This is a genomic window from Paenibacillus pinihumi DSM 23905 = JCM 16419, assembly GCF_000422505.1.
Lineage (GTDB): Bacteria > Bacillota > Bacilli > Paenibacillales > Paenibacillaceae > Paenibacillus_D > Paenibacillus_D pinihumi.
On the sequence record NZ_AULX01000028.1, the window covers coordinates 1 to 115,343 of the forward strand.

Here is a 115,343-nt window from a genome sequence, read left to right on the forward strand (position 1 = left end):
GAGCAGAAGGGAGAGTTGCTTTTGGCTCTCTTTCTTTAGGGCTTCGATCGGCGGATTTAATAATCGATGATGCTTTTTCAAATGTGCTTTTGCGCGCGGTGCCAACGTTTGCTGAACGGCTTTACGGATACGCTGCACGCATTCGATGACATAGCCATGCACGTGAAAACGATCCGCAATTCGAATCGCATTTGGATAGCACTCGCGAATCCAAGTATGGTAGGCCGGAGCCAAGTCCATGACCACTGCTTCGGGATGCAAGCTGAGAAAGTCGGGATGCGCCTTCGCATAGACTCGCAAGTCCTCCAGTCGACGACCTGGCAGCACATCCAGCATCGTTTCGCCACGGAGACTATGGATGCCCGTGTTGTAGGTGTGCCCCTTTGATGGCGAAATCATCCACACCGAAAATCAGTTCATTCGTGATTTTAGCTGCAGCCCAAGCTTGTTTCTGGATCTGATCGCTCAGCTCAGGGATAGCTTCGTGATGAAATCGCAGTACAGTACTCGCGGGCGTTTGCTGCATACGGGCGCTATGGGCGGCCGTAGAGCCAAGAACCTGCTCGACGGTTTGGGTGCGAAAGAGCTTGCTATATCGCTGCTTCGGTCCAACAAATTCGTACATCCATCCGAATCCAACTTCGCAAGCTGAACACTGCAAACGAAGGGCCGGTACATTCAGAAATGTTTTTTTCTCAAAGACCGAAAGATGACGGACGATTCGTCTCCCATTATTGCCTTTGCGAATGACATGCTGCATAGACTGGCAAACGGGACAACATTGCCGCTGTGCCACTGGAACAGCCTCCAGATGAAGTTCATCGCCGTCTGAAAATAGAATTTGGTTTACGTGTAGCTCTGGTATGTTAAACCATTCGTTGATATACTGGTTCTGCATCTGCCTTTTCCTTTTGTTGTTCGGTGAGACTTACAACAATACAGGAATAGCAGATGTTTTTCCATTTCTACCCTTTCATTATTCCGTCAAGCACTGATCTTGGTTTTGAGCCTCTATTAGAGCTACAATTTAAAAATGTGGGACTGCAAAATGAACAGCGCATAGCGTGGGGCGGTAATGACAAACTCTATCAGTTAATAAACGAATTAACCGGACTGCCTTCGTTGCCTCCAACTAAGTCCAACTAAATACTTCAGCAGAGCTTCATTTTTGCTAATGCGCAGTAGTGCGAACATCCATTAGGTGTGTTCCATCTGCCCCTCACTGTATAGATGATTCCGAGGTAGGCGTACAAAAAATTAGCCTCTCACTTTTACTGAGAGGCTAATGAATGTTGTTACACTAATATCTCGGCTGCTAGCAATTATGAAAAAAATAGTGCTATCAAACCTACTAGCCCGACGAAGATGAATACCCCTCCGACAATCCGCGCTATTAGCATATATAAATCCGATGGTTCAGTACCATCTTGAGTCGCCCAGGCATCTCTAATTTTCCAAACTATAATTGGGTTACGCATAATTAATATTCCAAAAATAATTAAGCACAAACTCAAAACACGATATATCACCATTTTAATTTTCCTTCAAACTATGTTTTTACACTTCATGTACTACCTCTTGTCGAAAATAGATGGAGCAAGTCCATGCCGAAGAGCCAACTCAATGAACATTACTTTTAATATAGAGCCTAAAATTTAAAATAATTCTTCGCATTGTAATACGAAATATTTTGCACCATGCCCCCAAGCAGCTCCAGATCATTCGGGACTTCGCCATTATCTGCCCACTCTCCAAGCAGATTGCACAGGATACGGCGGAAATACTCATGGCGCGTATACGACAGGAAGCTCCGGGAATCGGTCAGCATGCCGACAAAGCGGCTGAGCAGGCCGAAATTGCCAAGCGACTTGATCTGTGCCAGCATTCCGTCCTTCGTGTCATTAAACCACCATGCCGAGCCAAGCTGGATTTTCCCCGGAATGCCTCCACCCTGAAAGCTCCCCATCAGAGCAGCCAAAATCTCGTTATCATTGGCATTCAGCGAATACAGGATGGTGCGCGGCAGCAGATTTTCCTCATCGAGCGAGCTTAAAAGCTTCATCAGCGGATACGCAACCGGGCTGTCATTGACCGAATCAAAGCCACGATCAGGCCCTAGCAGGTTGAACTGCCGCAGGCTGTTATTTCGCGCCGCATTAATATGATATTGCATCGCCCAGTCGTGGCGGGCATACAGCTTGCCGAGGAAAATAAGCGTATATGTCTTATACTGCTTTTCTTCATCCGGACTGACCTGTTCACCCTTCAGCGCACGGGCAAAAATAGCAGCTGCCTCGTCCTTCGTCACCTCTTTGTAAGGCACATAATCGAGCGCATGGTCGGACACACGGCACCCCGCCCGGTGGAAGTATTCAACCCGGGATTCCAGTGCGGCCAGCAGGGTATCATAATCCGGAATCGCCATTTCTGCAGCCTGCTCCAATTGCTCGACCCAATCCCGGAATCCGCCGCGGTTAATCTCCAGCACCTTGTCAGGCCGGAAGGACGGCAGCACCTGCACGTCAAAGTCTTCAATGTCCTTAATTTTCACATGATACTCCAGCGAATCAACCGGATCATCCGTCGTACAGATTACTTTGACATTCGACTTCACAATGAGATCGCGCGCCCTGAACCCGTTTCCGTTCAGCTTTTCATTTGCCTTCTCCCAGATAACCGCCGCATTCTGCTCATTCAGCAGTTCATCAATATCAAAGAAACGCCTCAGCTCCAAATGCGACCAGTGATAGAGCGGATTGCCGATCGTATTCGGCACCGTCTTCGCCCACTCTACAAACCGCTCGTAATCACTCGCACCGTCGCCGCCCGTCACGTATTTCTCCGGTACACCATTGGCCCGCAGCGCCCGCCATTTATAGTGATCTCCGTAAAGCCACGCTTCCGTAATATTTGAAAAAGCTTTATTTTCATAGATTTCCTGAGGGCTCAAATGACAGTGGTAGTCAATAATCGGCATATCCTTGGCATAATCATGATACAAGCGGACAGCCGTTTCACCAGACAGTAAAAATTGATCATCCATAAACGCTTTCAATTGCTGCACCTCCGAATTTTGTAAACGCTCTTATTTTATACCTTACCATATAGCCAGGCGTATCTTCAATAATCTCCCAATCTTTGAAAGATTACCAGATATGACTATAGTCCCTCCAAAGCTTAAATTTCGGCATTCAGAAAAAGGATAATTTTTCTATTAAAGAACAAAAATCCACTATATTATTCTATTTAACTCAATATCTATGCGAAATTTCAATGTAATATTATATAACATTAAAATAACCTTAAAATACACTTAATTAATTGAATTTTAGAGTAAATTAGCGAAAAACCTTATTGTTAACGCTTTTTCAAGGAAAATATTGTTTGCAAGAAAACCTTACACAAAATACAATGATTCATATGAATAAAGAACCATTTTCAACAATTTAGTAATTTGGTGGTGAGGAAACATAACATTATAATTCAAGAACAACAAGACTCTTATTCTATCACCCGGATTGACCTGTAATTCGCAGTTTTTTAGCAAGTCTACCTTTCTTTCTCTACCTACTGTAATGAACTACATATTTTTAGGAGGCCTCCATGAATAATAAACTGCTTAAATCGTTGTTATCCGTTCTGATCGCCACAATGGTATTCACCGGGTCAGGAATCTTCCCTGTCCCATATGCGAGCGCACAGCAGGATTCACCTGCTATGGAGTCCCCTTCCGGAACACCTCCCCAAAACGGGAACACACCGGAAGAACCAGCCAGCCCCAATCCGACGCCAGACACAGCAGTTGATGACCCAACGCCAATAGAAAGCAATGTGCTCCAGCTTGCTGCCGCATCCCCATCCGTCATCGTAAAAGGACAGCAAAACCTGCGCTTTGGCGAAAAGCTGCTGGTCAACATTGCACTGAAAGATATTCCCGATGCTGTAGCCGCCGAGAAATTTGTGATTCAATACAGCACTTCCAGGCTGGAATTCCAGGAAGTGAAAGCAGCAGGAGATGGCATTCAAATTGTAGGGCACCAAGCTGACCCCGGGAAAGTTACCGTAATCACCGCGAATCCGACATCCAAACTGGCGGATAACGAGACAATCATCACGATCATCTTCAAAGCCAAAGCTGCTGCCGGAATCGACAACGTGACGGTAAGCGCAGAGCTGGGACTCTCTCCTGACGGGGAGTACGGAGCAGCAGGCAGCTCGACACTGGATCTGGACATCCAAAAGGGACTGAGCGGCGACCTGAACCGCAACGGTAAAATTGACATTGGCGACCTCGCCAAACTGGTTCACTACTTTGACGTGACATCCGCTGATCCACAGTGGGAAGAAATCGCCAACGGCGACTTTAATACGAACCTGAGAATTGACTTGGCTGACCTCGCCATTCTTGCCAGAAAGCTGCTGGACAAGCCGTTCGAGCTGGTTGAGACGACAGTCGCCGACATTCATGCCGCCATGCAATCCGGGGAATTGACTGCCGAAGAATTAGTCAACATGTATCTGAAGCGTATCGATCGCTATGACGGACAACTCCATTCCATTCTGACTGTCAACCCGCATGCTCTGGATATCGCCAAAGAGATGGATGCGGAATACAAAGCGACAGGCAAGCTCAGAGGGCCATTGCACGGCATTCCGGTTATTGTCAAAGATAACTTCAACACCGTCGGCATGCCAACAACTGCAGGCTGTAAATGTCTGGCGAATAACTTTACAACAACCGATTCATTCATGATCCAGAAACTAAAGGACGCTGGCGCTATCATTTTGGCGAAATCCAATCTTCATGAATTCGCCTTCGGCACAACAACAATCAGCTCCTTGGGCGGCCAAACCTACAACCCTTATGACCTGACCCGCAATCCGGGCGGTTCCAGCGGCGGTACAGGCGCAGCACTGGCAGCGAACCTGGGCGTAATCGGACTCGGTACAGATACAGGCGGATCAATCCGGATTCCTTCCTCCTACAACAGCCTTGTCGGTATTCGTCCAACAATCGGACTGACAAGCCGTGAAGGAATCATTCCGCTGGCAATATCGCAGGATGTAGGCGGACCAATGGCGCGCACCGTTGCCGACGCCGCTCTCATGCTGGATGTGGTCAGCGGCTACGACAAGCATGACCTGGCTACTTCCTACAGCATCGGACGGATCCCGGACAGCTATACCGACTATCTGGATGTGAACGGGTTGAAAGGCGCCCGCATCGGTATTGTTCGTGACAGCAGCATGATGGGAACCAATGCCGAGGTAATCCGGCTTACCAACCGGGCAATTTCCGAGATGGAGCGCATGGGCGCTACTGTTGTAGATGTAACCATTCCGAATCTCTCAACTATCCTGAGTTACAGCAGCCTGAGCGGCACGGAGTTCAAATTCAATTTGAACGAGTATTTGAATTCCCCGTCGATCGGCCCGGATGTGAAGTTCAAATCTCTCTCTGATATTTTGGCAACAGGTGAAATTTTGGAGTCGCAACGAAGCTCTATGGTGGCCCGTAATAGCATTGAGGTACTGGAAACCGAAGCTTACAAGGATATTCTGCTCTACAGGACGCGCACGACCCAGCAATCCCTGCTCTCGGCAATGGCGGACAACAAGATAGACGCGCTGCTCTATCCGTCCACTGCCGCTCCGGTCGGAGGAAATTCCGGCAGCGCCAACAGGCTAAGCCCTTTCTCCGGATTCCCGGCCATTAGTGTCCCTGCAGGATTCGCCAGTATCAGCGGACGACCGGATTCTCCGATCGGCATCGAACTGCTCGGCAAACCATTTGATGAAGGCACTCTGATCAAGCTGGCTTATGCATTCGAGCAAGGCACGAAATATCGCATAGCCCCTGAGCTGTTCCCGGCTTTGACTAATTAACCAGGCCGTATCTCAACAGGAAAGGAAGATTCCAACTATGGTTCGCAGACTATTTATAATCGCCATGGCGCTGCTGCTCTGTACCGCGGTTCTACAGTCAGAGCCAGTCCGCGCAGCAGACGGCGGGCCTGTCTTCTCGGTTCAGACATCCAACTCCACCCTTTCTGCCGGCAGTACAATCAAGGTCACGATAAACGCCGACCAGTTGAAGGATATGTACGGCTTTGAATTCAATCTGTATTTCGATCCATCCCGTCTTGAATATATCGAGAACAGCGCAGCAACAGATCTTGACGGCTACTCTGTTCCGGCAAAGATCATAAACAAGGACAAAACCTATGTCCGCTTTGCCCATGTCAAAACCGCCAATGTGCCCGGCCTTAGCGGCAGCGCAGCCTTGCTCTCGCTCTCCTTTAAGGTCAAAGTGGCAGCATCCACAGCACTGGAGCTAAAAGATATCAGGCTGATTGACTCTAAAATGGCCGAATCTGCACTGGATACTGCTGCAAAAGCCGAATTAACTGCCGGGACTTACTATCCCGGTGGCGGCAGCAACAGCAGCAGCGGAACAAATGGCGGTGACAACGGTACAGATAAACAGACAATTACCCTGACAGCCAAAGAGCTGGGCAATCCGGTCTCCGGAAAAGTAAGCGTGACTCTGCCTCCGGGAGCCAGCAAGGTACAGCTTCCAGGCAGTGCCCACGAACTGCTCGGTGACAACGGACTGGAGATTCATACCGGCAAAGGCAGTCTGATTATTCCTTCTGCTGTGCTGGGACAGCTGGCAGGCGAAGTTACAGCCGAGCAAGCCAAGCAGGGCACAATCACATTGACAGCTGCCCTAATTCCCGATTCAGCAGAACGTTCCGCACTACTTGCCCAATTAAACAGTACCAATGGACTGGAGGCGCGCTTTGGCTCTGAAGTCTACGCCTTCAAATTGCTGCTGACAACTGCGGATGGCAGATCTGTCGAACTGAAAAACTTCAAACAGCCTGTCACAATCAAATTAAAAGCAGACAACATCATTAACCCTAGACTATCAAGCATTTACGATATTCCATCAAGCGGTTCACCGGAGAAAATCGAAAGTGATTATAATAACGGAGAATTCACAGCGAAGATCAGCCGCTTTAGCGTGTTCGCCGTAGTTGAAAGAAAGAAGACGTTCCAGGACGTTCCCGCTTCTTTTTGGGCCAGCAATGTCATTACGGAGCTGGCTTCCAGACAAATTATTAACGGAACAAGCACTACAGCCTTTGAGCCTGAACGAAGCATTACACGCGCTGAGTTTACAACCCTGCTCGTGCGGGCGCTCAAGTTGTCTGCTGGCAGCAAAATTTCCTTTTCCGATGTCAAGGCGAGCGACTGGTTTAGCGCAGATATCGCAGCGGCGGTGGAAGCTGGTATTGTAAATGGCCAATCCGCTTCCAGTTTCTCCCCTCACGCACAGATTACACGTGAAGAAATGGTCACGATCATGATGCGCGCATACAAGCTGCAAAAAGGCGCCACAACCGATGCTCCAGCACCTGCCTTCACTGATGAAGCCGGCATTTCACCATGGGCAGCCAGCCACGTCAAGGAAGCCGCCGCGCTAGGCTTGATAAAAGGCCGGTCAGGCAACAACTTCGCGCCTCAAGGTCTATCAACACGCGCTGAAGCCGCGCAGGTCATTTATAATTTAATTGAAAATACGGCCGCACCTGCTTCTAAAGATTAAGAAACTTCATAATTGGAATACCGGCATCGGATTATCGTCATACAATCTGACGAAACATCAAAAAGACGCACAACCGCTAATGGTTGTGCGTCTTGCATTTTCCAGCTTATGATTCGATCAAAATATTCATAACACGAACCCATAAAGGGCCTATAAACCAAAATAAACAGCGCCATTCGGCCCTGTAGACAAATTTTAACTAGAGTTATAGAATTCAATATCCAAGCAGAGCAGTATATGCCCTTAATTCCTATAATAGTAGAATATCACACGGAAAAGAAAAAGTCTACTATTTTCCCAAAAATTCCTTTATATTTTTTAATACTGATGCGGAATCATCGATTACTCTTCTTAATCTAAAGATCGGTTACGCAGCAAAAATATAGTGGAGGTGTGTTACGATCGATGTTCTCCCTGACTTTGGCAAGAAAATCCTACGCCCGTAATTTGCAGTACCGCAGCGCCCATCTGATGCGCATGTTTGCCAGCGTCATCATCGGCTATATCTACATGGCCATCTGGATGGGAGTGGGCGAAGGACAATTATTAGGCGATTACGGCATACATGGCATGATCAGCTATATTGCCTTTAATCAGGCCTGCTTGTGGGTCATCATGGCAACGAACTGGACCGACATCGAGGGCTGGGTCCGAACGGGACAAATCTCGCATGAACTGATGAAACCAATGCATTTTTTCTGGTATATGCACAGCAGAGAGTGGGGACAGACCTGGTACCAGTTTTTATACAGCACCACTCCCATTCTAATCATCTATATTGTTGTACTGAAAATTCGTACCCCCGAGCATTCTGTCACTTGGCTATGGACACTGCTCGCAATGTTTCTTGCCGCCTACATTGCAATCTGTATCGCCTATCTGATTGGCATTGCAGCCTTCTGGACGACGGAATCGCGCTGGCTTAACGGTGTCCATATGGGACTCAATATGCTGTTGTCGGGTTTCTTCATTCCTGTCGAATGGCTCCCGGGCTGGCTTAAGATGATCAGTATCCTCTCGCCCTATCCCTGCCTGCAATATGTCCCGTCCCGCATCTACCTGGAGCTGGATCCGGCGCATTCCCTGAAGTTATCCCTGTTCTGGTGCCTTCTGTTGACCGCAATATGCTTCACGGTAACCAGAGTTATCCGGCGCAAAGTGGAGGTGCAGGGCGGATGAGCTGGATTCGGATTTATTTCCGGCTCGCCGGAGCAAGTCTCAGGAGCCAGATGCAATATAAATTCAATTTTATTTTATCGACGCTGATGGTCTTTCTCATGTTCGGCCTCGAATTTATGACCGTATCGATCATCATTTATAAATTCGACGGCATCAAAGGCTGGAGTGTATATGAGGCAGGCTACTTGTTCGCCATCATGATGTTTGTAAGAGCATCCTACCGGATGATAGCCGGGGAGGTCAACGGCTTCGAGAAATACCTTGTTCAGGGTATGCTGGATCAACTGCTTCTGCGCCCGATGCCTGTCCTGCTCGTTTTGGTAACCCGGAATTTCCGCCCCATGGCGGGAGAACTCGTGCTGGGGTCAATACTCATCAGCATCTGTCTGTCGCATCTTATGGAGAAGGGGCAAGTTACCCTGTGGGCCATCCCGGGTACCCTCGCCGTCATTATAAGCGGAACAATAATCACCCTGTCGATTGGCCTCGCTACCGCTACAGTCGGATTCTGGACGCATCGCATTGATGAGTTACAACGGATTACCGATAACGCAGCTACTATTGCAAGCCAGTATCCATTGTCCATCTATCCCAAATGGATGCGAATTACCCTGCTGACCATTATTCCGATGGGCTTCACCAGCTACATGCCGTCGCTGTATGTTATCCGCGGAGAGCTCGGACTCTGGATTCTTCCGGCTACGATGCTGCTTGCCGCCATCCTCCTGCTCGGGGCACTGCGCTTCTGGAAACACGGGCTGGCCCATTATCAAAGCACAGGCACCTGACTGCAAAAAGTTCACTAATTGCAAGAAGTTCACTGCCTGAATTCATCCATACGATACAGACATCTGCAACTGCCCGCCATTTCCGTATTCAACCCTATACGAACCAAAGGAGACAAAACATGATCACTGCACACCGGCTAAATAAAACCTTCCGGCTCCCTGTCGCCAAGGAAGGACGATTCCGCGCTGTCCGGACGCTGTTGTCACAGGAATACCGGACAGTGGAGGCTGTCAACGACATCAGCTTCGAAATCAGCAAAGGCGAATTCGTCGGCTACATTGGACCTAACGGCGCAGGCAAATCAACGACGATCAAAATGCTCTGCGGCATTCTGCACCCCACCTCCGGCGAAGTGATCATTAACGGCCGGAGCCCGCAGAACCAGCGGCAACAGGTCGTCCGCCAGCTCGGAGTCGTTTTTGGGCAACGGACACAACTCTGGTGGGACCTCCCGCTCAAGGATTCCTTCGACATTCTGGCATCCCTGTACAAACTGGAGCAGCAAAACTTCAAGAACCAGCTTGGCCTTCTGAGCGAAATCTTGCAGCTCCATGAATTCATGGGTACCCCGGTGCGCAAACTCTCTCTCGGCCAGCGTATGCGCGCTGATCTGGCGGCGTCCCTGCTGCACAATCCGGACATCCTGTTTCTCGACGAACCGACAATCGGGCTGGACGTACTGGCTAAAAAGCAAATCCGGGATTACCTGAAGCAGTTGAACCGCCAGTGGAACAAGACTATTCTGCTCACCACCCACGATATGGATGATATCGAGCAGCTCTGCAGCCGCGTGATCGTCATCAATCACGGGACAGCGATCTATGACGGCAACCTGGAAGCGCTGCGCGAGCGGATCGGATTGCCTACCGTGATGAAAATCAAATTCAAGGATACGGTCACAGCCGCCCTTAATCTTTTTCCGCCCTCCCTGCCTTTCCGGATTACCGACTGCCACGAGCAGCTTATTACCGTGTCCTGCAACCGCAGAGAAACAACGGCTATGGAGGTGCTGAATAGGATGAGCGCATTCGGAACGATTGAAGATGTTCATCTGGAGGAGCCGAATTTCGAGGAAATCATCCATCGTATTTATTAGATCAGAATTTGAACACATGCCTGTTCTCCCTGACTATGGACATCTGGGACGGTTTTATAAATGCATTATTTCTGCCTCCTGATTATATTTCCAAAAAAATGAAACCTATTTGCCTGATCCCCATATTTTTGCGATAATTTACCGTAAGGATGATACAATCCTGATCATGTACGAATGGGGTGTTATTCATGACGACTTACGCTTATATCGGCTCCTATGCAAACGCATCAGAACCAGGATTGCTGGCAACCAGCTACGATCCGGCAACAGGAAAGCTTGAACTTGTTCAAGAGGTGTCCGGGCTGTCCAATCCAACCTTCCTGGATATCAATGCAGACGACTTCAGATTGTACGCCTTGTTCGATGAAAAGGATGCTGAGGGCAACCGCAAAGGCGGAGCAGCAGCCTACACCATCGACCGCAGCAGCGGCAAACTGGCCCTGATTAACGAAGCAATCACCACACCTGCACCTACCTGCCATCTGGTGCTTGATGAGACGAACGCCTGCATTATCGTAGCAAGCTACCATGGCGGCCTGCTCGGCGTGTCCAAACTGCTTGAAGACGGCGGAGTCGGCCCATCGTCCGATCTGAAGCAGCATCACGGCTCCAGCATTCATCCGGCTCAGACTCAGGCACGTGCACACTCTGTATTTATTGCCCCGGGCAACCGTTATGCTGTCGCTTGCGACCTCGGACTGGACAAGCTGTTCGTCTACAGCCTTGACGCTGCGGAAGGCAAGCTGACCCTGAAGAGCGAAACCAGCATTGCCCCCGGATCAGGCCCGCGCCACTTTGTGTTCCACCCGTCGCAGCCATACGGCTATGTGATCAGCGAGCTCAACTCGACGGTCACCGCGTTCCATTATGATGGGGATGAAGGCAAGCTGACTGAGCTGCAAACTTTATCGACACTGCCAGAAGACTTTACTGGTGAAAGCTACTGCGCCGATATTCATATCTCACCGGACGGCAAGTTCCTGTACGGCTCCAACCGGGGACATGACAGCATTGTTGTTTATGCGGTAGATGAAGCCTCAGGCAAGCTGACTGTCGTGGAGTACACATCTACACTCGGCGGACACCCGCGCAACTTCGGACTCTCACCGGATGGACGCTTCCTGCTCGTTGCCAACCGCGACGGCAATAATATCGTTACCTTCCGCCGGGATGAGCACAGCGGCAAGCTTGAAGCGACCGGCGATCAGCTGACAGCCTCCAAACCGGTATGCATCAAATTCCTTGAGGCCCGTTAAAAAGCAAAACTTGCATCCGGATATCATTTTACATAAACGTAAATGGCTGAGCTGTCTGTGACAGGAACAGCGTCATTTTGCACGTAAATTATTAACTGCTTATAGTTGAAGCTAGTAAATCGCTTCAAAAAAATAGACGCACCAGTTGAAGTAATCAGCCCGGTGCGTCTTTGCTTATTCAGTATTCAATTCATATAATTGCCGAGTCCGCAATCTACTCGTTCGTTCCACTCAGACAAGCTCCTTTGCTGATGTAAACTGATCGAGAATATGCCCAAGCATTGCAAAGGATGCTTCACTCCGGTCCAGATTGGCGCGAATTTCTGCTGCTGATTGAATATAGGGCGCTTCCACAACTTCGGCACTCCATCGTGTCAGCATTTCTCTAATTGCAGCAGGCGATGCTTCCAGATGGAATTGGAGTGCAGCAACATGAGGGCCGTATACAAAAGCTTGATTGGGACACGCTTTCGAACCGGCCAGCCTGACTGCCCCCTCAGGCAGATCAAAACAGTCGCCATGCCATTGGAAGGAGTAGAACTGCTGCGGAATTTGGGCAAACAGCGGATGCTCTTGCTCTGTACGCTCCACGCGATGCCAACCCAGCTCCTTTTCATTGTTCCGGTACACTCTTGCCCCGAGCAGTTCAGCGAGCATTTGGGCGCCAAAGCAAATGCCCAGCACCAGCTTGCCGCTGTCCATCGCTTCTCTGACATACCGCTTTTCATCAACCAACCAGGGATACTTATCATCCTCATAGACACTCATCGGGCCGCCAAGTATGATCAGGAGCTCATAGCTCTCATGACCAGGCAAAGCCTCCCCGTCCGGAGGAAACCTGACTTCCGCCTCATGGCCATGTCTGGCTGCCCAGTCCGTAATCGCCGACTCATCGTCAAAAGAGAAATGCTTCAACAACAGCAACCGCATTTTATCCCCGCCTTGTCTCTATATGATTTCTGTTAAGACTCCACTCCTTTTATTTTAAACCCGCTTTATTTTTAATGTCAATATTTTTAACATAAGATGTTATATCAATCAGAGGATGAATTGGCATTTTGCAGACGATTGCCCCCCCATTTACTCCGGAAATAATAAACCATCAGCAAAAACAGCGGAATTACCGTGCTGCATGTAATATCCCAATCGATCCAATAGTACACAATCGTTGAGATGTAATACGTAATATTAGGAGCAATGATGGTCGCAAGTCCAAAAACGATCATCCCGGTCGGCAATATAAGCGGCTTGTAGGATCTCAGCTTCAAAAACTGGGACGCACCCAGCACAAAGCAGTAAAAATACAGCGCTCCCTTGAAAAAGGTGGAGAAGATCCAAACGGTAGCCATCATCGCTTCAATCCGTTCGAGGAAATTGCCGATACTGATCCGCTGAGCCAGAATAAAGGAAGCGTAAATATTATGCTGGGTGAAGAACGGCCCAAGAACCATAATGGATATGAGGACAATGGTGCTTAGCAGAAGGCTTCCGATGACCACCGTAATCAGTATATCCTTGTCCCGGTGCCGCTGCTGGACCGTATTAGGCAGCAGCATCAGGAGCGCTGTAAGCTCTCCAAACGGGTAGGCGACCGTAACTGTAGCCCCCTGAATAATGGCTTCCAGACCGGTGCCGAAGACCGGACGCAGCCTGTCGGGGTCCCCCTGCGGGATAATGAAGACAATGAGGAAGAGCACGAATAGCGCCACCAGCGGCAAAAATAGCTCCCCGCTCCTCGCCAGGCTCTCAATTCCATGGGATACCGCCCATATGAGTATGAGGACAAACAGGAGATGCACGATCCGAAGCGGTGTATTAATAATTATCTGTGTCGTCAAAAAATCCCCGGCCTCACGGGTTACAGTTGCCGTGAGAATCAGGAAATAGAACAGATACCAGATACTCACCAGAGCACCCAGCCATTTGCCCAACCCTGAAAAGAGGCCTTCAATCAGCGACTTGCCCGGCTGCATCTTGTACACGCGCAGTATAATCCAAATGGTGAGCAGCCCGAACGGAATCCCGATCAAGGAAGAAATCCATGCATCCTGATGGGCATAAGACGTAATGACCGCCGGATAGACAAGTATCAGATCCCCGATTTGGGTGAGCAAAATCAGCACAATGAGCTGCCTGACCGTTATTCTCCCTTTTTCCAGCATGCTTCTTTCCACCTCTCCAGACTAGCTGAACAACAGTTTGAAGAAATTGTTGACCGGCTTGTAAATGGTTATGAGTATATTGAGCGGGCTCGGAACTGAAATCATCTTCCAGGCAATGACACTCAAAATACTGCCCGCAATCAGGAAGAGAGCACTGGCTGCCATCTCCCTGAACCAGCGGTTGCGCAGCATCATTGGAGCCTGGGAAGCACCGATGGCCACAGCAGTAAGGACTACAAAGAAAACAACCACTCTTCGATCACTCCTTGACCTGGTCCTGGAAGGAATCGTCCAGAGACCCGACTCTTTTAATGATGACCTTGGCACTGTACTCCACATCCAGATCAGACAATTTATTAACCCAATGAGGCTCAAGCCGCTTCCAGAGCTTCGGGTCCGTACGGTTGATTTCCTGGCCGAAGCCGAAAATGTCCACCTTATACTTGCGGATTACATTGCTCACTGTCATTTTCATCAGGCTTATCAATTTGGCCTCCGCTTCTTTCTCCAGTTGGCTAATGACTCCCGCATCGGCAATATGCTCCTTGCACTCCACTGAGGCAATCGTACTAACAGACTCCACATGAACATGAATGACAGGCTTCTCCTGCTTCACCTCGCCCTTCATCTTGGAGATTGTCCGGACGCCCCGCAGCGCGATTTTGCCTTTGGACGGACAGGAGACATGGCCAACTGTAGCACGTACATTATTGCGAATATAATTAAAGCCCTTCGACTCGTCCTCGTTCAGCCATCCAATCAGCTTTTCCCCTTTGATTACGCCAAGTCCCGTATACTCCAGCCAAGCCTTCGGCTTGACGCTCATCAAATTGCTTTCAAGAGCAGCAGCTTTCCGGTCACCTTTTAACTCCACGCCTGTAACAGCCGGAGAGATGCCACTATTGATAATTTCCTCGAACAGCCTGTCAGCATTTACTATCGTTGTAGGCGCCCAGTTTTTAGAAGAATTATCGAGAGAATTGTAAAGTTTATTAGCAGGAATTTTTTCCAGCGGTGTCAAGGTATTCAGAATGGACTCGGCCGATGATCCTTTGGCAATCATCACATAGTAATCCGGACGAACCTTCGGATCACGAACCATTGCCTCGAGCACATCACCCATTCCAACCTGAGCAGCGAAATTCTCGCTGAAGACAAGGACACGAATATGCGGCAGGAAAATGATACGCGGGCTTGTCAGCGTCAACTTCTGAATCGCTTCAAAAAGGGTTGGACCCGTTGCCGTGTATAGCGTGACCGGAGCTCCGGAAATTTTCCCCGTGTTGGAACTGACACCCGCAGGTATTACAACCTGGGCTGAAACTTTAATATCTTCTCCCTCCCGATCAATGCCCAGCCCCATAATAATGCCCAACTGATTCATTTCTTCCCTTCCCCAGCACCCTGTCAGTGTCATCAGCATGAGAGCAGCCAGCAGGAGACGTTGCGTCCAACGTTTCATGACCGCCCCCTCTTGTTCGAACTGCCTTTTAACAGACCTTTCTTATTCTGCCTGCGCAGGTTGCCGGCTCGGTTGGATCCGGGTCGTTCCCTCAGGTAAGGCCAGGGCAGCCGGTACAAGGAATCCTTGAGATCCTTCGCAATAAAAGGCCCGAAGGGACTCATGTACGATACGCCAAAGGAACTCAGGCTCGTCAGGTGGATGGTCATCATAATCAGGCCGATCAGAATACCGTAAAATCCGAACGTTGCGGCTAATGCCATCATCATAAAACGGATAATACGAACCGCGATCGACAGACCATTCTCGGGAATGACATAGCTTGATATGGCTGTAATTGACACAATGATTACCATCGCCGCCGACACAACCCCCGCATCTACTGCCGCCTGTCCAATAACCAGTGTGCCTACAATAGAGACAGCCTGTCCGACCGTTTTCGGAATCCGGACGCCCGCCTCCCGAAGGATTTCATAGGTCAGCTCCATAAGCAGAGCCTCAATAAAGGCCGGGAAAGGAACTCCTTCACGCTGGGCGGCCAGACTGATCAGCAGGTTCGTAGGGAGCATTTCCTGATGAAAGGTTGAGACAGCAATGTAAAAGGAAGGAGCCAGCATTGCAATAAAAAAAGCCAGATAGCGTATAAACCGCAGCAGCGTGCTGATGTCCGCCCGTTGATAATAGTCTTCCGCCGACTGGAAGAAATGAACGAATAACGCCGGCACCAGCAGCGCAAACGGCGTTCCGTCTACAAGAATGGCTACCCGCCCCTCAAGCAATGCCGCTGCAACGGTATCCGGCCGTTCACTGTTGTAAACTGTAGGGAAAACCGTCTTCGTTGTATCCTGAATAAACTCCTCGATATATCCGCTGTCCAGTATGGCATCAATATCAATCTTGTCCAGACGGCTGCGCACCTCCTGCACGATGGCATCGTCCGCCACATGGTTCAGATAGACCATAGCTACGCTGGTTTTACTTATATAACCGATTTCCCGGGTCTCAATCCACAGCCTCGGGTCCTTGATCCGTCTGCGAATAAGCGTCATATTGGTGCGCAAATTCTCATTAAAGCCATCCATTGGGCCCCGCACAACAGACTGGGAGTTCGGTTCTGTAATATTCCGTTCCTCCCATCCCACCGCACCAATCCGCAGCGCCACAGGACATTCATCCAGCAGCAAAATAATATTGCCGCCCATCAAGTCCGTAAACAGCATGGACATTTCCTCAAGCTTTTCGACGTCTGCCGCGATAAGAATATCCTGCAATATATAGTCCATGCGATTTTCTGGAGCAATTCGGTCTGAATCTCCCTCGAAGCGCTGAATCAGCGAATGAAGAATCGAGGTATGCAAGATTTGCTGATCAACAAGACCTGACATATAAATCAGGACAGCAGGCCATTTTTTCAAGGCCAGCAGCTCCTTGACCACAAGATCTGCACTATTGCCGATTGTCTCCCGGATATAACGGAGATTCGTCTGTAAATCCGGGACAATCGGTTCGTCGATTGCATAAGAAATGGAAGAGGGCTGAGCAGAACTTGTTTGCATAGATAACGCCTCCGGTATCCGAGTTTTTCTTCGTCTTATTATGACTACGAATAGAATTAATTATGTTATTTTTATAAAAATAAAGAAGAAAAAGGAAAGTCACTGCAAAAAGGACTTTGCTGTCAGCCGACAGACAAAGCCCTATTAAGGTTTTTGTATTCCATTCATTACTTCTATTATTGAGGGTCGGCTGCCTGTGATCAGATAGCAAAGCCGGAAGCAGGAACATCCGGAAATAATGCATCTCTCTCCGTACGGTTCAGCAGCCGGTCGAGAATTGACTTCTCATAATAGGCAAAGCCATTATCCCGTTCCCGCGGTCTGGCCAGCGCAATCCGGGTATCCATGGCAATTACGCCCTGCTCCAGCAGGATGACCCGGTCAGCCAGGGCCACCGCCTCGCTTACATCATGCGTAACAAGAATCGTTGTAAATTGCTGCTCCAGCCAGAGCTGCTCAATAAGCTGCTGCATTTCGATCCGGGTGAGCGCATCCAGCGCGCCCAGAGGCTCATCAAGCAGCAGCAGACCCGGATGACCAGCCAGGGCCCGGGCCAGTGAGACACGCTGCTTCTGGCCCCCCGAAAGGATTCCCGGCCACTCATCAGCACGGCTTTCCAACCCGACCTGTTCCAGCGCAATAAGGGCACTTTCGTAGTCATTGCCCTGCGTCCCGATTCGCACATTGTCGACGACCTTCTTCCACGGCAGCAGCCTGGCTTCCTGGAACAATACGCGGGTGTCCTGATTGATGGCGGTTATCGGCTCGCCATTAAGCGCCACACTCCCCTGTGAAGGCTGATCAAGTCCGGCAATCAGACGCAGCAGCGTGCTTTTTCCACAGCCGCTGCGCCCTACAATGGCGACGAATTCTCCGGGTTCAATCGTCAAATTGACGTCCGTCAGGACAGTTGTTTCACCGAAATGCTTACGAAGCTGTTGAATTTGCAGCCGGATAGCTTTTTCTGACAAGACGCAGCCCCCCTTTCCGTGCAGGTTTATTGTAATTCGGATGCCATTTCAGAAATTGCCGCTCCGCGACCTTGGCCAGACTGTCCGAGAGCTTGCCCAGCAGTGCATAGATCAATATGCTCAGCACGATGACATCCATCTGCAGAAATTCCCTCGCATTCATCGCCATGTAGCCGATCCCGGATTTGGCTGATACCGTCTCCGCTACAATCAGCGTAAGCCACATTATTCCGAGCGAATACCGCACACCTACCAATATCGAGGCGAGTGCCCCGGGGAACAGGACATTACGGTATAGAGCAAAGCCCTTCAATCCGTACACCCTGCCCATCTCGATCAGCCCGGGATCAATGGAACGAATGCCGTGGAAGGTGTTGAGATAGATTGGGAAAAACACGCCGAGCGACACCATAACCAGCTTCGATTCCTCCCCGATTCCGAACCAGAGCAGAATCAATGGGATCAGTGCCAGATGCGGGATGTTCCGCAGCATTTGTACCGAAGAGTCCGTCAGTCTCTCGGCAAGTGACCACAGCCCGTTGATCAGGCCCAGCACAAGACCGATCATACCGCCCACCAGAAACCCGGACAGCGCCCGGTTTGTGCTGATCAGGGCATGGCGCAGCAGTTCGCCGCTCTCCACCATGCCCACGAAGGTTTGCAGCACCTTGACCGGAGAGGGCATCAGCGATGCCTTCGCGCCTCCCCCCATCGAGACAAGCTGCCATAGAATGAGCACCAGCACCGGAATGAGAAAAGGGAGAACAGCGTTGAACCAGCGTTTTTCTTTTTTGTCATCCATATGGATTCACTCCTCTCGGTCTTTACGGAGCCTTCAGATTTTTTAGCGGCTCATCAAAAGCATTGCTCCAGATCGCAGGGATATCCACATCCTCCGCCAGAACGCCTACCCTGCGCAGTACGTCAGCCACATCCTTCAGGGATGCGATTGCTTCCTCAGAAATCGGGAGCAGATGTACCGGACGCTGCTTGTCGCCTTCCCTGATCGTCTCCAGCGCCTCCTCATAAGGCTGATGGGTCTGCTCGGATGTAATTTTCGCCCAACGCTCCTGATTTTTCCGTGTCCACTCGTGGAAGGAGGACAGACGCTGCAAATAATCCGCAATGGCCGCTTTCTTGCCTGCGTCTGCGAGCGCATCATTTGAAGCTTCGATCAGAAAGTTCCCGGATAAAATATCCTTTGCCGAGGCAAGCTCCGTCGCGCCCCTCTGATGTGCGGATGTGATTGAATTCCCGTAGCTTGCAAGAGCATCCACACTGCCTCCGAGCAGGGCACTCAGCCCTTCTGAGGTCGGCAGCTGAACAGGATCGATATCCTCCCAGGTAAGCCCGTTCTCCTCCAGCATCTTGATCAGGAAATAGTGGGCCGTTGTATTGCTCACGTAAGCTACTTTCTTTCCCTTCAAGTCCGCAACGGATTGCACCTTGGAACCGGCCGGAATCACCAGCTCCTGATTCAGTGTGTTGCCCCTCTGAACCGCAATAACCTTGAAATTGCCCTGGTTAGCCGCAAGCGCTGCAAAAAGCGGCGGAATTTCACTTGTAATTGCAAGGTCCAACTGATTGGCTGCAATTGCCAAAAGCTGATTATTCCCCCCTTGGAAAACACTGTACTCGATCTTGTAAGGCGTATCATCCACGTCCGCCTCCCTGAAGCCCAACTCCCAGTTCGCCCAGCCCGTCTGGCCGATGCGCAGCGTTACCTTGCTTAAATCCGGCTCTGCCCCCTCTTTGCCAGTAGCAGCCTGCTCCTTCACTCCGTTTCCGCCGGAAGCCTTGCTGCCGCCCCCGCCTGAACCACTGTCTGCTCCTGCAGCACAACCGGAAAGCATAGCTGATATCAGTACAAGCAATATGATTGGTTGGAGCCGCAACTTGAAATTTAATGTGAGATCGCTCTTCATTCGCCGCATTTGTCAGACTCCACCTTTCGCAGATATCGATAACTGAACCTGGCTTCCTGCAAAATCAGCTTCTATAATCGCTTGCGAGATGCTCTGCGCATCCAGGGAAAAGTCAGCATCCGCCCACGCAAGTCTCTCCAGATTTACCCGCCCGGCAATTTGGTCGGCCGTCAGTCTTAAATCCCCCGTAAATCCGAGCTGCTTCAGCGTTACCGGAAGCTCCAGACGATGGAAGCGTTCCGCCAGTACCAGCGTCTCCGCTTTTGGCAATCCTTCAAGAGCGGTATGCACGAGCAATGTAAAGGCGATCTTCTCCCCATGCAGCGTTCCGTGCGTCTCCGGAAAAAAGGTCAGGCTGTCATGAAGAGTATGGGCCAGGGCGATGCTGCGCCCGCCTTCCCGGATGCTGCCAACTTGACCTGCCAGCCACAAAATGGCATCACTTACTTCTTTGAATGATCTGCCCGGTACTCCATCACCGGCTTGGGCAAATGCGTCTAGTGCATGCCGGTCAAGTATGGCGCGGGCGAATCCTGCTGTATGATGACCAAGTCGAACGGCAAAATCGTCTGCAGTATCTTTAATATTAGCCCCCGTCTCGTTCCATTTTACGTAAGTATCGGCAATCCCGGCTGCCAGATACCGTCTTGGTGCTGCCGCCAGCACATTTGTATCCGCAAGCACCAGTACAGGGGAGCTTTGCAGGGGCCGGTAACCATCAGCCCGGCCTTCTGCATCATAGAGCACAGACAATGCCGACCAGGCTGCGCAAGTCGCGGCGATCGTCGGCACCGTAACTGCAGGCAGCTCCAGCTCATCCGCCACTGCCTTGGACAGGTCCAGCACTGAGCCGCCGCCCACGCCTGCAATCAGGTCGGCTTTGCTTCGGCGGGCAAGTGCCGCATAGTGCCCGATTCTTTCTTTTGTGCAGTAGCCGCTATATGTATGAATCTCAAAGGCGGATTCCAGCAGCTTAAGACCTTCAATCAACGGGCGGGCAGCATCAAGCGCTGTTTGGCCTCCGATGATGAAGATTTTGTTTCCGTACTGCGCTATTTTAGCTGCGCCTTCCGCCAAAATTCCCGGCACATTCTCATAGATTACCGGCGTCTTGATTTCTGTCATCGTTCTATCCGCTCCTTTTTCCTGTAAATGCTGCATGCCCGCTGTCAGCCAGCCTGGACTTCGCCGGATTTCCATTCATAGTAGGCTTCGGCAAACGCCTTGACCCCGCGCCTGATTTGCTCCTCATTGCAATAGCTGAAGCATAAACGGGCGTAATGAAGACCTTCCTGGCCGATGTAAAAGCTCCTGCCATCCACAAAGCTGACGCCCTTGTCCGCTGCCAACTGCAGGAATTGAGACGTATTAACGCCCGCATTAAAGGCCAGCCAGATGAAAAAACCTCCCTGAGGCAAGTGAAACTCGACATCGCTGCCAAAATACCGGTGAATGGCAGCCGCCATAATATCCCGATTGTGTTTGTAATGGTTTTTGAGCTTGCCCAGATGATCCTCAATATCAAGTCGCTCCAGAAGACTGGCCAGAATCTCCTGCGTAAACACGCCGGTGCTGCCGCCAAGCATGAGAAGCTTCATTTTCTGAATGACTTCCTTCTGGGCAACTGCCCAGCCCAGACGTATGCCAGGCGCAATAATTTTGGAAAAGGTGTTGAGGTAGATGACCCGCTGGGGGCATAACGAATAAAGTGTGGGGAGTTGTTCATCTGTAAAATTGAGCTCCATATAGGCGTCGTCCTCAATAATGAAGAAGTTGTAGCGTCTTGCAAGCCCCGCCAGCCGGACTCTTCGTTCGGCGGATAATGTGACGCCCCCCGGATTGTGAAAGGTTGGCATGATATAGAGCAGCTTGGGCAGCGGAGCGCAGCTGCTCTCGGCCTCCAGCAGCGCCTGCTCAATCAGATCGACTCTGACCCCGTGCTCATCGATCGGGAAGGACGTCAGTCTGGCTCCGGCAATTCGCAGGGATTGCAGGGCGCTAAAGAACGAAGGCGCCTCCACCCAAACGTGATCACCCGGATTTAGCAGTACATTCACAGCCAGATCAATTCCTTGGGTGGAGCCGTACGTCACGAGTATCTCATCCTCTTTGGCAGGAATGCCATGATGCTCCGACCTCGCCCGGATCCACTGCCTGATCTTCCCCGGCCCGTCTGCCCCGGAATATTGCAGCGCCTGCCGTCCGCTTGAGATAATCGCTTCTGACGCACCCAGATTCAGCTGCTCAATCGGAAAAAGATGCGGTGCGGCGAACCCGAAGGACAGATGGACATGATCAGGGCTTGTAACGGTTGTGCTGCCGATTGAAGGTGTGGATGGGATTCGGTCGGCAAAATGAAACGATTGCCAAGTGACAGTCATGCCGGATCACCTCTTTATTTAATCTTAATTATTCCTATATAAATTATTGGAATTATATGAATGCGTAAATCGTACCACCCGTCACATATGGCGTCAATAATGTAAAATAAAGATAAATTCTATAGATGAATAGAAATTTTTTATTGAAAAATGGAAAACAGACTCCCCTCTATGATTCCGTTCACCATGAAGAAAATATAAAAAAAGGGAGGGAACGTTGAAGCCGTTCCTTCCCTCTATTCTTACGCATGCGCATCTATTATGCGTTCGCCTTCTTGTATGCTGCCAGACCAAGCGCCAGCGATCCGCACAGACCTGCATTATCGCCAAGGCCCGGAGGCACGATGTAACTGTCAATTCCCTCTTGAACAGCCGGGTGGCTTACATACCCGTTCAAATTACGGCGCACTTCATCGTGAATCATCGGGAACAGTTGAAGCTGGTGCATTACACCGCCGCCCAGAATGACCTTCTTCGGTGACAGCATCAAAATTGCCGAGGTAACAGCCTGTCCGATGTAGAAAGCTTCCATAGCCCAAGCCGGATGATCGACAGCCAGTTCACTGCCTTTCACTTTCCAGCGCTTCTCAAGCGCCGGACCTGCGGCTACGCCTTCCAGGCAGTCGCCATGGTAAGGGCAGAAGCCTTCATACGTATCCTCAGGATGACGGCGCACCGGCACATGTCCACCCTCCGGATGGATCAATCCATGAACGAGCTTGCCCTCAGAGTAGACACCCATGCCTACACCTGTTCCAATCGTATAATAGACGCAGCTATCCAATCCCTTGGCAGCGCCCCATGTCGCCTCGCCAAATGCTGCCGCGTTCACATCCGTATCCCAGCCAAAAGGAACCTGAAATTCCTTCTTCAGCGTTCCAAGAAAATCATAGCCTGACCAGCCCGGCTTTGGTGTAGTGGTCACAAAACCGTACTCCGGGCTTGACGGATCGATGTTGATCGGTCCGAACGTGCCCACTCCGATTGCTTCTACCTGTTTATCCTTGAAATAGTCAATGACCTGTTGTAATGTCTTCTCCGGCTGCTCGGTAGGGAAGCTGACCCGGTCCTCCACATTTCCATTCTCATCGCCAATACCGCATACAAATTTTGTTCCGCCGGCTTCAACCGCGCCAATACGCATGACTGTCGTTCCTCCTAAACATTCTTTCAAAAGCTCCTCTTGCATCCCCTTGATTATACAGAAAGAATACTTGTGCGTAAACGACTGCAGCCTTCTTTTCCTAAAAGCAGGACCGGCACCGCTATTAATCTTACTTTATTTGAAATGAATGCTGATTTCTCCCTGTTCAAACTTCAGAGAACAGACCCGTAACCGAAAGCCGGGAGCCGATCTGCTGTCCTCACTCCCTGTCAATCGGCTTTTGAATACCATCATCGTAAAAGTCAAAAAAAATCTGCTTTTTCGTGCCCCTTACCGCATAGAAAACCTCGCTTATCTGCTTTCCTTTGCGTTGTACCTCGCCCTCCAGCCATTCTCTGGTCAATTCATTGCGCTTCAAATTTTCCTCCAATACCGCCCCGTCCATAATTAATTCAACAGGGAAGCTCTGGGTATTGGAAGGAAGCTGCATATCCTTTCGGGTTACAGAGCTGTACACTTCTTTTTTTAAGACCGAGACCATCCCGTTATCTTCCAGAACCGCATAATCCACTTCCTCGATATTGAAAATCCCCTTGCTCCGCAATACCTGATCCAATGTATCCAGCGTATATCTGAGCTTCCTCATGTTATGCTCGACAATTTTGCCGCCCTCAATAAGGACGGTAGGCGAGCCGGAAATCCAGGTTCTCCATTTGCGGCTTTTCATGGAAACGAAGGATAATAGAAAGGAAGTACCTGTAATAACGACAAGTGATACAATCAAATAGATAGATTTTAACGTATAATTAAACGCCAAATTAGCCGCAATCGCCCCGATTGTAATCCCTGTCACAAAATCAAGAAATGTCATGTTGGAAATCGTCTGCTTGCCAAGCAGCTTGGCTGCAAACAGCAGCAATAAAATTGCGACAACCGACCGAATCAGAATATCCACATATGCATGCATCCCATTCACCCTCCTCCCGCTCATTATTTCCAATTGCTCCGGAACCAAAACCATTTGGCCTTCATAATGAAAGCGTCCCAATTCTTCTTCGCGCAATAGGCGGCTCTCAATTTCCGAAAATCGCATCGGTCTTCCTAAATTTGTAATCCGGATTATATTATCAAAGTGCTGCTTTCCGGTATAATCAGATTACCAATTGAACGCGGATGGAGGTCTGGAAGCCCCTGCGGGCAACGTTCCGTTGACCCGTTTTGATTACCAAATGGTTAGAAAACATGAAAATAATGGGGAGAAATTTCATGATCGGAGGAGTGTTTGTCAATAGGGCAAACTTTAAGATTTTCTCATCAATTTCTAATAATAGTCTTTCATCTTAACGAATGAAAGGTTTTCCTTTTACATTGGTAAATTGCGCCTTTTTTATTTGTGGTATGTTGAATTCAGGCAAACAAGCCTAGTTCATTTACCGCAAATAGGAGGACATCATGAGTCATACAACAACCAGAAGAAGTGCAGGTAAAATTATTGCAGGGGTCACCTTAAGTCTTGCAATTGCTTTCTCCGGGAGTGCGCTTATTTCCCCCAAGCAAGTGGAAGCCGCTTCCGCCTCCAGCTCATCCAAAGCCAGCCGCGTCATTTCCATCGGCAAAAAATATTTGGGCGCTCCCTATGTATTTGGAGCCAAAACCGGCAACACAAGTTCCTTCGATTGCTCATCCTTTACCCAATATGTCTACAGACAAGTTGGCGTCAGCATTCCACGTTCATCGAAAAACCAGTCTACAGCAGGCAGATTTGTATCCAGAAGCAATCTCAAGGCTGGTGACCTGATTTTCTCCGATACGAACCGGGACGGCAAAATCAACCACGTATCCATCTACATGGGTAATGGCAAGCTGCTCCATACGTACCGCAAAGGCATCGGCGTAACGATCTCCAACTTTAAAGGAAGCGCTTGGGATAAAACTTACGTAACCGCACGCCGCGTACTGTAATTTACGCCAGGTTCGTGCAGCCCGGGTTATATTCCGACCCGCATCCGTTTCCATTTGCCAACCTTATACCTGAACTTGCTTTTCGCCATTGTCCCCAGTCACCCTGCACCTTAGAAGCGACATGAAGAAGACTGGGGACAATGGCGAAATAAATTGCACAAGCGGGAGCAGCAGAGCATGCTTCGGTCTCTGCTGCTCCCGCTTGTGCGGTTAAATTTTATACAAAGTCACTTTGTAGTCCGCAAATATCTCCTGAAGCATTGCTTCAACAACCTTCCAGTCTCCATTCGCAAGACCACACCCAATCTGGTAAGGCAAGGCTACGCTCATTTCCTCTTGCTGCGCATAATCCTTAAGCTCCCGCAGCGCTTTGCCGAGCGCATCATAGTTTGTGTAGACCACCTTGGAACGGCCAAATTTCAACTGCCCGAACAGATTGGCCACTCTTTTGCCCCCCGCCGGTACAAGCTGAAGCTCTCCCAGCAGCGATTCCGGCTCCCTTCCATTGCAAAAATTCATATAAGCCGGGTAGATTGCCGGATATTTGGCCTTCAGTGCCTTGGCAACCCCTGAACCCATCACAGACTGACAGTTGACCTGGTGGCCGATAATGTCTTCTGCCGCCTCCAGCAAATTCCCTTTAACAACAACAACAGCCATTGGATTCTCCTCTCTTGTCCTCTTATCTTATTTCAATTAGGCAACTTCTGCTCCCGTTCTCAGCCCGGGCTGAAGTCCCGCTTGCATCCATATCCTTGTATCCGTATAGAAAGAGGCGGGACCGCTCTACCGGCCCCGCCCTTCATTCATGCCTTAGAGCAGCAGCTCTGCCAGCGTGCGCACCATGACGCCTGTTGCACCCTTGCTGGTCACACCGCGTTCCTTCTCCAGCCAGGCCGTTCCCCCGATGTCCAGATGAACCCAAGGTTTCTCCTCAGCGAAGGTTCCAATAAACAGGCCTCCGGTAATTGTGCCACCCAGCCTGCCGCCGGTATTCTTCAAATCAGCGACCTCACTGCTCAGTTGCTTCCGGTACTCCGGATAGCTCGGGAGCGGCCAGATCGGCTCTCCTGCGCGGTGCCCGGCCTTGATGACCTGCTGTACAAGTGTCTCATCATTGGTAACCGCACCAGTAGTTACATCGCCCAGAGCAACCATAACAGCTCCGGTCAACGTTGCCACATCAATCAGCTTCGTCGCTCCCCGCTTGATTGCCGCAGTCAGGCCGTCTGCCAGGACAACCCGGCCTTCCGCATCCGTATTAATAATCTCGACTGTCCGTCCGCTCATCGTGGTAATAACATCGCCCGGCTTCACTGCGCGGTCGGAAGGCATATTCTCAGCAGACGGAATCACTGCAATGACGTTAATGGCCGGCTTCAATTCCCCAATAATCTGCATCGCACCCAGCACTGCAGCAGCGCCGCCCATGTCAGAGATCATCTCTTCCATGCCTTCAGCCTTCTTCAGAGAGATGCCGCCCGTATCAAAGGTGATCCCCTTGCCGATCAATCCCCACGTCTCATCGCTTTCTGGATTACCTTTATAATGAACAATAATCATGCGCGGCGGGTTGATGCTGCCCTGGCCGATTGCCAGCAGGCCGCCCATGCCCTGCTCTGCCGCAGACCACTCATCCAGCACTTCAATCTCCAGCTCCAGTCGTTCAGCCAGACGCTCTGCTTCCTCTGCAAGCCCCTCAGGAGTCAATTGATTTCCGGGCAGGTTAGTCAGATTGCGGGCAAAGACCGTCCCTTCCGCAAAAATTCTGCCCCGCTCGATGCCGCGCTCCCACTTGCCGTTCAGATCCTCCGCATCAGAAGGCGTAAGCACCCATTCCACGGACTCCGTTATGTAAGGAGCCGGAGCATCCTGTTTGGCTGTTTTGCGGCGGTGTTGAGCGAGCAGGAAGCCCTCAGTCAAGACTTGTGCCGCCTGCTGCGGCTCAAGCCCTCCCGGCCCCTCTACAATATCCTGACGGACATGAATTTGTACCTTGGCAGCCTTGATCCTCGCCGCCGCTTTGGCCGCAGCAGCTGCCGCTTCCCGCAGTCCGGTAGCAGATACCGGCCCATCCTCGATGCCGATAAAAGCCACATACGGGGCCTCCAGGTTGCCCAGAGTCGGTATAACCTGCACCTCCTGCTGCTTGGCTTTGAACAGGGAACGCCCATAACTGTCTATTAATGCCTGATCCACCGCCGGGTGAACGAGCGGACTTGTCTTTGCCAGATCCGGCTCACGCTTCAAATCCGCCGGTGTTACGAATACAACGACCAAATCTGCTGCCACAGCCAAACCTCCTTGTGTTACTGAATATGTAAATGATGTTGTCAAAATATTCATCTCCTTATGTCAGGCGAAGCCTCTAAATCGGACTTAGCTAGTCCTTACCCGATTCTAATTGTTTACGGCAAGGAAGGCAAATAGATATTAAATTCAGTCCCTTCTCCAATCTCGCTGTTCAGTTTAATGAAGCCGCCGTGATTACGGATAATCCGGTAACTGACCGACAGGCCGAGGCCGGTTCCGTCTGCCTTCGTCGTAAAGAACGGGTCGAACAGCCGGTTCATTGTATTGCGGTCCATTCCTTTTCCATTGTCCTTGATCGTAATGACAGCGCTTTTGTTTTCCTTGTGGACAATAAGATCTATGCGGCCCTGCCGTTCCTGCTGGTCCACTCCCCGGTCCGAGATGGCATCCAGGGCATTCCGCAAAATATTCAGCATCACCTGCTTGACCTGCTTGACGTCGATTGAGACCTCCAGGCGCTCCTCATACGCCTCAAAGTTCATAAGGCAGCCCTTCATCAGAGCCTCGCTCTCCGAGAGAAGAATGACCTCCTTCATCAAGGATACGATCGGAACACACTGCTTCATGGGTGCGGTCGGCTTGGAGGAATTGAGAAACTCATGAATAATTTCATTGGCACGGTCTATTTCCGCCAAAATAATCCGGGCGTACTCTTCCTTGCCCAGCTGCAGCAGGTGCGGGCCCAGCAGTTGAATGAAGCCCCTGATCGAGGTCAGCGGATTGCGGATTTCATGCGCGATCGCCGCTGCTATTTTACCAAGCATGGCCAGCTTGTCATTCTGGTATGCGGTTTGTTCGATTTGCTTGTATTCCGATACATCCTTAATGCTGACCAGATAGTCGCCATCGAGCTGATCCCCGTAGGTGACCGTGATGAGCAGGTGACGTCCGGAGGCATCCTGCATTTCATAGTAACGAAGCCTTCGCCTTACGATTTCTTTGTATAGTTGAACGATCATTTTTTTTGTAGAAGACTTTAATTGGGGATGCGTTACGATACCTAGAATATCGCAACCCAGCAGCGTTTTTCGGGGGACTTCCATCAGCTTGGCCATTTGCAGATTTACAAACGACAGAATACCCTCGTTATCAAAAATCGCAATTCCGCTATCCATATGCTGTAGAACATTCTCGTACTTGTTTTTGACATGCTCTGTCGAACGGTTGGAGTTATAGAGTAGCTCTTTCATCATACCAAACTCGGTTGAATCCCCAGGCTGTACCCGAAACCGGTAGGCTACCATTAGTTCAGTTAAAAAAACAAACGAACGGTTATAAAGCTTTAGCGCTTCTTCGGATTCCATATTTGCAGCCAACAGTTTGATCGTCTCTTCATGAATTTCAATAATTTCCTCTGGGTGTACTCCGTTTATCAACTTGCCAATCTCAGTTGCCTGGAATAATGAGACATCGCTACCGCTGCGAACATATTCCGCAAGCGCCGGGAAATAACGTTTTCGTATCGTCTGCATCATTTTCCCTCCCCGGCGGCAAGAACAAAATGGCTGAACTTGCACGTCATCGGTATTCTAAATTTTAGCGCTTCCCGACCTTCAGTTTCCAACGTAACCGACAAGAAACCATCCTTTTTTTCTCAAGTATAAAGCCCAGTAATCTGGGATTAACTCAATTCTAGATATATTAGGCTGACAGTGTCAATGAGAGATAATGTCGAAAAACTAGATAAAGGCAACCGTAAACAGCTTTGTAGTCCTTTGACAGAAAAAAGCCTCTTTTCGCGTTGAAATAAAAAGTATTTATAATGGAAAAACTTGTACGTACTTATATTTTGAAGAAAAAAACGCTCCCTTTGGAAGGAAGCGTCCTATTTATTAACAATACCCTTCAGAGGTACTGCGCTGTCTTAATTTGTTGCGTCTCTGATTAAGAACCCCAAGTCTGCGCTTGAGCTGTTTTTGCCATTCTTCATCCCCGATCCGCTTCGCGAAGCTAAGCAAATCCAGAGCCATGTCAATCTGGTTATGAGCGACTTCCATCGGCTCCTCTTCCTCATGATTCACGCAATTCTCCAGCAGCGAGATGCCTTCCTTCTCGACGTAATCATGGAAGTCGACCTCGGAAGCCCCGTCTCCATGAGCGTACTCCGCCAGTATTTCATATTCATTTTCAATCAGGTAATGGACATCTACACGATGGCATACCGGACAAAACAAGATCGGCACATTATGAATATGGGTACGGTAATGCTTGAGCGTCCCCTTAGTTCCAATCATGCTCGCGCCACAACAAAAGCTCATTTCAACCCCTCCTGCAGTGCGACTTTCACGCCGGGGCTATCCCCCAATGATCAGCCGACTCATAATGAAAAATGAATGCTTAAGTAACCTTATTCGCCCCGTCAGCCGCTAATTCCTGCTTTTCCGAAGTCCTTGACCCGATGATACCATCAAGTCCATTCATCCGTTTAACCCGTTAGAAGCCAAAATTTCTGAATATATGCAAAACGGTTATGCCCCAAAGGGACATAACCGTCGATTATAAATCAATCTTATTAATTCGCTACCAGATTCTTGTCGCCTGGCTTCCAGTTCATTGGGCACAATCCGCCCGATTGCAAAGCTTGCAGTACGCGAAGTGTCTCTTCAACACTGCGTCCTACGTCATTGTGGTTAACAACTTGATATTTCAGTTCGCCTTCCGGATCGATGATGAACAGACCACGAAGAGCAATACCTTCTTCTTCAATCAGTACGCCATAATCGCGTGCAACACTCTTAGTCAGGTCAGCAGCCAGCGGGAAGTTCAGCTTGCCCAGGCCATTTTCGCCTACTGGAGTATTGATCCAAGCGCGGTGGCTGTGTTTGCTGTCTACGCTCACGCCAAGCACTTCTGTATTCAATTTGCTGAATTCTTCAGATGCAGCGCTAAGAGCTGTAATTTCCGTTGGGCATACAAACGTGAAGTCCAAAGGATAGAAGAACAGAATCAGCCATTTACCTTTGTAATCGGACAAAGATGCTGCTCCAAAGCCTTCACCATTGCCAAGAGCCGTCTCCATATTAAAATCAGGAGCTTGCTTGCCTACCAAACGTTCTGCCATGATTAAATACCCTCCTTGACGCTTCAGCGTTCTAAAAATAATAATTTGTTGCCTCATGCTTGGGCAACCTTCGGATAAAATCGTATCATTTCATAACAATAAAGTCAATATTAAAGTACTTATTTCTTTGTAATAATTATAAATATCATTTAACCCGCAAATCAGCACGCTCTATTATAAAATTACACCTCTGCATTGTAAAATCAACCCGCTTAAAGCCGGAAAATGAACTGCCTTGCGGCAGTTCATCCGATGGACTTATTAAGCTTTTTTCAGTGCAGCAACAATCAGGTCGCCCATGGCTACAGTACCGATCGCTGCGCTCTTGTCTACTGCGATATCACCTGTACGGTGACCTGCATCCAACACTTCCTTGACTGCATCCTCAATCGCTTGAGCTGCTGCATCATAGCCGAATGTCAGACGATACATCAGCGCAACGGACAGAATGGTTGCAATCGGGTTGGAGATGCCTTGTCCGGCAATGTCAGGCGCAGAACCGTGTACCGGCTCGTAAAGGCCGAAGCTGCCTTCGCCCAGCGATGCAGAGGACAGCATACCGATCGATCCGGTCAGCATAGCAGCCTCATCACTCAGGATATCTCCGAACATGTTCTCAGTTACGATTACATCGAAGCTGGAAGGACGGCGAAGCAGCTGCATTGCGCAGTTGTCAACCAGTACATGCTCCAGCTCTACATCCGGATATTCAGGTGCAATCCGGTTAACCACTTCACGCCACAGGCGGGAAGTTTCCAGCACGTTCGCTTTGTCTACAGAAGCCAGACGCTTGCTGCGTTTTTGCGCGATTTCGAATGCTTGACGAACAATGCGTTCTACCTCCGTTGCATTGTATACGCAAGTATCTACCGCCTCTTCACCGTTAGCACCTTCACGGCGGAACTTCTCACCGAAGTAGATGCCGCCTGTCAGCTCGCGCACAACGATCAGATCTGTGCCTTCGAGTACTTCAGGCTTCAATGTGGAAGCTTCTTTCAAGCAGTCGAACACATTCGCAGGGCGGATGTTGGAGAACAAGCCCAGCGCTTTGCGGATACCGAGCAAACCTGTCTCAGGACGCAGCTCTTTGGAGTTGTTATCCCATTTAGGACCGCCAACTGCTCCAAGCAGAACAGCGTCAGCGCGTTTACAAATATCCAGTGTTGCTTGCGGCAGCGGAGTGCCTTCCTCATCAATTGCAATACCTCCGAACAAGCCATGCTCAAATTCGAAGCTCAGTCCGAACAGTTCCTCGGTTTTTTTCATTACTTTAATCGCTTCAGCTACAACCTCAGGACCGATTCCATCCCCTGCGATAACGGCGATTTTTTTAACGTCTGCCATAATTAAAGACAACTCCTTCAATATATTATTCCTATCAAAACACTTAACTTCATTTGTAACACAAATCGCTGTTCATGACAAAGATATAAAATCTATATTTTTTATAGGTTATGCTTATAAGGCTTATAGGTATCTCGGACTGTGGCATAAGCCTCAATTTCCCTGCTAAAAAGCCGCCCCAGGCATTTGGCAAGGGAGCGGCTCTAAATTATACTGTCTAAGGAGCTATACAGCCATGAAACTGCAAGCCCCTTTGTAAAGACCCGAGGTTACACCAGACTCATATTGTCTCGGCGGCCCGGCCCGGCATTGCGCTTGTCAATAAGACGGTTAAGAGCGTCGACGTAGGCGCGTGCGCTTGCTTCCAGAATATCTGTACTCAAGCCACGCCCCTGTGCAGAATAATCGCCCTGCTTCAGTACGACATGCACTTCGCCCTGCGCGTCTTTGCCATGGGATACGGATTTGATGGAGTAGTCCTCCAGCTCCACACTCTCCGCAGTTACCTGATCAATCGCATTATAGATCGCATCGACCGAGCCGTTCCCCTCGGCTTTACGCTCCAGCAGACCGCTTGCGGTACGGACGCGCACCGTAGCACTTGGGACAGCCTCGTTGCTGTAATGGACCTGAATCGCTTCCAGCGTATACACGACCGGTGTCGCAGCCAGCTTCTCTTCCAGCATCGCAAGGATATCCTCGTCCGTCACCTGTTTCTTCTTGTCGGCCAGCTCCTTGAACTTCGCAAATGCCGCATTCACTGCTTCATCATCCAGCTCATAGCCCATATCAATCAGCTTCTCGCGGAACGCATGGCGGCCGGAATGCTTGCCAAGCACGAGCTTTGATTCCTTCATGCCGATGGTTTCCGGGGAAATGATCTCATAGGTCGTCTTTTCCTTCAGCATGCCGTCCTGGTGAATGCCCGATTCATGCGCAAAAGCATTTGCGCCTACAATAGCTTTATTGCCCGGAACGACCATGCCTGTCAGCCTGCTGACGAGACGGCTTGTTCTGGCAATTTCCTTCAGGTTGAGCGTCGTATTTGCCTGGAAGTAATCCGGTCTCGTCGCCAGTGCCAAGGCAATTTCCTCCAGCGCCGTATTTCCGGCACGCTCGCCGATTCCGTTGATTGTCCCTTCAATCTGATCCGCTCCGTTCAGAATTGCGGAGAGAGCATTGGCTGTCGCCATTCCCAGATCATCATGACAGTGGGCGCTGAGTTGAATCTTCTCGATACCCGGAACCTGCTCCTTGAGCGTCTTGAAGATATTCCCGTATTCAGCAGGGTTCATGTAACCGACCGTATCCGGAATATTGACGACAGTCGCCCCGGCTTTAATTGCCATCTCGGTTACCTGGCAGAGGAAATCCAGCTCTGTACGGCCTGCATCCTCAGGGGAAAATTCAATCTTGCTGAAATATTGCTTGGCGTAGCGGATTGCCCGCTCCGCTGTCTCCAGCACCTGCTCCTTCTCCATCCTCAGCTTATGCTTGCGGTGGATCGGCGAGGTCGCCAGGAACAAATGCAGGCATGGGTCTTGTGCGTCCTTGAGCGCTTCACGGGCAGCATCGATGTCCTGTTCACGGGAACGGGACAAGCCGATAATAGAAGCGTTCTTGACCGCCTTCGCTACAGCGGCCACGCCTTCCAGATCACCGGGGGATGCAGCCGGGAATCCGGCCTCAATCCGGTCAATGCCCAGCCGCTCCAGTTGAAGGGCAATCTCAACCTTTTCCTGTCTGTTTAAATTCACACCGGGCGATTGCTCCCCGTCACGCAATGTCGTATCAAATAAATATATTTTACGCATTTGCTTCACGCACCTCCAAACCAGAACTGGAAAACTCTATTTCAACACATTTTAAATATGTTGCTTGTGCTTGATGGCGTTTTAGAAAAGTTTAAACCATAGAAACCCTTGTTCCACACACACCATGTTTAAAAGCACAATCATCCCGGGCAGCAGAAGACCGCCTGCCCCTGCTGAAGACAGCAGGACAGACGGCACATTCCGCCAACGATCCGGGATTGATCACAAACCGTTATTTAATTCTTTCCGCTTGAAGCGGGAATTATTTCTTGATCCAGTGCATCAGTTCGCGCAATTGGCTTCCCACTTGCTCGATTGGATGCTCAGCTTCACGACGGCGTGTAGCAGTCAGTGTAGCACGGTTGGATTGGTTCTCAAGGATGAAGTCACGAGCAAAGCGTCCGGATTGGATATCTTCCAGTACACGCTTCATTTCTTTCTTCGTTTCTTCAGTTACAACGCGAGGACCCGTTACATAGTCACCGAATTCAGCCGTGTTGCTGATGGAGTCGCGCATGGAAGAAAGACCGCCTTCATACATCATGTCAACGATCAGTTTCAGCTCATGCAAGCACTCGAAGTAAGCCATTTCTGGAGCATAGCCAGCTTCAACCAATGTTTCGAAACCAGCTTTAACCAGTGCGGTAGTACCACCGCAAAGAACAGCTTGCTCACCGAACAGGTCCGTTTCAGTCTCTTCACGGAAGGAAGTTTCGATAACGCCTGCACGTGTACAGCCGATACCTTTTGCATAAGCAAGACCGATCGCTTGCGCGTTGCCTGTAGCATCTTGCTCGATTGCAATCAGTCCAGGTACGCCAAAGCCTTCAACATACGTACGGCGAACCATGTGACCTGGGGATTTAGGAGCTACCAGCAATACGTCAGTGTCGCTGTTTGGTACGATTTGTCCAAAGTGTACGTTGAAACCGTGGGAGAACAGCAAAGCCGCGCCCTTTTTCAGGTTTGGAGCGATTTCTTCATTATATACTTTAGCTTGAGTCTCGTCCGGCATCAGGATTTGTACAACGTCAGCCACTTTTGTTGCTTCAGCAACAGTCAGAACTTCAAAACCGTCGTTTTTCGCTTTTTCAGCGGATTTACCTGGGCGAAGACCGATTACAACTTTCAGACCGCTGTCACGCAGGTTTTGCGCTTGCGCGTGTCCTTGGCTTCCGTAACCGATAACTGCGATTGTTTTGCCTTGCAGAAAGCTTTGGTCTGCGTCTTTTTCATAAAACATATTAACTGCCATTAGATAAATGCCTCCTTTAATTTAAACCCTTTTGAACGGGTGCTTGAAGACCAAACAGCTATATGCCATTTTATTCCTCAAGCACCCGCTCAAGCAGGTACTATGAACGGGATAATTTAAGTAATTAACGATTGCCGCGAGTAAGTGCCGTAACGCCTGTACGTGAAACTTCACGAATGCCATAAGGCTTGAGAAGCTCGATCATCGCATCGATCTTCTCGGTGTCGCCAACAGCTTGTACCATTAGACTGCTCGTCCCGATATCAACTACAGCTGCGCGGAATGTCTCAACAACGCCGAGAATTTCAGGGCGGGCGGAAGGCTCCGCATTAACCTTGATCAGCGCAAGCTCACGGCCTACCATCGGACTGGCACTCAGGTCGGTAACCTTGATTACGTCAATCAGCTTGTACAATTGCTTCGTAATTTGCTCCAGCAAATTATCATCACAGGAGGTTACGATAACCATACGGGAGAGACCCTGTTCCTCAGAGGTCCCCACCGTAATGCTCTCAATATTGAAGCCACGGCGTCCGAACAAGCCGGATACACGCTGCAGAACGCCTGGCTGATCATTGACTAAAACAGCGATTGTATGTTTTTTCATTCTGCATCCCCCAATAACATCGAATCAATCGTGTTCCCCTGCGTAACCATCGGATACACATTCTCGCCCTTATGGACCACGAATTCAACGACGGCAGGTCCCGGATGCTGGAGCGCCTGCTCCCATACCGCTTTCGCTTCTTCCTTGCTGGAAGCACGGAATCCTTTTACCCCGTAAGCTTCAGCAAGCTTCACGAAATCCGGGCTGCCTGCAAGGTCGATATGGCTGTAACGGTTATCATAGATGATTTCCTGCCATTGGCGGACCATGCCAAGCACCTGGTTGTTGATGATGGCAACCTTAACCGGGATATTGTTGATGGCACAAATCGCGAGCTCTTGTGCACACATCTGCATACCACCGTCACCGTTAATAGATACAACTGTACGATCCGGATTGGCCATTTGTGCGCCAATTGCGGAAGGGAAACCGAAGCCCATTGTTCCCAGACCGCCCGAGGTTACCCAGGAGCGCGGTTTGTTGAATTTGTAATACTGGGCTGCCCACATCTGATGCTGACCAACGTCAGTTGTTACAATCGCATCGCCGTTGGTCGTCTCATGGATCATCTCAATAACCCATTGCGGCTTGAGCACTACGTCGGAATCCTGATAGCGAAGCGGGAATTCCTGTTTCATCTGCTGGATCTGCTGACGCCATGCGTCTGCCTTATCTGCACGCTTCGCATCCTTGTTAGCCAACTGAAGGACCGACTTGATATCTCCGACAATCGGAATATCCGTCGGCACATTCTTGCCGATCTCGGCAGGATCGATATCAATATGAACAATCTTCGCATTCGGTGCAAAGCCGTTCAGCTTCATGGTCACCCGGTCATCGAAGCGGGCCCCGATGTTGATCAGGAGGTCGGAAGCCTGAATCGCCTTGTTCGCCGTATAGGTTCCGTGCATGCCCGGCATGCCCATCCACAGCTCTTTGGCACTCGGATATGCGCCCAGCCCAAGCAAGGTTGTTGTAACCGGAACATCCGTCTTCGTTACAAACTCAAGCAGTTCTTCATGAGCACCGGAATAGACAATCCCTCCGCCAGCTAAAATGACCGGACGCTCTGCTTCTGTGATCGCCTTGATCATCTTGTCAACCTGCAGCTTGTTCGGATGCACGGTCGGATTATAGCCGCGGATGCTAACCTCAGTTACAGGCTTAAACAAAGCCTTCTGAGCGGACACGTCCTTCGGAATATCGATCAATACCGGACCTTTGCGGCCTGTATTGGCAATATGGAAGGCTTCGTGGATAATGCGCGGCAAATCCTCTACATTGCGTACCAGGTAGCTGTGCTTTGTAATCGGCATCGTAATACCGGTGATGTCAGCCTCCTGGAAAGCATCTGTTCCGATAAAGGAGGTGGCTACATTACCTGTAATCACGACCAGCGGCACAGAGTCCATATAAGCGGTAGCGATTCCTGTGACCAGGTTGGTCGCCCCCGGTCCCGATGTTGCAATACATACACCGACTTTGCCGCTTGCCCTCGCATAGCCGTCAGCCGCATGGATGGCTCCCTGCTCGTGACGAGTGAGCAAATGATTGAAGTCCGAGAAACCGTGCATGGCGTCGTAAATGAACAATACAGCTCCGCCCGGGTAACCGAACACACAATCAGCACCCTCCAGAACCAGGCTGCGAAGCAGCATTTCCGAGCCTGTAATGACTTCCTGCTTTCTCAGCTTTTCCATAATTTCCTGCTTTGACTTTAGCGTTGCACTTTGTGCGCTCATCGTACATCCTCCTCTCCAAGCCGCCGTTTGCGCCGGCTTTGGGTTCGTAGTTTCAAAGTTAGTCTAAATGAAGCGTGCCGTCTGCTGCTGTCCCTGCGGCCAGCAATCAGGCGTCCCGCATTAAACATATAAGAAGCTTCACTGTGAAAGTTTATACATTCTTATATTTAAAAATAAAAATAAAAAAACCTTCCATCCCTGAACACATTCATCATGTGTATCGAGGGACGAAAGGTATATCTTCCGTGGTACCACCCAAATTTGTCATGCATCTCACAATGCAGACCTCAACAGGTAAGAAACGGCGTGCACGCAAACGTCTCTTAAACCATTGGCACAATAACGCGTGCCCTGCGATTCCCCCTAATAAGCGCTGTAATTCACAGGCTTTTCAGGGAAACAGCTCCGAGGTGAGCTCGTAGAAAAGGGGTTTTGGCGATGGTTGCAGCTAATCCATCCACTCTCTGAGCAAAAGAGCCCTTAACACTTCGTCCTCATCATTGCCGATAAAAGTATAAGCTATAGTGCTTATTATATGCATTGATTATGCATTCGTCAAGACTAGGATAGCCAAGGATAAAAAAAGTATTCGCTAACCTTCTGAAAAAGAGCCGCATACAATACAAGACCAACGTTCTGCAGTACCCGCCCTTCCGGGCGGCAAGAGGAGGACGCAGTCAGTTATGACCATAATCCGCTCCTACCGGACTTCCGATAAAAAAAGCGTACTCCAGCTCATCAAGACAGAGCTGATCCCCAAATCCCATACCGTCCGCAGCCTCGACGGCAAGCTGCTCCGGGAGATTCCCCGCCGCCTGCAACAGGGTGTGACGCTCGTCGCTTCCAGAACACGCAGCTCGGAGCCGTATGCCTTTATTCATTTGATGCATAACAAGGAAGTCCTGTTTGTCGATATGCTCGTTGTGCAGTCCCGCTATCAAGGCAGACAGCTGGGAAGGCACCTTATGGAGCTGGCTGAAGCAAGCGGCAGAATGAACGGCTGCACCAAAGCAGTTCTCTACGTGGACAAAGGCAATGACGCCGCCAGCCGGTTCTATGGACGATTGGGCTATGCCGTGCAGCGGTATGTCAAAGAGCTGCAATGCTATGAGCTGACCAAATCATTAGGTGCGGCGCCGCAAGGGTAAGCTGGCTTATCCGGCAGAAATACAGCTTGAAAAGCCTCTGCCGCCTGTCACGAAATTCTTCAATTATTGATATCTGCTTACCAGAACCCGCCGTAAGGGCTGTAGCCATAATTCCCTGGGTAACCTCCATAGCCGTACGGGTTCCCGCCAAACCCGCCTCCGAAGCCGCCTCCATAGGCATACGGAGCTGTTCCAACTGCCAGCAGATCGAACAGGACGAGTGGAAGAATAGCTTTGGTGTAGACCTTCTTCCCTTTTGCACGCGGCTGCACATACAGCTTGTTGCTGTGCACACGAACCAGCTTCCCGCTTACCACTGTGCCGTCCTTCTTCATGGCATACACATGTTTGCCAATGAGCTTCTGCACATCCTGCCGTGATACTTTAGGCATAAGACGCACCCTCCTTTTCCCATTCTGCAATATGGGGCGTCAAGGCTTCAAACCAGTGCGCTCGCCTCCCGCCCCTCTCGCGGTACATTAGCCCTGCCGATCATGAACGACAAGGATGTGTGCGCTTAACATAGGGTATTCATCAAAGGCGGAATGGTTTGTACCTTTGTCCATTAGGGATATAAGATGTGCATAATCGCAAGTGGAAGAGGCATGAGCCCGGGCAGAACAGCAAAAAGCCGCAGCTTCACGACAGACCAATACATTGCTGTATCAATCAGCCGGAAATCTGCGGCTATATACGCTTGGGACTAAGCGTTGATTTTTTGTTTGGCTACGCCAGCCAGGGAGTTGAACGCACCGATGTCGTTAACTGCCAGGTCAGCCAGCATTTTGCGGTTTACTTCCACGCCAGCCAGTTTCAGGCCGTACATGAATTTGCTGTAGGACAAGCCGTTTTGACGAGCAGCTGCGTTGATACGAGTGATCCACAGCTTGCGGAAATCGCGCTTCCGTTGACGGCGGTCACGGTAAGCATAAAGCAAGGATTTCATTACTTGCTCTTTTGCAGTTTTAAATAAACGGTGTTTGGAACCGAAGTAGCCTTTTGCCAGCTTCAAAATTCTTTTGCGACGACGAGTACGGACAAATCCGCCTTTAACTCTTGCCATTGGTAAACCCTCCTGTAGGTATGCTTATTAATATGGCCAAGCCATTAATTATCTCAGTTGATCCAGACCTTGCTTCAAGCGGCTAACATCACCGGCAGCCATCAGCGGCTGTCCAGCCAGAACGCGTTTTTGACGTCCGGATTTGTGGGACAACAAATGGTTTTTGTAAGCTTTGTAACGTTTTACTTTGCCAGTGCCAGTAATTTTAAAGCGGTCTTTCAGACTGCTATGAGTTTTCATCTTAGGCATTGTGAGTGGTCCTCCTTGGGATCAATTAGTTGTTTTCGGAGCCAAAATCATAATCATGCTGCGTCCTTCAAGCTTAGGTGCGCGTTCCATGACACAAAGCTCGGCTACTTCCTTGGCCAGACGATCCAGGATCCTCTGTCCAATCGAAGCATGTGTAATCTCCCGGCCGCGGAAACGGACGGAACATTTTACCTTGTCGCCTTCATTCAGGAACTTCACCACATTGCGCAGCTTGGTCTGATAGTCATGCTCCTCAATGTTTGCACGGAACCATACTTCTTTAAGATCGACGATCTTCTGGTTCTTGCGGGCTTCTTTCTCTTTCTTCTGTTGCTCATAACGAAATTTGCCATAATCCATAATCCGGCATACCGGGGGTTTGGCCGTCGGAGCGACATTGACGAGATCCATATTCAGATCGATGGCCATCTGGAGTGCCTCGCGCAGCGGCTTAATGCCGATCTGCTCACCTTCCGCACCTACCAAACGTACTTCTCTTCCACGAATCTCGTCATTGATTTGATGTTCTCTGCTAATAACCTTCCACCTCCATGGCAAATATCAAGCTTCTCATTGTTTAGCGCAAGCGTGCGCAGTATCTAATTACAACAAAAAAACACGGACCGCAACCGGACCCGCATCCATAACTACTCGTTGGCAAGGCTATGTATGCCTTGTTATCGATTCATTGCGTACCAGCCGGCAATACCGGTCAGGTGAGAAGCGGGCGCTTCTGCTTTTGCTGAAATTCATTATTCGACTCAAATAATATATCATGCCCGCCTGTCATTGTCAATTATATTTTACAACTTGACAGCAAAACAGCCAGGGCAGTAAAAAGCGCCGTACTCTCCTGAGTACAGCGCCTCTGCTTGTAATGAAAATTAACGGGTAAGCTCCCCGGCCTGCTTGCTTTGAACTTCCTCCAGCCGAATAACACGCGTATGCTCGGTATGGCTCCATTGTCTGTTCCGCTGCGTAAAGAAGGCGTAGACCGTAATCGGCAGCCAGGACAACAGGTAGACCGGGAACAGGATCAGCCGGTAAAAAACGCTCTTCGGAGCCTTCTCCACCAGAAGCACGATCGGGAACTGAATAACCGTATAAGCCAGGTACGGCAGCATAAACCATACCGGAATAAATTCATAGATCGATGTGAACAGTCCTTCTCCAGGGGTAAACATCGAGAACCACATAATGGCTGTCACGATAACACCTAGCAGGAACGTATACGGATTGAATACGTAGAATGCCGCATCAATCTTCGCCGCTTTACGCTGTCTGATTCCCTGCCAGAGCAGCGGGAAGAAGTACTTCGTCGCCACGTCAAACTGTCCTTGTGTCCAGCGCAAGCGCTGGCGTGCGGAAGCCTTGAACGTGACCGGCTTCTCATCGAATACACGGGCCTTATAATTAATTCTCGGATAGATATCCCGCATAATACAGTGGATGCTGAACTCAAGATCCTCTACGAGACTTGTAGCTCCCCAGCCAATCTCCTGAAGCAGCTTCGTCTCAAAGCACATCCCTGTCCCCCCCAGAAAGTTGGAGAAGCCGACATTGGCGCGGGACACCTGCCACATGCGGTTGGTGAACCAGTAGTTAATTCCGTTGGATGCACTGACCCAAGAATCATGCGGATTCTTCGTATCCAGATATCCCTGGATAACCCGGATTCCATTGCACAGATCATCATTCATCAGCTGCAGGAAGTCCGTACTGGCCAGATTATCGGCATCGAACATGACAACTGCATCGTAGCTTTTTGGCAGCTTCCACAGCTCGCTAAGCATCCATTGGATCGCATAGCCCTTCCCGCGCTCATTCAGGTTGTGGCGGACATAAGCCTGAACCCCTTTATAGCTGCGGGCAATATCGGCTGTCTTGTCCGTACAGTTATCACAAATCACAAATATATCGTACAGATGACGCGGGTATTTCATTTTCTGCAAATTTTCTATTAAGGCTCCGACAACCTGCTCTTCGTTGTGAGCAGCGATCAGGACTGCAAACGACTTTTGCGCCGGATGAGACGGCAGCGCCTTCTTGCGGCGCCATCCAAACAGCGACAGAACCACCTGATACAGTCCGACCAGCGCAACGAAAAGCTGGAGACCGATGACGATCGAATTTAACATAATTATTGTGTTGCCCCCTTGCGACCCCAATTTTTAAATTTGTTTTCTCTGTTTGTTTTTTAATTTCGTTTACTTCTCTCTCTGTAGGTTTGAAAATTGGTGTTGCACAGCAGCCATCCTGATTTTGATTGTTTTCCGTCGTTTTGTCAAAACGGGAAATCAAGCCAAAAGCTGCCCCATACGGTGGAAAGTGCGCGTATTGAAAAACAAAACACACTCTCCGGCTCATTTTGCACCGCTTAGTTCTTATTTTCATCCAAATGCGTGCTTTTTAATTCCTTTGTCCTTGATTCGCATGCGGATATAGCAGAAATTTACAAAATTCGATCCGGAACATGTGCCGCTTTTAGCTTATAGACAACCCCCCCGCTGGTCAGCATCTTACGCCAAGGCTCAGCCAGGCCGGGAATCCACAACACCAGCAGCTTGAATCAACTGTCCCCTGTTTCTGACGATGACGCTGCATCTATAAAAAGGGCATAATAACATGGAACCGGAATTTGTATTTGCTTCCTTCTGCACTTCTATAGACGGTTTTCCATTCGGAAAGGTTTCGTGGATGACAGACTTCTAATATTACACTGTTTAACCTATTGTCCCCAATGCTAAACACCCTGGGCCCATGGTCCCTGCAGCTGCGGGCGGGAGAACATCAGGAATTTATACAGATTCTGCGCTTTTGTCAGGGTAAATGTGGCAGCCCGCACTGAGTATGGTATGATAGAAATCACGTGGATGGACGAGCAGAAGTTTACGGATGAGAAAAAATTAATGTACACTAATAGAACGATAACAATTCGGGGCTATACTGGAGGTGACTATGAGCCAAAAAAAAGGAGTGTCCATCATGGAAAAGCTGCGTGACTGGTTTCAGGCTGGAGAACACCGAATGCTGCTGTGGGCAAACCGGAGACCTTTGAATCCCCGTGTATCCACCTGGCTGGGACGATGGCTGGGCAGCATCACCCATATGGGAGGAGCCACCTTTACTCTCGCCACAGCCCTGTGCCTTGGCCTGATGGGCACCTATCCATGGAACATTGCGGGATGGCAGAGCCTCGCAGCCGTAGCGATCAGCCACATTCCGGTATTCATTGCCAAACGAAAATTCAAGAGACTGCGTCCCTATCAGGCGCTTCAAAATGTAAACATAGGAAAAAGGACGCTCATAGATCCGTCCTTCCCATCCGGACATACAACAGCAATTTTCGCCTGGATGCTCCCGCTGCTCTATGCGGAATCCACCCTGCTGCCATTGCTGTTGCCTGTCGCCATTATTCTATTAATATCTGTAGGCTGGTCAAGAATGTATCTGGGACTTCATTATCCTTCGGATGTTGCCGCCGGAGCCGTGATCGGCTCATTGACCGCCTCGCTCGTGTCATCGTTGTCCTGGTGGTCAGCCTGACGGTTTGAGGCAAGCTGATCATGGAACCGGGCAAGCGCCTGTTCGCCGATAACTGCTTCCAGCCTGTATATCGGCTGGCCAAAGCCTACAAACTTGCTTTCGTACTCTGTCAGCACAAGATCGTCGCGCAGAGTGTCCCGGTGCAGATCAAGCGAGATATTCCGCAATTGCAGGCCCACCTCTGTAAAGCTGTTCAGCGAAAACTCGAATAATGTAGTCGAATCCGTCTTGAAATGAATTTCTCCCTGCCCGTTCAGCAGCTCGACATATTTCGCCAGGAAGCGGGGATGCGTCAGTCTGCGGCGGGCATGTTTGCTTTTCGGCCACGGGTCGCTGAAATTCAGATAGATGCGCTCAAGTTCCCCCGGTTCGAACATCGTCTCGATAAATTCGATATTCGCGCGAAGCAGCGCCAGATTGGGCGGGCTTGTCTCCCCCTTCTCCCTCCATACATTGCGGGCCTTCTCGCTCGCGCGGCGGATCAGCTCATCATACATATCCACGCCGATATAGTTAATTTCCGGATTGCGTCCGCTGTGCTGGCTGATAAATTGGCCTTTGCCCATCCCAAGCTCGACATGAATCGGACGGTCATTGCCGAAAAATTCCTTCCAGCGTCCCTTGAAAGCCTGCGCATCCAGCACAACAAGCTCCGGCTGTGCCTCCAGACTTTCCAGTATTCCTTTTCTCCCTCTCAAACGCATATGCCTGTCCTCCATCTGTTATCCAAAATCCAAAATCAAATTCCAAGCCGCTTCCGTTCAATGATAACGGCTGCTGTCATCCATATATGGGCAGCCTCCCATTGCGCTTTGCAGTCCGGCATTCATCAACTATGCCTATTGTGCCGAACTATGGACAGAATGTAAAGCACAAGTATGCAGGTCAATCTTAATGGCGGGCAGTTCCCCTGCCAGATGGCTCATCTATGCACAAAAGACTGCAAAAAAACAGCCCGCCTGGCTGGCACGGACTGCCTTGTTGTTCTATATTTGCAACTCTCGCTATGGCCTTAAGCCTTAGTTCAGCAAATGGTAATCAATTGAATCCTTGCGCGACGGGCTTTCGATATCGAAAGTCTCATTCAGCGCATCATTAAGTTTCTTGCGGGCTTCGATCTCAAGCTTGTGATTGCCGTGGAAACGAATTCCTGAAAGCGCCATCAATTCTTTGACCGTCAACTGGACTGTTACCTTTTCTTCGCCCTGGGGAATTTTAACCGTTGTGTTCATTTCTTATCACCTCGTAATTTTTTATAACAGTATTTCCAAAAAGACATGCTGCTATGACGAGTGGCAAGAATCAAATTCATGTACTGGAAATATTGAATTTCCTTGTTTTTAATATAACATATCATGTAAGGTATATCAAGCCTAAATCCTTTGTTTCCGCTGATTTTTTTCCAGCTGAAAGGTCCGGCTGTCTGCCGGATTGCATTGGCTTAAATGCCCTGTTTCATGTACAATAGGGAGTTGAAAGAATGATGAACGCCCTCAAGCTTTGATCAGGCTCATCCGCCGGCAGAATGGCACTATCTCGCTGCTGCTGTGTTGGCCAATTATTAAAATAAAGGAGTTCCGCTCCCATGCTAAGCACAACTCAGCCGCCATCCGCCCCGCAAGTGTTGTGGGGCGAGAAACGGTTTCATACATGGAATTTTGAAATGCGCGAGCAGTTCGGCAACAAGGTATTCAAGGTAATGCTTGATGCGGGCTTTACATGCCCGAACCGCGACGGCTCCATTGCCAAAGGCGGTTGTACGTTTTGCAGTGCCAGAGGCTCCGGGGATTTCGCCGGCAGCCGCCGCGACGATCTGGTCACCCAATTCAACCAGATTCGCGACATCCAGCATAAGAAGTGGCCCAATGCCAATTATATCGGTTACTTCCAGGCATACACCAATACGTACGCACCAGTCGAGGAACTGCGGGAATATTATGAGCTGATTCTGGAGCAGCCGGGCGTTGTCGGACTGTCAATCGCGACCAGACCGGACTGTCTGCCGGACGATGTTGTGGATTATTTGGCCGAGCTTAATGAACGGACGTATCTTTGGGTAGAGATGGGATTACAGACGATTCACGAATCCACCTCTGCCCTGATCAACCGTGCCCACGATACCCGGTGCTACCTCGAAGCGGTAGCCAAGCTGCGGGCCCGGGGCATTCGCGTATGTACACATATTATTTACGGCCTGCCGCTGGAGACACATGAGATGATGATGGAGACCGGACGGGCAGTTGCCGCCATGGACGTACAGGGCATCAAGATCCATTTGCTGCACTTGATGCGCAAGACGCCAATGGTCAAGCAATATGAGGCCGGACTGCTGCAATTCCTTGAACAGGACGAATATGTGAAGCTGATTGCCGATACGTTGGAACTGCTTCCTCCGGATATGATCGTCCACCGCCTGACCGGGGACGCTCCCCGCAATTTGCTGATCGGGCCAATGTGGAGCCTCAGGAAGTGGGAAGTGCTGAATGCAATTGATTTTGAGCTGCGCCGCCGCGATACGTGGCAGGGCAAGCTGTGGAAGCAGGTGTAGCAGATATGGGACTGCTTTCTGTACTCAGCCTCGCCCATAAATGGACGGCCGAACGCGTACAGCCTGGAGATGCCGTGATTGATGCAACGGCAGGCAACGGTGTCGATACACTCTTCTTATGTGAGCTTGCCGGGCCCAAGGGACAGGTCTACGCCTTTGATATTCAGGAGCAGGCATTGCGCAATACACAGCGGCGCCTGGAGCGCGCACGGCAAGAGGGCCGGCGGATTGCGCCGGCAGAGCTGCTGCTTCTAAGCCATGACCAGATGGTGCAAGCTGTGCCGGAGCATCAGCACGGACGTATCGCAGCCGCACTTTTCAATCTGGGCTATCTGCCTGCTCCCGGAGCCGATCCTTCTTTGATTACCAAGCCGGAGACAACAATTACAGCGCTCGAGAGCGCACTTGCATTGCTCCGTCCTGGAGGGCTGTTGTCGGTCGTCCTCTACCCCGGCCATGCCGGAGGGGATACGGAGGCTGCGGCCGTGGACAACTGGGCGCAGCAGCTTGATCCGCAAGCCGCTCAGGCTGCACAGTACCGGATGCTGCAAAAGCCGCAAGCGCCTTATCTCATTGCAGTAGAGAAGCGTAAATAGGAGACTTCTGCTAACGGTGCTTGCCGCTTGTGCTTGCGACAGCAGCGTTATGGAATGAAGCAGCAAGAGATCCAGGATTTATCCTGGCGCATTGTCTGCAAATGCTGATTTTGGGACTAACCGAAGGAGGAAGATGTGAGATGGCAATCAAAAAGCTGGAGCATGTCGGCATTATGGTAAAGGATATTGAAACTTCGGTGAAGTTTTACAGCGAGGTGCTCGGTATGGAGCATCTGGGCACGATGCTCCATACTAATGGAGTGATCAAGCTGGCATTTCTCGCCTTCCCCGGCTCGCCGGATACACAGATTGAGCTTGTCGAAGGCTACAATGCCGGCCTGCCGGCCGAAGGCAAAGTGCATCACATTGCCTTCACCGTGGACCAGCTCGAGGCTGAGGTGGAGCGTCTAAAGTCGCTGGGTGTGGATGCGCGTGATACCGAAATCACGACACTGCCGGGTGGCAGCCGCTACTTCTTCTTTCACGGCCCGGACGGTGAAATTTTCGAGCTGTTCGAACCCGGACAAGCCTGACTGTCCGGTAAAGGCAAGTGACAGGCATCATTAACAAGCTGTACAATCATCATATACACAATTAAGGAGAGAGACCAATGACTGTAGCACCTTATCCATTGCAATTCAAACCCGAAATGAAGGAACGTGTCTGGGGAGGACGTGCGCTTGAGCAATTCGGCCTGGAACTTCCTGAGGGCGCCATCGGCGAAGGCTGGATGATCGGCGACCATCCAAACGGAATAACAAAAGTTGTGAACGGGGAACTGGCCGGCAAAGGTCTTGATGAAATCCGCGAAGCATATGGCAAGGAGTGGTTCGGAAGCCGCGGTTTCTCCGAGAAAAACGGCCGTTTCCCGCTGCTGATCAAGCTGCTGGACTGTAATGACGACCTGTCTGTCCAAGTCCACCCTACTGACAGTTATGAGGGCCTCCCGGCAGGCGAGCTTGGCAAAACTGAAATGTGGTACATTCTCGATGCCAAGCCGGACGCCAAAATCATCTATGGCCTTAAACCCGGCATTGACCGTGCTGCGCTTGCAGAGGCAATTGCTGAAGGACGCATTACGGACAGTCTGCAAGAAGTTTCTGTTAAAGCCGGCGACGCTTTCTATATCCCTGCTGGTACTGTCCATGCGTTGTGCGCAGGAGTTGTAGTAGCGGAAATTCAACAAAACTCCGATACCACATACCGTCTGTACGATTACAACCGTCCAGGTCTCGATGGCCAGCCACGCGAGCTGCATATTGAAGATTCCCTGAACGTAATCGCCTACGAAGGCGCTGGTGCTACCCGCATGGAAACAGGCGGCATTGCAGCCGGCCAGTGGCTGGAAATTGCCCGTTCCCCTTACTTTGTCGTGGAAAAGGGAATTGTCGACGGTCCATGGGCGCTCTCGACCTCACCGGAAAGCTTCGTCATTCTGGTCATTGCAGACGGCCAGGGCACATTGAAATGGGACGGAGGCTCACAAGCTGTCAAAGCGGGCGAGTGCTTCCTGATTCCTGCCCAGCTTGGCAGCTATGAACTGGATGGACAGCTTACTGTACTGCGCAGCGAGCTTCCATAAGCAGATGTTCTTGATTAACGCGGCAGCAATGCAGGTGAATGCGTTAATCGCGCTCTAGTCATCCAGATACACACCAAATCCCGCCGGCTTCAATTTGAAACCGGCGGGATTTTTTTTACATCGCTCTAAATTTAAAGACCTGAAGTTTCGGATGACGATCAGACTACACCGTTACCCTTTTTCCCGTACTCAGCATAAATGCCTGATTAGCCGGCCCTGCTGACTTCAAATCCGGACGGTATACCATTAGGAGCAGCGTCTCTTTACTCTTATCGAGCTTTCCTTCCAACAAATAGCTGCTCAGGTCGAAGGCCACCTTCTCCAGTACCGTATGCTTGTGGAGCTCCTTCTCGGACAAGCCCAGCGCGGCAAATGTACCGGGAACCTGCTGCGGGTCGCGAAGCAGGGACTTCATCCAGTCTGCCCACTCCCCCTTGCTGAGCGCGAATTCCCACCAAATTTTACGGGGCTTGTAATTATGATTCAGGAAGTAATCATATTTCATCAGCCCCAGCGCCACATCCAGATCCAGATGCTCCCGGATACGCTCATCATGCGCAGCCAGATGGTTCAGGAAGGCCGCAAGGCGGGTGAACAAATCCTCAAGCTGATGGCCGATCTTCTGCCAGCTCCGCTCCTCCCAGTAATCCCCGAACCGCTGAAAGAAATCAAACGGGGATTCAAATACCCGTTCAATCAGATAAAGCAGAGTGTGGTCCATACGGTGCGCATTCCAGTATTTCTCCAACACATCCTCCACCCGCTTGATCCGGACAATATCGGAGAAGGGCATCAAGTCATTGCCCAGGATTTCGTATGGCGCGCGGTCCATATAGACATAGCCGTGTTTCTCCGCCTGTATGCGCAGCCCGGTCCCCCGCAGCATCTTGAGAAATCCAAGCTGAAGTTCCTCGGGGCGAAGAGCGAATACATCATTGAAGGTCTTGCTGAAGGTTGCGTAATCCTCATGCGGCAATCCGGCAATAAGATCCAGATGCTGGTCGATCTTTCCGCTCTCCTTTACCTTGGTTACCGTGCGTGTCAGCTTGGCAAAGTTCTGTCTGCGCTTCACCGCTTCATTCGTCATATCATTCGTCGACTGCACGCCAATTTCAAAACGGAAAACTCCCGGCGGAGCATGCTCTGCCAAGTAATCCAGCACCTCGGGCCGCATAATATCCGCTGTAATTTCAAATTGAAACACACAGCCATTATGATTTTCGATGAGGAACCGGAACATCTCCAGCGCATAATCACGTTTGATGTTGAATGTACGGTCCACGAACTTGATCAGCTTGGCGCCCGATTCAATCAAATAGAGAATATCCGACTTTGTACGCTCAATATCGAAGTAACGGACACCGACCTCAATGCTGGAGAGACAGAATTGACAGCTGAACGGACAGCCTCGGCTTGTCTCAAAATAGACGACGCGATTGGCCAAATGCGGCATATCCTCGGCAAACCGGTGCGGGGAAGGCAGTTCAGCAAGGTTAAGCTTCGGCCGCGGAGGATTGACGATGATCTCCTGAATGCCATTCTTCTCTTTGCGGTACGCAAGTCCGAACACCAGATGGAATTTCCGCTCATCCCGCAGCTCGGTCAGGAAATGGTGGAATGTCTCCTCCCCTTCGCCAACGACAATGAAATCCGCCTCGGGAATCCGCTCCAGCCAGTGGGTTACATCGTAGCTGACTTCCGGTCCGCCGAGTACAATATGAAGCTTAGGCATAATTTTGCGGAGCATATTGATGACGGTAATCGTCTCTTCAATATTCCAGATGTAGCAGGAGAAGCCAATGACATCTGGATTTTTCGCATACAGGTCAGACACGATATTCATCGCAGGATCTTTGATGGTAAATTCGGCGATCTCCATATCAAATTCATGGCCGCTATAGGCCTTCAGGCAGCGCAATGCCAGAGAAGTATGGATATACTTGGCGTTCAACGTTGATAATACAACCTTCATAGGTCAGCTCCTTCGCCTTGTAGCTGTGTTCTTCTTACTTCCATTCTACCTAAATGGCCCTCTATCGTAAACGTCGCTGTCCTGCTGTACTGTCAAGGGACCCGGTCAAGCCAAGTCCCTGGCAGATCCCTTGCCCGGATGCTGCTTCGTCCGTTACACTAATGCAAACAGGAGGGAAAAGCCATGATTACATATCCGTATTTGAAAGAGGGAGCTGCCATTGGCGTGACCGCGCCCTCCTCAGGCGTAAGCCCGCAGCTTCATGAGCTACTGAAGCGTTCAAGGCAGAGAATGGAGGAACAAGGATATAACGTCCAGTTCGGGGATACAGTGTGGACGCAGGACAAAGCCAAGTCTGCACCTGCGACTATCCGTGCTGCTGAATTCAACCGCATGATGAGTGACAGCAAAATCGATATCATCATTCCTCCATGGGGAGGAGAGCTGCTCATCGAAATTCTGGAAGCAGTGGACTTTGAGGAACTTAAGCTTCCGGTTGTATATGATATCGATTGCGGTCATGTCCCGCCCCAGTTGACGCTTATTAACGGCGCGTATGCTGAGGTGGAGGTATTGGCTTCCTCAGGTACCGGAACAGTGAAACAGACATTCAAGCCCTAAGTGATCCATCCCTATTCTCGCTTTAAGCACTTGAATTGAACAAGACAACAAAAAAGACAGACAGCCTCCCGGTTGTCTGTCTTTTTTGAGATATTCATAAACGTTTAACTGTTCCATCGAGGAACACATCCAGCGCTTTGCGGTATAACTCCAACGTTTCACCACTCGCTGAACGCTTGGACGTCTCGGCGAGTCCAATCAGCAGCGACTCCAGCACGACAGCAAGCATCTGGACATTATCCTCCGCCAGCTCTCCCTTATCCATAGCTTCCTGGAGCATCTTGCGGTTGAACTCAATATGACTGGCAATGAATTTGGCTGCATTCTCCTGCACATCGCTCCGCTCCCACTCGCTGCTCATGAATTCGTCCGTCGCTCTTGTGAGCGGGTGATTCAAGTCATTGACGACCATCTGTTCAGCAAGACCGTACATCTTCTCCTTCAATGTCGTAAACTGGTGCTCCTTCGCAGCCCACTGTTCAATCCATTCCCGGTCCCATTCCTCCAGCAAATATTGGAAGAGTCCTTCCTTGCTTTGAAAATGGTAATAAATATTTCCTTTGCTGGAGCCTGTAGCCGCAACAATATCTTCGATTGAGGTTCCTTTATATCCTTTTGTGGAAAAAAGCATTCTCGCTGCATCTGCAAGCTTCTTTTTCGTCTGCTCGCTTTGCAGCTTTTTTTTGTTCATTGGCATGCATCTCTCCTTTTTACATATCCGCATTGCGCAGCGGGTAGCTGCCAGACATTCTGTACTTTTTATAATAGAAGTAAATTGTCAGCAATACGATACATTCGGACAAAGGCACTGCGATCCAAACCCCGGTCATTCCCATGAAGATTGGGAGCACCATAATGAAGAACAACATCAATATAATTTCTCTAGCAGCCGTGATCCAGGTTGCCATCTTCAATTGCCCGATCGATTGATAATAAGTCATCATAACAAAATTGATACCCATAAACAAGTAGGCAATGACAAAAATCCGGAAGCCGCTCACTGCGAGAGTCGTGACCGCTTCAGGGAAATCTCCGAAAATACCGACGATTTGCCTCGCTCCAAACTGCATGGCAAGCATCAGTATTATCCCTGCCCCGATAGCCGTCCGGATGGCCAGCCGTATCGTCTCGCGTTTGCGCTCTTCCTGCTGCCCGCCATGGAAATAGCTGATCATCGGCTGAATAGCAGATCCCAGACCGAGAAAAGTCAGGAGTACAATACTATGAATGTAGCTTAGGATTGAAAATGCCGATACGCCGATCGTGCCCGCAATATGCTCCAGACTTACATTGTGGGCCACTGTAAATACCGAGATTCCTACCTCAGCCAGAAAGCTTGGAAACCCGATGCCAATAACCGTGATCAGCAGCACCTTATCCCAATTGAACTTGCGAAGCTTCAAATTGTTCGTTTTCTTGAAGAAATGGGTCGACAGTACGAGCAGGCCCAGGAATGCTGCGATTATTGTACCGAAGGCGACTGCTCCTACGCCCAGGTCAAGAACATACAGTACCGTATAATTAATCGCTATATTGGACAATGCAAATGTAATTTGTGCGAGCATGGAAATATTCGGATTGCCGTCATTGCGGACAAAGATACTTAGTGCATTTTCCACAGTAAATACAAAACCAAACAGCAGCAGCGTATGCATATAAGCTGAGGCATAAGGGTAAGTCTCACTGTTGGCGCCCAGTGCATAAACAAGCGGCTCCCGAAAAAGATAAGCCGTGACCCCGATAAGTAAAGTCATTATGAAAATGACCACTAGCGACTGGGCAAATACCTTCTGAGCCTTATCCCGGTGTCCGGCTCCCATCGACTGGGAATATAATGTAGCCCCGCCAACACCGATCCATAGCGACATTGCAACAAACAATGTATAAACCGGACTGGCAATCCCGATACCGGCCAAAGCGACCGAACCGAGCTTGTTGCCCACCATCACTCCGTCCACGACAACATTAATGGCTACCAGCAACATCCCCAGCAGGGAGGGAATCAAATAACGAAGAAAAGTGCGTCCGACAGATTGATCATTCATCAAATTTACAGGTGGTTGTTCTCTCATCTTTAATGCTCCTATTCAAACATTTATACTGAACCTTCATTCAGTATTATAACAAACTCATATTGAAGGTCAAGTGCAGGCACCATCAAAAAGGGAGACAACACCTGCATATGCAAGCTGTCCCCCTGTCTGGCCGGGCAAGATTCAATTAAATGAATTAGACCAATAACTGTTTTTTCTGTTGCTTATGTGCGGATATCGATATGAGCTTTATCCTTCACCTGGGCATGAATGACAGGATAACGGATCTTCCATTTGCCGTCTCCCAAAGAGGTTACCTCGCCTTGCTTGAGACCGCGCGGCTCATAGCTGAAGGTCTGCTCATAATATACGGTCAGTTCGATGGTGTCATCCGGAAGCAGCGGCTTGAGGTCGCTGATGGTATTTAAGGCCCACATCCGGCTGTACTTGGCGATAGATTCTGCATAAATCATATAGAAGGATGGCTCCATGTCTGCTGTAATGACCAGCCAGCCCTGAGCATCTCGGCTCACCTTCCAGTTTTTCAGGGTCGTCGTGCCGTCCTCCGTCTGAATGCTGCCGAATTCCTTTGCCATTAGCTTGGCAATTTCGTCATTGGAGGCGCCTTTCAGCGTATCAGGCAGTGTAGACGGCAGGAAGGCCGGCGCCTTGTTCTCAGACTGTTCATATTGGTGCAGTAATTTATAGATGTTGTAGACCGAAACTGCGAAATTCAAATCTGCGCTGGTACCCTCAACCTTGGAGGTTGTCATGCCGACCAGATAGCCGTATTCATCGAACAATCCGCCGCCGGAGCTGCCATGGTCAATCGGGGCATTGATTTGGAAGTGCTCGATGTCGTCCTCAAAGTAAATATTGCTGATCAAGCCCTGGGATACTGTATTTTGCACCCCTTTCGGGCTGCCGATCGCAATCACTTTGTCCCCTTTGCGGACTTCTTCATCATCTCCCAGGTGCACAGGGCTGATCCCCAGATCCGTGGAAGTCTGAATCAATGCAAGGTCGGCATCCTTATCATAGGCGACAAGACCTTCTACCTTAAAATCCTTACCGTTCAAAGTGATAACCTTGGCACTTTTGGTCGTGGACATCACATGATAGTTGGTCAGAATAAGCCGTTTGTCGATGATAACGCCGCTTCCTTGCGAGCGTTCCGTCTCGATCATGACAACCTTGCTGTCGTTGAACGCGACATTTTGTGCAACGGTTAGTTTGGATTCCTCAAGCTTTTTCAAATAATCCCTGTATTGCTGCTCTGCAGATGTAATCTGAATCGTCCGGGCAGACGCATCCCACTTGATTACAGCACCCAGAGACTCACCTACGAATCGCAGGGGAACCATAGTAGAACCGTTAACAACCTTGGCCGGAACATCCAGTTTCACGGATTTATTATTCACTACCGCCTGCGCGGAACCAACCTTTAGAGAAATCACCGTATTGTCTTTCTTCGCAATGATCGTCTGCGTCTTCTCATTCCATGAAATGCTGGCGCCTAGCGCCACGAACAGCGGACGCATCGGTACGAGCGTCGTTCCTTTTTCCTGTGTCGGATCAGGCTTAAAGGCAACCTTGCTTCCATCAATAATAACTTGAATTTGCGATTGCGCGGTGGCAGAAGCTGCCGCCACTGTCTGCACAGGCTGCAAACCGGGCAATGGTGCTACCGCCAGACCGGCAGCGAACAGAGACAGCACCAGCGTCTGAGCTATTTTCTTCATCGTATGCGCTTCCTCCCAATTTTCTCCTAATCTCCCATAGGCTATCTTAGCATCTGTCTAAACATCGGGCAAATCATCTTTGTCCCTGCTATGAATATTGATAGAGACACAAGATATTTAATTCTACCATAGCCTAATAGGCTCTGCCAGAGAACAGCACATTAAGAATACCTATACGCAAAACTAGCAATCTTCATGGAAATGAGAATTCCATGATTTTCACTTTACAAAACAGACAGTCATACAAAATAGAATCCAGAACAAATGTTTGGTAATTATTCTCTATGCCGATTCGATCAGCAGGCAAAGGAAGTGAACACATGAATCTCATACAGGAGATTGTCATTGCCGCGGAGCAGCATCAGGGACAGACCGACAAAGGTGGAAAGCCTTATATTACGCATCCACTCCGTGTCATGCTGGCTGCCGGAACGGAAGAGGAAGAGATTGTTGCTGTACTGCATGATGCAATACAGAATACCCCTTACATGCTGGAGGATTTGCGGAAGGGACCGGATTGTGAATCCGGGCCCGCAGGATTATGCACGAATGGATCATTACCGGCGAGCGCTTGCATTATTGGGAGAACATTGAGTCCCCTTCCTGTCAACTCCAGGCACGGGGCTGAACGCTGCTCTTTCTTCTTCTGCGGAGCAGCTTTTTTAATCCTTTCTCTTCTTTCTTCTCATCCAGAATCCGTTTGACGCCACGGATTAGCAACTTGGCCCTTAACTCATCTTCACGACTCATCTTGTGCAGCTCATGAAAAAAACTTTCATTCATTCGTACCATCTCCATAGGCATAAAGTTCTATATCAACAAAAGACTATTTGACAACAAGGGACAATGAAAAAGGTTTCAATTCAGCAAATAACGTCGGTTTTTCTTGATTTTTGTCGCTACTTTTCCTATTCTACCGCATAAGACTGAACAAATACTATACATTTCGAGGAATAACCTTCCATTCCGCAAAGAAATTGCGTCCAATACAAATGAGTCTATGGTTGTAGGTATATAGAACCAATATATTAACATACAGAAATGACCTTATGTCAGTATACCAAGCCGCGGATATTCATTGCAGGCTGGTGGAAAGCAGCTTGGACAGGTACAATATTACTAAAGCCTGCAATTGGAATGGAGGATACACCATGCTGTTTATCGACAACCGCGGGATCACCGATCCTGCGCTGAATTTAGCCCTCGAGGAATATGCGCTTCGGCGCCTGCCCATGACGGACAGCTATCTGCTGTTCTATATTAATGAGCCTTCCATTATTATCGGTAAAAATCAGAACACGATTGAAGAAATCAATGCCGAATATGTGAAAGAGAAGCAGCTTCATGTCGTACGCCGGCTCTCAGGGGGCGGAGCGGTCTATCATGATCTTGGCAATCTGAACTTCAGCTTCATTACGGCTGATGACGGGGAATCGTTCCATAACTTCCGTAAATTTACCGAGCCAGTCATTGAGACGCTCCGCCAGTTGGGCGTCGATGCGGATCTGACCGGACGCAATGATATTCAAGTTGGCGAGCGGAAAATATCGGGTAATGCCCAGTTCGCCACCAAGGGCCGGATGTTCAGCCATGGCACGCTGCTGTTCAACTCTGAAATGGAGCATGTCGCCTCTGCTCTAAAGGTCAAGGCTATGAAGGTAGCATCCAAAAGCACCAAATCTGTCCGTTCCCGTGTCGCCAACATTAGCGAATTTCTTACGGAGCCTCTTACAATTGAGCAGTTCCGTTCCCGCATCCTGCAGCATATTTTTGGTACTGCTGAAGAATCGGGCATCTATCGCTATGAGCTGACTGACGAAGATTGGACAGAGGTCCGCAAGCTTGCGGACGAGCGTTACCGCAATTGGGATTGGAACTATGGCCGCTCGCCAAAATTTAATTTGCGTAGTGCATCTAAGTTCCCGGTTGGCATCATCGAGACACTGCTGGACATTGAAGAAGGCAGAATAGCGGGGATCAAAATTTATGGCGACTTCTTCGGTGTGAAGGATGTGGCTGAACTGGAGCACATGCTCACCGGCATCCGCTACGAGGAAGGCGCAATCGCCTCCGCCCTGGAAAACGTGGATCTGACCGGCTACTTCGGCAAGCTGGAGCAGGATGAATTTATCCGGCTGCTGTTTTCAGGCGAGGAAGCTGGGTCTTAAGCGTTAGCTCCATGATCATGCGGGCAAACTTCAATTCCTCCCATATTCAATATACCCCATTAGCGCCTTCGGGCGCTTTTTCTTATGATCAGGTTGACCTGTTAAAAAGAAATTGTCTCTTGCAAATCATCGGAAAAAGATGTATTTTTATATTGACATATTTGCAGGTCAAAATAAAAAGGATGTGTTGGATCATTGTCACCGCGCACCAAGGAACAAAACCTGGCCATTCGCGAGGAACGGAAGAAACTGATCCTGCAGACAGCCGCGAAGCTCTTTCTTCAGCGCGGAACCGGCATGGATATCCGTGATGTCGCCCAGGCGGCACAGATTGGTTACGGAACAGTCTACCATTACTATAATAATAAGACGCTGTTGCTGCATGATGTGCTGGAGAACGGCTTTGAACAAGCCGAGGCAGCTGCTGCAGCATTATTGGCGGATAAACAATACCAGAGCCCGCTCGCACAGCTGGAGCATTATTTAACCCTGCTGCCCGCAACCTGGAGAGAGCATACGTCCGGCTACATCGTCTACAAGCTTGCTGCAGACCAGTTTAATTGTCTGGATGCAGAGACACGGCTCATGTATAACCGGCGCTTTAATGATTCCCTGTACGGACCGCTGGCTGCAGTCATTGACAATGCATCGGCAAGTGGAGCCTTGTCCCCCGGACTGAAGGCCAATAAGACCGCCAATACGCTGATCGGGTCATTAATCGGAGCCTACGGCATTTATATTCATCATGATCAGGCGGCGTTCGATGCAGAGTTTACTGCACGGCTGCTGCTGCACGGAATAAAGGAGAGCACAACATGATTACACTGAAATCCCCACGTCAAATTGAAGAAATGAAACAGGCCGGCAGGATGGTAGCCGATTGTCACAAGGAAATTGCAGCCATGATCCGCCCCGGCATCACCACACTTGAAATCAACGACTACGTGGAGCGCAGGTTGGCCGAAATGGGCGGCTCCCAGTTTACAAAAGGTTATAATGGCTATGAATATGCGATCTGCGCCTCTGTAAACGACGTCATTGCACATGGCTTCCCGGACAAAAAACCGCTGCGGAGCGGCGATATTGTCAAAATTGATATTGTTGCCATTGCTGACGGCTGGATTGGCGATTCCTGCTGGTGTTACGCCGTAGGCGACATTTCTCCGGAAGCACAGCGTCTAATGCAGATTACCAAAGAATGCATGGATTTGGGCATCAGTCAGGCTGTAGCCGGCAACCGGCTCGGTGACGTCCAGCATGCCATCCAGCAGCATGCTGAAGCGCATGGCTATTCGGTTGTCCGCGATCTGCTCGGGCATGGCGTCGGCCGTGAACTTCATGAGGAGCCAAACTACCCGCATGTGGGCCTGCCTGGCAAGGGAGTACGACTCAAAGAGGGCATGGTCTTTACCATTGAGCCGATGCTAAACGAGGGCACTTACGAGATGAAGATTGATGCCGACGGATGGACGGCAAGAACGGCCGATGGCAGGCTGTCCGCCCAATATGAGCATACGATTGCCATTACAAAGGACGGCCCGCTAGTCCTGACCAGTCAGGATTAAGCGGCAATATTTTCGCAGCATAGCAGGACAAAGGGAGAGCGTGCTCCTCAGCCATCGCAAGATCGATGGGCGGAGCATCTCTCCCTTTCTCTATTTATAAATGAATATGGCTTCCTATTTGGGGAAATAGTAAGAGCACATCACACCAGACTTTACCTGCATGCCCACGATTTCCATGCCGAATGCAGCAGACCATTTATGAGAAGGGGGTTGAAACAGTGAAGAAACAGGATACGAAGAGCCGCCTCTCTGACAGCTCTGAATCTTGTGAATCACCACAAACGCAGGATGGCACGCAATACGTTCAATCCCCCCTCTCTTCCAATTTGACGATCAACCGGCAGGGGGTTGAGCATCTGTTTGCCGATTGCTCCGATCTGATTCTTCTTCCCTGGAGCTACGGGCCCAACCTGTCTGAACAGGCATTTTCGGTATATTTTGAAACTATGATCCAGCACCAGCATGTGAACTATGTCAAGGAAACCTTGCAGGATCTGGTCAGCCACAGAGTAGGGACAGCTGAATCAGTCACTCCTGAGCAAATTATCCGCTTTTTTCAGAATAATGGAGTATCCAGCGGGACAGCTGAATTATTGAACAGCTTTGATGAGGTAGCCCGCCATATCGCTGAAGGATGTCTGGTCATCTTTTTCGAGAAATGGAACCAGGCTCTAAGCTATAAGGCAATGGGGGTTACGAAGCGACAGGTATCCGAGCCTATTACAGAACCTGTGGTTCAAGGGCCACATTTCAGCACGATTGAGGATCTTAATACAAACATTGGCCTTATACGCCATCTGCTTCAGTCGCCACGTCTAAAGTTCAATATTTTTACTACAGGGATAGAATGCCAGCGGACGATCTGCTATGGCTATCTGGACGGAGCCGTCAATCCCGAGTCTCTGGCTCAATTTCAGACCAGGATTAAGGATATTCATGATGAAGAAATTCTTGAGGTTTCCTATCTGGAGGAATGGATTGAAGATTCGGTATACTCTCCGTTCCCTCAAGTCCGTTATACTGAGCGTCCGGACAGTGCGGTTGCCGCATTGCTTGATGGCAAAATTATTGCGATGGTAAACGGTTCGCCTACCGTCCTCATCTGTCCGGGCAACTTCTATGAGTTTCTTATGAGCAGCGAGGACTATTACCAGCGCACGATCTTTTCCTCGCTGATCCGTTTTTTACGGATCGGCGCATTTTTCATCGCGCTGATGCTCCCCAGCACCTATGTGGCCTTATCCACCTTCCATTCCGAGCTGATTCCGACGGTATTGTTGCTGGCGATCCTGGACACAAGGGAAGGAATACCGTTCCCGGCTTTCATGGAGGCACTCATTATGGAAATTTTCTTCGAGCTGCTGCGGGAGGCCGGAATAAGACTGCCGCGTCCAATCGGTTCAGCGGTCAGCATCGTTGGCGCACTTGTCATCGGTCAAGCGGCTATTCAGGCGAAGATTGCCTCTCCTGTCATGGTCATCGTCGTTGCGCTTACTGGAATCGCCTCGTTCGCCCTGCCCCAGTACAGCATGGCGATTGCCCTGCGCATTATGCGCTTCCCGCTTATGGTCCTGGGCGCCACTCTCGGAGGACTCGGCATTATGGTAGGCTTCCTGCTGGCCCTGCTCCATCTGTGCACGCTTCGTTCTCTGGGCCAGCCTTATCTGGCGCCGACTGCACCTCTTGATATCAGGCAACTGCGGGATGTGCTAATCATGGTTCCGCGCAAATTTCTGCTCCGGCGTCCGCGCAACCGCCACATGCACCGGAGACCAAGGAAGCGTGCAAAATGAGGCGGCGTTCGATCAGGGTGGCTCTTTTGCTCGTATCTGCTGCACTGCTGCTGTCAGGCTGCTGGGATAAAGCGGAGCTCATCGAGTTTGGCTACGTCCAGGCCGTTGCCATTGACAAGTCCATGAATGAAAGCATTGAACTGACTACACTGTTCTACAACCCATCCGGCCATGGTGAAAGTACCGGGATGACCGCGCAGCCAAAGATGGCCATACCCATTGTAACCGAAGCGGACTCTGTCTTTGAGGCCGTCCAGGATATCCCGCTTCATTTCGGGAGGAGAGCCAAATGGGACCACATGCGCATTATTATGATCAGCGAGGAGTTGGCCAGAAGCATGCCGCTCGGCGAGATACTTGATTTTTTTTCCCGCAACAGCGAACAACGGGCCACTGTACTGCTGCTGATCACAAAAGGAAAAGCCAAGGATTATATCATGATCAAGCCTTATATTGAATATACAATCGGACAGCAACTTCGGAAAATTGAGGATACCGTCTCCAGATATTCTGCCAAAACGACGAAGCTGCCCTTGTATGAACTGGCGATTCAACTGATGGGACAAACCAATACCGCGATGCTTCCTTATGCGTATACAACCGCCAATTCCAACGATATCGTCGTAGCCGGAATTGCCCTGTTCAAGGACCAGCTGCTGACCGGGAATATTGTGACCCCTTCCGATACCCAGCCGCTGCTTATGCTGCTCGACCGCTACAAGCAAGGGATTATTGAGCTGCCCTGCCCGGCAACAGATGGGAAAAAAAGAAACGTGGGCGAATCGTTTGAAGTGATTTCAACCAATACCAGGCTCAAACCAAAAATTCAAGGCGATGAGCTTACCATTCAGGTAAAAAGCAAAATTAAGGGAACGGTTAGCGAGCTTCATTGTACAACGCTCATGACAATGGATGACGAGCGCAAGATGCGAATGCGTGTTGCCGAGCAAATTACGAAGGAAATGAAATTAATGATTGGACGGCTGCAAAAGAGACGGCTGGATGCGCTCAATATTGGCAACAAAATTTACCGCCATTATCCGCAGCTTTGGAAGAAATGGAAGCCTTCGTGGGAGGAGCGTTTCGCTGCCGCGAAATTTGACATTTCCATTGATGTAGATATTTTGAACACCGGCTTAAACATCGGGGAGACATTCGGAAAGAAGGAGAAAAACGAATGATTGCAAAAGTTTCCATGCTTCTGGCGGCAATCGCCATTATGCTGCTCAGCGACAAGTCGGCCTTAAGCAAGGCGGATAAGCATGCACGAATTATTTATGCAATTCTGATGCTGCCTGTGCTCTACCTTGGCATCCTGTTCGTAACAGAGGTACGGTGGCCCAACTTGGATGAGCTGCTCCGCTACCTGTTCTCCGGTCCGGCTCAGGCAATTATTTCGAATCTGAACGAAGCTCCGTGAGCCGCATACCCCGATGAAAGGAGGGCCGCACATTGAATAACAAACAGGAGAGCGTGAGCTCCTTGCAATTGGCTTCCTTATTACTGACCTTTGCAACAGGCTCCTCAATTATTTTCATCCCGGGGCAGATGACCAACGCTGCCAAAAACGGCGCCTGGATTTCAATCCTTATCTCCTACCTGATGGGCGCTATCATACTGGCAGCTCTGATCTACCTGTACAAGCGGGCTCCGGAGCTATCCTGGGTTGAATTTATGAGGAAGACGGTCGGCAACTGGATCACGACACTGCTGCTTATTCCGTTTATCATTGTACTGTTTTGGCAGCTTGCGGCGATTGTGATTGAAATCGGAGGGTTTTTCAAAAGCACGATGATGAAGGATACGCCGAACTCAATCATTCAGGGGCTGTTTTTTTTGACAGCTGCCTTGACTGCCCGCGCAGGTATTGAGGTGATGTCCAGGATGTTCACCATGCTCCTCGTATTCATGTATGTTTTTGTTGTTTTTGTGCTGCTGCTCGCCTCTCCGTTGTTTCATGGCGAATATCTGCTCCCGGTCATGCCCGAGGGCTTCAAACCGATTTTATATGGGGCTTATATTTCCTATGGCTTTCCTTACGCGGAGATTGCGCTGTTTTCGCTGCTGCTTCCTTTTACCCGAAAAAAGGAATCCGGCCGCCTGACAAAATATTTGCAATTGGCACTGTTTATCAACTGCCTGACCCTCATCTTATCCATCTTGTGCACCATTATGGTATTGGGACCGATGTCAGGACATCTGAATTACTCCCTGTTCCAGCTTGCCCGGCTGATCTCTATCCAGGATATTCTGGAGCGGGTAGAGTCTGTCATCGGTTTCTCCCTTATTATTGGGGTCTATATGAAAGCTGCGATTGTGCTGTTCATGATGACGACGGTGCTGTCAGATTGGTTTAAAATCAAAGACAACCGTTTTCTGACCTATCCCGTGGCGCTCATCGGCCTGCTGCTGTCCTTGTCGATGTACCCGAACGAAATTACGTATTTCGTAGACGGCTATACAATGTGGGGGCTGATCGATCATACCGCCTATGTAATGCCCTTGGTGATCGTCTTCATCGTTGCGCTGTTCAAGCGAAAAAAAGCGGCGCAGTAGCATGACACAGCAGCAGACATCCGCGCTCCAAGCCACTCACAACCGGGAGACCTCACGGAGGCCTCCCTTTCTTCTCCTTATGCGGATTCAGCTTCTGACTCCTTGGGCCGTGCCGAGCGGGTTACGCTCTGACGCCCGTCCACACTGACCGGAATATCCCCGTCAATCGTTACCCGCCGCACGACCCGCTGCTGCCCCCCGTAATCATTGATCGCATAATGCTGGGTCGCGCGGTTATCCCAAATGACCACATCCCCCGCCGACCAGCGCCAGCGCACCGTATTTTCAAGCTTCGTCACATGTCCTTGCAGGACGGAGAGAAGCTGGGCGGAGTCGATGGATGGAAGTCCGATAATTTTCTTGGCGAAATGCCCCAGCACAAGCGAGCGTTCGCCTGTTTCTGGATGCACCCTTACAACCGGATGCTCCGTTTCATATACCGTGGATGTGAACACCTGCCTGTGATGGCGGCGGTCCGCATCTGCCACCTGGCTGCGCTGCGCCGCATAGTCATAATCATTTGTATGCACCGCCCACAGGCGGTCAGCCAGCCGCTTCAGCTCTTCAGGAAGCTGCTCATAGGCGGAAGCGGTATTGGCCCACACTGTATCGCCGCCCGCTTCGGGAACGACAACAGCACGCAGCACGGAGATTTCCGGGTAGGCATCGACGAAAGTTACATCCGTATGCCAGGAATCCGCACGACCGCCGTGATCGGAATTCAGCTCCAGCACATAGCTGGTGCCCGGCTTGATCGGTACCGTCGGATGCGCAACCGGACGGCCGAGACGCTGGGCGAATGCCTCCTGTCCGGCATCGTCCAAGTGCTGCTGCCCCTTAATGAAGATCACCTTGTACTTGAGCAGTGCTGACCGGAGCTGCTTCAATACTCCAGCATCCAGATCCGCCTCCAGACGGATGCCCCTGATTTCCGCGCCGATCCGGCCTGCAACCGGATGAACGTTCAATGTCTGGCCCGCCACTTGGGATATTTCATGTTGACTCATACTTATCGCCTCCAATTTTTTTATTGCAGAACTCTATTCTGGCAGGTGACTTTTCGATATGCAGCAGCTAACCGCTTACGGGCTGGCGCTGCTTTGCTGCATTGCGCTGTGCCGGGTGAGCCGGACGGCTGAGCCCCAGATTCTCCCGGAGCGTGCGGCCGGTATATTCCGTGCGGAATAACCCCCTGCGCTGTAGCTCCGGGACGACGAGGTCGACGAAGTCCTCCAGTCCCCCAGGCATGTAAGGCGGCATAATATTGAATCCGTCCGCTGCTTCCTGCTCAAACCACTCCTGCAGTTGGTCTGCAATCTGTACAGGCGTGCCCTTGATCTCGCGATGACCGCGCGCTCCCGCAATCCGCTGGTACAGCTGGCGGATCGACAGATTCTCGCGCTCGGCCAAATCCTTCAGCAGCTTGAACCTGCTCTTCCCTCCATTGATCTCTTCCTGTTCAGGGAGCTCAGGCAGCGGGCCGTCCTCCGGGTATGGGGACAGGTCGAAGCTGATCAGATTGGACAAGAGGCTAATGCCGGCCTCGCGCGGAATCAGCTCTTCGAGCAGCGCCTTCTTCTCATCCGCTTCAGCTTCCGTCCGGCCGATAATCGGGAATACACCAGGCATGATTTTCAATTCATCAGAGGTACGCCCGTACTTTGCAAGCCGTCCCTTTACATCCTTATAGAAAATCTGCGCCTCCTCCAGTGTCTGCCATGCCGTGAAGATGACCTCGGCCGTTCTGGCCGCCAGTTCCTTGCCCGGCTCCGATGCTCCGGCCTGAATGACAACCGGATGGCCCTGAACCGGACGGGCTACATTAAGCGGCCCTCGTACGGAGAACCATCTGCCATGATGATCAAGTGTGTGCAATTTGCTTCTGTCCGCGAATACAGCACCGGTTTTGTCAAAGACAAAAGCATCATCCTCCCAGCTATCCCACAACCCGGTAACCACATTCAGAAATTCCTCGGCCCGGTCATACCGCAGTGAATGCAGCAGCAATTCATCCTTGTTGAAGTTGAGGGCTTCGGCCGGATTGGCCGAGGTAACGACGTTCCATGCAGCCCGGCCACCGCTCAGATGGTCGAGCGTCGCGAACTTGCGGGCCACATGGAACGGCTCGTTGAAAGTTGTCGAGACGGTAGCTGCCAGTCCGACATGCTCCGTGACCGAGGATAAAGCTGACAGCAACGTGAGCGGCTCATGACGTATGGTAACCGTCTGGGCGACCGCCTCCGGGAATTTCTCGGAAATCGCATACCCGTCTGCAAGAAACAGCATATCGAATTTTCCGCGCTCCGCCGTGAGGGCGAGCTGCTTGTAGAATGAGAAGTTTAAAACCTCCGAGGCCACCGTATCCGGATAACGCCAGGCTGCCACATGATGCCCGGGCGTCATCAAAAAAGCGCCAAGCCGAAGCTGCCGTTTATCCTGTCCCATCTCTCTTCCTCCCTTGAACCTGATTTTGATTGCCGGAATTATTCCCGGTAGGACTGCTTCCAGCCTGTAAGACGCTTCTCCAGATTGACGAGCAGAAAATTCAGAATGACGCCAATAACCGAAATCGTGATGATGCCCGCATACATTTGCGGAATAAGAAAGCTGAATTGTGAATACTGGATCAGGTAACCGAGTCCTGAGGTCGCCCCGACCATTTCCGCTGCGACCAGCACCAGTATGGAGCTTGCTCCGGCCTGCCGGATTCCCACGAATATCGTAGGCAGAGATGCCGGAATAATAACCTTGCGAAACAGGCTGACCGGTGACAGGCCCATGGAACGCGCCGACTTGATGAGCAGCGGGTCCACATTTTTCACCCCGCTGATTGTATTGAGCAGCAGCGGGAACAGGCAGGCGTACAGCACAATGGCCACTTTGGATGTCTCTCCGAGGCCAAGCAGCAGAATGAAGACCGGCAGAATCGCGAGTGCCGCCGTATTGCGCATAAGCTCCAGCAGCGGGTTCAAATATTCGGAGACCGGCTTCCACCAGCCAATGGCGAGGCCTAATGGGATGCTGATCAGAATAGCAAGGAGAAAGCCCCCCATGGAGCGGGCCAGGCTTGCCCCCATATGCTCGGCCAGATCACCGGACAGCAGGAGCTGCCACCAGGCCGCCGCCACCTCGGTCACAGGCGGCAGGAAAGTCGTATTGACGAGTCCTGCGCGCGGAGCCGCTTCCCAGATCACGAGCATAGCCAGGATGACGATTGAATTTTTGATGGCTTTGCGAAGCTGCGCAAGCGGCCAGCCCCAGTTCAGGCTTTTCTTCTCCTGTAAAATTAATGTCTCTCCTCTGCCGCCAGCCATATCAGGCCCCTCCCTTCAATAGCGTCTCTTTGCCGCCGAAGCTGTCCAGCGTCTTTTGCTTCTCCTGTTCCTGCGCACGGCTGACCTCATCCTTGAGCAGCTCCCAGATTTCATGGCGCAGACGGACAAATTCCGGATTGGAACGCAGGTCCTCCTCATTTCTGCGGGACTGGAACGGAATGTCAACGATCTGCTTGATCCTTCCGGGACGGGAGGACATAACGGCAACCCGCTGGCCCAGGTAGACAGCCTCATCAATGCCGTGCGTAATAAAAATAATCGTCTTGCCTGTCGCTTCCCAGATTCGCAGCAGCTCGCTTTGCAGCGTCTCGCGTGTCTGGGCATCCAACGCCGCAAACGGCTCATCCATCAGCAGCACCTCCGGGTCATAGGCAAGGCTGCGGGCAATCGCCACCCGTTGCTTCATGCCCCCGGACAGCTCATAGGGATACCGGTGTTCAAAGCCGGACAGCCCGACCAGAGAAATATAATGCCGGGCGGTCTCCCGCCGTTCCCGGCGGCTGATGCCCTTCGCCTCCAGACCAAACTCCACATTGGCAAGCGCCGTCTTCCAGGGGAACAGCGCATACTGCTGAAAGACAATGCCCCGGTCCAGATCAGGACCGGCAATTTCCTTGCCATCCAGCAAGAGTTGCCCGCTGTCAGGACGGGTCAAGCCGGCCAGCAAATCCAAAAGAGTCGACTTGCCGCAGCCGCTCGGACCTACAATGACCATAAATTCGCCTTGTCTCACTTCCAGATGAATATCGCTCAGGGCATGCTGATGTTCACTGTGCTGGCCCGGGCTGCGCCTGATCCGAAAAGACTTCTGAACATGCCGGATGCTGATCTTCGCTGTCATCGTCCACGCCTCCTTAAATGAATTATTCCGGCTTGTCGTACGGATTGTATGCATTCGTATACAACTCATCCGGGCTGTAATCCCCTTGCCTCAACTCCCCTTCCTTGACGAGCCAGTCAACCCAGGTTGAAAATTCAGATTCTGCAATCAGGCCGCCCTTGCCGGCTATTCCGGTGCTTTTCCAAAATTGAATGGCTGTTGCATCCTCCTTCCGGTTGCGTTCCTTGATAATTTTGGCGTATCTGGCGATGACCTCATCCCTGGGTGTTGTCCGGGCCCATTCAATCGCCTTGGCTGTTCCCTCAACAAATTTCCGTACCGTATTCGGGTTGTTCTGAACGAACTTATCCGTGATCACATAGCTCCCGGCACTAAAGTTGCCGAACAGCTCCCGGTCGGTAAACAGCGGACGGATGCCGCCGCGCTCAAGCGCCTTATCCCGAAGGATGCCGCCCAGCGTAGCTACGTCAATCTGGTTCGCACGCAGAGTCTGCTCCGAGGTTACCGGCGGCACAACGACAAGCGTAACCTGCTTGATCTCCTCCGAAGTTAATCCTTCCCGGCGCAAATATTCCTTGATGACGAACTCATGGTGCGCACCCAGCGTATTGACAGCAATCTTCTTGCCAATCAAATCCCTGGCTGTCCGGATTGGGCTGTCATCAAGCACATAGTAGCCGGTCCAGGTCAGATCATCGACGCCATAGTAACTGATGACCGCCTTGATCGGTGCCTTGGCCGCAATCAGCTTCACAATCGCGCCATTAAAGGCTCCGCCGAAGTCGGTATCTCCGGTAACCGTCGCCTGAATATCCTGCGGGCCGCTAATTGTGTTGCCGATGAATTTCAGCTTGAGCGGAGCGAGATAGCCAAGGTCCTCTGCCAGCTCGGGATAGGTTACACTTCCGACACTTCCCTGGTAACGAAGCTCTGTCACCTCTTGCCCGGGTTGGCCGGAACTGCCGGGTGCAGCTTGCTTCCCGGAGGCCGCCGTCGCTCCGCAGGCAGACAGCAGGATCGCGGCAGTGAACCATACCGACAAGGAAATTTGGAGTGAGACAGATTTTCGGGTCTTCATGATAGAGCCTCCTGACAAGTAGAATGTAATCTGGTCTACAATCGAATAGCCATTGGGAACATTGTCGAAGGGATGCATCTTACAGCCTAACTTTAAACACATAAATTCCTATATACTTACTATGTTTTAATTTCTATAATTGACTATAAAAGCTGCAAGTGGCAGCGTCAATACAATGACGACAACTGACCATGAATGAAGAACAACGAGGAGGAAGGAACAGGAACCAATAACTGAGATCGTATTGAGGGAGGCATGATGGGGATGTCCATGCAGCAGTTTAATTTCATTTCATTACAGGAGACGCTTGATCTGCTCGGCATAAGCCGCTCTACCTTTGACAGATGGCGCAAGCAAAAACAGCTTCCATACCGGAAGATCGGGAAGGAAATCTGGGTGGATAAGCAAGAGCTGGAGGGATGGCTGAGGCGGCAGCAGGTCCCTGAATTGTCCGCCAGTCCTCCAAATGAGGAACTCCGGAACCAGGGCCGGCTGCAGGTTATTCATATCGGCTACCAGAGCAGATCCATACCTTCATGGACAGCCGTCGTCATGAAATCACTCGGCTGGTTCGAAGAGGAACTCAGAAGCTCCGCCGGCACAAGCGGGGTTCAGGTCTGCTGGCATGATGCCGCAAATGGCCCGGAGCTGGTACAGGCGATGGTCGGCGGAAATATCCATATTGCTTCCCTGGACATTTACCCGCTTGGCCTGAGCTTCTCCTTGCGCCAGATGCTGCCCGATTTTCGCCCTGTCCTGCTCGCAGCAGGCGGCTGGAGCATGGGCAGCATGAACACCGCTGCTGATAAGGGGCTGCTGTCAGGCATTACGGCCGACGAAGTGTGGGCAGCCCGTCACCCGGCCAGTGCAGTCGCCTGCTTGAAAGCCCACTTACGGGTACAGCACTTTATGCGGACGGAGCCTGATTTCGCTGTAGAATTAATCGCCCGGGCGCGACATCTTCCTTTGAATTCTGTGCGGGCTGTTATGGACCAGATCCGGTGGGAAACCTGCTTCATAGAGGAGAAGTCTGAAATCGACACTGCGGGCGATTCCCCCGAAAAACAACCAAGCGCTTCAGGTGTACCTTTCAAGAAGGAAGATTCGGGGTCGATCCCCTATCATCCTGAGTATCTGAGGCAGGCTATGGAGCTGGTAAAGCTGCCGCATAACGGCTATGTCACCTGAAAAATGACATTGTGCAGCAGCCAAATTCATATCAAAATAGTACCAACTATTATGCATTTACAGACTCCGCCGAGACCATATCAATCCGTTCCCAGGCTCGTTTCCGCCATCTGAAGAACATCATTGCGGCCCGTACCCATTCATCGATTGCAAAGGCAAGCCAAATGCCAGCCAGACCCATATGCAGCACAATGCCCAGCAGAAAAGCCGCCGGCACGCTGATGCCCCACATGGAAATAATTCCGATCAGGACAGGATACCGTACATCACCGGCAGCGTTCAGTGAACTGATGAGTACCATATTGCACGCGCGAGCAGGCTCCAGCAGGATCGATAGCAGGAATAACTGGCCGCCCAGGCGGATAATCTCTTCATCTGAAGTGAACAGACCAAGCAGCGGACCGGAGACAAGATAGAGCAGAATGCTGACCGACATTGTCAGGAGCAGTCCTGCCTTCAAGCTGTACAGTCCCGAACGGTAGGCATCTTCCTTCCGTCTTGAGCCGATTAAATGGCCGACAATAATTTGGGTTCCCGTCCCGATTGACATCGAAATAATGAAGATGAATGAGGTAATATTTTGGGTATAGATCTTGGTCGTTAATGCCGCTGCTCCCAGCATGGAAATCAAATACGTAATGACGCCCTGAGACAGATTGTATGAGACCGGTTCGCCGGCAGACGGAAGCCCGAGCTTGAATAGGAGCCGGGTATCCTCTCCCGAAATTTGCCCGGGGTGAATCAAACGGACAGGATGCGGAAGCCGGCGCCTGCATAATAATAGAAATGCCAGCATGGCCAGCAGCCGGGTCACCCAGGTGGAGACGGCGACTCCGCTCACACCGAACACCGGAATACCGAACGGCTCCATGAGGACAATACAATTGCCGATAATGTTAACTACATTGACGGCCAGCGAGAGCAGCATCATTTCCTTCACCATGCCCCGACACCGCAGCATGGTGCCCAGCGTCATATTTACAGCGATCATAAACATGGAGCTTCCGACGACGGACAAATAGATTTCACTCTGCTCCATGATTGCCGGCTCCAAGGCAAACAGGCGAAGAAAAACACCGGGAAAAAGCAGCAAGCACACACTGACGACAAGACCGATCATGAGGTTTAAAGACAAGGAAAGCGCGCTTATCCGCTCTACATCCTTCAGCTTGCCCGCACCCAACCACTGATTCAGGACTACAGCGGTGCCAACTGTAAAAAATCCGAACAGCAGGCCCGCAATCGTTAAAATCTGATTAGCCAAGCCCACTGCCGTAACGGATGTATCCGAATAACTGCTCAGCATAATCGTATCAACGACCCCAAGGAGCATGCCGAACAGGTTTTCCAAAAAAATCGGCCAAGTGAGCGACAGCAGCCGGTATGATTTCAAAGGTTCCCTGGGATTATCCGGAGAATGTGTCGTCTTATCCCCATGCATTCCCGGACTCCTCCTCTTCAATGAAGAGCGGTTGGCTAAAGGCTCCAAAGACCTTGTACATGCGATCCCATTGCTCGCCTGACTGCAGTTTGACCGTTATCGTATTTCCTTCTGTGCGGATCGATTCAAAAACATATTGCGGGGGACCGTCGCCGTTAATCACTTCAATACCCGAATAAGACTTCATAGCCAGCATATCTTCAAGCTTCCAATATTGTGAATAATAGCGATTCGGATGCACCAGCAGCATGTGGCATTCGGAACTGCTCACTTCAACGGCCTCGAATAAATTCGGAATACGGCTTTCTTCCGTATGGCGCATAACAAGGTTATGATCGGATACCGCAAAAAAATCGTAGTCATTATACATCCGGTATATGGTTGATAGAGGATGATGGCCGTCACTGTCCGACGTATGGTTGTGAAAGCTGCCCCGGAGCCACAGTCCCTGCTCCATATATGGATTCGCTAGCTTCAAATTCTCCCTCTCCTGTCTGTCTCTTCGTCTTGTAGTATCTGCAAGATTGCTCAAGGCAGTCCGGCTATTCTTTTATGGAACCGATCATCACGCCTTGGGCAAAATATTTTTGCAGCAGGGGATATACAATCAAAATCGGAGTGATGACAATGATGATTGTGGCCATCTTCAGCGATGTGCCGGTTACTTGTATTTTATCGACCATTTGCATCTGCAGCGGGTTGGTTGCGTTCGCCAAAGCCTTGGCAAGTGCCTGCTGCCTGGTCAGCATTTCCTGCAGTACAGTGGAAAGCGGCTTTAAATCGGAATTACGCACATAAAATGCGCCCGTGAACCAGTCGTTCCAGTGTCCAACTGCATTGAACAGCCCGATTGCGGCAAACACCGGCTTGCTGACTGGAAGAAGGATGCGAAAAAAAATCCCAAAATCACTGCACCCGTCAATGCGCGCTGCCTCCTCGAGCCCTGCCGGAGTTTGCTGGAAAAACGACCTCATAATCATTATGTTCCAGACACTGTACAAGGCCGGAAGAATATAGACCCAAATGCTATTGGTGAGGGAAAGATTCTTCAGTACAATATAGTAGGGAATTAATCCGCCGTTAAACAGCATCGTGAAAAAAAACAAAAAGGTCAGCTGCTTATGTCCCGGAAGGGTACGGCTTTTTAGCGCATAGGCTGCAAGAGCAGTCAGCAGCACGCTAAGTACGGTCCCAAGCAGCGTACGGAATAACGAAATCATAAAGCCGTTCACTACATTGGATTGCGTGAAGACTTCTTTAAAATTTCCCAGCGTGAACTGCCTTGGCCAAAAGTAAATGCCTCCTTTCGCTGCATCGGTGCCAACATTGAAAGCCAGTGCAAGCACATTCAGAATCGGCAATAAAATACTGAGGCTCAACAGGATCAACAGTCCGTAATTTACGGCATCGAACACCTTGTCCAACGCTAAGGAAGACGTAGAAGCTCTCTTCATCGTGCATTTCCCCCATTTCATTCTTCAGAAGCCTCCCACCTCCCGGGAAAGGCTTCTGATATCACGCTATTTTGATGCGGTTGTCAGTCGGCATTAAAAAAGAAGCTGTGTTTTGGGATCCTTGTCTTTTTCCTCCAGAAGCTTGATATAATCCTCAAGCCCTGCTGTCTGCAGCTGCTTGGCTGCGGCATCCAGAATCGTTTTCGCTTCCGTCATGTTTTTGGCGTAATAAGCCCGAATGATACTTTCCTTGTACTTATCAAGCGCCATGGTCAGCTGGCTGCCTTTGCTGAATTCACCGATAAAAGCAAGGGCGGCATAACCGTCTTTGACTTTCGCCTGACTGCGCTTTTCGTCGTAGCTCCAGTACTTAGCGATTTCGAGCGGTCCTTTATTCTGGTCGGGTTTCTGGTTAGCCCCGAAGCCTGCCTCTCCAAAATCCTCCAGGTCGTAAAAATCCGTACCGCCCAAATACCAGCCCCAACTGTTGCCTACGCCTCCAAATCCGAGCTTCTTCGCACTGACAGGGTCTTTCTCCAGCAGATCGAGCACTTCTTTCTTCGGAACCGGATTCCCTTTGGCATCCAAATCGTAATCCCGGCCCTCGAGGCCGTATTCCCAGAGCAGCTTGCCTTCACGGGAAGCCAGGAAGTCGGCAAGTTTTACGATATCCTCCGGATTTTCGGTTGTCTTCGGGATGGACCATGCGCCGTACCCGCTCTTATAGGTCAATTGCATCTGATAAGGGCCATCGACCGAATTGATCGGTCCAATTGGAATGTACCGGTTATCCTTATTCTCATCCACATAATTGTGCATCTCGCCTATAATGGCAAAGGAATTGTTCAGAATGCCTTCTTTTGCACGGGTCTCCTCCATTGTGTAATACTCCGGATGCATAAGCCCCTCTTTCAGCAGCTTTTGCACAAATTCGACTCGCTTGAGACCGTATTCGGTCTGGCTTTCATGCAAAATTTTGCCGCTGGCATCGCGCTTAAACCCTTCTCCATTAAATCCTGACCATACAAGATCGTTGTACAGCGATGGCCGGTCGCCGCCGCCCCAAATGATAGGGCCGATCGGATAGACACCTTTTCCATTATTATCTTTGAATCCGCCTGCCTTGATTTTTTTCACCAGCTCATAAAGCTGTTCGGTTGTGGTAATTTTACGAGGATCTACACCTAGCGCATCGGCAATATCCTTGCGGATATACGGTCCGGTTACATACTTGTTAACCCCGTAACCGGGCTCACGTGTAAGATTGATGTGCACGACGTAGGCTGCACCGTTAAACTCCGGACGGAACATGACACCGTATTTGGTATCAATCGGAAGATAGCCATCCTCAAAATATTTGCTGTATATCTTTGTATTTTTCAGATAAGGAGCCAGGTCATAAAACATGCCTTCGCGGGCGGCCTTATTAATCATCTCCATCTCAGGGCGGCCGCTATGGTTCAGATAGTAACCAATAAAATCCGGCAGATCGCCAGCCGCAAGCCCCGCTGCCAGTGCCTTCTGGGAACTGTCAAAGCCGGTTGCCTGCAGTTCAAGCTCAATACCCGTCATTTCCTTCAGCTTCTTCATCACTTCGGGGTTCATTTCTTCTACTACATCGCTGCCCATAAAAATCAAACCTTTGATTTTTCGGTCGGCGATCCAAGTTGCAGGCTTGCCGTCAGGCTTCACCTTGTCACCAGATGCATCCGAAGTTCCCTGAGATTGCTGATTACCCGCGCATGCAGTGAGAACCATTGAACAGATCAATACAAGCAGAATCATCTTAGACCAAGTTTTCTTGTTCATTTCTGATTTCTCCCTCTCCCTGACAATCTATTGTGACAGGCTGAGACCGCTTAGGTCCGCCGGCTCACCAAATTGAAGTTTCAAACCACTTCCGGGAAATCCAATTGACGGTTAATACCAGAATCAGGCCAATGACGCCTTGCATCATCCCGAGTGCGGTCCCGAAGCCAAACTGGCCGCTCTCAAGCCCCATATAGATGATGTAAGTGTCCAGTATTTCTGAAAGATTCATATTGCCCGGGGTCTTAAGCAGATAAACTTGATCAAAGCCGGCTGACAAAATATTGCCGAGTGATAAAATAAACACAATCAGTATGGTAGGCCGGATTCCAGGCAGCGTAATATGCCAAATATTCTGTAGTCTGCCGGCTCCGTCGATTTTGGCGGCCTCATACAAAGCCGGATTAATGCCTACAATTGCCGCGAAATATATAATGGAGCTCCAGCCGATATCTTTCCAGATATAGCTCCAGAACAAGACCGGATAAAATGCGCGTTCCTCCATCAGAAAAAAGGTGCTGCCGTCACCGCCAAGCCAGGCAATTACCTGATTGACCAAACCTGTATCCGGCGCAAGAACACGCTGCACCAGACCGATTACGATGACCCAGGACAGAAAATGAGGCAGATAAGCGATGCCCTGGAACAGGCTTTGCATTTTTTTGCGTTTGATTTCATGAAACATTAAAGCAAGCAAAATCGGAAAAGGCATGGCAAGGAACACTTTCATCGCGCTGATAATAAGCGTGTTTTTAATAATTTGCAGACTAAGCGGATCTTGAAAAAACATTTCGAAATAGGTTAGGCCAACCCAAGGGCTTCCGAATATTCCCTGATTGAATTGGTAATCTTTAAAAGCCAGGATCAGTCCGCCCATCGGAATATAAGAAAAAATGATAAAAAACACAATGCAAGGCAGCAGCATCAGATAGAGCTGATAATGCCGGATCAGGCGATTCCGAAGCCGATGTCTGCCCTCCGTTGATTCCCCTGTTTTTCGCCCCCTGGCAGGGGCAGCCGAAAGTTTCAGATCCATGCTCATTCTCCTCCCGTTTTTTACCGTTTTCGCACCATTTAATGATAAATCTCATTGTTTGTTTACCGATGTTGTGACAGTCAAACTTTAAATGGTTATTGTTTTCGTACGATAAATCCTTGATTAAGATTTTATTTCCCCGGTTTTGCCGTCGGCGGTGATCCATGTAATACCTTTCCGCTCGAGCTCCTGCTCCCACAGCGAAGGATAGGGCTTGTCGCATACAATAACATCAACCTTGTCAAGCGGAGCAATATGACAGGTGGCCTGAATACCCACCTTGCTGTGATCGGCAAGTACAATAATTTGCTTGGCCATATTCATCACCATTTTAGAAATAACGGAGTCATTCAGGTCGTAGTCCCCGATTCCGGAATCGATGGAAATCCCGCCGAGGGAAATAAACGCATGGTCTACATAGAAATTTTTCAGCATTTCCTGACACAGATAGCCGTTAACGGACTGCTGATAGGGAGAGATTTCCCCGCCAAGCAAAATCGCACGGCCGTTTAATACTCCCTTGACAAACGAATCGCATAACTGAATGGCAACGGTTAAGGAATTTGTAATGACTGTAATCCTCTTTTTTCCTTTTAATGCCTTGGCCATCTCGTAAATGGTTGTGCCCGTATCCATATAAATGGTGCTGCCATCCTGGACAAGCTCGACCGCCTTCATGCCGATCGCCTGCTTGGCCTCAAAATTCATTACAGTCCGCTGCTGGTAAGGCGGTTCCCCTCCCTCGTACTGAGGCTTTACGCCTCCGCCGTATACCCGCTTTAGCTTGCCTTCTTCCTCCAGCAGGAATAAATCCCTGCGTACCGTCTCCTGGGACACCTGAAGCTGCTCCGCGAGCAAGGTTACCCTTACCTTGCCATGGGCATGAAGCTGATCCAGAATGAAACTTCTCCGTTCTTCGGCTAATAGTTGCATGGTTTGATTCTCCTCAATGTGCGTTGGCTTAATATGAATCTATAAATGCAAATCTTTCAGTGAAATCAAAAGCCAGCTCAAATTCCTCGTAACGGCCGGTAAGGAACCGATAATCCGGATAGCGCAACGTTGCCGCTCCTGCCAAGGATGCTACCCATGGGGAAAAGCTCCGAAACATGATCTTCTTGTCCGCCTCGTCAAATTGGGCAAGCCTCAGCCACCCGTTGCCGCCCCGGTAACGGTCCTGATAATTAACCAGCAATTGAATGACCTCCTGTCCCTCGGCATTATGGCGCACCTGATGGACATTGCCGTTAAAATGGCCGTTCACCGTCATAAACACCTGATTATGCGGCCGGACAAGTTCCTCCCAGATCAGGGCTCCATTTTCCGACAGCTTAGGCTCGTTGACCTTGCCATTATGGACGGCATACATGATATCGTGCGAAACCAGAATGGTCGGATATCCGCGGTGACTGTCCAGTACCTCCCGGCACCAGGGGATGTCAGCACGAAGATGCTGCATATCGGCCATCAGCCATAAGTAGCTGTAGCTTCCAGCCTGCTTGACCCCATAGGAACTGTAACGGGAAGGCGAGCTTCCGCGATAATAGGATTTATCCCGGAAGCGCCCAGGGCCAAAACAGCTTAAGTATGTATGCAAACCATCGTGATCATGATTCCCTGCCGTCATCATGTAAGGGGCCTTGGCCTCATCAAGCGTGCGGACAGCAGTCGAAGAGCGCTCCCATTCCTGAAGGGCATCACTATTGTGCACAAGATCGCCTACAAAAGCTGTCATCGCAAGCCGCAAGTCCGTCTGATGTCCGGCAATCCAGGCCGTCTGGGCCATTAGCATTTCCGGATTCAGGTAGGTCTGCATCTGCGGATCGGGAATAAAAACAAAATGGTAATTATCCGCCTGTCTTAACTGAGGCTCTCCCTCATAATCCCCTTCCAGCACCTGATCGTCCTCCAGTTTGCAGAGCCAGTCTTCCGGATGGAGCGGTTCACCGGTAACCCGGATTTCCCTAATTGCCCCTGTAAATAAGGAGTCGATCTTTCCGCACCACTCGGAAGCGCCGATGTTCCAGCCTTTGCCCTCAACAACGGCTACTCCGGCAATCGGCTCGGCCGGGCTGTTATAATCGCAGATGCCATTAACATACAGCAGCGTACGGCAGGCATCATTGACGATCGCCACATGACACCATTTCCCCTCCTGCAATTGACGCGACCAACTGGTCGTTGACGTGCTGCGATTTGCCGGATGGCTCACCCACTGAATTTCCTTGCAGTTGGATACCGAGACCGTCGCCAGCACCTCACGTTCACCGCTTCTCCCAAGCTCCCCTCCCTGTCCTTGGCGGGTCAGCACACCCATCCAGCTGTGACGGACTTCATCGAAGGGCTCAGGCAGACGAATGACCGCCTCAATGGTAAACCCTTGCACCATGCTATCGTTATTAAAAGGCGCAGCTTTCTCCGTGCGAAAGTAATATCCGGCTCCCTTCGGACAACGATCATTACGGAAGCTCATGCCGCCTGCTTCCCCTTCGCCTTCCCAGGATAGAATATCAGCCGCTTTAACGGACGCGGCTGCTTCCGGAAGCGCAGCGGTCAGTACCAGACGATTGCCCCTGCCGCTATAATCGCGCAGGATAAGCTGACCATCCTGAAGGCTCCCGCTCTGAACGGCTTCACGGACAAATCTCCAATGTGCAAGCGGCTCAACCGGGAAATCCCGGCGGGCCGTTCCCAAATCGCGGCCATGTTGGCTCACAACCTCACCCCCGCTCCTTCGCCTAGCAGCAGTTCCCGTACCTCATGCCAGTTATTCACACGGATAAAACCCGTTTCGAATTTATTATGGGCAGCGCTGTACAAAATGCCTGTACCCTTGAACCGGTTAAGCTGCTTCACGCTGTCATCAAGCAGATAGTCGGCATGAATGATGCTTTTGTTGCCACAGAATACAAGATGGCTGTCCGGGATAAAAGCAAAATGCTCCTTGAGCCATTCATATTTTGCGCGGAAGGAAGCCGGAACTTCCATGGCTGCTGTTGCAATAAAAACCTCGTAATGCTCCTGAAGTTCACGGATTACGTCCTGGCTTCCGGGGATAACCTTCAACCCGCGGAAGAACTGCCCGGAAGCAAAATAACTTTCGATTTCATTACGGAGCAACGGCCGAATTCCGGCTAATGTGGTACCTTCCAGTTCCTCCAGTGTCACATGCTCCCCGTATTCACGGTTGAAAAGCTCCAGATGATCAATGGCCGTATCTGCCATTACTTCATCCATATCGATTGCGATGCGTTTCATCGTTGCCCTCTCCTGTCGCGTGACTGCTTATGTTGTTTTTATGAAAGAATCTCACAATAACAGAAAGAATAAAAGAACATATCACAACAATAAGATAAAGATGTCAACACAGAATCAACGGCTTATTAAAAAAATGTAAATCTAGTCTTCGCAGCGCCGGCCCCGGCAAGCAAGACAAAGAAACCGGAGGAAAGCTCCTCCGGTTATCATTTCTGCTCTATGAATCTATCCATCTATGAATTATTCCTAATTCGCCTGTGAGAGTATTGAAACTGTATACCTCCCCCGACTACACATCACGCCGCAACGCACGCAGTACATCCACCCGTGTTGCCCGCTTTGCCGGACGCGCTCCGGAAAGCAGCGCCACACCTACCGAAATGGCGCAGGACAGCGCAGCCAGATAGGGAGGAATCAATGAAAAGATGAAATCTTGAGGAACCTTTTCATTCATGAAAGCCTGAATCAGGAGCGGCACACCTGTATTTACGGCAGCAGACAGCAGATAGGCGGCTGCGGTCCCGACTAATGCGCCCAGGAGACCGATCCATGCGCTTTCCAGCAGAAATATCCGCCGGATGATCCTCGGGTGGGCGCCGATTGCTTTCATAATGCCAATATCCTGCGAGCGCTCCGTGACGGCCATCGTCATCGTATTGAAAATGCCGATTGAAGCGATCAGAATCGCAATTGTGCCGACAAATACAAGCCCGATCTTCATAATTGTAAAGACAACATCTATTTGGGATACTTCATCCGCAATGGAATGGATGCTATACCCCTTCTCCCGCATCGTCTCTGCTGTTTCTTTAACTTGCTGAGCCTTGCTCACAAAAGTCTCAACAGAATTATAGTTTCTCGGCTCATCAAAGGCTCGCGGCTCGTAAGCTTCCTCGTTCCCGTTGGCTGCGATCCGCATCTCTCCCAGCTGCGTCCCGGTAAGCTGCTCAATTTGATCCCGCAATCCGATTTCAATATATATATTCGTATCCATCAGCCATTCCCTCTTCGGCTTCTCCTTTATCCCTACAACCGTAACCTGTTGCGGGAAGGACTCCTTCTTGCCGTTAACAAGCTGATGCACGTCAAACGTCAGCTTTTTGCCAATCCATCCTTCTGCCCGCTCTTTATCCGCCCTCTTATCTTCTGACCGGGCAGCGTCTTCGGGCCCGATCACCGTTTTCCCGAAATGAAAGCCTGCTACAACCTCACCCGGCTTCTGCGGCAGCCTGCCTGCTGCCAGCGCAAAACCTGCCTTGGCTTCCTCTTCAAAGTCAACGGCGACGGTCTTGTCTGTGCTCATGGTCTGGTTATCCGAGGTATAGACTAGCGGCTGCATGATATAGTCCTTGTACGTAACTGCCTTCACATGGTTCAGGCTTTTCAGATATTTCAAGTCCTCCGCGTTCAACTGCTGGTCAATATTCTTCTTGCCCCACACGGTAATGGCCGTCACCAGACGGTCCCCTACTATTTTATCTACAATGCTCTTTTGCAAGCCAAAGCCAACTGATGCCAGGACGATCAGGAAGGCGCAGCCCATTGCCGTGGCAAGCACAGTCATGAATACACGCGACTTGTTTTTCTTCATATTCTGCCGGACAAACCGGAGCTGGTCTTTAAACTTCATAGGTCACCTGCTCTTTTCCCGGCTTCAGCCGTCCGTCTGCCAGCGCGACCGTTCTGTCCGCAATTGCAGCTACCTGCTCATCATGAGTGATGATGACAAATGTCGTGCCCCGTTCCCGGTTCAACTCATGAATAAGTCCAAGCAGTTGCATCTCATTCTCGCTGTCCAGACTTCCGGTTGGCTCATCGGCCAGTACGATCGGCGGATTCAAGACCAGTGCTCTTGCGACAGATACGCGCTGCTGCTGTCCACCCGAAAGCTCGCCAGGATAATGCCCGGCATAATCATGAAGATCAACCCGCTCCATCAGTTCCTGCACGCGCAGCTTGCGCTTCAGCGTGTCCATGCCTTGAAGCACCAGCGGCAACTCGATATTTTCATAGGCCGTCATACTCGGAATAAGCTGAAAGCTCTGGAACATGAAGCCAAAATGCCGGAGACGGAAATCCGCCCACTGTCCTTCACTCAGATGTGTTACCTGTTCACCCATGACATGAATTTCACCCTTCACAGGCCGGATGTAGCCCGACATCAGATTCAGCAGTGTCGACTTTCCTGATCCGCTGCGTCCAACAATCGCGACAATTTCCCGCTTTTTGATATGCAGATTTATTTCATGCAATACCGGAACGATCTTCTCACTGCCCTTTTTGCCGATATTAAATTGATGGCTTACCCCTTTGACCTCAATCATTCTCTCTCCCACCCCTATATACGAATTACAAACATTAGTATATTGTTATATAATTAAACAATAGGTAAAAAAAGCTAAAGATTTCCTTAACTTAAAATAACATTTTATTAATGAAGATTCCGCTATAATGTAAGAATGAATTTTACAATTATACTGAAGGAGCATGAACCGCTATGAAGCTTGAGCGCCTGCTCTCCATTATCGTCATTTTGATCAATCGCAGAATCATACAAGCCAAGGAGCTTGCCGAGCGGTTCGAGGTATCGGTACGCACGATCTACAGGGATATTGACGCCCTTAATAATGCCGGTATTCCCGTGGTCACCTATCAGGGCTCCGGCGGCGGGATTGGTCTGGCCGAGGGCTACCGTCTGGACCGGAATCTGCTGACCAATGATGAGTTTGCTGCCATTGTCACCGCTCTGCGCAGTCTCTCAACTACATACACCGGAGACAGCCACGGACACCTGGTAGACAAGATTAACAGCATCATCCCCGAATCGGTATCGGAAGCCTTCCAGATCAAGACAAGCCAGATGCTTATCGACCTCTCTCCCTGGGGAAAGCGGAACCCGCTCGAGGACAAGCTAAAGCTGATCAAGCAGGCTATCGGGCAATTGCATCTGATCAGATTCACCTACGTCAACGTCAAAGGGGAGTCAAGCACACGTACAGTTGAGCCCTATACACTGATTATGAAAGGACAACAGTGGTATCTGTATGCGTATTGCTCCATGCGCTCAGGATTCCGGATGTTCAAGCTGAACCGGATCAAGGAGCTTACAGTGACAAATAGCGTCTACCTGCGCCGTCCGCTTCCCGAGGAGCCCCTGCCATGGGATCATGACTGGTACCGGGAAGAGAACCTTGCCCGTTTGCAGCTTCGCATCTTCCCGCCTGCCAGACAGCTTGCTGAGGAATCCTTCGGGGTGGACCAGCTTCATAAGGAAACGGATAAGGATAGTTGGCTGGCTGCGATATCCTTTCCTGAGGATAATTGGCTGTACGGGTTCATATTAAGCTTCGGAGAGCATGTGGAAGTCATCTCCCCTCCCCATATCCGGCAAATTATTCAGGATAAAGCGATGGCAATTGCAGCCCTTTACGCCAAGACATAGGAGCAATATCAAGAAAATATGCTTCCGGATTTTGATGCAGGTCTCCTGGCATCCTGTTTCGGCTGGACTAGAGACGGGGGGAAATTGTCGATTTGTGTAGTACGATTGGTTGGCTGGTTTAGCAGATTTACAGCCTACAGAATTACCCGTCATTCGTTTATTGCATACACAGAAAAAGGGGAGTGGAAAAATTGCTTCGTGTAGAAGGCTTGTCCCATGCTTTCAAAAACGGGAATGAGACAACGCTTGTCCTGCAGCAAATCAGCTTTGTCGTGCACAAGGGCGAGATGGTCGCCCTTCTCGGAAGCTCCGGCTCGGGAAAGTCAACGCTGCTTAACTTGATGGCAGGGCTGATGAAGCCTACGGAGGGCGAAATTTACATAGCGGACAATAACATTGTGAAGATGAATGAAAATAAGCTCGCAGAGTTTCGCAGAACTCATATCGGATTTATTTTTCAAGCCTATGAACTGCTGCCGAATCTGACGGTACGCGAAAACATTGAACTGCCGCTCGTCTTCCAGTCCGAGCGCCCTTCCATACGAAAACAGAAGGCGCTAAAGCTGTTGGAGCAGGTCGGCATCCCCGATAAAGGGGATATGTTCCCGTCCCAGCTGTCCGGGGGGCAGCAGCAGCGGGTGAGTATCGCCAGATCGCTCATTACTGAGCCCTCGGTTATATTCGCCGATGAACCGACAGGGAATCTCGATACGAAGACCGAGGAGGAGATTCTGGCCATCCTCAAAGAGCTTAACCGGACGATGAACACAACCTTTATTATCGTCACCCATGAACGCGAGGTAGCCAATCAGACCCAGCATATTATTACGCTCCGGGACGGCAGGCTGGAGCAGTCACAGTCCCCTGAACCGGACCAGGCTGAGGAGGTTATCCAGTGAGAATAGCCGACCTTACAAGACTGTCCTGGGATCAGGTGAGACGCCGCAAGGTGGTCACCATGCTCTGTGCTGCCGGGTTATCCATCGGCTGTGCGGCTATTATACTTGCCATGAGCATCGGTGAATCGACACAGGAAATTGTGTCCTCGCAGCTTAACAGCTTTTTGAAAATGGACGAAATTACGGTCTATCCGAATAACGGGCCGTCCTCGCCTCCGGGCAGTACGGAGTCCAAGGACGATGAAGCTGCCAAGCGGGGGGCCCTCAATGACCAAAAGCTTGAGATCATGCGGAATATCAAGCATGTGAAGGCAGTTGCGCCTTTTCAGGAGTTCAACTACATGGAGATGACCACAATGGACAGCAAGAAAGGGTATGCCCTTATTGTGGGGACAGACCTGTCGACGCTCAAGGACTTTGGCGAATCCTTCATGCAAGGTGATGTCACCGGTACAACGGATACTATGAATGCGGTTGTACTCAGCTATGGCGCGACACTCGACCTGTTGGACCCGGAGACGCGCAGCAAGCTGTATCAGTCGATGGACCGCAACCCTTATGATGAAAACATTAGAAAGCAGTATGAGAGCTTGAGGACGACGCCAACCGCCCTGTTCAAGCAGCAGATTCAGATTTTGAGTATGCAGGATTCCGGAAAGCAACTCACAAGCCCGGGATTGCGTGTTATCGGCGTTTTGAAAAAGCCGAAGGGCCAGAGCGACATAAATATCGCCCAGGACCGCAAAATCTATGTATCGATTGAAACTGCAGAGATGCTCCGCAAGGAGCTTTTCCCAAAAAACGAATCCGAGAACAAAGCCGGAACCTACAATTCGGTCAAGGTGAAGGTTGACGCCGAAGAGCATGTGAAGCAGGTGGAAGATCAGCTCAAGAAGCTGTCAGTAAATACACAATCCAACCTGCTGCAAAAGGAACGGCTGGAGGAGCAATTTTCCATCTTCAAGGCAGTGGCTGTCGGGGCTGGTGTATTCATTCTGATTATTGCTTCGATTTCCATTATTGTTGCGATGACGATGTCCACCTACCAGCGCCGCAGGCAGATTGGCATTATGAAGGTGCTCGGCGCAAATCTCGCGCAAATCCGCAACATGTTCATCGTCGAAGCCGCGCTGCTCGGCCTGCTTGGCGGATTGCTCGGCATCTTGTTTTCCTACTGGATCGTCTGGGGAATCAATGCGCTGATCCTGAACATGACGCAGGGAGAAAGTGCAATGTCTATCTTTATCCCCGCCAAGGCGATCCCGACAGGGCTGGCATTCGCAATTATGACAGGAATTTTATCCGGGATTTATCCGGCCGTGAGCGCTTCGCGTACCGATGCGCTGACAGCGATCAAAAGGGACTAGCAGAAAGGAACTGGGGGAGCTGAAGATGAAGAAGAAAATCAAATGGATTATCATTGCAGCCATACTGATCGGCATCAGTGCCGTGCTGTATAAGATGGGGAATCCGCCCAAGGCAGAAAACGAGGCTGTCGAATCACAGGCCATTACTTTTCAGGTAACAAAAGAAACACTTACAAGCACGGTGCAGGTTAAAGGAAAATCGTTGTATGAGCAGGAGACACAAATATTTGCGCCCTTTAGCTCCAAGGTAACCGGCTGGAAGGTCACGGACGGGCAACAGGTCAAAAAGGGCGATATCCTGTTCCAGCTGGATCAGGCGGATCTGCAAAATCAGATTACGCAGGAAGAAGCTGAGTTGCGCAAGGCAGATCTGGAATCGAAGCTCCAGGCTATTGTCAAGGATGCAGATGAGGAGCTTGCCCCTGCAGACATGACCGAAGCAGGCCGCAAGAGACAGCTTGCTGCCAAGGAGATCGCCCGTCTGGAGAAGGAACTGGGCGAGGTGAAAGGTTCGATCCAGCGGAAAGAACTGGAGAAGAAACGCCTCAAGCTGAACGATGCCCAATACCGTGCGCCTGCCGAGGGCATCTTCCTGTTCGAATCGGCAAGCAAGCGGCCCCAAGCCCTTAACGACAACCAGTATATCGGCAAAATTGTAGATCTGAACAAGCTTCAATTTATTGCCCTGGTGGGTGAGCAGGATGTATTCCGGATCAAGCCGGAAATGAAGGTCAAGGTGAAAATAACCGCGATGAAGGATGTGCCGTTAACCGGTACTGTCCTGCGTGTATCCAAGTTCGCCAAGACAGGAACTGACCAGGAGAGTATCAACCAGGCAGCGCAATTCGAGGTTGTCATCTCTCTGGAGCCTAGCGAATATCTCATTGCCGGTCTGTCGCTTAACGGGGATATCGAGACCAGCCGCAAAGAAAATGTACTCGTTCTCCCCTCCATCGCCATTATGAACGATCAGAATTCATCTTATGTTATGGTGGAGAAATCTCCGGGTCAATATGAGCGCCGGGATATCAAGGTTGGTATGGATACGGGAGAGAAGGCAGAGATTGTAGAGGGGTTAAAGGAAGGCGATGTTATAGCCCTTCAATAGGGAATCATTCAGCTGTTTTCAGATTTTACAGGCCTGGAGCACCGGAACCTGACACTTAGTTGTCAGGTTCTTTTGTTTATACTCAACTATATAAGTTGAACAAAAGAATTAAAACCTTAAGCTACGGAAAGAATGGAAGACAAAAATAATTGAATAGTCAGGAGAGAAATTAAAATGAACATTGCGCAATGCCAAAGCTGCGGCATGCCGCTCGCAGATGAAGTCAGAGGTACGGAAAAGGACGGCACACGCTCAGAAATTTACTGCCAATATTGTTATGAGGACGGGCACTTTACCCGGCCTGAGCAGACGCTGGAAGGAATGATTGAGACCTGTATCCCTTATCTCGCAGAGCAAGGTATGCCGAATGATCAGGCACGTGCCCTGCTGAACCAGTCACTGCCGTCACTAAAGCGCTGGAAGGATACCGGACACGACGCGAATACAACTGCCGCTGCAACTGCTGCTGGTCCGGATCGAATGACAGAGCTGGCGCCGCTTTCTCTGGCGGGCGTAACAGTCAGAACCAGCAATGCTGCCGAAATGGGGCCAGAAGCCAAGATTTCCGGGCTCTGGGCAAAATTCTGGGCGGAGGAAATCGCGGGCAAATTGGGCAAATCGGCCGAGCCCCCTGTTATTTACGGCTGTTACGCTGAATACGAGTCAGACGTCAATGGTGCCTATACGCTAATGATTGGCATCGAACAAGAGCACAGACAAGGCAATATGCAGGATGTCACCACCCTGGAGCTTCCCGCGTCCCACTATGCCGTCTTCCAGTCTAGGACTGGCCCGCTGCCGGATATCGTAATAGAGACCTGGCAGCGAATATGGAAGTATACAGAAGAACACGGACTGGAAAGAACCTATACGGGCGACTTTGAGCGCTATGATGAACGCAGTGCCAACCCTGAAAATGCACAGGTGGATATTTACATCGCCGTCAAAGCACCTGCCAACTGATTGACTGCCAAATCAGAATGAAGCGGGTATCTGTATAGACAAGAAAAAGCCCCGGCCTGCTCGCTGCTGTCAAAGCGGCTTTCAGGTCAGGGCTTTCTGTTCGTACTATACTGAGACTGAGATCGTATAGCCGTGGTCTTCACTTACACAGCCGGATACATCTCGCTGCCGGTCTCGCTGCTCAGCATCGTTTGCCGCAGCTCGCCGCGGTACATCAGCTTGAGGGCTTCGGAGCGCCCCAGATCTGCCGGAGTCGTAAGTGACGCGCATTTGGGAACAAGACTGTGCCCGCTCTGCTCAAACACGGTCGCAACAAACTGTGAGCAGAAAAAAGCATTCTCCCGTTTCACTCTGATCTTCAGCATAATGCCCAGCACACCCAGCAGATTATATTTATACCGTTGGGGCTCCTGCTCAAATCTCCGCACATACTCGCGAAGCTGGTTATATTTGCGCTCGCTCACTTCGCAGCTGAATACTGCGCAGGATGCTTTCCTGAACAGCTCGCTCTGCAAATCCTCCTTCACAAAGCCGCCCACAAAAGGATTGCCCGGACTTTTTCTACCGAAGCTGTAGACCTCCCTGAGCTCATCGTCAAAGGCGATGGAAGCATGATTATGCTCAGCCTTCGTGTACAGCTTGATCATTCTCGTAAACCAAGTACCGGTGTCGGACAACAAAATATAGATACGTTTATTTTTCATCGTTCAACCCCACCCACAATTGAAATCTCAATCCGAATCTATCGTCTAGATCTATCATAAAGTTTCAATGCTCGGGGCAAATCGGTCTTATGTCCGGATTTTACCTGGACTTAAGTCGGGTTGCACAGATGCTGATGTATGCTTCTTACTGCTCAGCAGGAAGTTCTCAAGTTCATTCGCTAGTGTAAAAAGACTTGCGCGGCTCTCGAACTCTGTCCGGTTTTGCGGCATTGGCAGCCCTTTGTGATGCTCACGGATTGCCTTAAGCTGCTGAAGATACTCCCTGCTATCGTCCAGATGTTCAATGTTGTTGCCCAGCTGCCCGAGAAATTCACCAATTCGCTCCCCTTGTTCAAGCCGAAGGCCGATCCGGGATACCAGCGGCACCATACGTTCAATAATTTGGAACTGCTGTGACTTGAGTTCAACATAATAGTAAAATGAATTTAATTTTCCAGTCAAGTTATTTTCGACTTCCAGCACGGCAAGATGGCGCGCCTTTTTCAGCAGCTCTGCAAGCTCCAGAAGCTCCTTGCCGTCCCATGATCCATTCCCTTCGCGCAGGTAGCTGCCGAGTTCCCTGAAGATGGAGGCCATCTTGGCGTCAACCTCGCTTTTGAACTGGTCAATCTTCCGGTCAAGGCCGGGCATATACAGGTTGACCAGCAGCGCTACCCCAAGACCGACCATAATAATCGCCAGCTCATGAGCGAAAAAAGCCAGGCTGACATAGCCGCTCACGTAGCTGTGCATGACGATGACTGAGCTGCTGGATATGCCGTTCTGGATTTTCAGCCGGACCAGTATCGGGATAAAGATCAGGTAGAGAATCAGAATAACCCACACCTTATAGCCAAGCAGCGAGAATACCGCACTGGAGAGCAGCATGCCGACGATGCAAGCGAAGAAGCGGTCCAGCACGGCAGCAATGGATTGCTTGCGTGTCCGCTGGATACATAGCAGCGTTAGAATGCCTGCTGAGGTATAATAAGGCAGCTCGAGCCATTGGGCGATCAGGATGGACAGGCAGACGCCTGTCGCGGTCTTAATTGTACGAAATCCGATTCGCATTACGGTGTCTTCCCTTGTATCAAGCTGCGCAGTTCTTCAACTGCCTTTTTGTTTTGCGGGTCCTCCTGCTCAATCTTGGCTGCAAGCCGCTGCTGGAGCCTGTAAGCCGTGCCTTCTGTCACAGTGCCGTCAGCTTCAAGCTGCTCCTCACTCTGGAATCTTTTCACCGCTTCCTTGGTATCGGCATTATAGACCCCTTCCTGCGTAATCGCTCCAAAGCCGAGCGCATTCAGCATGTGCTGAATGGTTTTGACGTCCTTGCCGTAATCTCCTTCCTTGAAAGTCGTCTCTGCGGGAAGGAGCGGCAGATTCGCATATTCCGGCATATCGACTGCAATATCCGGCTTGACGCCCTCCTTATGAATCCAGCTTCCATCCGGCGTTCTCCACTGTGCCTCTGTAAGCTTCAATACCGAGTCATCGGCAAACTGCTGGAAGGTCTGGACAATGCCCTTGCCGAATGATTTGTTCCCGACCAGAACCGCCCCGTTCGCCCGGAGCGCCGCAGACAATACCTCAGAGGAGCTGGCGCTATTCTCATCAATCAGTACAACAACAGGCAGCTTCCACTCCTTCTTCTGCTTCGAGCGGTGTGTGAATTCCCGCTGTTCATTTTTATAGACAACTTGAACAATGACCTTATCCTTCGGAATCAGCAGACTGGCGATTTCGATCGCCGGCTGCAGCAGACCGCCCGGATTTGACCGCAGATCAACGAGTAGTCCCTTCATCCCTTGCTTTTGTAAACTGTCAGCCGCTTGCTCGAATTCCTTGGCTGTACTTTCGGCAAAGCGTGAAATGGCAATTTTGCCAACACCGTTGCCAAGCATCTTGGAGGATACAGTTGTCACCGGCACCTCGCCTCTTGTAACTGTAATATCTACTGGCTCGGGTGAAGAGGCCCTTGCCAGCGACAGCACCACCTTGGTGCCCTCCTCGCCTCTTGTGAGGGTAATAATATCCGATAGCGTCTTCCCTGCTACCGATTTGCCGTCAATGGCTACAATGCGGTCCTCTGCCAGCACACCTGCTCCTGCGGCTGGCGCTCCTTCTATCGTTGAGGCAATAAAGAACTGGCCGTTATCGACACGGAGGACGACCCCAACACCGACAAAATGATCCTCATAGCGTTCAAGAAAGCTCTTCCCCTGCTCCTTGGTATAGTAGACCGAATAGGGATCGTTAAGCGAAGAAACCATGCCTGCAACAGCCCCATGAATCAGGCTCTCAGGATCGACATCCCCCATATAGTTGTTGACAATTTCCTTATAGGAGCGGTCCAGGTTGTCAAAGGCGGCCTCACCAAGCACCGGGTAACGCTTCTTCATCCACAATTGCCCGGCTCCGAATCCAGCAGTTCCGGCTAGTACGGCAATAATCAGCATATAGACAATAATTCTCTGGCGGCGTGCAGCGGAAGTGTGTGGCATTGATATCTCTCCGTTTTCTCAAGTTTTCCAATAGTATCACTTTATCTCATTCTCACTCCGGCTTCAAGCCAGCCCCCTTGTTAAGGCTTCCCTTCATCAGGTACAATCAGGCTAGACATGATAAAGGAGAGACATACAAATGCCTTATAAGCTGATTGCAATTGATGTAGATGATACTTTGCTTAATGATGAACTGCAAGTTACCGCCCGCACGAAGCAGGCGCTGCAGCAAGCGATTGAACAAGGAGTAACTGTCACTCTTGCCACCGGAAGAATGTACGCCTCTGCACAAAATATCGCCCGCCAGATTGAACTGAATGTGCCGATCATTACGTATCAGGGCTCTTTGGTCAAGACGCTGCTGGACGGACAGGTCATTTATGAGCGTTATGTTCCGACAGAGGCTGCCAAAAAGCTGTATGAATACTGTGAGGCTAAAGGACTGCATCTGCAGCTTTACGTGGATGATGTGCTGTATGTCAAAGAGGAAAACGACAAAATTGCCGGATACTCCAGACTCTCCAAAATCCCTTATGTAGTTGCGCCCAACTTTGCCGATCTGGTACTCCAGCCGCAAATGAAAATGCTGATCATTGATGAGCCTGAGCTGCTGGACAAGGTTGCTGTCGAATTGAAAGCACTGATTGGAGACATCGCCCATATTACCAAATCGAAGCCGCACTTCCTGGAAATCATGCACAAAGAAGGTACGAAAGGGCATGCTTTGGCCTTCCTCGCTTCCCATATCGGCTGCACCCTGGAAGAAGCCATCGGGATCGGCGATTCCTGGAACGATCATGAGATGCTGGAAATGGCCGGGCTGGGCGTTGCGATGGGAAATGCTCTTCCATCCTTGAAGGAGATTGCAAATTACGTTACCCGGTCTAATAATGAAGATGGAGTGGCGCATGTTATCGAGAAGTTTGTGCTCGGGCAGGAAGACTGACTGATCTAATAATACCTTCAAGTCTGGGTCATACAAATGTTCATCGTTTTAACGATATTAAAAAGGGTATGCACACTGTTATGCCGTGTGCATACCCTTTATTTGACTATATGGGGTGCAAGATATCCCTGTCGTGACACGAAGCGCTGAGGTCACGTTTGAAAATGCAGCAGGCATAGCAATTAAATGCCCGCCAGCACCTGATACCATACCCCTCTAGGCGAGTACAACCGACTGCGCACCTCATCCCAGCCTCCGAGATAATGAATGTCGAACAATCCTTTGGGCTCTGTAAAACGTTCCCCTGCCATTGCCATTACCTTCTCATTCACTGGACGGAAGCCATAATCCATAAACAGCATTTGCGCCTTTTCTCCGTGCAGGAACTCAATAAATGCCTCGGCGACTTCACGGGAACCATGTTTGTCGACATTCCGGTCAATCAGTGCAGCCGGGTTTTCGATCAGAATCGTGTCTTCCGGGATCACGATATTGTAATCGATTCCTTGACGGATACGGGCAAGCAGCTCATTTTCATAGGTGACGATGACATCGCCAACTCCATACTCAAAGGCAGCCATCGATGCGCGGCCGCTCTTGTCCAGTGATTCCACATTCTCATGCACACTTGCCAGGAAACGCTTGGCGTACTCAGGATCAGGCTTTCCGCTCCGCCTCTCGGATTCCTTCAGGCCCGCTCCATAGATCGCATTAATATCCCACTGTGCCCCGCCTGAGGTCTTCGGGTTTGGATAGAGCACCTTAACTCCCGGCTTGGTCAGGTCCGTCCAATCCTGAATACCCAGCGGGTTGCCGGCGCGCGTTCCCAGCACGGCTATGGAACGGGTTACCATTCCCTCGGCACCTGCAGCTTTCCAGTCATGGGTGATCATGCCAGCCTTCTCGATCTTGTCCATATCGCCTTCCATAGCCAGCAGTGTAACATCTGCCTCAAAGCCGCCTATTATGGAGCGTGCCTGTGTTCCGGAAGCTTCATAGGATTCCTGAAAGACGACAGTCTGACCCGTCCTCTCCTTCCATTCCTTCTTGAACTCGGGGAGCAGGTCAGCGAAGACATCCTTGACCACGGAATAAGCCCCGATGACGAGCGTCACATCTCCCTTTTCGGCCACTGGTGTTTTCGCTGGCTCTCCGTTGTCAGAGCAGCCCGCGGCAACAACCATTACAAGTGTAATCAGAACAGCGATTAAAGCTTGAGCCTTCCCCCACGGACCTGCACTGCGTCTGTTGTCAGGCTGCAATACATGTTTAAGCTCAGGTTTCATTGCGGAACACAACACTTTCTTCAAGTTTATGAAAAATTAGTTCACAAAAAATTTCTACTTCGCAAAAGCTGCGGGAGGAAGGGTTTCTTCCGATTGCTGTTAAAGACTGATTTCCCTGATTAGAACACTTAATGGACGGAAATCAGTCTTTAAAGGCAAACACTTCGTTTCTCCAGAAACCCTTCCTCCCTCCGCAGTGACTTGTCTGCAACTTGAATTCATATTTATCGTGAATCGCTAATCACATAAGTCAACATCCATTTTCCCAGAAAGCAATTCACGTTTCTGGTCATATAAGTTTTGCTAAAGAAACGAAAGAGGATAGCCAGAGTGTGAAAGGATTCTGCAGAAGCGAAGCGCTCGCCTTTGTTCCCGGATTTCCTCCTATCTACTTACATTCAGGAAATCCGGGAACAACAGCGATCGAAAGAACCTTTCACACGACGGCCCTGCTCGACAGTTATTCTAATCACTAAATATGAACAGGCATCGGGTCTTCCTTGAGCTTGTTCTCCATGATCCAGCTGTCCGTATCGTTGAACAGGTACGCACGGTGGACGAGCACATTCACCTCTTCACCCGGATGGAGCACTTCCTTCTCCAATGAGCGGTAGGTAATCAGCGTAACATCTCCGACCTGAACCTCAACCATCCACTCGCTGCCGCGGAAATGAATATGTTTGATGCGGCCCGTCTCGGTCGCGGATATGATCTTAAATTCGCTCGTCTTACCGACCTCGATGTACTCCGGACGGATCAGCGCCTTGGTGCCCGCCCAGGATGACGCGTCCTCGAAGCCCTTCAGCTTATGCACCTCGGATACAATCGTCGATTCGCCGATAAAGCTGGCCACGAATTGGGTTTGCGGATTTTTATAAATATCCCATGGCGTGCCCTTCTGCTCCAGACGTCCCTTGTTAATAATCATAATTTCATCGGCAACCTCAATCGCCTCATCCTGATCATGCGTGACGAAGATGGACGTGATGCCGAGACGCTCAATCATGTCCTTGAGCCAGGTTCTCAGCTCCTGGCGGATCTTGGCGTCAATCGCAGCGAACGGCTCATCCAGCAGCAGCAATTGTGGCTCCGGAGCCAGTGCTCTGGCAAAGGCTACACGCTGGCGCTGTCCGCCTGACAACTGATGAGGGTAACGATGCTCAAAACCCTTGAGGCCCGTCAGTTCCACCAGCGACATGACACGCTCGCGAATCTGATCCTTCGGCTGCTTTTTCACCTTTAACCCGAAAGCAATATTATCGAATACGGTCATATGCTTGAACAATGCATAGTTCTGGAACACAAAGCCGATCCCGCGCTCCTGCGGCGGCAGATCATTCACCCGTTTGCCATGGAAGACGATATCGCCGGTATCGGGAGTTTCAAGTCCCGCCAGCATACGGAGAATCGAAGTTTTGCCGCCGCCGCTCGGACCGAGCAGGCCGATCAGACGGCCTTTCTCAATCGTGAAGCTTACATTGTTCACGGCATGGAAATCTCCAAAATGCTTGTTTAACTGATTCACTTCAATGTGCATAACTTAATGCCCCTTTCGCTTTTTGGCCCATTCCATGAGAAGAAGCAATGCAATCGATATTGTTGCCAGCACAAGTGCTACACTGTTGGCCGCAAGCACATTAAAATTTTCCACATCCTGATATACCAGCGTCGTTGCGGTCTGTGTCTTGTTCATAATATTCCCTGAAACGACCAGCACAGCTCCGAACTCGCCCATCGAGCGTGCTACCGTCAGCACAACCCCGTAAATAACACCCCAGCGTATCGCCGGCCAGGTCACCTTCCAGAAGGTATACCAGGAATAAGCGCCAAGCGTAGAGGCCGCTTCCTCCTGCTGGGAGCCAATCTCCTGCAGTACCGGCATAACCTCCCGGACCATAAGCGGAAAGGTAACAAACAACGTAGCCAGTACCATTCCCGGCAGCGCATAGACGACCTTGAACCCGGAGTCCTCAAAGAAGGAACCGATCACCGTATGAGGCCCGAGCAGCAGCACAATCATCAAGCCGCCGATAACAGGAGACACCGCAAACGGCAAGTCGACAAGACTGTTCAAAAACTGCTTGATTCGCGGACCCAACCAGGTCGCGCGTACCAGATAGATCGCCAGCATGACCCCGAAAATCGTATTAATGAGTGTTACAAGAACTACAATCGTCCCCGTCATCTGCAGCGCATGCAGCGATTGCGGCCGGCTGAGCGCTTTGATAAAGCCCTCCCAGCCTTCGGCCCAGGAACCGTAAAAAATCCGGATTAATGGAATAATAAGCAAAATGATAAAGACAAGGTAAGTCAGCGTAATCCACAGTTTCTTCATTTGCCGGCCCTCCTGGATTGAATCGCGTTCACGATCCATAAAATCAGGAAGGATAATGTCAACAGCAAAATCGATACGGAAGCTGCGCCTTGCGGATTGTCACTCTCCACCTCGCCAAATATAAATACAGATGCGATCAGCGTCTTGCCCGGAATATTGCCGGCTACCAGCACAACTGCGCCGAACTCGGCCAGTGATCTGGAAAATGCCAGCATCCCTCCGCTGATAATACCCGGCAAAATTGCAGGTAAAATGACCTGAAAGAAGGTTCGCAGCTTCGAAGCACCCATCGTATAGGCAGCTTCTTCCTCAGATTTGTCCATCTCTTCCAGCAAAGGCTGCACAGCCCGGATAACGAAAGGGAAGGTGACGAACACCATCGCGATCACAATCGCCGGCTCATGAAACACAATCTCGAATCCGAGTCTCCCCGCGATATTCCCGACAAAACTGTTCGGTCCGAGCAGCAGCAAAATCATCAGTCCCCCAACCGCTGTCGGCAGCGCAAACGGGAGATCGACAAGACTGTTCAGGATACTTCTTCCCCAAAACTTGTACCGGATCAGCACCCAGCCAATCATCGTTCCAATTAATACATTAATAGCGGTTGCAATTACAGATAAACGTACGGTCAGCAGCACGGACTTCCACGCCAGCGGATCGCTGACACTGCTCCAAAATGGTTCCCAGCCGCTTGAAAATGATTGCGTGTAAATTCCAATAATGGGCAATACAATCAAAACCACGAAATAAAGCATTACTGTGCTTCGGAAGCCAAAGCTCCACCAGCGGCTGCGAAACATCAAATTCACTCTTGTCTAACCCCCCAGATCTTCGGCAGTCCGATCAACCTGCATCATACTCTGTTTGCACGCATAATTCCTATTAACTTACTAGGTATTTATATTAATGTAGCAGAACGACAGCTCTATCGTCAATCCTAAAATTGCAAAAAATTAAATCTCTACCCATCTTATTGTTGTCCAAGCCTAAATGGTGACGTGATGGTTGAGCAATTCAGGTATCCCGGCTACGCGGGGCTTGGCCCCTCCCGCGACCGGACTTCAACCGGCTAGAAGATGCGTGTTTGCCGGGCACGCAACATAAAAAAGAACCGGCCCTTAAAGCCGGTTCTCGTTGATCGTTCAATATAAAGCTGTCCAGCAAGCTCGCTGTATGGACACACTACACGGTCTTGGAATATCTGGATGGCGCCTGCGACTCCACCATGACGTAACCGAAATAGAGTCCGGCCGCCCCGATAATAAAATGCAACACGTTATCCGACAAGCCGACTGCCATCAGACCGAACAGGTCCTTGATGAAAAAGCCGAGCACTGCAAGCACGATAAATACAATACCCAGCACCTGGGCGTAACGATAGGCATAGCCGTTATGAGAGGCCGCAAGCACGCCAAGCACGCCAAACACCAAATGAACGACACTATGTGTCACATCCAGGTGAAACAGGCCAAACAGATGACTGGTAAAGAAACCAAGCGTCCCAAGCAGCAACAATACGATACCGGACAAGGCCGCAAATCGTCTTACCGCAATCGCCATCACGGATTCCTCCTCATTATGCTCCTATAATAGGAAAGGGCATGCTGCCCCTATACAAGACCCTATTCGCAGCAAAAGAGAATAATGCTTGGGCTATCTTCCAAGGGTAAAATATTTCGTCTCCCCTTGTACAATAACAGCTTGTCCCTGTGTAAAGTCGGTCAGCCATGCCGTGAAGCGGTCAGCTTCCGGCTCCTCAGGCAGACAAGTAATGGTCACCTTGTCCGTGAATTCTGTTCCCCCAAGCCGCAGGCTGCGCTGATGGAATTCATTCTCCAGCTTGCCGTACCACGTATAGTCCACCTCGACGACAACCTCACGGTGCAGCACTTTGACGATAGGCTGCGCCGCTTCGATACCAACAACAGCACCATCTGTGTACGCCCGGATCAGACCGCCTGCACCCAGCATGATGCCGCCGAAGTAGCGGGTAACGACAATGGCTACATTTTTGAGCTGCTGGTTCTTGATGACCTCCAGTATCGGCTTGCCTGCAGTACCGCTAGGCTCGCCGTCATCGGACTGCTTCTGGATTTCATCCCGCTCGCCAATCATATAGGCAGAGCAATTATGCGTAGCGTTCCAGTGCTGCTTCTTGATCTCCTCAATGAAGGCAATCGCCTCGTCCTCACTGGCTACCGGCCGGGCATGACCGATGAATCGTGATTTCCTGATGACGATCTCCTTGATTCCGGGGCCAGACAGCGTCTTGTAACGTTCCAGCATCAGATCACTCTCCCTGGCCTCTAAGCAGAAACAAACGGCCTACAGGCGCGCTTCCAGCTCAGCTTTTTCTTTTTCATAGCCCGGTTTGCCCAGGAGTGCGAACATATTTTTCTTGTATGCTTCTACACCCGGCTGGTCAAACGGATTTACTCCCATCAGGTAGCCGCTGATGCCGCAAGCTTTCTCGAAGAAGTATACCAGGTAGCCGAATGTGTAAGGCGTCATATCTTTAATGTTAACGATCAGGTTCGGTACATTGCCGTCTGTATGCGCCAGCAATGTTCCTTCAAATGCTTTTTTGTTGACGAAATCCATCGTCTTGCCTTCCAGGAAGTTAAGTCCGTCCAGATCGTCAGGGTCATTGCCGATTGTAATCTGGTCGGACACCTCGCCTACCTGAATTACTGTCTCGATCAGGTTGCGTGTTCCCTCCTGAACGAATTGGCCCATGGAGTGCAAATCTGTGGAGAAGTCAACGGATGCCGGGTACAGGCCTTTATTGTCTTTCCCTTCGCTCTCGCCGAACAATTGCTTCCACCATTCAGATACGAAGTGCAGGGACGGCTCATAGTTGACGAGAATTTCGATTGCTTTGCCCTTACGGTACAGCGCATTACGGGCTGCAGCGTACTGGTAGCTTTCATTCTCGGACAGATTCGGGTTGCTGTATTCTACAGCTGCGTCAGCCGCACCTTGCATCATGGCATCAATGTCTACACCTGCAGTTGCAATCGGCAGCAAACCTACAGCCGTCAATACCGAGTAGCGTCCGCCAACATCATCAGGAATGATGAAGGATTCGTAGCCTTCTTCTGTTGCCAGCTTTTTCAATGCGCCTTTCGCCTGGTCAGTCGTTGCATAAATGCGTTTGCGAGCTTCTTCCTTGCCGTATTTCTTCTCCAGCTCCGCACGGAAAATACGGAACGCAATCGCTGGCTCTGTCGTCGTACCGGATTTGGAGATGACGTTGATGGACCAGTTTTTGCCTTCAAGCACCTGCAGCAGGTGGGTTACATAGGTGGAGCTGATGTTGTTGCCTGCGAAGAATACTTGTGGCGTCTTGCGCTCTCCGGCAGGAAGAATATTATAGAAGGAATGCGTCAGCATTTCGATTGCCGCACGCGCCCCCAGATAGGAACCGCCGATGCCGATTACAATCAGCACTTCGGAGTCGGATTGAATTTTGGCCGCGGCTTGCTTGATGCGCGCGAACTCTTCTTTGTCATACTTGGAAGGCAGATCAACCCAGCCAATATAATCAGAACCTGTTCCTGTGCCGTTATGTAATTGTTCATGGGCAACGCGTACCGCGCCCTCCAAATAATCAATTTCATGCTGGCCCACAAAAGGCAGTGCTTTACTATAGTCAAACGATACAGCTTTACTCATAATCGTAAACCTCCTTCATTTCTTTACAGGGTACGTGAAGCATAACAATTATTGCCTGCAGCCCGTCCCTTAATACTAGGATTAGAATAATGGATTTCGGGTGTAAACACAAGGGAAAGAGCAGGGAAAGATGGGCAGAAAGGTTTAGCACATCTTTCGCCTGCCAGTTACACCATCGGGTTTTACCCTGTTCAATTCATAATGAAGTCCATATTATTGAAGCAGATCGATTAGAAGATAAGAACCCTGTCAGTAGACATATTTAACCCTTCACTAAATAATAAGGTTTTGTAATAATAAATGTAACTTCTAATACCCTCGACAGTTTACCATATTTAATTCCGCGATTCTGTTAGCTTCCAGATCCACAATATCCAACTATTAGACCCCCATTGTTGTTATCTTATTTATGCTCCCAGTACTCCTCAATCTTAGTTTTCTCTATCCTTATGCCATTCCACTCTCTCACACATCTCATTTCTGATTGAAAGGCTGTACAGCAATACAATATAGCTTGGCCCGTTTTGCGTTTCTGGAACCACTCTGTCAAGGAGGTGATGCCTGGAAGAAATGTGGGAACGACAGCATTTTGATAGGTCATAAACTATTCGACATGAAAAGGAGTGTGCTTCATGCGGGGTAAACGAATCCGGTTCATGAGTTTAATTGCTTTACTGGTGTTCCCTCTCTTATTCCTTTCTCCTCTCAGCCAACTTGCAACTGCCCATGCGGCAACAACTGATACAACTGCACAGGCAGTCACACCAGGCAGCAAGCTGCTTATCGGCTACTGGCATAATTTTGATAACGGTTCCAGCAACATTCGTCTGAGAGATGTGTCTCCGAACTACGATGTTATCCAGGTTGCCTTTGCAGAGCCGGTTGGCGGAGCTGCTACAGGCAATATGATATTTGTACCGTACAACGCCACACAAGCGCAATTCAAGGCCGATATTGCCGAGCTGCAAAGCCAAGGCAAGAAAGTGCTTATCTCCATCGGAGGCGCGAACGGAGCCATTGAACTGACGACTCAGCAGGCCCGCAACCAGTTTGTCGCAACGATGAAAAACATCATTAATACGTACCAATTTGATGGGCTGGACATTGATCTGGAGGGCAGTTCACTCAGCCTGAGCCCTGGAGATACTAATTTCCGGAACCCAACCTCGCCAAAGGTTGTGAATTTGATCTCAGGGGTGCAGGAGCTGCTTAACACGTATGGCTCCGGCTTCTTGCTGACGATGGCGCCTGAAACCGTTTACGTTCAGGGCGGAATGAACGCGTACGGCGGGCCGTGGGGCGCTTATCTGCCAGTAATTTATGCCTTTCATGACCGGTTGAATTATCTTCATGTACAGCATTACAATACCGGATCAATGCTGGCACTGGATGGAAGAGCATACAGCCAGGGTACAGCTGATTTTCAAGTCGCAATGGCAGAAATGCTGCTGCAGGGCTTCCCTGTAGGGGGAAATGCGAATAATAAATTCCCTGCGCTGCGGCCGGACCAAGTGATGATTGGCCTGCCTTCCGCCCCGGCCGCTGCCGGTGGAGGCTTCACCACTGCGGACAATGTGCATAAAGCATTAAATTATCTGGTTAAAGGCCAATCCTACGGCGGAAGCTATATCCTGCGGAACCCGTCCGGTTATGCCGGCTTTAAGGGCCTGATGACGTGGTCAATCAACTGGGATAAGGTAAATAACTATGCCTTTTCCAATGCGCATCGCGCCTTCCTGAACGGTCTGGGCGGCGGAGGCACGCCGAATCCCCAACCGGATACAACTCCGCCTACAACTCCGCAGCAGTTCCGGGTAACCGGAACCACAGCAAACAGCATTAGCCTTGCCTGGAATGCGTCGACCGATAATGTCGGCGTAACCGGCTATACGGTAAGATACGGATCAACAAATGTCTTTGCATCCGGTACTTCCGTTACGATAACAGGTTTGTCCTCCGGCACCAGCTATACGTTTACCATAACGGCGAGGGATGCTGCGGGGAACCAATCCCCTGCTTCGTCCGTGCAAGGCACAACAAGCAACAGCCCTGGCCCTGGTGTGGTGCAGCCTTGGCAGGCAGGAGTCAGCTATAAGGTGAATGACAAGGTGCTTTACAACGGTCAGGTATATACCTGTTTGCAAGCCCACACCTCGATTGTAACATGGGAGCCTCCTGCTGCCGTTTCACTGTGGCGGCTATAGCATCTTAACGGCAACATGCGTTTGCCAGCTCTGAAAATGAGCTGCCGGCAATATCCCCGCATTATAGTGAAATACCTCTCAATCGCAAGCCTTCATTCTCACCTTCATGGTGATTTTGAAGGCTTGTTTACATAGCTAAACTGCCGTCAAATAACAATCATTTGAAATCTGACAAGCAGAGGCGTATAGTTTTGTGTAGATTATTCAGGATCACTCTTTTCTATTTTCAACCTTAAAGGAGCTTTGCCTAACATGAGTAAAAAACGTTTTTTCACTTGGCTGAAACGGCTGGTCGCGGCCGGACTGGCCGTTATTCTGCTGTTCTTCGCTGCGGCATATGCATTCCCGTCGCTGCAGTTGATCCAGAAAGCCTGCGGTGTGCTGCAAAAGGCCGGAGCCAAAGCTTTTGTGCTCACGCACAAAACACCGGAAATTGAATTTCATGGAAACGGCAGCACCACCCCTGTATTTGATGCGTCCAAGCAGGGCTATGCCGAACAAGTTCCCGTGCTGATGTATCATTATGTGGTTCCGAAAGCATTCAACAAAGAGCCGGATAATAATTCCATGATTAATCTGGAGTCCTTTGAGGCCGGCATGAAATATTTGCATGATAACGGGTATTATACGGCGACGCTAAGCGAGCTGGAGGATTACCTTCATGGCTATATCCAACTGCCGGAGAGGACCGTGGTCATCACTTTTGATGACGGATATGAGAACAACTATATTTATGCCTACCCGATTCTGAAAAAATATAACTTCCATGCGACGCTGTTCGTCATCGAAAGCCGGGTACAGGAGCATACCAGCACAGACTTCAAGCCGGACAAAAGCAGCTATCTGTCCAAGGAGCAGCTGGATGCTGCGTCCGATGTATTCGAGTACCATAGCCATACCTATGATCTCCACCGGAAAGCGGAGCTGTATTGCGGCAAGATGGAAGCCCTGACCCGGGATACGGACCTGCTCCAGAAGGATATTGCCATCATGAGAGAGCATGGCTACATTACACCATACATTGCTTATCCGTTTGGAAGCTATGATGCCAAAACAATCTATTATTTGCAGAAGCACGGCTACCGGATGGCCTTTACCGTTAAACAGGGCTTTGTGAAGCCTGGTGATTCACCGCTTGAGCTCAACCGTTTGACCGTGACCTCAAGCACAGATATGGAGCTGCTGCTCAAAACCGGGGATTTCAAACATTCCGTAAAGAAAGAATAACCTTGTATTTAAGACAAATTACCCCATCATTCGACAAAAAAATGTGTTACTATACTCTTAAGTCATCATTTTTCTACTTAAGAGGGGGTTTATTATGTTGAAATTGTACAAGCCGCAGTTGAAGCGCCGCCTTGGCATAGCAGCAAGTTCGGCGGTTATTCTGGCATTGGCCGCCGGTGTCGTTCCCGTTCATGCGGACAGCAGTATCCAATTCTCGGATCTTCCGCCTGCTCACTGGGCTTACAAAACGGTTCAGTGGGCACAGGAGCATCATATTGTACAAGGCTATCAGGATGGTACCTTCCGTCCGAATCAGGCGGTATCTGAGCCGGAATTCCTGGCCATGCTGCTGCGTGCTTACCCGGAAGCCGGCATAGATAAGCCATCTGCCGGTTCCCCATGGTATACACCCTATTATGAGGCTGCCAGAGCGTTCGGCTGGCCTGTTGAGGGGTCAGGGGCCTCTTTTACAAGAGGGCAGGTTGCCAGGCTGCTGGCAGCCGTACAAGGCCAGTCGCTGTCTGTTAATGAAGCGGTTCAATATGTAATGAAACAGGGGCTGGCTAACGGCAAAACAACGAATACGGTTGAAGGCTTCAAGGCTGCCGATTCGCTGTCCCGGGCCGAGGCGCAGACGTTTATCTACCGCTTGAAAGAGCTTCAGCCTGCACTTAATCAGCCTGCACAGGCTGCCAAGGACTGGACTCTGAATGGCATTCAGATCGGAGATGCGGAATCCCGGGTTATTTCAACCCTCGGACAGCCGGATCGCAAAGATGCGTCCGCTTATGATTTTCAATGGTATGTCTATAACAAAAACTACAACCGCTTCGCGCAAATCGGAATTGTACAAGGGAAAGTAGTCGCCCTCTATGCTAATGCAGGAGGCTGGAGCTCCGTTTCAGGGGCAGCTGTAGGTGTCTCGAAGGGACAAATCAAGCCCGAATCACTCGGCAAACCAACAGGCTTTCCGGACAGCAAGCAAAGATGGGCTACTTATACAAGCAGTTCATATGAGACAACCTTGTTCTTTGATACCCTGGACCACAATAAGATTGATGCAATTCTCCTGCTTCAGCCCGGAATGAAAGCAAATGATGCAACAAGAAGCGAATCCTCCCAACAAGAGCTGATGCGCGCTTATGAGCGTGAGCTGCTGGATTTGACCAATGTTGTCCGTGTCAGCAACGGGCTGAAGCCGCTTATATGGAATGATCCGATTTCAGAGGTTGCCCGCGCTTACAGCAAAGACATGGGAACCCGCAATTTCTTCAGCCACACCTCGCCGGACGGAGATTCGGTTCGTGAGCGCTTCACCAAGGCCGGGCTGATGAAGTCGGCAAGCAGCTTTGGAGAAAATATTGCAGCAGGCTATGAGAATGCCTTTTATACCCATGCTGGCTGGGTGAACTCTCAGGGTCACCGTGACAATATTCTCCGGGAAGGCTACAAAGAGTTGGGCATTGGAGTTGCTTTCATCAAGAACAGCGAATATGGCTTGTACTATACCCAGAACTTCGCAAGCTTCAGGTAAAGAAAAAACAGCTATCCTTACAGCCCTCAAGTCAAGGGCGTACAGGATAGCTGTTTTTTTAGTTCTGTGAAAGAGACTATTCGTTAATATAAGAGCAGCAGTAATCGGAAACTTCCGTTACCTGAAGCTTGAACTTGGAGTTAGCCGGGACAATAAATTCACCCTCGCCCTGAATATGCACCCATTCGGTTTCTCCTGGAAGCAGAACCTTCAGATCACCTGCGAGAATCTCCATGATTTCTTTGGCGTCTGTTCCGAATTCATATTCTCCCGGGAGCATGATGCCGAGTGTTTTTTTCGTACCGTCCGCGAACAGCACTGCGCGGCTGGTTACCTTGCCATCAAAATAAACATTTGCTTTTTTGACAATCGTTACATTTTCGAATTGGGACATAATTTTCGGCTCTCCTTTTAAAAGCAGCGACGTGCATTTTGCCATGCCGCCGCTGCCTGTTCAATTATATATGCTTTAAGCTCGTGGAATCAGCCGCTTCTTACAGCAGCCCTTTCACTTTGCTCACAACATTCTCAACGGTGAAGCCATATTCCTTGATGACGCGGTCGCCAGGTGCGGATGCGCCAAATGTGCTGATGCCCAGAATCGCGCCCTGATCGCCCACATAACGCTCCCAGCCGAATGGCGAAGCCATCTCAACAGCCAGACGTGCCTTAACATCCGGAAGCAATACGGAATCCTTGTACGCCTTGGATTGCTTCTCGAACAGATCCCAGCTCGGCATGCTGATAACGCGAACTTCGATGCCCTCGGCTGCGAGTGCTTCGGCAGCGGCAACAGCCAGCTGTACCTCGGAGCCTGTAGCGATAATTTGGGCTTGCGGCTTGCCGTTGGCAGCATCGCGGACAACATATGCACCGCGCTTGATGCCTTCGCGTGCTTGTCCGACTGCACCTGCGAGAATCGGCAGATTCTGGCGGGTCAGCACAAGAGCAACCGGATTTGATTTGTTCTCCAACGCATAAGCCCATGCAGCAGAGGTTTCATTCGCATCAGCCGGACGGATAACGGTCAGATCCGGAATGATACGGATGGAAGCGAGCTGTTCGATCGGCTCATGCGTAGGGCCGTCTTCACCAACCGCGATGCTGTCATGCGTCAGCACGTACACTACAGGCAGTTTTTGGATCGCAGCCAGACGAATTGCCGGACGCAGATAGTCCGTGAATACGAAGAATGTACCGCCGTACACCTTCACACCGCTATGCAGCAGCATGCCGTTCATTGCAGCAGCCATTGCGAACTCACGAATACCGAAGTAGACGTTGCGTCCTGCATAGTTGCTTGCATTGTAGACCGGAAGGCCTTTCAAATGAGTCATTGTCGAGCTCTCCAGGTCAGCAGAGCCGCCCAGAAGGCTTGGCACATTGGCAGCCAGACCGTTCAGCGCATTGCCTGAAGCAACGCGTGTGGACAGCGGCTTGTCTTCAGTTGTGTAAGCAGGCAGATCGCGGTCCCAGCCCTCGGGCAGATCGCCGTTCACAGCGCCTTCGAATTGAACTGCCAGCTCAGGATGAGCTTGCTTATAGCTTGCAAATTGGGCATCCCAATCTGCATTTGCCTTTTCGCCTTGCTCTTTGACAGCTGCGAAATGAGCACGGACTTCATCCGGTACATAGAAGTCTTCTTCATAGTTCCAGCCGTAAACTTCCTTCGTCAGCTTCGTTTCCTCAGCGCCCAGCGGGGAACCGTGCGGGCCTGCATGTCCGCCCTTGCCGCCTTTGTTCGGGCTGCCGTAGCCGATGATGGTCTTCACTTCAATAAGAGTCGGCTTGACTGTCTCAGCCTGAGCTTCTGCGACAGCTTTAGCCAGTGCCTCCAGATCGTTGCCGTCCGCTACGCGCAGTACCTGCCAGCCGTAGGACTCAAAGCGCTTCTGAACATTTTCCGAGAAGGAAAGGCTCAGCTCTCCGTCCAGGGAGATATCATTGGAATCATACAAGACGACCAGCTTGCCAAGCTGCAAGTGGCCGGCCAGGGAAGCCGCTTCGCTCGCCACGCCCTCGGACAGGTCGCCGTCGCCGCAGATGGAATACGTATAGTGGTCGATCACGTTAAAGCCGTCTTTATTATAAGTAGCTGCCAGATGAGTCTCTGCCATGGCCATGCCAACTGCCATTGCAACCCCTTGGCCCAGCGGTCCGGTAGTTGCATCTACACCGGCCGTATGTCCGAATTCCGGATGTCCTGGAGTTTTGGAGCCCCATTGACGGAAGTTTTTGATTTCATCGAGGGGAAGATCGTAGCCTGAGAGGTGCAGCAGGCTGTAGAGAAGCATCGAGCCGTGCCCTGCGGATAAAACGAAACGGTCCCGGTTCACCCAGCTTGGGTTGGATGGATTGTGCTTCATCGATTTGGCAAACAATTGATACCCCATTGGAGCTGCCCCCATCGGCATTCCCGGGTGACCGGATTTGGCTTTCTCGATCGCATCGATTGCGAGTGTCCGGATCGTATCGATCGATAGCTGGTCAACAGACTTGTTAGTAACTGTCATTATGTTGCTTCCTCCTATTCCTGATTGCCTAAACATCTTGCATATTGCGCTCACTAAGTATAATGGACAAGCTTCGCGCAGAAATACAAGCCGGCACTGAACCTTCCGGCTCAAGCCTTCTTGTATTTGTTAAAAAAACGGAATTATTTTCTGGAATCCTTCAGGTTTACGCCAAATTCGGCGCAATCGCTTTGAAATATTGTACCATTTGGCCGTTCTGTTTTCCATACAATTCGCAAAAGAACCGGCTGCAACATCCCCTGAGCAATTGCGTCTTTAACAGAAGGTGACAATTTTCACCAGGAATTTTGCTGAAATCCAATTTTTTCACCCCGGCTTTTATCCTGCCGAATCTAATCCCTGGTCCTGTAGAAGATCGTCGGAAAAACAGGTAAAATAAGCTTTAAGAGGTGATCGCCCAAATGGTATGGAAACGATGGATGGTTGCACTTCCCCTTTGCTTGCTGCTGGCAGCAAGTTTCGCGCCTGCTCCAGCCCACGCAGGCTGGTTTGACCGGATTCGGGATATATATAAAGCGCCGGACAAGCTGGAAGAATTCCAGGAGAGCTATGAGAATCTCATCCGGCAGCAGCAGGAAGAGCTGGATTCCGTTCGTAAGGAAGCGCTGGAGAGCAGCCGCCAGCTCGCAGAAGAGCAGCGCAAATGGCTGGAAGAGAATGAACGGCTTGCCCAGCAGAACCGCAGCCTTGAAGAACGGCTCGCACAGCTCGAAGAGCAGGAACAGAACAAATCGGTCATTATCCGTAAAATGCTAACCGTAACTGCCGCCATTGTGGGCATTATTGTCGCCGGCTTTCTCGCCATGAGAGTCATCCGCATCCTCATTTGGCGCCGCGAAAGCAGAACGATTCGCATTATGAAGGCCAAACGAAGGAGTTGAAGCTGCCTTGCAATTCAGCGGAGCCAACGAGCACTCACAAAGCGGCCACGTAACCGTTAAGCTGACAGAGACAGACAAGCTGCATGTGCTGCATCCCAATCAGATTATCGCCTACAAAGGGCTGCCCTCCGGACGCGAGGACCGGTTCATGGATATTAAGGGCATGTACCGGAAACGGAGATGGATTCGTTCCAAAATTACTGGACCGGCAGAGCTTTTGATCGCACTCCCTCCCGTTTGCAAGCTGCATGTGGTTCCAATTGATGTTGAAAGCAACCTGCTGTTTGATTTTCGCAGTGTCCTGTTCTTCTCCGATGGCATGCTGATGCAGAACCGGCTGCAATCCTTCAAAAATGCAGTCATTACAAAAGAATGGGTCCGTACCAAATTTACAGGCCCGGGCTTCCTCGGTCTGCTGTCCACAGGCTATATGGAATCGCTGGAGCTGGATGAGGAAGTACCGCTTTATGTGGACGCGGGCTGCCTGCTTGCCTACCCGGAAAAGGCTCAAATCAAATTGAGCGTCTACGGCAATTCCCTGGCAAGCCAGCATATGCGGGTGCAATGGGAGCTGAAAGGGACAGGTCCTGTGCTCATTCAAACCGGTGCTTCCACTGATCCGCAGCTGGAAGGACAGCTGCGCCAGGATGGCCTTATCCGCCGGACTCTCCGTGAGGTGCTGCCGTTTGGAGGCGTCTTCATCAAATAAACCGGTCCTGCGCGCAGGTTGATCTGCGGCAGGGCCGGTTTGTTGCTTGTACGGCTTCCGTTTCACGGGTATCAAACGCCGTTTAATAATGAATCGGGCCTCCCTCCTGCTGAACCGGATGGTATAAGTGCAGGTAGGTTTTGGCTGTATGGTCATGCATCGTCGGAATCTGATAGGAGCCTTGGCGGTTCATATAAGCAAACAGCTCATATGCCTGATTGGCACAGCTCAGCGATCCGTCTATCATCATCTGGCGGACGTTCGGATCTGCGCACTCAAGCGCAGCATTCATCTGATTTTTAGCCCCGTTCTTATGGCAGGTCAGCGCGTAGCTTGCAATCTGCCCGTCGGAGAAGAGCGCTGCGCTCCCTCCCCCTAGCTGCACCTGCTGGTCAGCAGGATGGCGCAAGCCATAGCGGATATGCTCCGGGCTTAGCTGTGGCGGCTGATATGTGGGTACCCCTGCCTGAGCGGCAGAATAATCGTGGGTATACCCGACCATTTGATTGTAGCCTGACTTCATGCTGCCCAGTTGATTCTCCAATATAGATCTTAGCTCCGGAGCTTGAGCCTGTGCCGCGTAAAAGGACAGCTGCTCAATTGCATTTTTCTTTTCCGTTAATATTTCATGGGCTTCCAGCGTCTCTCTGGCTCCAAATGGCATGTAAACTCTCCTTTTTGTGTTGTTGTACCTGCTTCATGCCGGCAGCATCGCGGGCGCTGAAGCGGGTAGTCATGGTGCATCGCAATATCAAAGGAGCACTCTCAGAAAGTCTGCCACAAAACAAGGCCATTTAGACGCTGTTCGCCGAAATTGATCGTTTCCCATTTCGAAAATTGAAATGGGCTTACTTCATGCTGTCCAATGCTTCAATTGCATAATTTAATTCGACATCCTGTCCGTCGATATATTTTTGCTTGAAGGTTTGCTCATTGAGCGGTACTTTGACATCAGGGGCTACCCCGCCTTGCCCGCTATAATTGCTGTCTACCTGAATCGTTTGGCTGTAGTTCAGCGATCTCCCGTCCGGGAACTGCAAAATATAGCCTTCCGGCATTTCAAATTCGATGGGAACCGACAACAGCCCGAAGGAAGCGGCCGTTGATGTAAAACCGACAACTTTCACGCGCGGCAACCCTTTTAAAACCAATGGAACTCCTTCTCCCGAACTGGCTGTTCTGCTGTTGATCAGGACTGCAATTTTACCTGCGAAGTTGACAGGAGCCGACGGGTTGACAAATGTCGTCTCCGGCTGGTTCAATTCAAAGTCGCCTGTCATTCGGTTGTAGTAACTGGCATATTCATAAAAATTCTTTTCACCCACGAAGTATTCTAAAAACTTGGCTGCCAGCTGATCCTCACCGCCCGGATTGTCCCGAAGATCAATAATAATTCCCTTGGCTTGCTGAAAGAATTTCAGTTCCCTTTCGACTGTCTGTCCCGGTCCCGAAAAGATCTCCTCCGCCAGGAAATGTCTGATTTTCATATAACCGTAGCCGTTGTCCAGCAGCTTTGCTTCAAATGGAGGATCTTCTTTTTTCAGCTTGGGTCTTGTCAGCTTCAATGTCTCAAACTGATCGTCATAAGCCGTTAGCTGTGCTTTCCTAATTTCCTGCTCGCCGTTATTTTTGAATTCTACCTGCACCGTCTGGCCAATCGCACCCCTTACCATAAACCGCCCCTGATTAATCCGTTTGACCTCATCTGTCGCAGATGGAGTCTCGCTCCAGGTCGCTTGATCAAGGGCTGCCTGCGCGGACTGGCTATTCCATGTCACAAGTTCTGCGCCTGTCTTGATGCCGCTTTTGTCGGCAGGCGAATCCTTCAATACGAGTGTCACCAGGATCTTGCCGTCATCCAATTGGGCCGCACTCAGTCCGAAGCCGCCTCCGGCTTCTTCTTTGAATACTTCATTGCCGTCAAAAAGCTGCTCATTGACAATCCGGATATGTCCGTCACGGAATGCGTACAGGTAGTCACGGAGCGTTTTATAATACAGTGTCTTATCCTGCTCTTTCTCCGCTTTTTCAAATATTGGCTTGTACTGCTTCTCGAGCTGTTCCCAGTCTACTTTCTTCCATACCCCAAACGGATACTCCCTGGACAATCTGTCGTTCATTTCCGTGAATGCCCCGGTATAGCTCATTCCGCTGAGTTTGCTCACAGGGTTATAGCGCATCTCTCCTGCATACATTAATGCCATTACAATGGGGACCAGGCCGCAAGCGCATAATGCGGCGACCGCCACGGCAAGCTTGGGACCGCGTCTGGCAGTAACTGGCTTGGATGGACGGAACGCATAAAATGTAAATTTCCATGTACAAATGAATATGACTGCTGTCAAACCGTAGAGAACCAGGGACGGCAGCGAAAAATCACCGTACACCATACTGCCTGCAGCTAACAGAATCCCCACCCCCGGCAAAAATCCAAACCATCTATAGCGCTTCCTTACGGGCAGTGCACATCCAACCAGGATGACCACAATCAGCACGCAAAGCAGCATCGTAAAAACGGTAAGCCACTTAAACGAATCCAATACTTCCACGACTACGTTCATCTTGAGTGCCTCCAGCCTCGTATGTTAGATCTGTGTTTTACTCAGATTATTGCAAAATTATGAACGGAGCATGAACTATTGAAACTTCGCAACAAAAAAAGGCCAAAGCCGGAATTCCGGTTAGCCTGTTTTGCCAAACTTGGTTTTCATAATTCGTTCAGCCGGCAGGAAATACTTTAGGCAGCCTGACAATAAAGGTTGTTCCCTCTCCAAGGGCGCTCTTGACCTCAATGCTGCCATGATGGAGAGCAATAATCTTTTTCACAATTGCCAGCCCCAATCCGCTCCCGTTAATGCTGCGGTCACGCGACCGGTCCGTCTTGTAGAAACGGTCGAATACATGCTTCTGATCTTCTTCCGCAATACCGATCCCGGAATCAGTAATGGAAATGATGTAATCGGATGAATTAAAGCTGATATCAATCAAAATCTGTCCGCCATCCGGTGTGAATTTAATGCTGTTGCCAATCAAATTCATCCATACCTGGCTTAATAGATCCGTATCAGCCTGTATCTTGAGGGCAGGGGGCGACCACAGGTCAATATGAATATCTTTTGTAATACATAACGGTTCACACACGACCATGGTCTGTCTGATCTGCTCATCAAGGTTGAAGGTTTGCAGCTCGAAAGGATGCTGCTGGATGTCCAGGGAAGCCAATTTAAGCAAGTTGTCACTAAGCCTGGACAACCGCTCGCTCTCTTTAAGGATAATATCCAAGTAATAATTCCGCTTCTCATCAGAGACCAAATGGCTCAGCTTGAGTGCTTTGGCAAAGCCTGAGATCGATGTCAGCGGCGACTGGATTTCATGAGAGACATTGGACACAAAATCCTGCCGCATCTGCTCCAGCTGCTTCAGCTCGCTGGCCATCTCATTGAAACTTTGTGCCAGAGTGCCAAATTCATCCTTGCGCTTCATTTGCAGCACAACATCAAAATCCCCTTTACCCAACCGCTTGGTTGCCTTGGTCATCATCTTCAGCGGCTTAACCAGGTACCTTGCAGCAATAAGAATGCCCAGACTTCCAATTCCGAGTACGAGAGCAAGTATAGTGAAAAACAACCTCGTAATCGTATGTTCATTTTTGCCGGACGGCTTCAAAAACAGAGCGTAGGACTCCCCTTTATACTGAAAAGGCAAGCCTCCAAACATGACTTCACTGCTGTTCTCCGACCAATAGGGTTCTCCGGACAGTACCTGTCTTACGTGCTCAGGCAATATTTGCTCCCCTTTTTTATCAATCTCCCAACCGTAAACATCCACTTCGCCATCCGTTTTGTAAATCCGTGCCGGGTAGGACAGAAGCTTCACAATATTCATTATGAATGATTTCCGGTCCTGATCAGGCGTCTGCTGATATACACGAATCATATCCTCTGCCGCAGTTGTCATTTCCTTGATTTGAATGTCCTTTAATTCCTTCTCAAAAATCATAATGCTGATCAGGAAAGCAGACACCAGAGCAACAATGATAACGGCCAAAAAAGTAAGGACAACGCGGACATACAGAGTTCTGATCATGCTTTCACCACAAGCCGGTAGCCCAGGCTCCTGGCCGTCTCAATCTGGAAATAGGAGGCATCGTCGGCGAATCGTTCCCGCAGCCTTTTGATATGGACATCAACAGTCCGGTCATCCCCCTCATAATCAACTCCCCAAATCTGCACAATCAACTGCTCCCTTGTAAAAATCTGTCCCTGATGGCTCGCAAGCTTGAACAGCAATTCAAATTCTTTAAGCGGCAGAGCCAGTTCCTCTCCATCCCGCAGCAATTTGAAGGTACTACGATTCAGCTCCAATCTGCCAATCTTTACACTTTGAGATGATGAGATCCGGTAACGCTTCATCAAAGCTTTGACGCGCATGACCAGTTCCATCGGATCAAAGGGCTTTGTCAGGTAGTCGTCTGTCCCGAGTTGAAAGCCCTTTACCTTTTGCCCGGATTCCCCTTTGGCCGTTACCATCAGCAGCGGCATGTCCGGATAGCGGTTGCGAATTTCCCGGCACAGGTCCCAGCCGTCCATATGCGGCATCATAATGTCGAGTATGACCAGATCGATTGAAGTATTCCCCATCACGGACAGTGCCTCGACACCGTTTGGAGATTCCACAATTTCAAAGCCTTCATTTTGCAAAAAAAGAGCGATCAATTCACGGATATGCGCATCGTCATCCACAATTAAAATTTTGGCCATATGGTATTGCACCCCTTCGAAAACTCGCTTGTATGTATTAGAGACTGCCTCAAGCTCGTACAGGTACAGCAGCTTAAAAAAAGACTGCAAGGGAACTCCCCTGCAGCCTTGTTCGACTAGTTAAAAACGACAGTTTTGTTCTGATGGACAATCACTCTGTCTTCAATATGCCATTTCACAGCACGGGCAAGCACAATTCTTTCAATTGTCCGGCCAATCCGTTTCAAATTCTCTACATTGTCACGGTGGCTTACACGTTGAACGTCCTGCTCAATGATTGGTCCGCCATCGAGTTCCTCCGTTACATAGTGCGCGGTAGCCCCGATAATTTTCACCCCGCGTTTGTAAGCTTGAGCATAAGGGCTGCCCCCGATGAATGCCGGAAGGAAAGAATGGTGAATATTAATAATACGGTTAGGGAAATGCTCAATAAATTTCGGCGGAATAATTTGCATATAGCGTGCCAATACAATAAGGTCCGCTTTGTCGCCAACAATCTCCAGATGCTTCTTCTCAACTTCAGCCTTTGTTTCCGGAGTTACCGGAACATGGTGATATGGAATGCCGAAGGACTCCACTACTTCGCGCATATCATTGTGGTTGCTGATTACCATCGCAATATCGGCATCCAGATCGCCGGCTTTCCACTGCCACAACAGCTCAAGCAGGCAGTGATCTTCCTTGGATACAAAGATCGCAAGGCGTTTTTTGCGGCTGGCACGGAATGTGTGCCATTTCATATCGAAACGGTCTGCAACACGGGTGAAGTCCTCCTGCAGAACCGGAAGCTCCTTGTCCATATTATTCAGCTCAAATTCGAACCGGATAAAGAACATGCCGCCCTCAGGGTCCATTGTATATTGGTCCGATTGAATAATATTAGCGCCATGCTCGTATAAAAACTGAGATACCGCGGCCACAATACCCGGACGGTCCGGACAGGAAATTAGCATGCGTGCCCGATTATTTTTATATTGCTGCAACTGCGTCATTCGAATAGTTCCCCCATTGCTATTGTTCTCTTACAAAATTCTATGCTTCCACCAGCAGGGACTTGCCTGCGAACCAGGCGGTAATCCGCTGGTTGATTTCTTCTTCATTGAGGTCAGGCAGCACCTTGTGCTCCGCAACAAGATCATACAGCCTGTCCATCGGTTCACGCGGATCAGCCTTTCTGGCCTTCGCATCGCTTTTGATGATATCCCAGGTTCCCAATACGTAGGTACGCGCATCAATCTCTTCCTTGCCGAAGAAATGATGCAGACGCTCTACATGATCAAAGAAAGAATCACCAAAGCGTTCCATGGCATTGCCTCGCAGCAGGGCGATTTCGGTCTCATACATTGGACGCTGGGATTTGCTTTCCTTGCCGATCCATGGTGTCTCCAGAATAAACGGTCTGCCGGCAAGCAGCTCATGGTGTACGACATTTTTAATTGTATTGTGGCCGAGCCAGCCTGCACCAATCGGAGCGTGACGGTCCTTGGCCGCGCCGAGCGGGTTCTTGGAATCGTTGATGTGTACAACAGCAACACGATCCAGCCCCACAATCTGATCGAAGCGCTGCAGTACGCCGTCAAGATCATTGGTCAAATCATAGCCCGCATCATGCATATGGCAAGTATCCATACATATAGTCAGACGTTCATTATCACGCACCTTGTCAATAATCGCGGCAATTTCCTCGAAGCTGCGGCCAATCTCGGTTCCTTTGCCAGCCATCGTCTCAAGTGCAATATTGACATTTGTTTCCTTGGTGCCTTCCAGCACTTCATTAAGCCCTTCGGCAATTCTGGCAATTCCATATTCCGCGTCCTTGTCTGTATATGCGCCTGGATGAAGGACAATATTGCGTACACCAATCTTATCGGTACGGCGGATTTCCTCTTGCAAAAACCGGACAGCCAGCTCAAACGTATCTTCCTTGTATGAGCCAAGATTTACGATATATGGGGCATGGACGACAATCTCGTCGATCCCGCTCTGTTTCATAACTTCCTTGCCTTCATTGATATATAAATCCTCAATCGGTTTGCGTCTTGTATTTTGCGGCGCGCCCGTATAGATCATGAAAGAGCTTGAGCCGTAGGATACAGCTTCATTAGCAGCCGTTAGCAAGCCTTTGTCGGAAAAAGAAACGTGAGAGCCGATCTTTAACATGGTAACATCTCTCCTTTGGAATATAAGCAGTTTTTGAATTCATGCTTCTATCCAGCATATCCATCACAGCAAGCGGTTCATATGCTGTACTTGTCCCTCCTATTTTACAGGTAATATCGAAATAAATCTAGTAATGCTCAAAGTCTGCATCAATGGGTTTTAACGGTAAAAATAGAGGTAAAAACGTAATTAATCAGGATATTGTGGTATTAAGAGGTATAGAAGTGGGGCTAAGTTTGGGGCTACTTTTAATAAAAAAAATCGCGGGTAGGCGAGAGAAATGAGCCGCGGGGATAACTCCCTTACGGCTCATTTTACGTAATCCTTAATCTTACTTTCCAAATTTAAATTCCCACGGCTGAATGACCCTCATCCGATTATGTTGATCCGAATCCCATTGGATAAACTGCTTATCGGCAAGCTGCCGAAGAATATACTTAATCTCTCCAGTCTGTTTGCCGGTCTTTATGCAAAGTTCATGAATTGAGGGCGGCCTATTCCGAGCAACTATGAAATTGTAGCAGATCCGCAACACTTTACGATCAATATCCCTTAGCATCGAACTCACCCCAAAAACATTATAGAAAATATATGTTCGTGTTTCAATGCAGTATAAAAGCCCCTGACGGCAAGATCAGGGGCTAAAAATGTACCTCGCAGTAACCAATTGCTAAGGTATTTTTAGAATATCAAACATCTATATGTAATTCAATATTAACTAATAATTCAATGCTAAATTTAAACAAAACCATTGATAAATGATACCATATATGATATCATATAATTAGAAAGGAGGTTGAGAATGGCAAGGGTCGAAAAACTCATTGATAAGATGAGAAACCGCCCGAATGGAATAGCCTTCACGGAAGCAGCTAAAGTGCTTGAAGCTCACGGTTACAAAAACGTGAGGCAGAACGGAAGCCACTGCCAGTTTCGCAATAACGCTGGAGACGTTATAACGATAAAGAAGGATACACCACTCAAGGCGGTCTACGTAAAGGATGTACTTAACAGAATCGGGGGTTAGCCCCCGGTTCCCCGTACTCCTACATTATATCACACTGACCCTTGCTTTAATTCATGGAACATGACCTAAGTTATTACATGTCACTCCCGTACACGCTTATTATTAAAGAGATCCACGACGAGAGTGGCAAATACTTCTACGGCACCTATGCCGAGCTTGATGGCTGCCAAAGTACCGGTGATGACGTTGCGGAGCTGCTGGAAAATATGAATGAAGCCCGCTCCGGATGGCTGGAAGTAAAATTAGAGCATGGCGACCCGATCCCGGAACCTAAAGATGATTATAGCGGAAAGATCCTTTTGCGAATTCCGAAATCCCTGCATCAACAGTTGGCCGTTAAAGCAGATCTTGAAGGCATATCCTTGAATCAATATATGCTGTATAAACTGAGCAAGTAGTTCATGTTGATCTATTTCATGTCGCACTCTATGTGAGTGCGTGGATTGAAACTGATGAGAGAAGTATTAATGGGGCTTAAAAAAGGATATGCTCACCCGTTTTATGTTGAGCGGCTCAGGTCGCACTCCATGTGAGTGCGTGGATTGAAACTCCAGTTCCTGAGCTCCCGCCCCTCCACCTTCGTCGCACTCCATGTGAGTGCGTGGATTGAAACTTTATAAAGTATTATTTCACCTGCCGCGCCATGATAATCGTATTAAGCCAGGTCAACTCCGACAGCGTCAGATCTCCTTTAGAAGCTTTATCCAGCCAAGCCTTATCCCCGATTACCTTTTTATCCAGCAGCTGCTGCAACGCAGCGACCAGCATTTTTTGCTGCTCCCCTGTTAACTTCATATACTCATCCTCCTGAATTACATCATATTTGGTAAGCCCTTCCGACTTAATGATTGTCATAAGCTTTGC

General features: G+C 50.1%; 105 protein-coding genes and 1 pseudogene (1 of these 106 running past the window's edge). 35 read left to right on the plus strand and 71 right to left on the minus strand.

The features are described from left to right. From H583_RS38120 to uxaC, 3 genes and pseudogenes are all read right to left on the minus strand, one after another. Positions 1 to 898, minus strand: a pseudogene (locus H583_RS38120) (transposase); the annotation flags it as partial. Positions 899 to 1,322: 424 nt separating this feature from the next. Next, positions 1,323 to 1,532, minus strand: coding sequence for a DUF6199 family natural product biosynthesis protein (locus H583_RS37980; protein WP_028560377.1), 210 nt, complete (start codon positions 1,530 to 1,532; stop codon positions 1,323 to 1,325). A 116-nt stretch (positions 1,533 to 1,648) separates the two neighbouring features. Next, on the minus strand, positions 1,649 to 3,043 hold the full coding sequence (gene uxaC / locus H583_RS0110200) for a glucuronate isomerase (RefSeq protein ID WP_173477256.1): 1,395 nt from the start codon (positions 3,041 to 3,043) through the stop codon (positions 1,649 to 1,651). A gap of 560 nt (positions 3,044 to 3,603) precedes the next feature. Between uxaC and H583_RS37010 the strand changes: the two genes are divergently transcribed. The 6 genes from H583_RS37010 to H583_RS0110230 all read left to right on the plus strand — a co-directional run bounded on the left by H583_RS37010 (position 3,604) and on the right by H583_RS0110230 (position 11,932). Next, entirely contained in the window at positions 3,604 to 5,886 is a 2,283-nt protein-coding gene (locus tag H583_RS37010) for an amidase family protein (RefSeq protein ID WP_051236274.1), read from the plus strand. Positions 5,887 to 5,923: 37 nt separating this feature from the next. After that, on the plus strand, positions 5,924 to 7,612 hold the full coding sequence (locus H583_RS0110210) for an S-layer homology domain-containing protein (RefSeq protein WP_028560379.1): 1,689 nt from the start codon (positions 5,924 to 5,926) through the stop codon (positions 7,610 to 7,612). A 405-nt stretch (positions 7,613 to 8,017) separates the two neighbouring features. Continuing rightward, positions 8,018 to 8,791 (plus strand): ABC transporter permease, encoded by a 774-nt coding sequence (locus H583_RS0110215; RefSeq protein ID WP_028560380.1) that lies wholly within the window; start codon positions 8,018 to 8,020, stop codon positions 8,789 to 8,791. Beyond that, positions 8,788 to 9,579, plus strand: coding sequence for an ABC transporter permease (locus H583_RS0110220; RefSeq protein ID WP_028560381.1), 792 nt, complete (start codon positions 8,788 to 8,790; stop codon positions 9,577 to 9,579). The genes H583_RS0110215 and H583_RS0110220 overlap by 4 nt, the downstream gene beginning before the upstream one ends. Positions 9,580 to 9,698: 119 nt before the next feature. Continuing rightward, entirely contained in the window at positions 9,699 to 10,676 is a 978-nt protein-coding gene (locus H583_RS0110225) for an ABC transporter ATP-binding protein (RefSeq protein ID WP_028560382.1), read from the plus strand. 188 nt (positions 10,677 to 10,864) lie between these two features. Beyond that, positions 10,865 to 11,932 (plus strand): lactonase family protein, encoded by a 1,068-nt coding sequence (locus H583_RS0110230; protein ID WP_028560383.1) that lies wholly within the window; start codon positions 10,865 to 10,867, stop codon positions 11,930 to 11,932. Positions 11,933 to 12,163: 231 nt separating this feature from the next. Here H583_RS0110230 and H583_RS0110235 read toward each other — a convergent pair whose 3' ends face one another. The 12 genes from H583_RS0110235 to H583_RS0110290 form a co-directional block, all read right to left on the minus strand. Next, positions 12,164 to 12,862 carry a type 1 glutamine amidotransferase gene (locus tag H583_RS0110235; RefSeq protein WP_028560384.1) on the minus strand — a complete coding sequence of 233 codons (699 nt, stop codon included), beginning with the start codon at positions 12,860 to 12,862 and terminating at the stop codon, positions 12,164 to 12,166. A 104-nt stretch (positions 12,863 to 12,966) separates the two neighbouring features. Next, complete coding sequence (locus H583_RS0110240; RefSeq protein ID WP_028560385.1) at positions 12,967 to 14,094, minus strand: GerAB/ArcD/ProY family transporter; 1,128 nt, start codon at positions 14,092 to 14,094, stop codon at positions 12,967 to 12,969. Positions 14,095 to 14,115: 21 nt separating this feature from the next. After that, positions 14,116 to 14,346: a hypothetical protein gene (locus H583_RS0110245; RefSeq protein ID WP_028560386.1), complete on the minus strand. Its 231-nt coding sequence runs from the start codon at positions 14,344 to 14,346 to the stop codon at positions 14,116 to 14,118. Positions 14,347 to 14,353: 7 nt separating this feature from the next. Beyond that, positions 14,354 to 15,556: a Ger(x)C family spore germination protein gene (locus H583_RS0110250; RefSeq protein ID WP_028560387.1), complete on the minus strand. Its 1,203-nt coding sequence runs from the start codon at positions 15,554 to 15,556 to the stop codon at positions 14,354 to 14,356. Beyond that, positions 15,553 to 17,112, minus strand: coding sequence for a spore germination protein (locus H583_RS0110255; RefSeq protein WP_081667090.1), 1,560 nt, complete (start codon positions 17,110 to 17,112; stop codon positions 15,553 to 15,555). The genes H583_RS0110250 and H583_RS0110255 overlap by 4 nt, the downstream gene beginning before the upstream one ends. Positions 17,113 to 17,312: 200 nt before the next feature. Beyond that, positions 17,313 to 18,083 carry an ATP-binding cassette domain-containing protein gene (locus H583_RS0110260; RefSeq protein ID WP_028560389.1) on the minus strand — a complete coding sequence of 257 codons (771 nt, stop codon included), beginning with the start codon at positions 18,081 to 18,083 and terminating at the stop codon, positions 17,313 to 17,315. Then, a complete protein-coding gene (locus H583_RS32495) occupies positions 18,040 to 18,885 on the minus strand; it encodes an ABC transporter permease subunit (RefSeq protein WP_081667092.1) in 846 nt (281 codons plus the stop codon). The genes H583_RS0110260 and H583_RS32495 overlap by 44 nt, the downstream gene beginning before the upstream one ends. Before the next feature lie 22 nt (positions 18,886 to 18,907). Next, positions 18,908 to 20,017 carry an ABC transporter substrate-binding protein gene (locus H583_RS0110270; RefSeq protein WP_028560390.1) on the minus strand — a complete coding sequence of 370 codons (1,110 nt, stop codon included), beginning with the start codon at positions 20,015 to 20,017 and terminating at the stop codon, positions 18,908 to 18,910. A gap of 3 nt (positions 20,018 to 20,020) precedes the next feature. Continuing rightward, the gene (locus tag H583_RS0110275) at positions 20,021 to 21,133 is read right to left on the minus strand and encodes an iron-containing alcohol dehydrogenase family protein (protein WP_028560391.1); all 1,113 of its coding nucleotides are present in this window, start codon (positions 21,131 to 21,133) and stop codon (positions 20,021 to 20,023) included. 44 nt (positions 21,134 to 21,177) lie between these two features. After that, positions 21,178 to 22,389: an aminotransferase-like domain-containing protein gene (locus tag H583_RS0110280; RefSeq protein WP_028560392.1), complete on the minus strand. Its 1,212-nt coding sequence runs from the start codon at positions 22,387 to 22,389 to the stop codon at positions 21,178 to 21,180. Positions 22,390 to 22,648: 259 nt separating this feature from the next. Further along, entirely contained in the window at positions 22,649 to 23,533 is an 885-nt protein-coding gene (locus tag H583_RS0110285) for an ROK family protein (RefSeq protein WP_028560393.1), read from the minus strand. Positions 23,534 to 23,753: 220 nt separating this feature from the next. Beyond that, positions 23,754 to 24,461: a DUF421 domain-containing protein gene (locus H583_RS0110290; RefSeq protein WP_028560394.1), complete on the minus strand. Its 708-nt coding sequence runs from the start codon at positions 24,459 to 24,461 to the stop codon at positions 23,754 to 23,756. A gap of 485 nt (positions 24,462 to 24,946) precedes the next feature. Between H583_RS0110290 and H583_RS0110295 the strand changes: the two genes are divergently transcribed. Beyond that, positions 24,947 to 25,456: a C40 family peptidase gene (locus H583_RS0110295; protein ID WP_028560395.1), complete on the plus strand. Its 510-nt coding sequence runs from the start codon at positions 24,947 to 24,949 to the stop codon at positions 25,454 to 25,456. A gap of 210 nt (positions 25,457 to 25,666) precedes the next feature. Here H583_RS0110295 and H583_RS0110300 read toward each other — a convergent pair whose 3' ends face one another. The 10 genes from H583_RS0110300 to ilvB form a co-directional block, all read right to left on the minus strand. After that, positions 25,667 to 26,116: a macro domain-containing protein gene (locus H583_RS0110300; RefSeq protein ID WP_028560396.1), complete on the minus strand. Its 450-nt coding sequence runs from the start codon at positions 26,114 to 26,116 to the stop codon at positions 25,667 to 25,669. Positions 26,117 to 26,269: 153 nt separating this feature from the next. Continuing rightward, positions 26,270 to 27,802: a leucyl aminopeptidase gene (locus H583_RS0110305; RefSeq protein WP_036709138.1), complete on the minus strand. Its 1,533-nt coding sequence runs from the start codon at positions 27,800 to 27,802 to the stop codon at positions 26,270 to 26,272. A gap of 62 nt (positions 27,803 to 27,864) precedes the next feature. Beyond that, a complete protein-coding gene (locus tag H583_RS0110310) occupies positions 27,865 to 29,241 on the minus strand; it encodes an ATP-binding protein (protein ID WP_028560398.1) in 1,377 nt (458 codons plus the stop codon). Positions 29,242 to 29,601: 360 nt separating this feature from the next. Then, positions 29,602 to 30,027 carry a hypothetical protein gene (locus H583_RS0110315; protein WP_028560399.1) on the minus strand — a complete coding sequence of 142 codons (426 nt, stop codon included), beginning with the start codon at positions 30,025 to 30,027 and terminating at the stop codon, positions 29,602 to 29,604. A 254-nt stretch (positions 30,028 to 30,281) separates the two neighbouring features. Then, positions 30,282 to 30,830: a peroxiredoxin gene (locus H583_RS0110320; RefSeq protein WP_028560400.1), complete on the minus strand. Its 549-nt coding sequence runs from the start codon at positions 30,828 to 30,830 to the stop codon at positions 30,282 to 30,284. A 261-nt stretch (positions 30,831 to 31,091) separates the two neighbouring features. Beyond that, positions 31,092 to 32,174, minus strand: a complete 1,083-nt coding sequence (gene leuB, locus H583_RS0110325; protein ID WP_028560401.1) for a 3-isopropylmalate dehydrogenase — start codon at positions 32,172 to 32,174, stop codon at positions 31,092 to 31,094. A gap of 269 nt (positions 32,175 to 32,443) precedes the next feature. Next, positions 32,444 to 33,988, minus strand: a complete 1,545-nt coding sequence (locus H583_RS0110330; protein WP_028560402.1) for a 2-isopropylmalate synthase — start codon at positions 33,986 to 33,988, stop codon at positions 32,444 to 32,446. 262 nt (positions 33,989 to 34,250) lie between these two features. After that, positions 34,251 to 35,243 (minus strand): ketol-acid reductoisomerase, encoded by a 993-nt coding sequence (ilvC, locus tag H583_RS0110335; protein WP_028560403.1) that lies wholly within the window; start codon positions 35,241 to 35,243, stop codon positions 34,251 to 34,253. Positions 35,244 to 35,367: 124 nt separating this feature from the next. Beyond that, complete coding sequence (ilvN, locus tag H583_RS0110340) at positions 35,368 to 35,850, minus strand: acetolactate synthase small subunit (protein ID WP_028560404.1); 483 nt, start codon at positions 35,848 to 35,850, stop codon at positions 35,368 to 35,370. Further along, positions 35,847 to 37,592: a biosynthetic-type acetolactate synthase large subunit gene (gene ilvB / locus H583_RS0110345; protein WP_028560405.1), complete on the minus strand. Its 1,746-nt coding sequence runs from the start codon at positions 37,590 to 37,592 to the stop codon at positions 35,847 to 35,849. The genes ilvN and ilvB overlap by 4 nt, the downstream gene beginning before the upstream one ends. A gap of 683 nt (positions 37,593 to 38,275) precedes the next feature. On the opposite strand from ilvB, the gene H583_RS0110350 reads away from it, so the two are divergent. Further along, the gene (locus tag H583_RS0110350; protein WP_051236278.1) at positions 38,276 to 38,740 is read left to right on the plus strand and encodes a GNAT family N-acetyltransferase; all 465 of its coding nucleotides are present in this window, start codon (positions 38,276 to 38,278) and stop codon (positions 38,738 to 38,740) included. A 77-nt stretch (positions 38,741 to 38,817) separates the two neighbouring features. Here the strand turns inward: H583_RS0110350 and H583_RS0110355 are convergent, their stop codons facing one another. The 5 genes from H583_RS0110355 to H583_RS0110380 all read right to left on the minus strand — a co-directional run bounded on the left by H583_RS0110355 (position 38,818) and on the right by H583_RS0110380 (position 42,190). Next, entirely contained in the window at positions 38,818 to 39,132 is a 315-nt protein-coding gene (locus H583_RS0110355) for a 50S ribosomal protein L35ae (RefSeq protein WP_028560407.1), read from the minus strand. Between the two features lie 311 nt (positions 39,133 to 39,443). Then, positions 39,444 to 39,803: a 50S ribosomal protein L20 gene (gene rplT, locus H583_RS0110365; RefSeq protein ID WP_028560408.1), complete on the minus strand. Its 360-nt coding sequence runs from the start codon at positions 39,801 to 39,803 to the stop codon at positions 39,444 to 39,446. Positions 39,804 to 39,851: 48 nt separating this feature from the next. Further along, positions 39,852 to 40,052, minus strand: a complete 201-nt coding sequence (gene rpmI, locus H583_RS0110370) for a 50S ribosomal protein L35 (protein ID WP_028560409.1) — start codon at positions 40,050 to 40,052, stop codon at positions 39,852 to 39,854. 21 nt (positions 40,053 to 40,073) lie between these two features. After that, the gene (gene infC / locus H583_RS0110375) at positions 40,074 to 40,610 is read right to left on the minus strand and encodes a translation initiation factor IF-3 (protein ID WP_245585893.1); all 537 of its coding nucleotides are present in this window, start codon (positions 40,608 to 40,610) and stop codon (positions 40,074 to 40,076) included. Between the two features lie 326 nt (positions 40,611 to 40,936). After that, positions 40,937 to 42,190: a glycosyltransferase family 2 protein gene (locus H583_RS0110380; RefSeq protein WP_028560411.1), complete on the minus strand. Its 1,254-nt coding sequence runs from the start codon at positions 42,188 to 42,190 to the stop codon at positions 40,937 to 40,939. Positions 42,191 to 43,037: 847 nt separating this feature from the next. On the opposite strand from H583_RS0110380, the gene H583_RS0110385 reads away from it, so the two are divergent. Then, positions 43,038 to 43,598, plus strand: a complete 561-nt coding sequence (locus tag H583_RS0110385) for a phosphatase PAP2 family protein (RefSeq protein WP_081667105.1) — start codon at positions 43,038 to 43,040, stop codon at positions 43,596 to 43,598. Here the strand turns inward: H583_RS0110385 and trmB are convergent. Then, complete coding sequence (gene trmB, locus H583_RS0110390) at positions 43,514 to 44,302, minus strand: tRNA (guanosine(46)-N7)-methyltransferase TrmB (RefSeq protein ID WP_028560413.1); 789 nt, start codon at positions 44,300 to 44,302, stop codon at positions 43,514 to 43,516. The two genes, H583_RS0110385 and trmB, sit on opposite strands and share 85 nt — an antisense overlap. Before the next feature lie 315 nt (positions 44,303 to 44,617). Beyond that, positions 44,618 to 44,830 (minus strand): hypothetical protein, encoded by a 213-nt coding sequence (locus H583_RS0110395; RefSeq protein WP_028560414.1) that lies wholly within the window; start codon positions 44,828 to 44,830, stop codon positions 44,618 to 44,620. A gap of 353 nt (positions 44,831 to 45,183) precedes the next feature. Between H583_RS0110395 and mnmL the strand changes: the two genes are divergently transcribed. From mnmL to H583_RS0110420, 4 genes are all read left to right on the plus strand, one after another. After that, positions 45,184 to 46,146, plus strand: a complete 963-nt coding sequence (gene mnmL / locus H583_RS0110405; protein WP_036709142.1) for a tRNA modification radical SAM protein MnmL/YtqA — start codon at positions 45,184 to 45,186, stop codon at positions 46,144 to 46,146. Between the two features lie 5 nt (positions 46,147 to 46,151). Further along, positions 46,152 to 46,742: a tRNA 5-(aminomethyl)-2-thiouridylate-methyltransferase MnmM gene (mnmM, locus tag H583_RS0110410; protein WP_028560417.1), complete on the plus strand. Its 591-nt coding sequence runs from the start codon at positions 46,152 to 46,154 to the stop codon at positions 46,740 to 46,742. Between the two features lie 140 nt (positions 46,743 to 46,882). Next, entirely contained in the window at positions 46,883 to 47,275 is a 393-nt protein-coding gene (locus H583_RS0110415) for a VOC family protein (protein WP_028560418.1), read from the plus strand. A 77-nt stretch (positions 47,276 to 47,352) separates the two neighbouring features. After that, a complete protein-coding gene (locus H583_RS0110420; RefSeq protein ID WP_028560419.1) occupies positions 47,353 to 48,324 on the plus strand; it encodes a type I phosphomannose isomerase catalytic subunit in 972 nt (323 codons plus the stop codon). A 163-nt stretch (positions 48,325 to 48,487) separates the two neighbouring features. On the opposite strand, the gene H583_RS0110425 is transcribed toward H583_RS0110420, so the two are convergent. Further along, a complete protein-coding gene (locus H583_RS0110425; protein ID WP_028560420.1) occupies positions 48,488 to 50,296 on the minus strand; it encodes a B12-binding domain-containing radical SAM protein in 1,809 nt (602 codons plus the stop codon). Positions 50,297 to 50,479: 183 nt separating this feature from the next. Here H583_RS0110425 and H583_RS32500 point away from each other — a divergent pair, with 183 nt between their 5' ends. Then, positions 50,480 to 50,917 carry an LD-carboxypeptidase gene (locus H583_RS32500; protein ID WP_028560421.1) on the plus strand — a complete coding sequence of 146 codons (438 nt, stop codon included), beginning with the start codon at positions 50,480 to 50,482 and terminating at the stop codon, positions 50,915 to 50,917. Between the two features lie 94 nt (positions 50,918 to 51,011). On the opposite strand, the gene H583_RS0110435 is transcribed toward H583_RS32500, so the two are convergent. The 4 genes from H583_RS0110435 to H583_RS37165 form a co-directional block, all read right to left on the minus strand. Next, the gene (locus H583_RS0110435; RefSeq protein ID WP_028560422.1) at positions 51,012 to 51,608 is read right to left on the minus strand and encodes a TetR/AcrR family transcriptional regulator; all 597 of its coding nucleotides are present in this window, start codon (positions 51,606 to 51,608) and stop codon (positions 51,012 to 51,014) included. Positions 51,609 to 51,627: 19 nt separating this feature from the next. After that, the gene (locus tag H583_RS0110440) at positions 51,628 to 52,989 is read right to left on the minus strand and encodes an MATE family efflux transporter (protein WP_051236279.1); all 1,362 of its coding nucleotides are present in this window, start codon (positions 52,987 to 52,989) and stop codon (positions 51,628 to 51,630) included. A gap of 185 nt (positions 52,990 to 53,174) precedes the next feature. Next, positions 53,175 to 54,692 carry a stalk domain-containing protein gene (locus tag H583_RS35265; protein WP_051236281.1) on the minus strand — a complete coding sequence of 506 codons (1,518 nt, stop codon included), beginning with the start codon at positions 54,690 to 54,692 and terminating at the stop codon, positions 53,175 to 53,177. 606 nt (positions 54,693 to 55,298) lie between these two features. Further along, positions 55,299 to 55,475: a hypothetical protein gene (locus H583_RS37165; protein WP_169456475.1), complete on the minus strand. Its 177-nt coding sequence runs from the start codon at positions 55,473 to 55,475 to the stop codon at positions 55,299 to 55,301. 368 nt (positions 55,476 to 55,843) lie between these two features. Between H583_RS37165 and lplA the strand changes: the two genes are divergently transcribed. The 7 genes from lplA (at position 55,844) to H583_RS0110485 (ending at position 62,774) form a co-directional block, all read left to right on the plus strand. Further along, the gene (lplA, locus tag H583_RS0110455) at positions 55,844 to 56,860 is read left to right on the plus strand and encodes a lipoate--protein ligase (protein WP_028560424.1); all 1,017 of its coding nucleotides are present in this window, start codon (positions 55,844 to 55,846) and stop codon (positions 56,858 to 56,860) included. 195 nt (positions 56,861 to 57,055) lie between these two features. Continuing rightward, positions 57,056 to 57,679, plus strand: coding sequence for a TetR/AcrR family transcriptional regulator (locus H583_RS32515; protein ID WP_051236285.1), 624 nt, complete (start codon positions 57,056 to 57,058; stop codon positions 57,677 to 57,679). After that, entirely contained in the window at positions 57,676 to 58,425 is a 750-nt protein-coding gene (gene map / locus H583_RS0110465) for a type I methionyl aminopeptidase (RefSeq protein ID WP_028560425.1), read from the plus strand. The genes H583_RS32515 and map overlap by 4 nt, the downstream gene beginning before the upstream one ends. Positions 58,426 to 58,643: 218 nt before the next feature. Beyond that, positions 58,644 to 60,218 (plus strand): spore germination protein, encoded by a 1,575-nt coding sequence (locus H583_RS32520; protein WP_425414511.1) that lies wholly within the window; start codon positions 58,644 to 58,646, stop codon positions 60,216 to 60,218. Further along, complete coding sequence (locus H583_RS32525; RefSeq protein ID WP_036709145.1) at positions 60,215 to 61,399, plus strand: Ger(x)C family spore germination protein; 1,185 nt, start codon at positions 60,215 to 60,217, stop codon at positions 61,397 to 61,399. The genes H583_RS32520 and H583_RS32525 overlap by 4 nt, the downstream gene beginning before the upstream one ends. Beyond that, the gene (locus H583_RS0110480) at positions 61,396 to 61,638 is read left to right on the plus strand and encodes a hypothetical protein (RefSeq protein WP_028560426.1); all 243 of its coding nucleotides are present in this window, start codon (positions 61,396 to 61,398) and stop codon (positions 61,636 to 61,638) included. The genes H583_RS32525 and H583_RS0110480 overlap by 4 nt, the downstream gene beginning before the upstream one ends. Positions 61,639 to 61,670: 32 nt before the next feature. Then, entirely contained in the window at positions 61,671 to 62,774 is a 1,104-nt protein-coding gene (locus H583_RS0110485; RefSeq protein WP_028560427.1) for a GerAB/ArcD/ProY family transporter, read from the plus strand. A 77-nt stretch (positions 62,775 to 62,851) separates the two neighbouring features. On the opposite strand, the gene H583_RS0110490 is transcribed toward H583_RS0110485, so the two are convergent. The 5 genes from H583_RS0110490 to H583_RS0110510 all read right to left on the minus strand — a co-directional run bounded on the left by H583_RS0110490 (position 62,852) and on the right by H583_RS0110510 (position 68,028). Then, positions 62,852 to 63,781: a TauD/TfdA dioxygenase family protein gene (locus H583_RS0110490; protein WP_036709148.1), complete on the minus strand. Its 930-nt coding sequence runs from the start codon at positions 63,779 to 63,781 to the stop codon at positions 62,852 to 62,854. A 67-nt stretch (positions 63,782 to 63,848) separates the two neighbouring features. Then, positions 63,849 to 65,219, minus strand: coding sequence for an LLM class flavin-dependent oxidoreductase (locus H583_RS0110495; protein WP_028560429.1), 1,371 nt, complete (start codon positions 65,217 to 65,219; stop codon positions 63,849 to 63,851). A gap of 38 nt (positions 65,220 to 65,257) precedes the next feature. After that, complete coding sequence (locus H583_RS0110500) at positions 65,258 to 66,088, minus strand: ABC transporter permease (protein ID WP_028560430.1); 831 nt, start codon at positions 66,086 to 66,088, stop codon at positions 65,258 to 65,260. A gap of 1 nt (position 66,089) precedes the next feature. Beyond that, positions 66,090 to 66,950: an ABC transporter ATP-binding protein gene (locus tag H583_RS0110505; protein WP_028560431.1), complete on the minus strand. Its 861-nt coding sequence runs from the start codon at positions 66,948 to 66,950 to the stop codon at positions 66,090 to 66,092. 22 nt (positions 66,951 to 66,972) lie between these two features. Continuing rightward, on the minus strand, positions 66,973 to 68,028 hold the full coding sequence (locus H583_RS0110510) for an ABC transporter substrate-binding protein (RefSeq protein ID WP_028560432.1): 1,056 nt from the start codon (positions 68,026 to 68,028) through the stop codon (positions 66,973 to 66,975). A 264-nt stretch (positions 68,029 to 68,292) separates the two neighbouring features. Here H583_RS0110510 and H583_RS32530 point away from each other — a divergent pair, with 264 nt between their 5' ends. Next, on the plus strand, positions 68,293 to 69,216 hold the full coding sequence (locus H583_RS32530; RefSeq protein ID WP_036709151.1) for a helix-turn-helix domain-containing protein: 924 nt from the start codon (positions 68,293 to 68,295) through the stop codon (positions 69,214 to 69,216). 49 nt (positions 69,217 to 69,265) lie between these two features. Here the strand turns inward: H583_RS32530 and H583_RS0110520 are convergent, their stop codons facing one another. From H583_RS0110520 to H583_RS0110565, 10 genes are all read right to left on the minus strand, one after another. Further along, positions 69,266 to 70,657 (minus strand): MATE family efflux transporter, encoded by a 1,392-nt coding sequence (locus H583_RS0110520; protein ID WP_081667099.1) that lies wholly within the window; start codon positions 70,655 to 70,657, stop codon positions 69,266 to 69,268. After that, complete coding sequence (locus H583_RS32535) at positions 70,644 to 71,135, minus strand: CehA/McbA family metallohydrolase domain-containing protein (protein WP_051236287.1); 492 nt, start codon at positions 71,133 to 71,135, stop codon at positions 70,644 to 70,646. Before H583_RS32535 ends, H583_RS0110520 begins: the two co-directional genes overlap by 14 nt. Before the next feature lie 64 nt (positions 71,136 to 71,199). Further along, on the minus strand, positions 71,200 to 72,111 hold the full coding sequence (locus tag H583_RS0110530; RefSeq protein ID WP_028560434.1) for a carbohydrate ABC transporter permease: 912 nt from the start codon (positions 72,109 to 72,111) through the stop codon (positions 71,200 to 71,202). 93 nt (positions 72,112 to 72,204) lie between these two features. Then, positions 72,205 to 73,920 carry an extracellular solute-binding protein gene (locus H583_RS0110535; protein WP_028560435.1) on the minus strand — a complete coding sequence of 572 codons (1,716 nt, stop codon included), beginning with the start codon at positions 73,918 to 73,920 and terminating at the stop codon, positions 72,205 to 72,207. Positions 73,921 to 73,984: 64 nt separating this feature from the next. Beyond that, entirely contained in the window at positions 73,985 to 74,956 is a 972-nt protein-coding gene (locus tag H583_RS0110540) for an ABC transporter permease (RefSeq protein ID WP_154665857.1), read from the minus strand. 123 nt (positions 74,957 to 75,079) lie between these two features. Continuing rightward, positions 75,080 to 75,889, minus strand: coding sequence for a DeoR/GlpR family DNA-binding transcription regulator (locus H583_RS0110545; protein WP_028560437.1), 810 nt, complete (start codon positions 75,887 to 75,889; stop codon positions 75,080 to 75,082). Positions 75,890 to 75,917: 28 nt separating this feature from the next. Next, positions 75,918 to 77,672, minus strand: coding sequence for a LamG-like jellyroll fold domain-containing protein (locus tag H583_RS32540; RefSeq protein WP_028560438.1), 1,755 nt, complete (start codon positions 77,670 to 77,672; stop codon positions 75,918 to 75,920). Continuing rightward, positions 77,669 to 78,214: a 5' nucleotidase, NT5C type gene (locus H583_RS0110555; protein WP_028560439.1), complete on the minus strand. Its 546-nt coding sequence runs from the start codon at positions 78,212 to 78,214 to the stop codon at positions 77,669 to 77,671. The genes H583_RS32540 and H583_RS0110555 overlap by 4 nt, the downstream gene beginning before the upstream one ends. 289 nt (positions 78,215 to 78,503) lie before the next feature. Then, positions 78,504 to 79,844 (minus strand): ABC transporter permease, encoded by a 1,341-nt coding sequence (locus H583_RS0110560; RefSeq protein WP_028560440.1) that lies wholly within the window; start codon positions 79,842 to 79,844, stop codon positions 78,504 to 78,506. Then, the gene (locus tag H583_RS0110565; protein ID WP_028560441.1) at positions 79,834 to 80,538 is read right to left on the minus strand and encodes an ABC transporter ATP-binding protein; all 705 of its coding nucleotides are present in this window, start codon (positions 80,536 to 80,538) and stop codon (positions 79,834 to 79,836) included. Before H583_RS0110565 ends, H583_RS0110560 begins: the two co-directional genes overlap by 11 nt. Positions 80,539 to 80,711: 173 nt before the next feature. Here H583_RS0110565 and H583_RS0110570 point away from each other — a divergent pair, with 173 nt between their 5' ends. The 5 genes from H583_RS0110570 to H583_RS0110590 all read left to right on the plus strand — a co-directional run bounded on the left by H583_RS0110570 (position 80,712) and on the right by H583_RS0110590 (position 85,993). After that, positions 80,712 to 81,656: a helix-turn-helix transcriptional regulator gene (locus H583_RS0110570; protein WP_028560442.1), complete on the plus strand. Its 945-nt coding sequence runs from the start codon at positions 80,712 to 80,714 to the stop codon at positions 81,654 to 81,656. 191 nt (positions 81,657 to 81,847) lie between these two features. Beyond that, the gene (locus H583_RS0110575; RefSeq protein ID WP_028560443.1) at positions 81,848 to 82,555 is read left to right on the plus strand and encodes an ABC transporter ATP-binding protein; all 708 of its coding nucleotides are present in this window, start codon (positions 81,848 to 81,850) and stop codon (positions 82,553 to 82,555) included. After that, on the plus strand, positions 82,552 to 83,922 hold the full coding sequence (locus H583_RS0110580) for an ABC transporter permease (protein ID WP_028560444.1): 1,371 nt from the start codon (positions 82,552 to 82,554) through the stop codon (positions 83,920 to 83,922). The genes H583_RS0110575 and H583_RS0110580 overlap by 4 nt, the downstream gene beginning before the upstream one ends. A 25-nt stretch (positions 83,923 to 83,947) precedes the next feature. Next, the gene (locus H583_RS0110585) at positions 83,948 to 85,030 is read left to right on the plus strand and encodes an efflux RND transporter periplasmic adaptor subunit (RefSeq protein WP_028560445.1); all 1,083 of its coding nucleotides are present in this window, start codon (positions 83,948 to 83,950) and stop codon (positions 85,028 to 85,030) included. A gap of 174 nt (positions 85,031 to 85,204) precedes the next feature. Next, positions 85,205 to 85,993, plus strand: a complete 789-nt coding sequence (locus tag H583_RS0110590; protein ID WP_036709155.1) for a zinc ribbon domain-containing protein — start codon at positions 85,205 to 85,207, stop codon at positions 85,991 to 85,993. Between the two features lie 143 nt (positions 85,994 to 86,136). On the opposite strand, the gene H583_RS0110595 is transcribed toward H583_RS0110590, so the two are convergent. The 3 genes from H583_RS0110595 to H583_RS0110605 form a co-directional block, all read right to left on the minus strand. Then, a complete protein-coding gene (locus H583_RS0110595; RefSeq protein ID WP_028560447.1) occupies positions 86,137 to 86,697 on the minus strand; it encodes a C40 family peptidase in 561 nt (186 codons plus the stop codon). Positions 86,698 to 86,784: 87 nt separating this feature from the next. Next, complete coding sequence (locus tag H583_RS32545) at positions 86,785 to 87,768, minus strand: aromatic acid exporter family protein (protein ID WP_051236291.1); 984 nt, start codon at positions 87,766 to 87,768, stop codon at positions 86,785 to 86,787. Then, a complete protein-coding gene (locus tag H583_RS0110605; RefSeq protein ID WP_036709158.1) occupies positions 87,768 to 89,198 on the minus strand; it encodes a S41 family peptidase in 1,431 nt (476 codons plus the stop codon). Before H583_RS0110605 ends, H583_RS32545 begins: the two co-directional genes overlap by 1 nt. A gap of 139 nt (positions 89,199 to 89,337) precedes the next feature. Between H583_RS0110605 and H583_RS0110610 the strand changes: the two genes are divergently transcribed. Further along, positions 89,338 to 90,144 (plus strand): Cof-type HAD-IIB family hydrolase, encoded by an 807-nt coding sequence (locus H583_RS0110610; protein ID WP_028560449.1) that lies wholly within the window; start codon positions 89,338 to 89,340, stop codon positions 90,142 to 90,144. A gap of 182 nt (positions 90,145 to 90,326) precedes the next feature. Here the strand turns inward: H583_RS0110610 and H583_RS0110615 are convergent, their stop codons facing one another. From H583_RS0110615 to H583_RS0110645, 7 genes are all read right to left on the minus strand, one after another. Beyond that, positions 90,327 to 91,328, minus strand: coding sequence for a sulfate ABC transporter substrate-binding protein (locus tag H583_RS0110615; protein WP_154665860.1), 1,002 nt, complete (start codon positions 91,326 to 91,328; stop codon positions 90,327 to 90,329). 574 nt (positions 91,329 to 91,902) lie between these two features. Continuing rightward, the gene (locus tag H583_RS0110620; protein ID WP_028560451.1) at positions 91,903 to 92,967 is read right to left on the minus strand and encodes a sulfate/molybdate ABC transporter ATP-binding protein; all 1,065 of its coding nucleotides are present in this window, start codon (positions 92,965 to 92,967) and stop codon (positions 91,903 to 91,905) included. Positions 92,968 to 92,970: 3 nt separating this feature from the next. Then, a complete protein-coding gene (locus tag H583_RS0110625; protein ID WP_028560452.1) occupies positions 92,971 to 93,765 on the minus strand; it encodes a sulfate ABC transporter permease subunit in 795 nt (264 codons plus the stop codon). Then, positions 93,762 to 94,568 carry a sulfate ABC transporter permease subunit CysT gene (cysT, locus tag H583_RS0110630; RefSeq protein ID WP_036709205.1) on the minus strand — a complete coding sequence of 269 codons (807 nt, stop codon included), beginning with the start codon at positions 94,566 to 94,568 and terminating at the stop codon, positions 93,762 to 93,764. The genes H583_RS0110625 and cysT overlap by 4 nt, the downstream gene beginning before the upstream one ends. A 382-nt stretch (positions 94,569 to 94,950) precedes the next feature. Next, positions 94,951 to 95,328: a DUF4383 domain-containing protein gene (locus tag H583_RS0110635; protein ID WP_245585894.1), complete on the minus strand. Its 378-nt coding sequence runs from the start codon at positions 95,326 to 95,328 to the stop codon at positions 94,951 to 94,953. Positions 95,329 to 95,421: 93 nt separating this feature from the next. Next, positions 95,422 to 96,054, minus strand: a complete 633-nt coding sequence (locus H583_RS0110640) for a YigZ family protein (protein ID WP_028560455.1) — start codon at positions 96,052 to 96,054, stop codon at positions 95,422 to 95,424. Between the two features lie 39 nt (positions 96,055 to 96,093). Further along, a complete protein-coding gene (locus H583_RS0110645) occupies positions 96,094 to 97,443 on the minus strand; it encodes a glucose-6-phosphate isomerase (RefSeq protein WP_028560456.1) in 1,350 nt (449 codons plus the stop codon). A 632-nt stretch (positions 97,444 to 98,075) separates the two neighbouring features. Here H583_RS0110645 and H583_RS0110650 point away from each other — a divergent pair. The 3 genes from H583_RS0110650 (at position 98,076) to H583_RS0110660 (ending at position 102,408) form a co-directional block, all read left to right on the plus strand. Next, the gene (locus H583_RS0110650) at positions 98,076 to 99,647 is read left to right on the plus strand and encodes a carbohydrate-binding protein (protein ID WP_036709165.1); all 1,572 of its coding nucleotides are present in this window, start codon (positions 98,076 to 98,078) and stop codon (positions 99,645 to 99,647) included. Between the two features lie 252 nt (positions 99,648 to 99,899). After that, a complete protein-coding gene (locus H583_RS0110655; protein WP_051236293.1) occupies positions 99,900 to 100,874 on the plus strand; it encodes a polysaccharide deacetylase family protein in 975 nt (324 codons plus the stop codon). A 94-nt stretch (positions 100,875 to 100,968) separates the two neighbouring features. Further along, entirely contained in the window at positions 100,969 to 102,408 is a 1,440-nt protein-coding gene (locus H583_RS0110660; RefSeq protein ID WP_051236295.1) for a CAP-associated domain-containing protein, read from the plus strand. Positions 102,409 to 102,484: 76 nt separating this feature from the next. Here H583_RS0110660 and ppnP read toward each other — a convergent pair whose 3' ends face one another. After that, positions 102,485 to 102,802, minus strand: a complete 318-nt coding sequence (gene ppnP / locus H583_RS0110665) for a pyrimidine/purine nucleoside phosphorylase (RefSeq protein WP_028560460.1) — start codon at positions 102,800 to 102,802, stop codon at positions 102,485 to 102,487. Positions 102,803 to 102,902: 100 nt separating this feature from the next. Further along, entirely contained in the window at positions 102,903 to 104,921 is a 2,019-nt protein-coding gene (gene tkt / locus H583_RS0110670) for a transketolase (protein WP_028560461.1), read from the minus strand. Between the two features lie 422 nt (positions 104,922 to 105,343). Here tkt and H583_RS0110675 point away from each other — a divergent pair, with 422 nt between their 5' ends. Together H583_RS0110675 and H583_RS0110680 are read left to right on the plus strand one after the other, a co-directional pair. Beyond that, positions 105,344 to 105,823 (plus strand): SH3 domain-containing protein, encoded by a 480-nt coding sequence (locus H583_RS0110675; protein ID WP_028560462.1) that lies wholly within the window; start codon positions 105,344 to 105,346, stop codon positions 105,821 to 105,823. A gap of 7 nt (positions 105,824 to 105,830) precedes the next feature. Beyond that, positions 105,831 to 106,532: an AIM24 family protein gene (locus tag H583_RS0110680; protein ID WP_028560463.1), complete on the plus strand. Its 702-nt coding sequence runs from the start codon at positions 105,831 to 105,833 to the stop codon at positions 106,530 to 106,532. An 82-nt stretch (positions 106,533 to 106,614) separates the two neighbouring features. Here the strand turns inward: H583_RS0110680 and H583_RS0110685 are convergent, their stop codons facing one another. The 6 genes from H583_RS0110685 to H583_RS0110710 all read right to left on the minus strand — a co-directional run bounded on the left by H583_RS0110685 (position 106,615) and on the right by H583_RS0110710 (position 113,452). Next, positions 106,615 to 107,196: a spore coat protein gene (locus H583_RS0110685; RefSeq protein WP_028560464.1), complete on the minus strand. Its 582-nt coding sequence runs from the start codon at positions 107,194 to 107,196 to the stop codon at positions 106,615 to 106,617. Positions 107,197 to 107,380: 184 nt separating this feature from the next. After that, complete coding sequence (locus H583_RS0110690) at positions 107,381 to 109,093, minus strand: S41 family peptidase (RefSeq protein WP_028560465.1); 1,713 nt, start codon at positions 109,091 to 109,093, stop codon at positions 107,381 to 107,383. Positions 109,094 to 109,250: 157 nt separating this feature from the next. Further along, on the minus strand, positions 109,251 to 110,618 hold the full coding sequence (locus tag H583_RS0110695; protein ID WP_028560466.1) for a sensor histidine kinase: 1,368 nt from the start codon (positions 110,616 to 110,618) through the stop codon (positions 109,251 to 109,253). Further along, positions 110,615 to 111,292, minus strand: coding sequence for a response regulator transcription factor (locus H583_RS0110700; protein WP_028560467.1), 678 nt, complete (start codon positions 111,290 to 111,292; stop codon positions 110,615 to 110,617). Before H583_RS0110700 ends, H583_RS0110695 begins: the two co-directional genes overlap by 4 nt. Before the next feature lie 116 nt (positions 111,293 to 111,408). After that, the gene (purU, locus tag H583_RS0110705) at positions 111,409 to 112,284 is read right to left on the minus strand and encodes a formyltetrahydrofolate deformylase (RefSeq protein WP_036709169.1); all 876 of its coding nucleotides are present in this window, start codon (positions 112,282 to 112,284) and stop codon (positions 111,409 to 111,411) included. Positions 112,285 to 112,324: 40 nt separating this feature from the next. Further along, positions 112,325 to 113,452, minus strand: a complete 1,128-nt coding sequence (locus tag H583_RS0110710; RefSeq protein WP_028560469.1) for a deoxyribonuclease IV — start codon at positions 113,450 to 113,452, stop codon at positions 112,325 to 112,327. A gap of 802 nt (positions 113,453 to 114,254) precedes the next feature. On the opposite strand from H583_RS0110710, the gene H583_RS0110720 reads away from it, so the two are divergent. Both H583_RS0110720 and H583_RS0110725 read left to right on the plus strand, forming a co-directional pair. Next, entirely contained in the window at positions 114,255 to 114,479 is a 225-nt protein-coding gene (locus H583_RS0110720) for a type II toxin-antitoxin system HicA family toxin (protein ID WP_028560471.1), read from the plus strand. Positions 114,480 to 114,556: 77 nt separating this feature from the next. Continuing rightward, positions 114,557 to 114,877: a toxin-antitoxin system HicB family antitoxin gene (locus H583_RS0110725; RefSeq protein ID WP_028560472.1), complete on the plus strand. Its 321-nt coding sequence runs from the start codon at positions 114,557 to 114,559 to the stop codon at positions 114,875 to 114,877. 226 nt (positions 114,878 to 115,103) lie between these two features. Here H583_RS0110725 and H583_RS32550 read toward each other — a convergent pair whose 3' ends face one another. Further along, a protein-coding gene (locus H583_RS32550; RefSeq protein ID WP_051236297.1) for a glycoside hydrolase family 73 protein crosses the window boundary here: on the minus strand, positions 115,104 to 115,343 show its 3' end. Its footprint extends 414 nt past the window's final position; only the last 240 of its 654 coding nucleotides appear in the window; its start codon lies off the right edge, out of view — the gene reads right to left on this strand; it ends in the stop codon at positions 115,104 to 115,106.

Bases quoted from the DNA above. Each gene is read 5' to 3' on its own strand.
- H583_RS37980 (WP_028560377.1), bottom strand. From the start codon at position 1,532: ATGGTGATATATCGTGTTTTGAGTTTGTGCTTAATTATTTTTGGAATA.
- uxaC (WP_173477256.1), bottom strand. From the start codon at position 3,043: ATGGATGATCAATTTTTACTGTCTGGTGAAACGGCTGTCCGCTTGTAT.
- H583_RS37010 (WP_051236274.1), top strand. From the start codon at position 3,604: ATGAATAATAAACTGCTTAAATCGTTGTTATCCGTTCTGATCGCCACA.
- H583_RS0110210 (WP_028560379.1), top strand. From the start codon at position 5,924: ATGGTTCGCAGACTATTTATAATCGCCATGGCGCTGCTGCTCTGTACC.
- H583_RS0110215 (WP_028560380.1), top strand. From the start codon at position 8,018: ATGTTCTCCCTGACTTTGGCAAGAAAATCCTACGCCCGTAATTTGCAG.
- H583_RS0110220 (WP_028560381.1), top strand. From the start codon at position 8,788: ATGAGCTGGATTCGGATTTATTTCCGGCTCGCCGGAGCAAGTCTCAGG.
- H583_RS0110225 (WP_028560382.1), top strand. From the start codon at position 9,699: ATGATCACTGCACACCGGCTAAATAAAACCTTCCGGCTCCCTGTCGCC.
- H583_RS0110230 (WP_028560383.1), top strand. From the start codon at position 10,865: ATGACGACTTACGCTTATATCGGCTCCTATGCAAACGCATCAGAACCA.
- H583_RS0110235 (WP_028560384.1), bottom strand. From the start codon at position 12,862: ATGCGGTTGCTGTTGTTGAAGCATTTCTCTTTTGACGATGAGTCGGCG.
- H583_RS0110240 (WP_028560385.1), bottom strand. From the start codon at position 14,094: ATGCTGGAAAAAGGGAGAATAACGGTCAGGCAGCTCATTGTGCTGATT.
- H583_RS0110250 (WP_028560387.1), bottom strand. From the start codon at position 15,556: ATGAAACGTTGGACGCAACGTCTCCTGCTGGCTGCTCTCATGCTGATG.
- H583_RS0110255 (WP_081667090.1), bottom strand. From the start codon at position 17,112: ATGCAAACAAGTTCTGCTCAGCCCTCTTCCATTTCTTATGCAATCGAC.
- H583_RS32495 (WP_081667092.1), bottom strand. From the start codon at position 18,885: ATGGATGACAAAAAAGAAAAACGCTGGTTCAACGCTGTTCTCCCTTTT.
- H583_RS0110270 (WP_028560390.1), bottom strand. From the start codon at position 20,017: ATGCGGCGAATGAAGAGCGATCTCACATTAAATTTCAAGTTGCGGCTC.
- H583_RS0110275 (WP_028560391.1), bottom strand. From the start codon at position 21,133: ATGACAGAAATCAAGACGCCGGTAATCTATGAGAATGTGCCGGGAATT.
- H583_RS0110280 (WP_028560392.1), bottom strand. From the start codon at position 22,389: ATGACTGTCACTTGGCAATCGTTTCATTTTGCCGACCGAATCCCATCC.
- H583_RS0110285 (WP_028560393.1), bottom strand. From the start codon at position 23,533: ATGCGTATTGGCGCGGTTGAAGCCGGCGGAACAAAATTTGTATGCGGT.
- H583_RS0110290 (WP_028560394.1), bottom strand. From the start codon at position 24,461: ATGCATGCATATGTGGATATTCTGATTCGGTCGGTTGTCGCAATTTTA.
- H583_RS0110295 (WP_028560395.1), top strand. From the start codon at position 24,947: ATGAGTCATACAACAACCAGAAGAAGTGCAGGTAAAATTATTGCAGGG.
- H583_RS0110300 (WP_028560396.1), bottom strand. From the start codon at position 26,116: ATGGCTGTTGTTGTTGTTAAAGGGAATTTGCTGGAGGCGGCAGAAGAC.
- H583_RS0110305 (WP_036709138.1), bottom strand. From the start codon at position 27,802: ATGAATATTTTGACAACATCATTTACATATTCAGTAACACAAGGAGGT.
- H583_RS0110310 (WP_028560398.1), bottom strand. From the start codon at position 29,241: ATGCAGACGATACGAAAACGTTATTTCCCGGCGCTTGCGGAATATGTT.
- H583_RS0110315 (WP_028560399.1), bottom strand. From the start codon at position 30,027: ATGAGCTTTTGTTGTGGCGCGAGCATGATTGGAACTAAGGGGACGCTC.
- H583_RS0110320 (WP_028560400.1), bottom strand. From the start codon at position 30,830: ATGGCAGAACGTTTGGTAGGCAAGCAAGCTCCTGATTTTAATATGGAG.
- leuB (WP_028560401.1), bottom strand. From the start codon at position 32,174: ATGGCAGACGTTAAAAAAATCGCCGTTATCGCAGGGGATGGAATCGGT.
- H583_RS0110330 (WP_028560402.1), bottom strand. From the start codon at position 33,988: ATGCGTAAAATATATTTATTTGATACGACATTGCGTGACGGGGAGCAA.
- ilvC (WP_028560403.1), bottom strand. From the start codon at position 35,243: ATGGCAGTTAATATGTTTTATGAAAAAGACGCAGACCAAAGCTTTCTG.
- ilvN (WP_028560404.1), bottom strand. From the start codon at position 35,850: ATGAAAAAACATACAATCGCTGTTTTAGTCAATGATCAGCCAGGCGTT.
- ilvB (WP_028560405.1), bottom strand. From the start codon at position 37,592: ATGAGCGCACAAAGTGCAACGCTAAAGTCAAAGCAGGAAATTATGGAA.
- H583_RS0110350 (WP_051236278.1), top strand. From the start codon at position 38,276: ATGACCATAATCCGCTCCTACCGGACTTCCGATAAAAAAAGCGTACTC.
- H583_RS0110355 (WP_028560407.1), bottom strand. From the start codon at position 39,132: ATGCCTAAAGTATCACGGCAGGATGTGCAGAAGCTCATTGGCAAACAT.
- rplT (WP_028560408.1), bottom strand. From the start codon at position 39,803: ATGGCAAGAGTTAAAGGCGGATTTGTCCGTACTCGTCGTCGCAAAAGA.
- rpmI (WP_028560409.1), bottom strand. From the start codon at position 40,052: ATGCCTAAGATGAAAACTCATAGCAGTCTGAAAGACCGCTTTAAAATT.
- H583_RS0110380 (WP_028560411.1), bottom strand. From the start codon at position 42,190: ATGTTAAATTCGATCGTCATCGGTCTCCAGCTTTTCGTTGCGCTGGTC.
- H583_RS0110385 (WP_081667105.1), top strand. From the start codon at position 43,038: ATGGAAAAGCTGCGTGACTGGTTTCAGGCTGGAGAACACCGAATGCTG.
- trmB (WP_028560413.1), bottom strand. From the start codon at position 44,302: ATGCGTTTGAGAGGGAGAAAAGGAATACTGGAAAGTCTGGAGGCACAG.
- H583_RS0110395 (WP_028560414.1), bottom strand. From the start codon at position 44,830: ATGAACACAACGGTTAAAATTCCCCAGGGCGAAGAAAAGGTAACAGTC.
- mnmL (WP_036709142.1), top strand. From the start codon at position 45,184: ATGCTAAGCACAACTCAGCCGCCATCCGCCCCGCAAGTGTTGTGGGGC.
- mnmM (WP_028560417.1), top strand. From the start codon at position 46,152: ATGGGACTGCTTTCTGTACTCAGCCTCGCCCATAAATGGACGGCCGAA.
- H583_RS0110415 (WP_028560418.1), top strand. From the start codon at position 46,883: ATGGCAATCAAAAAGCTGGAGCATGTCGGCATTATGGTAAAGGATATT.
- H583_RS0110420 (WP_028560419.1), top strand. From the start codon at position 47,353: ATGACTGTAGCACCTTATCCATTGCAATTCAAACCCGAAATGAAGGAA.
- H583_RS0110425 (WP_028560420.1), bottom strand. From the start codon at position 50,296: ATGAAGGTTGTATTATCAACGTTGAACGCCAAGTATATCCATACTTCT.
- H583_RS32500 (WP_028560421.1), top strand. From the start codon at position 50,480: ATGATTACATATCCGTATTTGAAAGAGGGAGCTGCCATTGGCGTGACC.
- H583_RS0110435 (WP_028560422.1), bottom strand. From the start codon at position 51,608: ATGAACAAAAAAAAGCTGCAAAGCGAGCAGACGAAAAAGAAGCTTGCA.
- H583_RS0110440 (WP_051236279.1), bottom strand. From the start codon at position 52,989: ATGAGAGAACAACCACCTGTAAATTTGATGAATGATCAATCTGTCGGA.
- H583_RS35265 (WP_051236281.1), bottom strand. From the start codon at position 54,692: ATGAAGAAAATAGCTCAGACGCTGGTGCTGTCTCTGTTCGCTGCCGGT.
- H583_RS37165 (WP_169456475.1), bottom strand. From the start codon at position 55,475: ATGAATGAAAGTTTTTTTCATGAGCTGCACAAGATGAGTCGTGAAGAT.
- lplA (WP_028560424.1), top strand. From the start codon at position 55,844: ATGCTGTTTATCGACAACCGCGGGATCACCGATCCTGCGCTGAATTTA.
- map (WP_028560425.1), top strand. From the start codon at position 57,676: ATGATTACACTGAAATCCCCACGTCAAATTGAAGAAATGAAACAGGCC.
- H583_RS32525 (WP_036709145.1), top strand. From the start codon at position 60,215: ATGAGGCGGCGTTCGATCAGGGTGGCTCTTTTGCTCGTATCTGCTGCA.
- H583_RS0110480 (WP_028560426.1), top strand. From the start codon at position 61,396: ATGATTGCAAAAGTTTCCATGCTTCTGGCGGCAATCGCCATTATGCTG.
- H583_RS0110490 (WP_036709148.1), bottom strand. From the start codon at position 63,781: ATGAGTCAACATGAAATATCCCAAGTGGCGGGCCAGACATTGAACGTT.
- H583_RS0110495 (WP_028560429.1), bottom strand. From the start codon at position 65,219: ATGGGACAGGATAAACGGCAGCTTCGGCTTGGCGCTTTTTTGATGACG.
- H583_RS0110500 (WP_028560430.1), bottom strand. From the start codon at position 66,088: ATGGCTGGCGGCAGAGGAGAGACATTAATTTTACAGGAGAAGAAAAGC.
- H583_RS0110505 (WP_028560431.1), bottom strand. From the start codon at position 66,950: ATGACAGCGAAGATCAGCATCCGGCATGTTCAGAAGTCTTTTCGGATC.
- H583_RS0110510 (WP_028560432.1), bottom strand. From the start codon at position 68,028: ATGAAGACCCGAAAATCTGTCTCACTCCAAATTTCCTTGTCGGTATGG.
- H583_RS32530 (WP_036709151.1), top strand. From the start codon at position 68,293: ATGTCCATGCAGCAGTTTAATTTCATTTCATTACAGGAGACGCTTGAT.
- H583_RS0110520 (WP_081667099.1), bottom strand. From the start codon at position 70,657: ATGCATGGGGATAAGACGACACATTCTCCGGATAATCCCAGGGAACCT.
- H583_RS0110530 (WP_028560434.1), bottom strand. From the start codon at position 72,111: ATGAAGAGAGCTTCTACGTCTTCCTTAGCGTTGGACAAGGTGTTCGAT.
- H583_RS0110535 (WP_028560435.1), bottom strand. From the start codon at position 73,920: ATGAACAAGAAAACTTGGTCTAAGATGATTCTGCTTGTATTGATCTGT.
- H583_RS0110540 (WP_154665857.1), bottom strand. From the start codon at position 74,956: ATGGATCTGAAACTTTCGGCTGCCCCTGCCAGGGGGCGAAAAACAGGG.
- H583_RS0110545 (WP_028560437.1), bottom strand. From the start codon at position 75,889: ATGCAACTATTAGCCGAAGAACGGAGAAGTTTCATTCTGGATCAGCTT.
- H583_RS0110555 (WP_028560439.1), bottom strand. From the start codon at position 78,214: ATGAAACGCATCGCAATCGATATGGATGAAGTAATGGCAGATACGGCC.
- H583_RS0110560 (WP_028560440.1), bottom strand. From the start codon at position 79,844: ATGAAGTTTAAAGACCAGCTCCGGTTTGTCCGGCAGAATATGAAGAAA.
- H583_RS0110565 (WP_028560441.1), bottom strand. From the start codon at position 80,538: ATGATTGAGGTCAAAGGGGTAAGCCATCAATTTAATATCGGCAAAAAG.
- H583_RS0110570 (WP_028560442.1), top strand. From the start codon at position 80,712: ATGAAGCTTGAGCGCCTGCTCTCCATTATCGTCATTTTGATCAATCGC.
- H583_RS0110585 (WP_028560445.1), top strand. From the start codon at position 83,948: ATGAAGAAGAAAATCAAATGGATTATCATTGCAGCCATACTGATCGGC.
- H583_RS0110590 (WP_036709155.1), top strand. From the start codon at position 85,205: ATGAACATTGCGCAATGCCAAAGCTGCGGCATGCCGCTCGCAGATGAA.
- H583_RS0110595 (WP_028560447.1), bottom strand. From the start codon at position 86,697: ATGAAAAATAAACGTATCTATATTTTGTTGTCCGACACCGGTACTTGG.
- H583_RS32545 (WP_051236291.1), bottom strand. From the start codon at position 87,768: ATGCGAATCGGATTTCGTACAATTAAGACCGCGACAGGCGTCTGCCTG.
- H583_RS0110605 (WP_036709158.1), bottom strand. From the start codon at position 89,198: ATGCCACACACTTCCGCTGCACGCCGCCAGAGAATTATTGTCTATATG.
- H583_RS0110610 (WP_028560449.1), top strand. From the start codon at position 89,338: ATGCCTTATAAGCTGATTGCAATTGATGTAGATGATACTTTGCTTAAT.
- H583_RS0110615 (WP_154665860.1), bottom strand. From the start codon at position 91,328: ATGGTTGTTGCCGCGGGCTGCTCTGACAACGGAGAGCCAGCGAAAACA.
- H583_RS0110620 (WP_028560451.1), bottom strand. From the start codon at position 92,967: ATGCACATTGAAGTGAATCAGTTAAACAAGCATTTTGGAGATTTCCAT.
- H583_RS0110625 (WP_028560452.1), bottom strand. From the start codon at position 93,765: ATGAAGAAACTGTGGATTACGCTGACTTACCTTGTCTTTATCATTTTG.
- cysT (WP_036709205.1), bottom strand. From the start codon at position 94,568: ATGTTTCGCAGCCGCTGGTGGAGCTTTGGCTTCCGAAGCACAGTAATG.
- H583_RS0110635 (WP_245585894.1), bottom strand. From the start codon at position 95,328: ATGGCGATTGCGGTAAGACGATTTGCGGCCTTGTCCGGTATCGTATTG.
- H583_RS0110640 (WP_028560455.1), bottom strand. From the start codon at position 96,054: ATGCTGGAACGTTACAAGACGCTGTCTGGCCCCGGAATCAAGGAGATC.
- H583_RS0110645 (WP_028560456.1), bottom strand. From the start codon at position 97,443: ATGAGTAAAGCTGTATCGTTTGACTATAGTAAAGCACTGCCTTTTGTG.
- H583_RS0110650 (WP_036709165.1), top strand. From the start codon at position 98,076: ATGCGGGGTAAACGAATCCGGTTCATGAGTTTAATTGCTTTACTGGTG.
- H583_RS0110655 (WP_051236293.1), top strand. From the start codon at position 99,900: ATGAGTAAAAAACGTTTTTTCACTTGGCTGAAACGGCTGGTCGCGGCC.
- H583_RS0110660 (WP_051236295.1), top strand. From the start codon at position 100,969: ATGTTGAAATTGTACAAGCCGCAGTTGAAGCGCCGCCTTGGCATAGCA.
- ppnP (WP_028560460.1), bottom strand. From the start codon at position 102,802: ATGTCCCAATTCGAAAATGTAACGATTGTCAAAAAAGCAAATGTTTAT.
- tkt (WP_028560461.1), bottom strand. From the start codon at position 104,921: ATGACAGTTACTAACAAGTCTGTTGACCAGCTATCGATCGATACGATC.
- H583_RS0110675 (WP_028560462.1), top strand. From the start codon at position 105,344: ATGGTATGGAAACGATGGATGGTTGCACTTCCCCTTTGCTTGCTGCTG.
- H583_RS0110685 (WP_028560464.1), bottom strand. From the start codon at position 107,196: ATGCCATTTGGAGCCAGAGAGACGCTGGAAGCCCATGAAATATTAACG.
- H583_RS0110690 (WP_028560465.1), bottom strand. From the start codon at position 109,093: ATGAACGTAGTCGTGGAAGTATTGGATTCGTTTAAGTGGCTTACCGTT.
- H583_RS0110695 (WP_028560466.1), bottom strand. From the start codon at position 110,618: ATGATCAGAACTCTGTATGTCCGCGTTGTCCTTACTTTTTTGGCCGTT.
- H583_RS0110700 (WP_028560467.1), bottom strand. From the start codon at position 111,292: ATGGCCAAAATTTTAATTGTGGATGACGATGCGCATATCCGTGAATTG.
- purU (WP_036709169.1), bottom strand. From the start codon at position 112,284: ATGACGCAGTTGCAGCAATATAAAAATAATCGGGCACGCATGCTAATT.
- H583_RS0110710 (WP_028560469.1), bottom strand. From the start codon at position 113,452: ATGTTAAAGATCGGCTCTCACGTTTCTTTTTCCGACAAAGGCTTGCTA.
- H583_RS0110720 (WP_028560471.1), top strand. From the start codon at position 114,255: ATGGCAAGGGTCGAAAAACTCATTGATAAGATGAGAAACCGCCCGAAT.
- H583_RS0110725 (WP_028560472.1), top strand. From the start codon at position 114,557: ATGTCACTCCCGTACACGCTTATTATTAAAGAGATCCACGACGAGAGT.